Genomic DNA, 112626 nt, shown 5'->3' on the forward strand with positions numbered 1-112626 from the left:
AGGCCATGATGTACGCCGTGCCCATGTACCTGGCCAATGGTGACATGACCGGGGATATCCAGTCCCTGCTGCGCTGGGCCAGCCTGCTTCTTACCCTGCCCGTGGTGCTTTATTCCTCCGCGCCCTTTTTTAAGGGCGCCTGGCGGGACCTGCGCCTCCTGCGCATGGGCATGGATGTGCCCGTGGCCCTGGGGGTGGCGGTGGCTTTCGGCGCCAGCGCCTGGGCCACGGTGAGCCAGAGCGGGGAAGTCTATTTCGATTCCGTGGCCATGTTTGTCTTTTTCCTCCTGGGAGGCCGTTACCTGGAAATGACCGCCCGCCAGAAAGCGGTGGGGGTGACGGAGGCCCTGGCCAAGCTGTTACCCGCCTTCGCCGAGCGCCTAGCGGGATTCCCCGGGGATCGCCAGGTGAGCCAGTGCGTGGTGGGAGAACTCCAGCCCGGGGATTACGTCCAGGTACGGCCGGGAGAACCTATTCCTGCTGACGGGGTGGTGGTGGAAGGGCGCTCTTCCGCCAACGAATCCCTGCTCACCGGGGAAAGCCTGCCCGTTTCCAAGAACGTGGGGGACGGGGTGACCGGTGGTTCGGTCAATGGGGAAAGTCCCCTGGTGGTGAAGGTGGAGCAGGTGGGGGAAGGCACCCGCTTGTCCGCCATCGTGCGGCTCATGGAGCGGGCCGCCATGGAAAAGCCCCGGATCGTGGAAGTGGCGGACCGGATCGCCTCCTATTTTGTTCTGGTACTCCTGGTCATTGCGGTGGCCACCGCCATTGGCTGGTATTTTGTGGATCCCCAGAAAGCCTTGTGGATCACGGTTTCCGTGCTGGTGGTGACCTGCCCCTGCGCCTTGTCCCTGGCCACCCCCATTACCCTGACCGTGGCCAGTGGCGCCCTGGCCCGTAACGGGGTGCTGGTGACCCGGGGCCATGCCATCGAAACCCTGGCCCGGGCTACCCATTTCGTTTTTGACAAAACCGGCACCCTCACCACTGGCCGTATGGCGGTCCAGGAGGTGCTGGTGCTCGGGGAACGGAACCGGGAGGCCTGCCTGGCCTTGGCTGCGGCCCTGGAACGGGCCACGGAACACCCGGTGGGCCTGGCGATCCGTCAGGCGGCCCGGGCCGCCGGGGCAGCGGAAATCGATGCGGGGGAAACCGCCAATGTGGCTGGGGAGGGTATCCGGGCCCGGGTGGATGGGGTGGAATACCGGATCGGCCGCCCCGAATTTGTCGCCGCCCTGACGCCCGCTCCCCTCACCGAAGCGGCCCGGGAATGGGCGGGGCGGGAGCAGACCGTGGTGGCCCTGGGTTCCCAGGACGGCTGGCTGGCCCTGCTGGCCATCGGCGACGACCTGCGCCCTGAAGCCCGCTCCCTGGTGCACACCTTGCTGGCTGCCGGACGCCAGGTGGTACTGCTCTCCGGAGACGCCCCCGCCGTGGTACAGCGGGTGGCCCGGGAATTGGGCATTAAGGAAGTCCATGGCGGTGTTTCGCCCCAGGGGAAACATGATTACGTGGCGGCGCTGCAAGCAACCGGTGGGGTGGTAGCCATGGTGGGCGACGGCATTAACGATGCCCCCGTCCTGGCCCAAGCCCAGGTTTCCATTGCCATGGGGGGTGGCTCCCAGCTGGCCCGCACCCAGGCGGATCTGGTGCTGCTCTCGGAAAACCTGGATCACCTGGCAGGCGGTTTGGCCCTGGCGGCCAAGAGTCTGGCCATCATCCGGGAAAACCTGGCCTGGTCCGTGATCTACAATGTGGTGGCCATTCCCCTGGCTATCGCCGGTTATGTGACCCCCTGGCTGGCAGGCATTGGCATGTCCGCCAGTTCCCTGCTGGTGGTACTGAATTCCCTGCGCCTGCAAAAAGGCCAATCCCAATCTTAGGTCCCCGTCATGGATATTCTCTATTTGCTGGTCCCCGTTTCCCTGCTGTTGGTGGTGGCCATTGCGGTGGTGTTCTGGTGGTCGGTGAAAAGCGGCCAGTTTGATGACCTGGAAGGCCCGGCCTACCGGCTGATGATGGAGGACGATGACCGGCCCGCGGAAGACAACAGCCCGGTCAAAAAGGAATCGGGTGCTCCCGTAGCTCATAAAACAAAATAATGAGGGTTTGATCTGGGTCAAAAGCCCGGGTTCGGCCTTTCGCAATAATCTCATCCGTTGAATTCATTGCGGTGCCTCGTTTTGAGGGGCCGTGTTGAGCCGATTGTTTCTCTGTTGGGGTTGGGGTGCGTCTCGTTACGCACCCTTTTTTTTGCCTTGTCCCCGGAGCCTGAATCCGGGGTGTCCCGCCAGGCTCCCATGCCCCCCGTATCAGACCCGACAAAAAAATCCGACCTCTCCGTTTCCGAATCGGCTTCGGAAAAAGCCTTCTCCTAACCCCCTGAAACAGTGTGGCAAAATGCCTCTTGCGGAGAATGTCAATTGGCCTTTTGGCTAGGATTGACGGGCTTTTTGGGGCAGGGTTGATCTATGTCAAAAAGGGGGGGGCTCGGCTACAATAGCATCCTCGCGATGCTGCCTAGTGGGTTTGTAGTACTTGGGAGGCAGCATATAAGAGATTTTCTTTTCCTAGTCGAGAGGTGGGTCCATGTCGGAAACGCAATCCACATACAACTACAAAGTAGTACGGCAATTTTCAATAATGGCCGTTGTTTGGGGCATTGTTGGCATGCTGGTTGGTGTCATCATTGCTTCTCAATTGGTTTGGCCGGAGCTTAATTTCGCGCCTTTCCTCACTTATGGACGTCTGCGTCCGCTGCACACCAACGCGGTGATTTTTGCGTTCGGTGGCTGCGCGCTGATGGGGACTTCCTATTACGTCGTACAACGTACCTGCCACACCCGGCTGTTTGCGGGTGGCCTGGCCGCCTTCACCTTCTGGGGTTGGCAGCTGGTAATTCTGCTGGCGGCTCTTTCCTTGCCCATGGGTTTCACCACGGCCAAGGAATACGCCGAACTGGAATGGCCGATTGATATCCTGATCACCCTGGTGTGGGTTTCCTACGCCGTGGTCTTCTTCGGTACCATCGCCATCCGTAAGGTCAGCCACATTTATGTGGCCAACTGGTTCTACGGTGCCTTCATCATCGCTGTGGCTCTGCTGCACGTGGTGAACAGTGCTGAAATCCCCGTCACCCTGACCAAGTCCTACTCCGCCTACGCGGGTGTGCAGGATGCTATGGTGCAGTGGTGGTACGGCCACAACGCGGTGGGCTTCTTCCTGACCGCCGGCTTCCTGGGCATGATGTACTACTTCGTGCCGAAGCAAGCAGGCCGTCCGGTGTATTCCTACCGTCTGTCCGTGGTGCACTTCTGGGCGTTGATCTTCACCTACATGTGGGCGGGTCCTCACCATCTGCACTACACCGCTCTGCCTGACTGGACCCAGTCCGTGGGTATGGTTTTCTCCCTGATCCTGTTGGCTCCCTCCTGGGGCGGCATGATCAACGGCATCATGACCCTGTCCGGCGCCTGGAACAAACTGCGGGATGACCCCATCCTGAAGTTCCTCATCACCTCCCTGTCCTTCTACGGTATGTCCACCTTCGAAGGCCCCATGATGTCCGTGAAGTCCGTGAATGCCCTGTCCCACTACACTGACTGGACGGTCGGCCACGTTCACTCCGGCGCTCTGGGTTGGGTGGCCATGGTGTCCATTGGCTCCATCTACTACATGATCCCCCGGCTGTTTGGCCAAAAGGAAATGTATAGCACCAAGCTGGTGACGGCCCACTTCTGGATCGCCACCATCGGTGTGGTGTTGTATATCGCTTCCATGTGGATTGCCGGTGTGATGCAAGGTCTGATGTGGCGCGCCGTGAATCCGGACGGGACCCTGACCTACAGCTTCGTTGAAGCGGTGAAGGCCTCCTACCCGTTCTGGACCATCCGTCTGGTGGGCGGCATCATGTTCCTGAGCGGTATGGTTCTGATGTTCTTCAACGTGCTGAAGACCATTGCCGGCAACAAGGCTGTGGATGCCCCGGTTCTGGCTCCTGCTGCGCATCACGCCTAATTAGGGGGGATTAAATAATGAAACTGACACAAGACTTTGTTGAACGTCATGTCGGCTGGTTGATCGTCCTGACGCTGTTGGCCGTGAGTGTGGGCGGTGCTTTGGAAATCATTCCGCAGTTCTTCCAAAAATCCACCACCCAACCGGTCGAAGGTCTGAAGCCCTATGACGCGGTGCGTTTGGCCGGTCGTGACGTGTTCATCCGGGAAGGCTGCTACAACTGCCACTCCCAGATGGTTCGTCCCTTCCGGGCTGAAACCGAACGCTATGGCCACTACTCCGTGGCTGGTGAGTCCGTCTATGACCACCCCTTCCAATGGGGTTCCAAGCGGACCGGGCCGGATCTGGCTCGGGTGGGCCAACGCTATTCTGATGAATGGCACACCGCTCACTTGAACAATCCTCGTGACGTGGTTCCTGAGTCCAACATGCCCGCTTACGCTTTCCTGGCCAATAACAAGGCTAAGGATTCTGTAGGTGCCGATATCGAAGCCAAGATGCGTGCTCTGCGCATGGTGGGTGTTCCTTACACCGATGAGGACATCGCCGGTGCCAAGGCTGCCATTGGCGACAAGACTGAACAGGAAGTTCTGATTGCCTACCTGCAAGGTTTGGGTACGGCGCTGAAGAACACCAAGTAAAGTCATGGATATCAACGATCTGCGTTCCGCCTTCACGGTGGTTTCCTTCGTGCTCTTCTTGGGCATCGTGTGGTGGGCTTTCGGTAAGCACAGCCGTCGCAATTTCGATGAGGCGGCCAAGCTGCCGTTCGCAGATGACGAAACGGACGAGGCGACTCTTCGCCTCGACCGCGAGGATCAAAGGAAAAAATCATGAGCGATTTCGTCAACGAGTTTTGGAACTTGTACGTAATTGTCATCGTATTGGTGTCCGTGATCGGTTGCGGGGTCTTCCTGAAGACTCAAAGCGTCCGGCCTGAAGGCACTGTTACGACGACTGGTCACGAATGGGATGAAACCCTGGCTGAATACAACCATCCTCTGCCGGCCTGGTGGAGCTGGTTGTTCTACATCACCGTGGTTTTCGCCCTGGTTTATCTGACCCTGTTCCCTGGGTTGGGTAGCTTCAAGGGGGTGCTGGGTTGGACCTCTATTGGTCAGTACAAAGCGGAAGTGAAAAAGGCCGATGAAACCTACGGCCCCATTTTCGACAAGTACATGAAGATGGATCTGCGTGCCGTGGCTGCCGACAAGGAAGCCAATGAAATGGGCAAGCGCCTCTTCCTGACCTACTGCTCCCAATGTCACGGTTCCGATGCGCGGGGCGCCAAGGGCTTCCCCAACCTGACCGACCACGATTGGCAATGGGGTGGTGATCCGGAAACCATCGAAAAGACTATCCTGGATGGCCGTACCGCCATGATGCCTAGCCACGCTCCTCTGGGCGCGGATACCATCAAGAATCTGGCTAACTACGTCCGTTCCCTGTCTGGTCTGCCTCACGATGACGCTTTGGCCGCCAAGGGTAAGGAAACCTTCATGACCGCCGGTTGCACCGGCTGCCACGGTCCCGATGCTCATGGTACCCATGCGGTGGGCGCTCCCAACCTGACCGACAAGGTCTGGCTGTACGGTAGCTCCGAAAACACCATCATCGAAACCATCACCAAGGGCCGTAACAACCGCATGCCCGCCTGGCGTGAATTCCTTGGCGAACCCAAGGTTCACCTGCTGGCTGCCTATGTGCTGAGCCTGAGCGGCGGCGAACCGTCCCCCCAACCGGCTGCGGCTCCTGCTGCCCCGGCTGCTGCGGACGCCCAACCGGCTGCTGATCAACAACCGGCTGCTGACGCGGCTGCCAAGTAATTGGCTGAAAAGCGGGGTGGCGCAAGCCGCTCCGCTTTTTCTCCAAGTCTTTATTTCCGAATTAAAGCAATTAAAGTCCTTAATTCCGAAATGCGGATTTATCTGTAGTTCAAAATCGAGAGGTCATTTTCATGGCGTTTTCCCTGCATAATACCGATGGACGTCCCTGGTATCGGGAACCTTGGCCGTGGATATTGATGACCGGTCCGGCCATCGTCGTGGTGGCAGGCTTTACCACCGCTTTCCTGGCAGTGAAAAGCAACGATGGACTGGTGGAAGACGATTATTACAAACAGGGTTTGGAAATCAATCAAACCCTGGATCGGGACCACATGGCCGCCAATATGGGGCTACGCGGAGAGTTTTCCTTGAGCAGCGATAAAGGTTCTCTGGTAGGGACCCTGACCTCTAGCCAGGGCAAGCCGCTGCCGGAAGTTTTGTCTCTGCACTTGAATCATCCGACTCGGGCTGGCTTGGATCAGGATTTGACGCTGGTGCGTGTTGGGGATGGTAAATACAGCGGTAAACTGGAAAACCCTATCTCAGGGCGTTGGTATGTGACCATTGAAGATGGACAGAAACAGTGGCGGCTGACGACCGAGTGGAATATGGAGAAACAAGCATCCGTTAATTTGGATGCAAAAAAATAATAACTTCTTTTTCTAATCGTTGAACGGGAGGTAACACCATGGTTGCTTTGAAAATTTTGTTCGGTAGCGACATTGGCTTGTTGAGCGTTTTCACCATCGGCTTCATCCTGATCATGGCTATTTTCTACGTTGCCTATTTCATGAAAAAGATGAATAGCAAGGAAGAAAATAAGTAAAAGAGTTTCCGCTTTCAAAAAAATAAGCCCGGATATTCCGGGCTTATTTTTTGTGTTCTAAATTACGGACTCTTAACGATAGACCAGGACGGGAATCTTGGAATGGGTCAGCACCTTATTGGTTTCGCTACCCAGGAGCAAGCCACTGATGCCACGCCGACCGTGGGATGCCATGAAAATCAGGTCGCAGCCCGCCTGGGTGGCGGCGTCAATGATGGCTTCGTAGGGCACGTCGCTGGTGACGGCGACTTTTTTCACCGTTACCCCCGCGTCACTGCCCAGCTTTTGAATTTGGGCCAGGAATTCGTCGGCCTGCTTGTCGGCCAGTTCGGCAAACTTTTCCGGGGTGGTGGGGTCGATCAGGGCCCCTTCTCCGTAGTAAGTCACAGGATATTCGGGCTTGGCGTAAAAGGCGGTGATGATGGCGTCGTTCTCTTTGGCGAACATCACGGCATGCTTGGCAGTTTCCAGGGAAATGGGGGAGCCGTCCGTGGGGACGAGGATGTGCTTGAACATGTAACCTCCTTGGTCAGTCTGTAGGACCTACTTTAGGCTGCCGATGCTACGTCAGTTTTGACGGATGTCAAACCGCGTCCCGCGCCAGCCTTCACAATGGACCCAAAAGAGGAGAGTGGTATGACGGAAAAAAACAAAGTGGATCAGACCAAAATCACCTTCTGGGGTGCGGCCGGGGAAGTGACCGGTTCCTGCTATCTGGTGGAGACGCCCCAGGTGAGGTTTCTGGTGGATTGCGGCATGTTCCAGGGGGGCGGCGATGCCTACCGGAAAAATCAGCAGGCCCTGGCCTTCGACGTGCGCACCCTGGATTTTGTCTTGGTCACCCACGCCCACATCGACCACTCCGGGCTCCTGCCCCGCCTGGCCATGCTGGGCTACCGGGGCCCGATTTACACCACGGCGGCTACGGCGGATTTGCTCCAGGTGTTGCTACTGGACTGTGCCCATATCCAGGAGAAGGAAAGCGAGTGGCAGTTGAAGCGCCAGCACCGCCGGGGCCGGGGAATTCGGGGGGTGCAACCGCCCCTCTATTCGGTCATCCAGGCCCAGGCCTGTTTGCAGCAGGTGCGGGCGGTGGGCTATGGAGAAAATGTCCATCCCCACGCCGCTGTGCGGGCGGTATTCCGGGACGCGGGCCACATTCTGGGCTCGGCTATTATTGAACTGTGGCTGCAAACCGGGCGGGGGACTAAGAAGCTGGTGTTTTCCGGAGACCTGGGTCAGCCGGGGCGCCCCGTGCTGCGGGACCCGGAATTTATTCAAGAGGCGGATGTGCTGCTGGTGGAATCCACCTACGGCAATCGTCTGCACCGTTCCCTGACGGAAACGGATACGGAAATTGTTCAGGCCTTCCACCGTACCTTTGGGGAAAAGCGGGGCAATATCATCATTCCCGCTTTCGCCGTGGGGCGTACCCAGGAAATCCTCTATGTACTGGCCCGCTTGGTAAAGGAGGAGCGCCTGCCTGCCCTCCAGGTTTATGTGGATTCCCCCATGGCCTATGCTGCGACCCAGATCACCATGCGCCACCAGAATCTTTTGGATGACGAAACCGAGGCCCTGATTGCCTGGCATGAAGCTAACCCCCACCAGATGCGGGTAACGTTCACCAAAGATGTGGCTGAATCCATCGCCCTCAACGACATCCGGGAAGGGGCGGTGATTATTTCCGCCAGTGGCATGTGTGATGCCGGGCGGATTAAGCACCATCTCCAATACAATCTGCCCCGGCCTGAATCGTCCATCCTGATTACCGGCTTCCAGGCTGCCGGCACTCTGGGCCGGCGTTTAGTGGATGGGGCCCGGATGGTGAAGATTTTTGGCGAACCGGTGCCGGTGAAGGCGGACATTTACACCATTGGCGGTTTGTCTGCCCACGGGGATCAGGCGGCCATTCTGGACTGGCTGGGCCATTTCCGTCGCCCGCCGGAGCATACGTTTGTGGTTCATGGGGAAGCAGAAGCCGCCACCGCCCTCCGGGAAACCATTGAGCAGCGTCTGGGCTGGACCGGGGTGAGCCAGCCAAAACCCCATGAGGAAGTGGTGCTCTGATTCGGGAACACGGGGGAAGATTGGCGGTCTACGGTCAGGTAAGTGGCCGTTCCGGTCCTTTCTTTCCTCCTCCTGCCGTTTTGGACCCCGGCCCAAAACGGGTTTGTTATCAACGATTGTTTTGATCTATTTCAAACCAAATCAAGAGGATTGTGTTATCTTGGCCGGCTTTATTTTTAGGTTTCCCTCATGAGTAACACCCCCCTTCCTCCGCTCAAGCTCAAAGGCAAGACCTTGCTGCCCATTGTCCAGGGCGGCATGGGGGTGGGGATTTCCGCCCACCATCTGGCGGGTACGGTCGCCTCCTTTAACGGAGTGGGGACCATCGCCAGCGTGGATTTGCGTCGTCTCCATCCTGACTTGATGGCGGAAACCGGTCGTTCCCGGGATAAGGAGGCCATCGATCGGGCCAACCTGGTTGCCCTGGAACGGGAAATTCGTGGGGCCCAAGCCATCGCCCAGGATCGGGGCGTGGTGGCCGTGAATGTGATGCGGGCCGTATCCCAATATAAGGACCATGTCCGGGTGGCCTGCGAAAGCGGCATCGGCGCCGTGGTCATGGGGGCCGGTCTGCCCCTGGATCTGCCTGAACTGGCGGAAGATTTCCCTAGTGTGGCCCTGATTCCTATCCTTTCCGATGTGCGGGGGGTGGTGCTGCTCCTGAAGAAGTGGATGCGCAAGAACCGGCTGCCCGACGCCATCGTCATTGAGCACCCCAAATATGCGGGGGGCCACCTGGGGGCGGCCAAGAAGGAAGATTTGGACGATCCCCGCTTCGACTTTTCCGTGGTCATTCCCGGGGTGCTGGACGCCTTTGAAGAACTGGGTATCGCCTCCGAACGCATTCCCCTGATTCCCGCCGGTGGCATCAACAGCCACGAGCGTATTCGGGAGTTGCTGAATCTGGGGGCTTCCGCCGTCCAGATGGGTACCGCCTTTGCCGTCACCGAAGAAGGGGACGCGGACATGGAATTCAAGAAGGTTCTGGCCGGCGCCAAGCCCCAGGACGTGGTGGAATTCATGAGCTGTGCTGGCCTTCCCGCTCGGGCGGTGAAAACCCCCTGGCTGGAAAAATACCTGTCCCGGGAAAGCAAGCTCATGGCGGCCGCCGCCGGCCGGGAACACAAGTGTACCCTGGCCTGGGACTGTCTTATCCAGTGCGGTCTGCGGGACAGCAATCCTAAACACGGCCAGTTCTGTATCGACAACCAGCTGGCTGCTGCCGTGGGCGGAGATGTGAGCAAAGGCCTGTTTTTCCGGGGCGCCGCCACCCTGCCGTTCGGCGCCGCCATCCGGCCGGTCAAGGAATTGATCGAATATCTGACCACGGGCATCAAGCCGCCCCTGCTGGCAGGCGTCTGACCCCTGCCGGAGAGACTGGAAAAGCCGCAGCCTGAAAAGCCTGCGGCTTTTTTTCCACCCGGGATTTTTGATAGGGGTTAAGGAAAGCCCGGGGGCGATCCGGACAATGGGGGCCGTCCATCCCCCCGGGAGTGTTTTGCCATGAAGCTGCCAGCCTTGTTTAGCGCCCCCCATCGCATCTTTTTCTGGGAAGCTATTGTCCTGGCCCTGCTGCTCATGGGGGCCTGGGCCTGGGATATGGCTGCCCGTTATGGCGGCTGGGGAACGCCCCCGGTCTGGACCCTGCCACCCCTGTGGTGGCATGGCTTGTCCATGGTCTACGGCATGCTGCCCTGTTTCATGTTCGGTTTTCTCATGACCGCCCTGCCCAAGTGGGTGGGGGGCCCGGCCCTGACTCTTCCCCGCTACCTACCTGCGGCCTTGGCCGTGGGCGGAGGATGGCTGTTGCTCCTGATGGCTCCGGCGGCCCTCCTGGTGGGCGGCGCCCTGGTTATGGCGGGTTGGGCCTGGGGGCTTTACCAACTGGCCCGTAGCGCCTGGATCGGCCCCAAGGGGCGGCATGACGGCTACGTTTATGGGGTGCTTCTGCCCCTGGCCTGGGGCTGGCTGAGCGGTGCCCTGGCCCTGGGCGCCCTGGCCGAAAAGGCGGGGAATGGGGTGGATATTGCCCTCCAGGCCGGATTGTGGGGCTTTGCCCTCCCTATTTTCTTCGTCGTGGCCCATCGCATGGTGCCCTTTTTTACCCAATCTGCCTTGGCCCATTACCGGGCTGAACGGCCTCGCCTGCACCTATTCCTGGGGCTGGGTGCCCTGATGCTCCATGGGCTGCTGCAAATACTCGGCGCCTGGTATTGGACCTGGTTGCCTGACGGGGTGGGGGCGGTGGCGGTGGGGCTGCTGGCCTGGCGCTGGCAGCCCTGGCGGGTGCGAAAAATCCCCATGCTGGCCATGCTTCACCTGGCTGTGGTGTGGCTGGCTCTGGGCCTTGCGCTCAGCTGTCTCCAATCCCTCCTGCAACTGGCCGGGGTGGCCTGGGCGGGGTGGGGGCCTCTCCATGTGCTGACCCTGGGGTTTATGTGCTCCCTCCTGCTGGGCATGGGGACCCGGGTTAGCCTGGGCCACTCCGGCCGCTCCTTTTCCTGGGATCGCCGGATTTGGCCCCTGTTCCTGATTTTTCAGTTTGTTCCCCTGCTACGTCTGGCGGGGGATTTCCTGGCGTCGGGAGCCTGGTGGCATCCCTTTGTCCTGGCCAGTGTGCTCTGGCTGATGGTCTTTGCCGTCTGGGGCATTCCCTATCTGGGCATTTATTGCCGCCCCCGCCCGGACGGCCAGCCGGGGTAATTCCGCCATGACCCCTTTGAAACTTTTCCACATCGCCTGCGTCAGCCTTTCCGGGGCGGGATTCCTTTTCCGGGCCCTGTGTCTGGCCCCTGATTCTCCCTGGCGTCGCCATTGGACGGTGCGCTGGTTGCCCCATGGGGTGGACAGCGGTCTGCTCCTCAGCGGTCTGGGGCTGGCCTGGAGCACGGGCCAGTACCCGGGGGCCCAGCCCTGGCTAACGGCCAAGCTGGTGGGCCTAGTGCTCTACATTTTCAGCGGCCGCTTGGCCCTGCGTGGTGCCAGCCCTCGGAGGCGGCGTCTTGGGGTTGTCCTGGCGGTCTTGTGTTTTGCCTACATTGTTTCGGTGGCCCTGACCAAACAGGCCGCCGGTTTTTGGGGAGTATTGTGATGTTGTCCTTTTCCCTCCCCGGGACGGAAAGCCCGTCCTGGGACGATCCCCTGGAAATGCTCCAGGCCTGCCACGAGCGTATTGAGGCCCAGCTTGCCCTGCTGGAGCGCCTCCGGACCCATCTGGCGGAACACGGAGTGGATCAAGCCGCCCAAGAGGCGATTGCCGGGATTCAGCGTTATTTCACCCTGGCGGCCCCTCTTCACCACCAAGACGAGGAGGAAGACCTGTTCCCCGCCATGGCGGACCGGGTGTCCCAGGAGGGGCGGGGGGAATTGGGGGCCCTGGTGGGCCAGTTGCTGGTGGATCACTACTGGATGGACCGGGAGCGGCAATGGCTACTGGGTGCCCTGGCCAAAACCCGGGATGAGGGCCGGGACCAGCTGGATTGGCCCCGGGTAGCAGCCTTTGCCGCCCGGTATCGGGCCCATATTCTCAAGGAAAATACCCAGCTTTTGCCCTGGGCCCGGCGATTGTTGCCGGAGGATATGTTGCGGCGCCTGGGTATTCCCATGGGCGCTCGCCGGGGCGCGGGGAGCCAGGGGCCTGAGGGGGGCTAAAAGGGAGGGGAAGCCCGGTGGCCCGGGCCTTCGGGCTTAGCTGGCCTGATGGGTCATGAGCCGTTTCAGGCCCGGGGTATTGAGAATGCGGATGTGCTTTTGCTGGACGCTGATCAGGCCTTCTTCCTGGAAGCGGGAAAAGGCCCGGCTTACGGTTTCCAACTTGAGGCCCAGATAGCTGCCGATTTCCTCGCGGGTCATACGCAGGTAGAACTCGGCGGGGGAATAGCCCCGGGCAGTAAAACGCTGGGAAAGGTTGAGCAGGAAGGCGGCCAGCCGCTCTTCCGCCCGCATGGTGCCCAACAGCATCATGACCCCGTGATCCCGGACAATTTCCCGGCTCATGACTTTGTGGAAATGGTGCTGGAGGGAAACCACTTCCCGGGACAAACCTTCCAGGCGAGGGTAGGGGATAATGCAGACTTCGCTGTCTTCCAGGGCCACCGCGTTACAGGAGTGGGCTTCCGTGCTGATGCCGTCCAGCCCCAGCAGTTCCCCGGCCATTTGAAAGCCGGTGACCTGATCCCGGCCGTCTTCTAGGATGACGTCGGTTTTGAAAAAGCCGCTGCGAATGGCATAAATCGCATCAAAAACCTCGCCGGCCCGATAAAGGTGGTCGCCGCGCTTGATTTTACGACGTGCACTCACTAGCTCGTCTAGCTTGGCCATCTCCGCCTCATTCAGCCCCAGGGGCAGGCAGAGCTCTTGCAGGTTACAGTTGGAGCAGGCTGTCTTGATGATGGACAACGTGATTTCTTTGGCGTTGCTGTTCAACGGCATGTCGTTCCTCGCTGGGGCGGCATAGAGGGCTTTGGGCACGGAATCGGGAACCTCATAGGGGACCTATTGAGCGTTTGATCCAGGTCAACGTGAAATAATTCACCCACCACCATAATTAGCCGTACTTAAAGCGCTTTCCTGCAATGACTTTCGCTACCGACAACCTCGTCTTCGACCCCCAGATCATCCGCCGATTCGACATCAGCGGTCCTCGCTATACGTCTTATCCGACGGCGGATCGCTTCGTCGAAGCCTTTGATGCGGAAGCCCTCAAGCTGTGGCTGGGGAAACGCAATATCGGCGGAATCAGCCGACCGATCTCATTATACTTCCACATCCCTTTCTGCAACACCATCTGCTATTACTGCGCCTGTAACAAGATCATTACCAAGGATCACGGGCGTAGCGCCAAGTACATCAAGTACCTGGGCAAGGAGATGGCCCTCCAGGATCAGTACCTGGATGGGGACCGGGAAGTGACCCAGTTGCACTGGGGCGGTGGTACCCCCACCTTCCTGTCCCACGACGAAATGCGCCAGCTTATGGCCATGACCCGGCAGCATTTCAAGCTGGCGGACAACGCGGAAATTTCCATTGAAGTGGATCCCCGCAAGGTGGACCGGGAAACCGTGGCCCTGCTGGGGGAGCTGGGTTTCAATCGCATGAGCCTGGGGGTGCAGGATTTCGACGAGCGGGTCCAGGTGGCGGTGAACCGGGTCCAGTCCGAAGAAGAAACCTTCAATGTGATGGACGCGGCCCGGAAAAACGGCTTCCAGTCCATCAGCATTGACCTGATCTACGGCCTGCCCCAGCAGACCCTGATGGGCTTTAACCGGACCCTGGAGCGGGTGTTGGCCATGGACCCGGATCGGCTGTCCATCTACAACTATGCCCACCTGCCCAACCATTTCAAGCCCCAGCGGCGCATCCACGAGGACCAGCTGCCCCACCCGGACACCAAGCTGCAAATCCTCTCCCTGGCGATTCGCAAGCTTACCGAAGCGGGCTATGTGTTCATTGGCATGGACCACTTTGCCAAGCCCAATGACGAGCTGGCCATTGCCCAGCGCCAGGGGCGGCTACACCGGAATTTCCAGGGCTATTCCACCCACGCGGATTGCGACATGCTGTCCTTCGGCATTTCCTCCATCGCCAAGGTGGGGCCCACTTATAGCCAGAATGTGCGCACCCTGGACGAGTATTACGACAGCCTGGATAACGGCATTCTGCCCGTGCTGCGGGGCATTGAGCTGACCGCCGATGATCTGCTGCGGCGCTCCATCATCCAGGCCTTGATGTGCCACTTCGAAATTTCCATCGAATCCATTGAAATCGCCCATCTCATCGACTTCAAACACTATTTCGCCGAGGAGCTGTCTGACCTGGCGGAGATGGAGCGGGCCGGTCTGGTGAAGGTGGACGATAAATGGATTACGGTACTGCCCCCGGGACGTCTCCTGGTGCGGGCCATTTCCATGGTGTTTGATAAATATCTGCGCGCCGACCGGCAGCGCACCCGTTATTCCAAGGTGATCTGAGTAAGGCCGTCCTCAGGGGGGAGCCGGGCACAGCCGCAAGTGTCCGGATAAAAGCCGAAGCTGGCACGCACGAACGGGAATCCCGTTCGTGCGCATCCAGCGCCGGATATCGTGGGAAATAAGCTGTCTTGCTGCCCGGCGCCCTGGTGCCGGGCTTTTTCTTGGGGCCGAACGGCGCCCCCGGGCCTACCATGCCATTTCCCCGCCTGGCCCGAGCCGCTACAATTCCCACCCTTCTTCCCCTTTCCCCCGCCCATGCCTGATCCTGCCCTGTCTTCCTTGCCCGGTGCCCTGACCGTCTTTATTGTGGGCCTGTTGGGGGGGGTGCATTGCGTCGGCATGTGTGGCGGCATTGTGGGGGCTTTGTCCCTGGGCACTGCCCCCGGGGTGCGCCGCTGGCCTCTGCATCTGGCCTACAACGGGGGGCGACTGACCAGCTATGGATTGGCCGGTGCCCTGGCCGGTGCTCTGGGGGGCGCGGGTCTGGCCTTGAGCGGCCAGATGCCCGTGCGTATCGCCCTCTACTGCCTAGCCAATCTGATGCTGGTGGCCTTTGGCCTTTATCTCCTGGGGGCCACCCGGGTTCTGGCGGTGACGGAAGGGGCAGGGCAGCTACTGTGGCGGCGGCTCCAGCCCCTCAGCCGACGTTTTTTGCCCGCCCGCCGGGTCTCCCAGGCATTTCCCCTGGGCCTGGTGTGGGGCTGGTTGCCCTGTGGTCTGGTTTATAGTGTGCTGGCCACCGCCCTGGTGAGCGGCAGCCCCTGGAAAGGGACCGGCTTAATGCTGGCTTTCGGCTTGGGCACCCTGCCCAATCTGCTGCTCGCCGGCCTGCTGGCCGCCCGTTTGCAAGGCTTTGTCCGGCGTCCCCTGGTGCGCCGGGGCGCTGGCTTGCTGGTGCTGGGCTTTGGTGTCTGGGGGCTGGTGGGGGCGGTGCGTCTGGCCCTGGCCCTTTGATTCTTGTGCAGCCTTTGCGGCGGGAGAAAGCGATGCCGACGTTTTTATTGGGGGTGGATGGCTCCGAGTGCGCTCTGCGGGCGGTGGACCGGTTGGTGGAACAGGCGGCCTGGCTTAAGGAAACGCCGGTTATCCATTTGCTCCACGTCCATGCCCCGGTGCCCGTGGGGCTGGTGCAGGCCTACGTGGGCCATGAGGCCCTCCAGCACTATTACCGGGAAGAGGCGGAAGCCGTTCTGGGCGCCGCGGAAGACCGGCTGAAGGCGGCCCATCTGGCCTTCGAACGCCACCTCCGGGTGGGCCAGGCGGCGGAAGTGATCGTGGAAGAAGCTGCCGCCCTGGGTTGCCACCAGATTGTGCTGGGTTTTCAGGGCCGGGGCGCCCTGGCCGCCGCCGTGCTCGGTTCCGTCGCTAGCCGGGTATTGCAACGGGCCGTTTGTCCCGTGTTGCTGGTCAAATAACCCTACCGGCCGTCGGGTTGAGGGGCCCCCAATTTGGGCCATAATGGGGGCGTCAGCCCTCTCCGTCTTACCCGCTTATGGCTCTTTCTCCTCCTTCCCCTTCCTCCCGTCGTCTGGACCTGCCCATTGGGGGCATGACCTGTGCCGCCTGCTCGGCACGTCTGGAAAAGGTGCTGAACCGGCTGCCCGGGGTGGAAGCCAGCGTTAACCTGGCGGCGGAAACCGCCACGGTGCGGTTGGCGGAGGAGGGGGCCACCACGCCGGTCCAGGTGGTGGCGGCGGTGGACCGGGCGGGCTTTTCCGTGTCCCCGGGCACCCTGGAACTGGCGATTACGGGCATGACCTGTGCTGCCTGCTCGGCGCGCCTGGAAAAGGTGCTGAACCGGTTGCCCGGGGTGGAAGCCAGCGTCAATCTGGCCGCCGAACGGGCCCGGGTGCGCTATGTCCCCGGCCTGTGTGACGGGGAGGCCCTGGTGGCGGCGGTGGAGCGAGCCGGTTTTGGCGCCACCCTGGCCACGGACCGTTCCCGGGAGGAGGAAAAGGCCCGCAAGGCGGCCCGCTACGCCCGGGACCGGGGCCGTTTCTTCATCGCCGCCCTGCTCACCCTACCTCTGCTGGCCCAGATGGGCACCATGCTTTCCCCCGCCGCCATGGCCTCCATGGCCCACGGTGGAGAATGGCTGCCCCGCTGGTTGCAACTGGCTTTGGCCACCCCGGTTCAGTTCTGGATCGGCTGGCGTTTCTACGACGGCGCCTACAAATCCCTGCGGGGCGGGGGCGCCAACATGGATGTGCTGGTGGCTTTGGGGACCTCCATGGCCTACGGCTTTTCCCTGGTGGTGACCCTGGCCGGCCTGGAGCACCGGCACGTCTATTTTGAAGCCAGCGCCGCGGTGATTACCCTGGTGTTGCTGGGCAAACTCCTGGAATCCCGGGCCAAGGCCCGCACTACGGCGGCCCTGGAAGCCCTGGTGGGACTCCAGCCCCGGACCGCCCGGGTGCAACGGCCCGGCCCGGAAGGGGCCACCTGGGAGGAGGTGCCGGTAGATACCCTGGTGCCCGGGGATATTTACCTGGTCCGGGCCGGGGAAGGGGTGCCGGTGGATGGGGAGGTGGTGGAAGGAAGCTCCAGCGTCAATGAAGCCATGCTGACTGGAGAATCCATGCCCGTGGCCAAGGGGGTGGGGGACCGGGTTTTCGCTGCGGCGCTCAACGGCCCCGGGTTGCTGCGCTGCCGGGCCACCGGGGTCGGGGAACACACCCTGCTGGCGGGCATCATCCGCCAGGTGGGAGAAGCCCAGGGCTCCAAGGCCCCGGTGCAGCGTCTGGCGGATCGGATTGCGGGGATTTTTGTCCCCGCCGTATGTGCCGTGGCCGCCCTCACCTTCGTCCTCTGGTGGTGGCTGGGGGGGGACTTCACCACCGCCCTGGTGAATGGGGTGGCGGTGCTGGTCATCGCCTGTCCCTGCGCCCTGGGTCTGGCGACTCCTACGGCCATCATGGTGGGCACGGGCCGGGGCGCCAATGCGGGCATTCTGGTGAAAAATGCGGAAGCCCTGGAGCGGGCGGAGAAAATTGCCGTGCTGGCGGTGGATAAAACCGGCACCCTGACCCAGGGCCAGCCGGCGGTCACGGACTGTCTGCCCCTGGCCGGGGCGGGCGCTCCCTCCGCGGAAGAATTGGTCGCCTGGGCCGGTGCTTTGGAACAGGGCTCGGATCATCCCCTGGCCCGGGCGGTGTTGGCCGAATTGGACAACCGGGGCCTGGAACTCCCCGAGGTACAAGGCTTTCAGAACTTCCCGGGCCACGGGGTCCAAGGCACGGTGTCTGGCCGGTCCCTGGCCCTGGGAAGCCCGTCCTGGCTGAAGGAGCGGGGGGTGGAAGGGAACATGACCGTCCTGTCTCAGCTCCAGGCCCAGGGTAAGACAGTGGTGGGGCTGGCCCAGGGGGGCGATGCCGCAGGCGCCGGGGAGACGGGCATAGCTCTGGCCCCCTGGCGCCTCCTGGGCTGGATCGCCATTGCCGACCCCCTGCGTTCTTCTTCCGCCGCCGCCGTGGCTCGGCTGCGGGCTTTGGGGGTGGAGGTGGTGATGCTCACCGGGGACAACCCGGCCACCGCCGCCGCCATTGCCGAGGCGGCGGGCATCAGCCGCTTCCAGGCCCAGGTGCTGCCCGGGGACAAGGCGGCGGCGGTCCAGGCCCTGAAACAGGGCGGTCGTCTGGTGGCCATGGCGGGGGACGGCATCAACGACGCTCCGGCCCTGGCCGCCGCCGATGTGAGCTTTGCCATGGGGGCCGGTTCGGATGCGGCCCTGGAGGCGGCGGACCTGACCCTCATGAAAAATGACCTGGGGGGAGTGGCGGACGCCATCTCCCTTTCCCGGGCTACCCTGGGAAAAATCCGCCAGAACCTGTTTTTCGCTTTTATCTACAACGTGCTGGGCATTCCCCTGGCGGCCCTGGGTTGGCTTAACCCGGTGGTGGCCGGGGCGGCCATGGCCATGAGTTCGGTCTCCGTGGTGAGCAATTCCCTGCTGCTGCGCCGCTGGCGGCCCGATCCCCTTTCTACGAACAGGAGTGCATGATGGAAACCACAACCCTTAAAGTGGGCGGCATGAGCTGCCAGAAATGCGTCGCCTCCCTCACCAGCGTGCTGTCCAAGCTGCCCGGGGTGGCCCAGGCGGAGGTAGTGCTGGAGCCGGGCCAGGCCACGGTGACCTACGACCCGGCCCAGGTGGGAACGGAACAATTGCGTCAGGCGGTGGAAGACGCAGGCTTCGATGCCCTGTAGGGGCGAGGGAATTGGCTCCCTAGACCAAGTAAGTAGCTAAACAAAAGCCCGGCATAGTCCGGGCTTTTGTTTGGGGGGGACCGGGGAAACCCGGCCCATGGGGTCGGCTAAAAGCCCAGGGCCCGGGCGCCCTGATAAAAGAGGAAGGACACCCCCCAGGCCAGGGCCAGGGGCCAGACCACGGCCAGGGTGGCAAAGCCCAGACTGCGGCTTTCCGCCTTGAGGGTGGCGATGGTGGAGAGGCAGGGGGTGTAGATCAGGGTAAAGAGCATGAAGCTGTAGGCCTGAACCCAGTCCATGTGGCCCGCCAGCTGGTGGGCCAGGCCGGAGCCTTCGGCGCCGAAAATCACCGCCAGGGAGCCGATCACCACTTCCTTGGCGACAAAGCCGAAAATCAGGGCCACGGCCAGCTGGGCGCTGATGCCGATGGGACTCAGGATGGGTTCCATGGCATGGCCGATCATGCCTGCATAGCTGGCGTCGCTAGCCGGCACCACGCCCACCGGAAAGTGGGTCAGGGCCCACACCAGCACCACCCCGGCGATGATGATTTTGCTGGCCCGTTTGAGGAAGTGCTGTACCTCCAGCCAGCCCCGTACTAGTACCTGGCGCAGGGTGGGTAGCCGGTAAGGGGGCAGTTCCAGAACGAAGGGTTCGGTGGAAGGGAAGCGGCGCTTGAAGAGGAGTGCGGTAATGATGGCGGTGGCGAAGCTGAACAGGTAGAGGCTGAAAAGCACTCCCCCGGCGTGGCTGGGCGAGAACAGGGCGGCGATGATGAAGAGGAAGACCTGGAGCCGGGCGGAGCACAGGGACAGGGGAATGATCAGCATGGACAGGAGGCGCAGGGGCCGGGAGCGCATTACCCGGGTGCCCATGGCCGCCGGCACATTGCAGCCGAAGCCCATGAGGAGCATGACGAAACTGCGCCCATCCAGGCCCAGCTTGGCCATCAGGGCATCGGTGAGATAGGCGGCCCGGGACAGGTAGCCCGTGTCCTCCACCACGGCCATGAAGAGGAAAAAGAGCACGATGATGGGCACGAAGGCGGCCACGGTGGACAGGCCGCTATAAACGCCGTCCAGCAGGAAGCCCCGGGCCAGTTCAGGCAAGGGCGCCAGGAGGGGCTCCAGGGCCAGATGCTGAACTTGGTCGAAGAGCCAGGCCATGCCGTCCTGCAAAGGCTGGCCGAGGAAAAACACCGCCTGGAAGAGGAGGAACATGGCCAGGAAAAAGAGGGGCAGGCCCAGCCAGGGGTGGAGAACGACCCGGTCCAGCTTATCCGTCAGATTGTCCGAGAGCCGGGCGGGCACCTGCACCGTGTCCGCCACGATGCGGGCCATGTCCGCCTCAATGGCGTGGTCCGTGTGCAGGGCTTGCCGCACCTTTTCCGGCGGCACGGCCGGACGCTCCGCCCCCAGGGCCTTGGCCATGGTCGCCAGGACATCCTTTTGCGCATCGCCGTATTTGGCGCTGAATAGGACCACGGGCATGCCCAGAGCCTGGGCCATGGCGGCGGTGTTGATGTGGATGCCGAACTGGCGGGCTTCATCCGCCATATTCAGGAGCAGGATGGCCGGTAGGCCCAGGGCCTGGAGCTGGAGTACCAGGGACAGCTGACGCTCCACCTGGACCGCATTGACCAGGAGTACGGCCAGATCCACCGGATTGTCTTCGAGGAAATGGCGCACCACCTTCTCGTCGTCGGAAAAGCCGTGGAGGTCATAGATGCCCGGCAGATCCACCACCTCCGCCATGGCGCCTCCCACCAGGATTTTGGCGGAGAGCAAATCCACCGTGACGCCGGGCCAGTTGCCCACCCGGGCGGAAGCGCCGGTGAGCCGGTTGAAATAGGTGGACTTGCCCGTATTGGGCATCCCCAGCAGAACAATGCGTTTCATGGGCTAAACCTGAGCCACGTCGATGCGCTGGGCGTCCAGGCGGCGAATGATGACGTCGGTGGTGCCCAGGCGAACGTGGAGGGGGCCGGAGAGAAAGCCCCGGCGCATGACCTGGATGGGCTTGCCGATGCGAAAGCCCAGGGCGGCCAGGCGGGGATAGAGATCCGTGCCGGCGTGAATGGCGGCGATGACGCCTTCCTGCCCGGGCTGGAGTTGGGAGAGCTGGATGGGTTTAAAAGCTTTCATCGGCGCGCTAAAAGTGGATTCCCGCCTGACTGGCCGGGAAGGGGCGCGGCTGGGTGTTCCCTGTCCCACAACCAATCGAATGCTGAGAATAATTCTTATCTCTGCCGATAATACCCGAATCCCCCGGGCCTGGGGAGGGATTTTTACCCCGGGGCCCGGGAAAGGGCCCCGGGCTTTCAGAAGCTGACGAAGTGATCCAGCTTGCCGCTGTAGAAAAAGACCATGATCCAGACCGTGGCCATGAGGGCCGGGCCCAGGGCGTAGCAGAGGAATGCCAGGAGACGGCGCCACCAGGATGGGGTGGCGTCCCACACTAGGCGCAGCCCGAGCCAGAGGGCGAAGGTCGCTCCCAAGCTGAGGAGGGCCACCCGGGCGTCGGAAACCCAGCCCAGGAGAAAGCCTTCCCCCCGCAGCAGGGTCACGGTGAGCATGGACAGGCCGAGAAAGACGCTAATACCTCCCAGGGGCACCAGGCCCATAGAAAGGCGCTGCCAGGTCAGGCGGGGGCTGGCGGTCAGGCGGGACGCCAGGGCGTTGGCCAGGAGCAGCAGGCTGCCCAGGATCAGGCCGCCCCCCAGGATGAAGGTGAGAATGGCCAGGCCGTCCAGCCAGGTGAATACATCCCCTGCGTCCGGGTAGTGGGTGAGCAGCCACCAGGGGGCGTTGTCCTGGAGCAGGGTCCAGGAATCGTGGGCGATCAGCCAGTTGGCGCCAGCGGTTTTCAGGGCCACGAACCAGGGGCTGGCGGTCCATTGGAAGGCTGCCGTGGCCACTCCCAGCACCCCATAGAGCAGGGTCAGGGCCGGGCCGCTGCTGATGTCCTGGGGGCGGCTGGCGAGAATTTCTGCGTCCGGGCGGCGCAAAGCCAGTTGCACCGCGTCCCGGTGCCCGGCGCAGCGCCCGCAGCTGTGGCAGTCGGAGGTGCTGGTCATGCGCCGGATATCCACCAGGGGCGCGCAATTCACCGGGGCTTCCGGTCCGTGCCGGTCCCAGGCCGCCCGATCCACCTGGAAGTGGAGGGGCGCCACCTTGGCCAGCAGGGCGAACACGCCGGAGGCCGGGCACAAATGTCGGCACCACACCCGTTTGCCCTTGCCGTAAAGGAGGCCGACGATCACCGCTGCCACGCTGGAGCCCCCCAGCACCAGCAGGGCTGCCTGGGCGTATTCATAAACGCTCACCAGCTGACCGTAGACCGTGGTGCAGACAAAGGCCAGAAAGGGCCAGCCCCCCCATTTCAACCAGCGGGGCACGGGTTTGCCCCGGCCGTGGCGGCTGGCCCATTCGCTTAAGGTGCCTTCCGGACAGAAGACGCCGCACCAGAGGCGACCGAAGAGGAGCATGGAGACCATAACAAACGGCCACCAGATGCCCCAGAACAGGAACTGGGCGAAAAGCACCAGGTTATTGACCAGATGGGCGCCCTGGGGCGGTAGGGGGAGAAAGGCGGGGACGGTGACCAGTCCCAGGTAAAAGACCACCACGGCCCATTGAATGGCGCGAATGGTGGCCCCGTGCCGCCGCATCCCTTCCCCCAGGCGCTGCAACCAGGTGCGGCGGGGGGAAAGGAAGCGGATCGGTTGGGTCATGGCTGGCATGATTCGGCTCGCGAGACAGAGGATTTGGAGGAAAAGGGGCGATACAGGCGTAGCAGGACAAAGGCCCAGTAGAGACCGTAGGCCAGCAGCACCATGCCGCTGGGCTGGGCCCGGTAACCGGCAAAGCTGGCCAGGAAAGCGCCCAGGCCCTGGCTGTCATCCAGCAAGGCGGAGCTGTCCCAGAGGGCGTCTCCCAGGGTGGGCAGGCGGTCGATGCCGATCAGCTTGTCCACCCCGGTGCCCAGGAGGGCGCCGGCGGTCACCAGCAGCACCACTTCGCTGATGCGGAAAAAGGTCCGATAGGAGAGAAAACGGGCGCCCCGGGCCACGGCCCAGGCGGTGAGGGCGGCCAGGACAAAGCCCAGCAGGGCCATGGCGTAGATGCGGCCCAGGGCCGCGCCCTGGGCTTCGGCGGCGATGCCGTAGAGGAAGACCACCGTTTCCATGCCTTCCCGGGCAATGGCCAGGGCCGCCACCACCGCCACGCCGAGCCGGTTGCCTGCTTCCACGGCCCGGGCTGCTCCGGCTTCCAGTTCCCGTTTCAGGGAGGCGCCGTGACGGCGCATCCAGAACACCATCTGGGTCATCAGGGCGCAGGCCAGGAACACCATGCCAGCCTGGAACCAGTCCTGGGCTTCTCCAGCCAGCCAGGTTTCCGCCCCGTAGGCTAGGGAGGCCAGCCCCAAGGCCAGTACTACCCCGGCGGCGGCACCGCCCCAGAGCACCCGGGTCAGGGACCGGGCGTCCGGCTGGCGGACAATCCAGGCCAGCAGGACGCCGATGACCAGCATGGCTTCCAGGCTTTCCCGCCAGACGACGATGAGGGCATTCAACATGGACGGGTCCTTATTTGGCGATGATCAGGCATTCCGCCGTGGTGGGATGGAAGTCCCCGAAAATCCGGTAGGTACCCGGTTTCAGGGGCTGAACAACGCGAAAGGAGCTGGTGCCTGGCCCCAGCACCTTTTCCATGCGGGGATTGGCGCTTTCAAACTCCTCCGGCCCGGCCCCGTCGTTGCGCATCAAAAGCTTGAAACGCTTACCGGCGGGGACTTCTAGACGATTGGGGGTGAAATGCCCGTCCTTCGCCACGATCTGGTAGCTGGGCAGTTCTTCCGCCGGGGCATGGGGAGAGAACAGGGCGGCCCCCATGACCAGGGCGGCAATGAGCAGAGATCGGCACATGGCGGCCTCCTTAGAAGGTGATCTGTGCCCGCAGGCCCAGGATCTTGGTGGCCTTGGCGTCCGGATCACCGCCCGGCCGGGCCAGATACTGGAAGTCCGGGGACACTTCAAACTGCTTGTTGATGCGGTAGCGGTAATAGGTTTCCAGCACCTGTTCCGCCCCCATGGCGGTAAAGCCATAGTCGGAAATCCCGGCGGAATCCCGGTTGAAATCGCTGCTGGTGTGCAGCCAGGCGTAGGCTAGACCGATGGAGTCTCCGCCCCGATCCCAGTAGGAGCCGTTGATTTCCGTCCCCAGGGTGAGAGCCCGGTTAAAGCGCACGTGGCCGGTGAGCTGGTGGCCGTAACGGCCAAACAGGGTGAGCCCGTCCCCCACCCGCTGATCCGCGGAAATACCGATCCCGGAATGGGATTCCACCTGGGAGTCGTAGGCGGTGGCTTGGCCGTTGTGCCAGTAATAGACCCGGTAATTGCCCGTCAGCCCGTCAAAGAACTTGCGCTGGGTTTCTGCCTGGAGAATGACCATGGGGGAACTGAAGAAGCGGGTGTAATTGGCCCCCTGGCCTGCACCGAAGACCCCGCCGGAGAGGCGCCAGGTTTCGGGCTTTTCCGTCTCGTTCAGATAGGACATGCGGAAGCCCGGGGCAAAACCGTTGGCATCCACCCCGATGTCGCCTCCCGCATCCAGCAAGGGGTTGTGCACAAAGACCGTGTTCAGGAATTGCTTGGTTTCGTCATTGGCCGCCGCGTTCTGGTCAAAGAACACGAAGGGGTCCATCTTGCCGAAATTCACTTCCAGCTTTTCCCTGGAACGGGGTTTATAGCCGCCGAAGGGCAGGGGAATGGTGGCCTGGTACCAGGCCTGGCCCAGCACCGCCACCGAATTGTCCGGATCGGTCCCTAGCACCCGGAAGGCACTGGCGTTGGGCTTGGAATAAGAGGGCATGGCATTCAACCCGCTGCCCTGGCCCACCCGAATCTGGGCAAAGATGCGGCTTTCCACGTCGCCGATATTGTCCAGGGGCAGGGAGACGAAAATGTCGCCCCGGTAGTTCAACTGACTGTTGTTCACCGTAGAGCTGGCGGGCATGCCGGAAGGCTTCTGGGCCACGGTGGTGAAGCTGACCCCGGCGGTGATGCCATCCAGGGCTTCCACGGTCCGGGCCATTTTCAGCATGTCCAGGGATTGGTATTCCACCGCCTTCAGCCGGGCGGTGAGTTCCGGTTCGTTTTCGCTAACCTCTTCGCTTTCCAAACCCTGGGCCACCCGGGTGTTCTGAGCCTCCAGGGCCTCCACTCGTTTTTCCAGTCCTTCTTCCTGATGGCCTTGCACCTTATCCATGACGGCAGCGGCCAGAGGGGATTGGGGCTGACGTTTTCTGCTGGTGGTGCCCTGTTGTGCCACCTGCTTTTCCAATTGGGCGTTACGCTGTTCCAGCTTCTCCAGGCGCTGATTCATTTGTTTGAGCAGCTGAATCAATTCCTTCTGGGAAGGATCGGTCGGCAGGTCCTCCGCCAGCGCCGGTCCGGAACCGGCCAGGAGGGCAGCAACCAGCAGAGCCAGGGGGCGGCGACGGGCGGAGGGCTGCATGCTTAGTACCCGCCCTTCTTGCCGATGCCGACGAAGGTAAATTCGTTATCCACTTCGAAGGGCTTGAACCAGGGGCGAACGCCAGTGAGCCGGTCCGTATGGCGTCCGAAATGGGAATGGGCATTGGCGGAAGGCGGATAAATCATGTACTTCACCTTGTACTTGCCCGGCCCGAAGAGCTTGATGTTGTCCCCGTAATGGGGACCGTCATTGGCCACCATGGGCATAAATTCGCCGCTGACCTTTTGGTCGGAGCCAACTTTGCTCACTTCGTACTTCACCACCAGATAGGGAATCCAGTGCCCTTCCTCAAAGCCGTTGGGATTGCTGGACAGGGCCCGAATATCGGCTTCGATGTGAATGTCCGAATCCTGGACCTTGCGCATCATGCCTTCCGGTTCCATGGTCACCGCTTGCAGATAAACGGCAGAGATTTCCATGCCGTAACGTTGCTGGGGGGTACCAATGGGGTATTCCACGGCCTGGGCGGAAAGGGAGAAGGCGGCGGCGGTAAGACTGCCAGCCAGGGTGAGGGCACGGGCGAACTTGAGATTCATATTGGCTCCTGAGCTAGATTCCAAAAAAAGGACGGACTCAGGAAAGTGGCGAAACGGCTACTTTGGTGAGCCCTTGATCGTTGTGTTTTTAATAATCTAAACGATAACGATTCTCACGTCAAATTTCGTTTCCAATTTTTTGGGGCGTTGGATTTTGGTAGGAATGCAGGGACCAAATGAAAAAAACCCCCGTATCTCCTGGAGATAGGGGGCCAGATGGGGGGACAGGGCTTAGGTTTCCGCCCAGAGTCGCAGAAGGTTGTGGTAGTGGGCGGTAAGGGCCAGGACCTCTTGGCTATCACCGATCTGGAGACGCAGCTTTTGGATGGTGTTATCCAATTCGTAGAGTTGGGTGCGCTGCCAGTCGCTGCGCACCATACTTTGGGCCCACAGAAAGCTGCAGAGGCGGGCGCCCCGGGTGACGGGCTCTACCCGATGCAGGCTGGTAGAGGGATAGACGATGGCGTCCCCGGCGGGCAGCTTGGCTTCATGAACCCCGTAGGTATCTTCCACCACCAGCTCTCCGCCGTCGTATTCGTCCGGATCGCTGAAAAACAGGGTAGTGGAGACGTCAGTCCGCAGGCCCAGGCTGCCACCGTGGGCGTAACGGATGGCGTTATCCACGTGGTTGCCGTAATGACCGCCGCCTTCGTAGCGGTTGATGAAGGGGGGCAGGATGCGGTGGGGCAGGGCGGCGGAAAAGAATTGGGGATGGTGGGTAAGGGCCTGAACAATGATGCTGCGCAATTGGGCCAATACCGGGGAGTGCTCCGGAATCTGGCGATTATCCTTGCTGCCGGCAGCTTGGACTCCGGCGGTGGCAAGGCCATTTTCCCATTCCGCTTGCTGAAGTAGGGTCCGGCAATGGGCGAGCTGTTCCTGGCTGAGAACTTCGGGAATATGCAACATCATGATGAAGCTCCTGGTATGGCTGGGGAGAGGTGGCCCGAAGTCTGGCTTCGGGCCCAAAAGGCGGGGAGGCGGTTAGAACTTCAGCTTGGCCGTAAGAGTGATTTGCCGGGCCGGAGCGACGCTGACCATGTGGGTGGTATAGGCCTGGTTGTAGTACACCTTGTCCGTCAGATTCTGAATGTTGAGTTGCAGGCTCAGATTCTTGTCCAGATCGTAATTAGCCATGGCGTCGTAACGGGTGTAGGAGGGAATCCACTTGGTGTTGGCCGCATCCCCATAGACCTTGGAGACGTAATAGGCGCCGCCCCCCACCGTAAGCTTGGGCAACAGCTTGTAGGTGGTCCAGAGGCTGAAACTGTCTTTGGGGGTCATGGGGAATTGATTACCCTTGTTGGCGGCGTTGTTCGTATAGCTCCAACTGCCGCTGCGCAGGGTCCAGTAGGAGGGGCCCGGGTCCTCCAGCTCGCTATTCATATGGGTGTAGCCGCCAAACACCTGCCAGGATTTGGTCAGGGCGCCAGCAAAGCCCAGTTCCAGACCGTTAATCTTCTGTTTGCCCGCCGTGGTCATGGTGTTGGCATCCACATTCACCTTGGCATTGGTTTTTTCCATGGAGAACAGGGCTCCGCTCAAGGAGAGCTGGTTGTTGAGCAGATTCCATTTGGTGCCCAGTTCCAGGCTGCGGGTTTTTTCCGGTTCCAGATCCTTGTTGGTGACGGAGATGTTGTCCGATCCATCCCCGTTGGAAATGCCGGAGGGATTGGCGGCGGTGGCGTAATTCAGGTAGATGCTGCCGTTTTCCCTGGGTTTGAAAATTACACCGGCCTGGTAGCTCCAGAAGCTGGAATCGCTGTTCAGGTTGGCGGTGGTGGGGGTGGCCCCATTGGTGCTGTAACCCCGCTGGGAGGTGCTGAAATCGTCGTGGCGCAGGCCCAGGTTGACTAGCCAGTAACGGTTCAGGGTTAGGGTGTCAAAGGCGTAAAGACCCCGGGTGTTGTTGGTCGTCTTGGCCCCCTGGGGATTGCGGGTAATGGTCCCGGACCAGCTGTCGTTGGGGTTGGGATTGGCAATGCTGGCCATAGAGTTGGGGCCCGTCGCCACATAACCCCGGCTGTCCGTTTCCGTATTGGAGAGTTCTAGGCCGAAGGCCAGAGTGTGCTTGATGCTGCCCGTCTGGATTTCCCCCAGCAATTCGGTGGCATTGATGATGCCCGTGCTGATGGAATTACGGCTTTTTACCGTGCGGGGCAGGGTGCTGTTTCCAGGAACGAACTGGGAATCCCCCGGATTACTGGCTACATAGTTGTTCTGGGACCGGGTGTAGCGGGTGGCGTTGCGCAGCATGAAACCGTTTGCCAGATCGTGCTCGATTTTGAAAGAGGCGCTATCCACGCTGGTTTTGCGGAAATCCCGGGATTTCAGTCCGTAGAAATTGCTGCTATCTACGCCCAGAGGGCCCCCATTACCGTTCTTGGCGTAATTGGGATTGAGGGTGGGGGCGGCCGTGGGGGGGGTGGTGGCGGTGGAACCCCCTTGGCCAGCCCCATAGGCGTTGTATTTGCTCACCGGGTTGTTGTAGGGAATGCCATAGTCCGGCATGTCGTTGGTTTCGTAGTGGTACACGCCCGCTACGGCCCGGGTATCCGTGCCCAGCCCCAGGGCCAGGGAGGCATTGACCCCCTGGTGGTCAATGTCCACGTCATCCCGACCGGGGACGTCCCCCTGTTGCTTCATCAGAGAGATCCGCAGGGCGGCGTGGTCCGAGAGTTGCCGGTTGAAATCAGCGGTGGCCCGGGCGTAGCGGTCCGTACCTACCCCAAGAGTAGCCTCGTTGGCGTTGCCCAGATGGGCGGTCTTGGTAGTCAGATTGATGCTGCCCCCCACGGCCCCGCCGCCGCTGAAGGCCGAATCCGCCCCCTTCACTACATCGATCTGCTCCACGGCAAACATGTCCCGGCTTTGGGAACTGGGGTCCCGCAAGCCGTCGATGAAGAAATTGGCCTGGGAGTCAAAGCCTCGGATATAGGGCTTGTCTCCCACCGGATTGCCCCCTTCCCCCATGCCGAAGGTGATGCCGGGGGTGGTACGCAGGGCCTCCTGGAGGCTGGTGGCATTGGTTTCCTGGATCACTTCCCGGGTAATGACGGTGACGGTTTTCGGGGTGTCCACCAGGGGCGCCGTATATTTGCTGGAAGCGGCGCTATCCGCCTTGTAGCCGGAGGCGGCGGCCATATCGGTCACATTGACCGTGGAGAGCACCTGTTCTTCCTGGGCCGTGACCATCCCGGGAGTGGCCAGAGCCAAGCCCAGGGCGGCGGGGGCCAGGGCTGTAAGGGGGGAGAGGGAAGGGGCGTTGCCGGCCTTTTTCAGGCCGGGAAAAGCTTGAGGGGGATGCTTGCGATTCTGGACAAAAGCCATCGGGTTTCTCCGGGGAGGAATAGGGAAGTCGAGGTGGCTGGCTTCCTGTCCGACGGCAAAGGTGGTCCAGGTGGCTTGCTTTATGGTCTTTTCGACAAAGGTGATGCTTTGTAAAAAGTTGTTGCAATGATAATGGTTATCATTAATCAAGTCAAACCGGAAACTGCTGCTAAGGCCCTGGGGGGGCGGGGTCGGGGAAGAGACTATCCGGGGTGATGTCCGCCAGGGTGGCGCAGCCATTCAGGGCCATGACCACTTCCAGTTCTTCCCGGAGCAACTTGAGGCAGTGAGCTACCCCCAGGGCGCCCGCCGTAGCTAGGCCGTAAATATAGGGACGGCCGATGAGTACAGCCCGGGCCCCCAGGGCCAGGGCCTTGAACACATCGCTGCCGCGCCGGATACCGCCGTCTAGCAGCAAGGGCAAGCGCCCTTCCAGGGCTGTTGCGATCCGGGGCAGGGCCTGGATGCTGGGAGGGACCGTATCCTGGGTGCGCCCCCCGTGGTTGGAGACGATGATGCCATCTACCCCCAGGGCTTCCCCTTGCAGGGCATCTCCGGGATGGAGAACGCCCTTGAGAAGCAGGGGCAGGGCAGTCTGGCTGCGCAGCCAGGCGATGTCTGCCCAGGTGGGGGCATAGGCCATCAGACCCTGGAAAACCATGCGTTCCCCCGGCCCCAGGGGGGCGGGTTGGAAAGGTGCCATGGAGCGCAGATTGGCTGCTTCCAGGCCGGGGGACAGGTGGAAACCGGCCCGCTGCTCCCGGTTGCGCAGACCGAAAATGGGGGCATCCACCGTCACCACCAGGGCCTGATAGCCCGCCGCTTCAGCCCGTCGCACCAGGGACAGGGTGAAATCCCGATCCGGCTGAAAATACAGCTGAAACCACAGTGGCCCCTCTGCGGCTTGGGCCACCGCCTCAAGAGGCTGGCTGGCCAGGGTGCTGACCACCAGGGGCGCGCCCAGAGCAGCGGCCCCCTGGGCCGAAGCCAGTTCTCCTGCCGGGTGGTAAAGGCCCTGATGGGCTACCGGCGCCAGGAGCAGGGGATGGTCCAGGGTCTGGCCGAACAGTTCCTGCTGGGTATGGCCACGGGCCAGATCTCGCAACAGGCGGGGCCAGAGCTGGAGACGGGCGAAAGCCTCCCGGTTGCGGGCCATGGTCAGCTCATCCGCCGCGCCGCTGTGGAGATAGGCCCAGGCGTTATCGTCCAGCCGCTCCCGGGCGTAGGGCTCGTAGTCGGTCAGACAGACCAGATCAGGGGGAAGGTGCTCCAGGCGGGGTTTTAGGGGCGACATGGGATTCCTTGGCAGCAACGGTCAATGGTAAAAGAAGCGAGGGCCGGTCTCCACCTAGGGATGACCTGAGCAAGTTGGGTTCTCCGATAGGGCAATCATGTCGCCCATTGATTTTTCCATGGGGTAATTCTTGCGGTGGTACTTGTAAAGCGCCTCTTTAAGGGGCGGCGGGGCTGTCCCCTTCCGGTACATAAACCATGGAGCCATCCCGCATCCGGTAGGCCGTTCCTGCTTTGGCCCCCTGGCCAGCGCCGATGCCGCCCCGGGCCTGGTATTTTTCCACGGTCTTGCCCTTCTTGGTGACGATCTCCATATCCGGCTTGCCCGGATTGGCGATGACTGTCACGTCCTGATGGGAAAAGGGGTTGAGCAAGGGGTTCTGGGCGATGGTGACGAGCAGGGCGGCAATGATCACCAGGAAAATGTCGATGAGATTGACCACGGAGAGAATGGGATCTTCCACCTCCCCTTCGGCCAGCAGGGCCAGTTTGCTCATGGGGCCTCCCGTCGGGCGCCGAGGGCGAGGATTTCCACCATTTCCTCCGCCAGCCAGCGGCGCCGCACATTGGCGATCCAGAAGGTGATGCTGGCAGCCAGGAGGGCCAGGATAACGGCGGAAAAGGCGATCATGAGATTTTCCGACACCGCCGCCAGATTGCCGTCCGCCAGGGATTTCAGGGCCGGGCCCATGGGAATCATGGTGGCTACCAGGCCCAGCATGGGGGTTACCCGGCTGGCGATACGGGCTGGTTCCAGGCTGCGGTGGGCGAACAATTCCAGGGCCTCTTCACTGACCTCCGGCTGGTGGCGGAAGTGTTCCAGCAGGGGGCGACCCCGCCCCTGGCGGCGCAGCCAGGCTTGATGGAGGAAATAGCCCAGGAGCCAGAAAGCGTAGAGAAACAACAGGGCCACCAGGGTCAGGACGGGTAGGAGAAAAACCTGCCCCAGCAGGTACATGCCGGTTTCCAGAGTGTGTTGCATGGGATGCCTCGAAAAAAGAAAGGGTCAAAGACGGGTGGCGTAGTACTCCACCACCAGTTGGAGATCCACCGGGAAGGGGGCGCAGTCCTGGCCCGGAGAGTGGCGCAGGGTGGCCTGGTTGGAGGCCGGGTCCAGGGAGAGCCATTCCGGCAGGGCCAGGGCCGGGTCCAGCAGGGAGCCCTGGACCACGGGGAGAATGCGGGCCTTGTCCGTGGGGCCGAACTGGTCCCCCTGCTTGAGGCGCATGGAGGGAATGGTGGCCTTGCGCCCGTTCAGGCGAATCTTGCCGTGGCAGACCAGCTGGCGGGCGGCGGGAATGGTGGGGGCGAAGCCGGCCCGGAAAACCAGGTTATCCAGGCGCCGTTCCAGCAATTCCAAAATCAGCTGGCCCGTGCTGCCCTGGTGGCGCCGGGCTTCCTTTACCACCCGGCGCAACTGGCGTTCCGTGAGGCCGTAATTGAAGCGAATCTTCTGTTTCTCCCGAAGTTGGCGGCCAAAACCGGATAGCCGTTCCGGATGGCGCCGGGCGCCGTGTTGGCCGGGGGGATAGTCCTGTTCCCCCAGGTCGTGGCGGCCCAGACCGGGGAGGGCCGTACCCAGGGCGCGCATGATTTTTTTGCGGGGACCGAGATAGCGGGACATGAGCAAAACTCCTTGAAAATAGGGTTAGTGAAAACGTTGGGCGGGGAGGGAGGAGACCAGGGCCCGGCCATCCAGAGCCAGCCAATCCTGGCGTACCGTCTCCAGGGCCTGGTGCAAATAGGGGTTGAGGCCCTCCGTCCCGGCCAGGCCTTCCAGATGCTCCAGCAGGGCGCGGATTTTGTTGGGGGAGGCGCCCCCCAGGGCGGTGGAGGAGAGCAGGTGGAGGACGGCGGCCAGCCGCAGGGGCGGACACATTTCCGGAATGTCGGTCATGGGCGATCTCCTTGGTGGGGAAGGGCGGGGGAAAGGGGGCGGAAGTCCCGGGCGGCGCGCCGATAGCCGCTCCCCAGGGCCAGCAGGAGCAGGATCAGAGCTCCGGCCAGGGGGGCGGGGGAGGGGGCGGCCAGCGGCTGCACCCGTTCCAGGCGCATGCCCCGCACCGGGGGCGGGGTGACCGGCGTCCGGGGGGTGGGGCGAGCCCCGGCGGCTGGGGGCGTCGGCCGGGCATGGGTTTTGTCTGCGGCTTTGGTGCTGGTGGTGCTGTTGGGGGCTTGGAGGCCGAAGCCTGCGAACTGGGCCAAGGCCCGGTTATCCGTGGCCATTTTTTCCCGACCGGCCAGGGCCCGGTATTCGGCCTTGAGCTGGGCCAGGGTGGCCGGATCGGCTTGCCAGTAGCCCTGGCGGGCCGCTTCCAGCATCCGCTCCAGCATTTGCCCCAGGGCTTGGGGATTTTCCCGCTGGAACCAGTCTTTCAAGCCCAGCCGGTATTTGTCCTTCACATAAACGTCGGCAAATTCCTGCCACTGGTCGTCCCGGACAATTTCCCGGGCCACGGCAGTCCAGCCCCAGAAATTGTTCAGGCTATCCACCATTTGCAAGCTGCCCGCATAGCCTTCCGCCATCAGGCCCTGGATATAGCCCGGATGGAATTGGCGGGTGGCCAGTTCCTTGGCGAGGAACTGGGCGGCCCCTTCCGCCTTGCCCGAGTTGCCGTCCCGCAGGTTGGCGATGTAGAGCTCCGGCGCTTTGCCGTCCAGGTGGCGGATGGCCAGGGAAAGCCCGCCCAGGTACTGATAGGGATCGTCCGTGGTGAGCATGCCGTAGAGGTTGGAACTGCGGGATAGAACGGCGGCTTCCGTGCCGTGCAATTGTTCGGCGTACAGGTTGATGCCCGCTGCCGTGGCCGGATTGGGGCGACCCCATTGGGCCGGGTCGGCGCCAAAGGCGTACTGCATCCGGGAAAGGTAGAGTTCGGCCAGTTTTCGGTCTCCTTCCGCCTTGCCTTTCCAGCTGTCGGAGGCCAGGGTGGCGTCGTTGAGGCCCGTACCGTAGAGCCCTTCGGCGGAGGAGAAAATCCGGGTCTCTGCGGCGCTTTTGGCCGCGGCCGGGTCCAGTCCCCGGGCTTCCAGGCGCCGGGCCACGGCCCGGCTGTTGGCGGCCACCGGGTTATCCTTTTCCTCCGCTTGCGCCGCTAGACGGACTGCTTCTGCCAGCCAACGCATGACGTTGGGGAAATGGTCCCGGTACAGGCCCGTGGCGGAGAGCACCACGTCAATGCGGGGACGGCCCAGCTGGGAGCGGGGTAGCAGGCGCACCCCGGTGACCCGACCCCCGTTATCCCAGACCGGCTCCACCCCCAGGGCCCAGAAGGCTTCCGCTTCCAGGATGCCCATGTGGCGCATGGTTTCCACGGACCAGAGGGAGAAGGCCAGTTTGCGGGGAGCGGCGCCGGTCTTTTCCCGGTGGGCGGCCACCAGCTTATCCAGGGCCTCCTTGCCTGCTGCCCAGGCCTGGGGTGTGGGCACCCGGGAAGGATCGAAGCCATAGAGATTTTTCCCCGCAGGGTAGGCGTCCGGATTACGGATCGGGTCACCCCCGTAGGCCGTGGTCAGGTAGCGGCCATCCAGAACCGTGAGCAGGCCTTCCAGCTCCGGGGCGCCGTCCAGCCGGTCGTACCAGTCCCGGGCCTGGATCAGGTAGGTCCGGAGCTCGGGGGAGAGCCGGTCATCATGGTCCCGGTCCGCCAGATAGGTGGCCAGCAGGCGATAGGGCGCGGTTTCGGGCAGCCGATCGTAATTGCCCACCAGGGCTTCATCCTGGGCGTCCCCGGGGGAGGCGGCGGCCCAGAAGGGCCTGCCCAGCATCATCAAGACCGTGGCGATACGCCGGGTCGGGTCCGGGGAACGGCCCAGGGTGTGGAGCCCCAGGGGCTGGGCGGTTTGGGCCAGTTCGTGGAGATGGTTGTGGAGCAGGTCCACGAACTCAGAAAAGCGGGCCTGAATCTGTTCCCGGGACCAGCCCAGATCCTTGTCGATATGGAGATCCAGGGCCCCCTGGTAGAGATCGGCGCGGAGTTTGTCCTTCACCGCCCCATCCTCCTGGGCGAGCCAGGCGTGGAGCAGGTCGTGGAGCCGGTTGGTGGCGTCGTGGAGCCCGGCGGGCACAAAGGGGGGCGGCTGGTGGCTGATGATGACGGCCCGGCCCCGGCGCTTGGCCTGGACCGCTTCCCCCACGTCGTCCGCAATGTAGGGGTAGGCCACGGGCAGGTCCCCTACGGCCAGCATGGGGTAATCGTCCACCGCCAGGCCCCGCTCCTTGCCCGGCAGCCATTCCTGGCTACCGTGGGTGCCGAAATGGACCAGGGCGTGGGCCCCAAATCCGTTTTCCGTCTGGCGCGCCCAAAGATAGGTGGCCAGGTAAAAGTGGGAGGGGGCGGCTTTGGTGGAGTGGTAGAGGGCAATTTCCCGGGGTTCCCACTGTTCCCCCCGGGGGGGCTGGGGCAGGAAAACCAGATTGCCCACCTGGAGGCGGGGAATGAGGAAATAGTCCCCGTCCCGCCGATGCAGCACCATGCCGGACTTTTCCGGCGGGCCCCAGCGATTCAGGAGATCCGCCTGGCGGGCCGGCGGCAGCGTGGCGAACCAGCGTTTGTAAGTGGCCAGGGGCAGCAGGGCAGCCAGGTTGTCCCGCAGCAGACCGGGGAGGGTGTCCGGATCGTGGCGATAGAAAGGGGCGAGGAGGCGCTGGAGTTGGGCGGTGAGCAGCTTTTCCCCCTGGGCCGAGGTGCGGTAGCCGTGGTCGGCAAGAACGGCCAGGGTATGGTCCAGGCTGGCGGGCAGGTTGAGGAAAGACGCGGTGAGGTTTTTCTCCCCGGGAGGGTAGTTCCAGAAAAACACTGCCAGACGCTTGTCTTGGTTGGGTAGGCGTTGCAGACGTACCAGATTTAGGGCCTTGGCCACCACGGCGGCAGCCTGGGCGGGCAGGGGCTCAATGCGCCCATCCCCCTGGCGGGTTGTGGCGGCCACCTGGATGTCCGTGACCCCGGCGTATTCGGGTTGGGCCAGGTAGAAGGGCACGTCCATCAGGGAGACCCCGGCCGGATCGGCGGCCCAGGCGGCCCCATCCCCCCGCCGGTAGGTGATGGCCTGGATCACGGGTAGGCCCAGGGCGGTGAATTCCCGTCGCCGCCCCTCCGGATTGAGCATGATCTGGGTGTTGATGACCACGTCGGCCAGGGGCTTGCCCTGGTCAGTGAGCAGGGGCTTTAAGGCGGCATCGTCCATGACCGGGCAATAGACAGCCAGGGGCAGGGCTCCCGCCGCTTCAATGCGCCGGATCAGGTCGTCAATCAGGGCGGTCTGTTCCCCAGCGATGTACTGCTGGTGCAGGAGTATGGCCACGGTGGGTGGGTGCCGGTCCGGATTTACGCCTTTCCAGGCCAGATAGTCCCGGGGGGCGGCAAAGACTAGGCCCGGGGCTTGGGGGTGATATACCCCGGTCTTGGGAAACTGAATGGGGGCGGGCTCTTCCAGGTAGGGGCGGTGGGCGAACCAGGCTGCCAGACTGCGGAAAAAGCCGTTGAAATTGGGGCGGCTGCCGTTGGCGTAATAGGCCACCAGGCGCCGGGCCAGATCGTCGGGCAGTCCTTGCCAGGCCGGTTGGTCTTCGTAGAGCCAGATCAGGGGGGCGTGCAGGCCGGGCAGGGCGCGGACTAGCCGGGAGCGGATGAAATCCAGCTGGTAGCTGTCCACCGCCACCAGGTCATAGCCCTGGAACAGTTCCGGCCCCGTATTGGCCGCCAGTTTTTCCACGTACTGAACCTGGACCGTGAGGCCCAGGGGCCGGGCGATATCCGTCAGGGTCTGGAATTTCCCCGGGGGCACCTGGCTGGTGGCGAGAAAAAGCAGGCGATGTTGCCCCGGGGCGCCGGGTCCGGCCCAGGCTGGCAGGGCGGTCCACAACCCAAGGAGCAGGGCCAGGAGGGCAGCCAATAAGGGGGCAGGCAATCGATCCGTTTTTAGGTTTGAAAATAGGCCTGATAGCGGGGCCAGAAGAGGCACTCCCAGAGGGGCGGCCCATTGCCCTAGGTGGGCGGCGGGTGGTAGGGGGAGGCGCAGGGGGGCGGAAGGGGCGCTGAGCATGGGGGCGGGCCCCCTCCCGGGAGAGGGGGCGGCAGGGTCAAAGGTCGTATTTGAGGGTGACGGAGAAATTGCGGCCCGGCTGGGTGTAGAAGTCCGGCGCCGGGTCAGAGGCGGGCAGGCTGGCGCCTCGGATGTCGCTCCACAGCCAGTATCTGCGGTCAAAGAGATTGGTGACCCCGACCTGGACCCGGGTGTTGGGCTGGACCTGCCACCAGGCATTCACATCCACCACCCCGTAGCCGCCGGGATGGAAGAAGCCCTTGGTCACCTGGCTGTCATCCACCCGGGTGGTGGGCCCCGCCGCCCGCAGGCGCATTTCCCCGCCGTGGGTGCTGTCCGGCGTCCATTGCACGGCGGCGGTGAGGCGCCGGGGATCAATGCTGTTGATGGGGGCGCCGGTTTCCTGGTTTTCCCCGTAGGCATAGGCGTAGGCGGCGTTAAAGGCTAGGTGGCGGGAGGCCTGCCACTGGCCCCGCAGTTCAAAGCCGTGGATGGTGACCCGGGACAGGTTTTGATACAGATAGGTGGATCTGAAGGGGGATGGCAGAGCCCGGGGATCGCCGCTGGCCAGCTTGGCGTAGTCGATGAAGTCCTGGTAGCGGTTGTGGAACAGGGCCACCTGAGCGGAACTGCGGGGCGTGACGTACTTGGCCCCCACTTCCAGGCCCCGGCTGGTTTCTGGCTTCAGATCCGGATTGCCCAGCACTCCGTAGAACTGGCTGGTGTTGTAGAAATACCGATTCACCTGCTCATAGTTGGGCGGGCGAAAGCCCTCCACATACTGGCCGTAGGCGCTCCAGGCGGAAGTCAGTTGCAGGGCGGCGGCCAGCTTGGCGGAGACCCGGCTGCCATCCTTGGAAACGGCGGTTTTGCCGAATAGGGGGCGGTACAGGCTGTCGCTTTCCGGGGTGAGCCGGTACTGGTCATAGCGCACCCCGGGGGTGACACGCAGGCGTTCGCCGAAAAAGCGGAATTCGTCCTGGAGAAAGAGGCCTACCTGGTCCATATGGCCCTTGGGGAAATCGCTTTTGGGGAAATTTTCCCCCAGCAGGTTGTCCTGGCTGACGCCGCTGGCCAGGTCGGTGCGGGTGGTGTATTTCACCTCCTCCGTGCGGGTGCGCTGCCATTCCGCACCCCAGGTCAGGTACTGGCTGGCCAGGGCTTGGGCGGCTTTTTCCATGACCAGACTTAAGCCCTGCTGGCCCTGTTTGAAATGGAAACGCTGATCCACCGCACAATTGCGGGTGCCGGAGGAAGAGGCGGAGCAACTGGTAGTGGTGTTGCTGCGCAGCTGGTAGTTGCCGTTGTCCGAGCGCTGTTCCTGGTAAAAGGCCTTGGCGCTGAGCCGATCAAACCAGTGGGGATCGGCGGGCAGGTAGCTGTAATCCAGGGAAACGCGGTCCCGCTCCAGGGCGTCATCCCCCAGGTTGCGGCTGATTTTGGAAAGGGACGTGCCGCTCAGGTTGGCGATGCGGCGGATGTCCGTGGTGGTTTCCTTGTCCTTGGCCTCCAGGGTGAGTTTCAACTGGTGACTCGGCGCCGGGGTCAGGCTCAACTTGGCCAGGACGTCCGTGCTGTGGAAGCTTTGGGGATTGGGGCTGGTGCGGGTAAAGCCGGACACATCCCGGCTGCCCTGGTTGTCCATTTCGTGGCCGTCGCTATGGCCCACCATGAGGAGGCCTTTGACCTGCTCGTTGCCGGCGGCCAGATAGGCGGAGGCACGGGTGCTGCGGTCTTCCTGGTGATAGCCGATTTTGCCCCCCACGGCCTGGGTCTTGCCGTTCTTGAGCAAATCCTCCGGGTCCAGGGTGAGAAAGCCCACCACCCCGCCGATGGCGTCGGAGCCGTAGAGGCTGGAGGCGGGGCCCCGGACGATTTCCACCTGTTTGAGAAAGTCCGGGTCCGGAATATCCCGGTTGGCCCCGTCATAATTGGTGGAGCCCGGGCTGCGGAAATCGGCGGCTCGGATGCCATCCACCAGCATGAGAATGCGGTTGTCTTCTATGCCCCGAATGTTGATCTGGCCCGCGCCAAAGCGGCGCATGTCCCGGGGCACGGCCACATCCGGCTCGTCGGCCAGGAGGTCGGCGATATCTTTGACTTGGCGCCGGTCCATGGTGGCTCGGTCGATGGTGGTGACCGTTCCCGGAATGAGTTCGGCGGGGGCGCTGGAGCGGGTGGCGGTGACCACCACTTCGGTCAGCTTGGTGTCCCCGGTGGCTTCTTCCCCCTGGGCGGGGCTCAGGCAGAGGCTGGCCAGGGCCAGGGGCAGGGCATGACGGACGTGACGGGTCAGGGGACGGGGCCGTCCCACGGTAGCTTGCGGAAAGCGCATGGAGTTCTCCAAAAAGCGCGTGGCTCGCTACCGATGGCCGGAGAGGCCGGGGGGCTGGCTACTGCGTAGAACGACGACAGGAGGGAAACCGGGAGGTTTCTGAGTCGTCGGTACCCAACGAAGAGGCAACTGGAAAAAAAGGGTGGCTGGCGGGGCCCGAGGGCTGGCTGGCTAGCAAGAGGTGGAACGAGAGATCACTTGGTCAGAATCAGTTTGTTTTCCCGGGTCAGACGCAGGAGATAGCACTGTCCGCCATGTTCGATGCGCACCATGTTGTTGCCGCCGCGAAAAAGCTGACGGCTGCTCAGGGTGGGCAGATGGGGGCCGACGGCGTTGCCGAGGGCGACCACGGTGAGGGTGGGTTTGAGTTCATTGTCCTGAGACATGGGTTTCTCCAGGCGTGGTGACGAATCCGAGTTTGGCGATACCGGCTTCCCGGGCGGCGGACATGATTTCCGCCAGGCGCTGATAGCGGGTTTCCTTATCGGCCGAGAGTTGCAGTTCGGGCTGGGGACGGGCGGCGGCCGCCGTCTTCAGTTTCTGGGCCAGGTCGCCCTCGGCCAGGGGCTGCTTGTCCCAGAACAGCTGGCCCTGGGCGTCCAGAGACAGATTGACCGTCTTGGGTTTTTCATCCAGGGGCGTGCCCTGGGCCTGGGGCAGATCCACCTTGATGGACTGGGCCATGAGGGGGGCGCAGACGATAAAAATGATCAGCAGCACCAGCATTACATCCACCAGGGGCGTGGTGTTCATGTCCGCCATGGGCTGGGAACGGCGCCCGTTCCCCGTATCCAGGGTGCCGAAGGACATTTAGGCCACCTCCGCCAGACGATGCACCGGCGCCTGGGCGGGAGCCTGGGGATGGGCCTGGTGCATGGGGTGGCCGGTGGTCAGATAGGTGTGCAAGTCATGGGCAAAGGCTTCCAGGTCGTCCACGATGACCCGCAGAATGCGGTTGAAGGCGTTGTAGGCCAGTACGGCGGGAATGGCCACGAACAGCCCGGCGGCAGTCATGATCAGGGCTTCCCCCACGGGCCCTGCTACCTTGTCCAGGGAAGCCTGGCCGCTGGCGCCGATTTGCACCAGGGCGTGGTAGATGCCCCAGACGGTGCCAAAGAGACCGATGAAGGGGGCGGTGGAACCGATGGATGCGAGGAAGGACTGGCCGCTTTCCAGCCGGCTGCCGGTCTGGTTCAGCCCCTGGCGCAGGGCCCGGGTCACCAGTTCGCTGATGGACAGGTGGGCGTCCAGGTGGGAGCGGTCGCCGCTGTGGCTTTCGTAGTGGCGTAGGGCCTGGGCACCCCGCTGGGCCAGATCCCCATAGGGTTCCAGTGTGGCCAAGCGGGCGATGCCATCATCCAGGTCCGGGGCATGCCAGAAATGGTCCACCGCCACCGCCCCCCGGCGGCGCAGGCGCCAGACCTGCCAGGCTTTGCCCAGGATCACGGCCCAGCTGCCCATGGAGAGCAGCAGGAGGATCAGGGCGACGGCGTGGGAAACCCCATCCCCCTGGGTCCAAAAATGGTTGAGATCGAAAGCGCTGTGCATTTAGTTCTCCAAACTGAAATTGATGGGAATCTGGACCCAGGCCCCAATGGCCTGTCCCCCTTGTTTCGCCGGAACAAAGCGCCATTTGCGCACCGCTTCCAGGGCAGCGTTGTCCAGGCGAGGGCTGCCGGATGAGCGTTTAATTTCCACTCCGTCCGCCGTGCCGTTAGGAAGCACGTGGGCCCGCAGTAACACCTTGCCCTGCTCCCCCATGCGCTTGGACAAAGGGGGATAGGTGGGGGCGGGGTTTTGCAGATAGCCCGCGTCAAAGCGGGCTTCTGTCACCGGCTCCGCACTATGGGCGGGTTCCTTGGCGCCAGCCGGGGCAACCGCTTCGCTATGGCTGGGCGCGCTGCTGGCCGTGGGGACGGCGGACAGGGGCTGGGGCGCCGGTTTGTCGCTCTTGATTGGTACCTTGGGGGTAGGCCGGGGTGTCTGGTGGCGCACCGGTTGGGGCTGGGATGCCTGACGAGCTGTTGCCGGTCGGTTTTCCGGCGCCGGAGGCGCCAATAGACTGACACTGAAAACCGGTGCCGCCGGGGTCACCGGCGCTGGGCTCCGGTGTTGCAACAGCAGGGCCAGGGCGCCGCCGTGGAACAGCACCGCCAGCCCCGCCCAGGGCCAGGGGCTGGCCAGGAAGGGGCGGGAGTGGAGCCCGGCGGCAGAAACCGGAAGGGAGAGGGTGGAGACCATGGAAGCTTGGTAATAAGAATTGATCTCATTCTCGTGTTTGCGTCGGTCATTGTCAAGTCTTCCGCGCCGGGGGGCTTCTGGAAGGTCGGTGTTTTTGCCCTGAATATTCCCGGGATTTGGGCGGGACTGACGTATAATCAGCCCCTTGTTCAACGAGGAGACAACCCCCATGAATATCGACAATTTGCCCATTGGCAAGGATGTCCCCAACGATTTCAACGTGGTTATTGAAATCCCGGCCCGGGCCCCCGGCATCAAATATGAGCTGGACAAAGATTCCGGCGCGGTGGTGGTGGATCGGTTCATGTCCACCCCCATGCATTACCCCTGTAACTACGGCTTTATCCCCAAAACCCTGTCCGACGACGGGGATCCGGTGGATGTGCTGGTGGTCACTCCCTATCCCCTGATGCCCGGTGTGGTGGTGCGTTGCCGTCCCCTGGGTATTCTGAACATGGAAGACGAAGCAGGGATGGACGCCAAGCTGATCGCCGTGCCGGTCGGCAAGCTGACCCCGATTTACGACAAGGTGCAGACCGTGGATGACCTGCCCGACCTGCTGCCCAAGATGATTCAGCACTTCTTTGAGCACTATAAGGACCTGGAACCCAACAAATGGGTGAAGGTGACCGGCTGGGGCAATCTGGAAGATGCCAAGCAGGAAATTCAGGCGGGGGTATCCCGCTACGTGGCCCAGAGCTAAGCCCCTGGCGCTCCATTCGGGACCGGACCTTCCCTGGCGGGGGGACCGGTCTTTTCATTTGTAACCATTGATTTTGTGACCATGGATTCCAGTCTTACCATCGCCATTGCCCAGATCAACGCCGTGGTGGGAGATTTGCCCGGCAACCGGGGCCTGATTGCTGGGGTGGCCCGGGAGGCCGCCCGGGCCGGGGCCGACCTGGTGCTGACCCCCGAATTGGCTCTGTGCGGCTATCCGCCGGAGGATTTGTTGCTGCGCCCGGATTTTTACCGGGCCTGCGCCCAGGAGCTGGAAGCCCTGGCTCGGGAAGTGCCGGAGATTGGCCTGGTGGTGGGACATCCGGCGGAAATTGATGGCCGCCATTACAACGCCGCCTCCTATCTGGCCGAAGGCCGGGTGGTGGCCACCTATTGCAAGCGTTTTCTGCCCAATAGCGAGGTCTTCGACGAAGAGCGCTATTTCGACGGCGGCCAGTCCCCCTGCGTCTTTTCCGTGAAGGGGGTACGGGTCGGCCTCAACATCTGTGAGGATGTGTGGCGGGTCGGCGCGGTGGAAGGGGCCAAGGAAGCCGGGGCGGAACTGCTCCTGGTGCTCAACGCCTCGCCCTATCACATGAACAAAGGGGAAGACCGGCTGCGGGTGTTGCGGGATCGCCACGCCGCCACCGGCTTGCCCATGATTTACGTCAATCTGGTGGGGGGCCAGGATGAACTGGTCTTTGACGGGGGCTCCTTCGCCATCGGCGCCGGGGGTGAGCTGCGTGTCCGTCTGCCCCAGTTTGCGCCCGCCCTGGCCCTGGTGCGCTATGGAGCCGGGGATGTGCAGCCCGCCGAGGTAGCTCCTGCCCTGTCCTTGGAAGCCCAGGTGTATCAGGCCCTGGTGTTGGGGATTCGGGATTACATTGGTAAAAACGGCTTTCCGGGGGCGGTGATTGGCCTCTCCGGCGGTATCGACTCGGCCCTTACCCTGGTGCTGGCCGTAGAAGCCCTGGGGGCGGAGCGGGTGCGGGCGGTGATGATGCCTTCCCCCTATACGGCGGACATGAGCCTGGACGATTCCCGTCAGCTGATCCGTAACCTGGGGGTCCGTTACGAGGAAATCCCCATCGCCCCAGCCATGACCACCTTCACGGACATGCTGGCGGCGGAACTGGCCACCCCGGTCCGGGGGGCAGATACCACGGAAGAAAATCTCCAGGCCCGGATTCGGGGCCTGATCCTCATGGCCATTTCCAATCGCTCCGGCGCCCTGGTACTCACCACGGGCAACAAGTCGGAAATGGGGGTGGGCTACTGCACCCTGTATGGGGATATGGCGGGGGGCTTTGCGGTCATCAAGGATATCGCCAAGACCTTTGTCTATCGCCTTTCCCGCTGGATCAACCGGGAGCGGGAGATTATTCCTGAGCGCATCATTACCCGGCCCCCTTCCGCCGAACTGCGGCCGGACCAGACCGACCAGGATTCCCTGCCACCCTACGAGGTGCTGGACGCCATCATGGCCGCCTATATGGAAGAGGATCGGTCGCCCCGGGAAATCATCGCCATGGGCTACACGGAAGCGGACGTGCGCCGGGTGGTGCGACTCCTTAAAATCAGCGAATACAAACGTCGTCAGGCACCGGTCGGCATCCGGGTGACCCATCGGGGATTCGGGAAGGACTGGCGTTACCCGATCACCAACCGGTATCCTGACGAGTGGTAAGCATTAACCCATGCATGCATAAGAGGAGAGTCCATGAAAAAGATCGAAGCGGTCATTAAGCCTTTCAAGCTGGATGAAGTGCGGGAAGCCCTGTCCGAAGTGGGGGTCACCGGTCTGACGGTGACGGAAGTGAAGGGCTTTGGCCGGCAAAAGGGCCACACGGAGCTCTATCGGGGCGCCGAATATGTGGTGGATTTTCTGCCCAAGGTGAAGCTGGAAGTGATCGTTTCCGACGGGGTGGTGGATGGGGCCATTGATGCCATCATCAAAGCCGCCCGCACCGGCAAGATCGGCGACGGCAAAATTTTCGTTTTCCCCGTGGAACATGCGGTGCGCATCCGCACCGGGGAAACGGACGAAGCGGCGGTTTAAGCCCTCCCGGGTGGCGTCCCCCAGGGGAAGTGACCTGTCGGCCTCGGCGCGGATCAAGCATCTGCCCCGGGGCCGATTTTATGGGGGGCCGGATTGCTTCCGGAGGGGAGCTTCCCCCGATGATTGGCGGGGGAATACGTTGAGATGAGGCTGGCGATGCCTCGCCTAGGTGTTCTACCCAGGGCTAGAAAAAGGCGGAACCCTGCGTCCTACCCATAAAAGAGGGAAACGCAGGGATACCGGGAAGGGAGCCCTGGAAAGGGGGGGAAATGGACCGGGGAAGCCTTAGCCAGGCTCCGAACATCAGCAGCCAAGCAGTCGGGGCAGGAAAACCCGCCCCGCTGCCGGATGCCAAGGGCTGACCGCCGGACCGGGATCAGCTCGTTTTGCTGGTGCTCTGGAGCAGTACCAGCAGGGCTCCGTCCCCTCCGTCCCGTTCCGGGGCCGGGCAAAAGGCCAGGATTTCTTCCCGCTGGGCCAGCCAGGCCCGGGAAAGGTGTTTCAGCACCCCATCCCCACCGGGGGAGCCCAATCCCTTGCCGTGGATGATGCGCAGGCCTCGGCGGCCCTGGCGCAGGCTGGAGGCGAGAAAGCGGGCCAGCACCTCCCGGGCCTCGTCCCGGTTATAGCCGTGCAGATCCAGTTCCCCTTGAATGCCCCAGCGTCCCTTGCGCAGGTCGGCCAGGGTGCGGCTCCCCAGCCCGGGGCGGAGGAAACTGCCGTCGTCCCGTTCCTGCAAACTGGCCAGCGCATGGTCGGAAAGGCCGGTACGTCGTTCCGGTGCCGCCGGGGCAGCCTCGCCCGGGGCCTGGGTTTCCGCCTTAGGGCGGGGCCGGGGCTTGGGGACCGGACGGGGGCGGGGCACCTCGGCCCGGTTGTTGTTTGCCAGGGGCGTGATGGTGCCTACGGCCTGGAGAAACAGCCAGTGGGGGTCGGTTTCCTGGAGGGACAGGAAGGTGGTGCCCGAATCTTCCGGACCTTCCTGCCTGCTGGTTTCCACCACCCGCCGGGGACGGCGGGGCGCCCGGCCCACTTCTGCTCGATCGCTTTCCGGTAGGGGCGTGGCGTCCGCCATGGCGCGGCGGAACAGGTCCTTTTCCCCCAGGGACTGGCGCAGCCAGGCGGGGGACAGGGCGGCCGCCGAAGGCCCGGCCTTTTCCTTGAGCTTCGGACGCACCACCGGACGGGGCTTGGGCCGGGCCAGCTCCGCCTGGTTGTGGCTCATGGGGCGCAAATCCCCCATGGCCTGCCGGAAGAGGGCCTGTTCATCCTCCGTCCCAGCGGGGGATGCCGCCTGCTCGGAATGGGGCGCGGCGGTGGGCTTCTGGGAGCAGGGTGCCGGGGCTGGGGTGGGAGTCCGGTCCGGTTGGGCCCCGGCGGGGGCCGGGGTCAGTTGCAGTTCGGTGAGGCGCTGAAAGGGATTGGCCTCCCCGGGGCGCCGGTTACGTGACATGTCAGGCTTGTCCCAGGCTGTCCAGATAACGTTCCGCGTCCAGGGCGGCCATGCAGCCGGTGCCGGCGGAGGTGCAGGCCTGACGGTAGATGTGGTCCTGCACGTCCCCGGCGGCGAAAACCCCGGGAATGGAGGTGGCGGTGGCGTTGCCGTTGCGCCCCATGCGGGTGGCGATGTAGCCCCCTTCCATTTCCAGCTGGCCTTCAAAAATATCCGTATTGGGCTTGTGGCCAATGGCGATGAAAACGCCCATTACGGGCACGTCCTGGGTGCTGCCGTCTGCCACATTCTTGACACGCAGACCGGTGACCCCGGAATCGTCCCCCAGCACTTCGTCCAGGGTGGAATTCCAGAGAACGGTGACCTTGCCTTCTTCCGCCTTTTTGAAGAGCTTGTCCTGCATGATCTTTTCCGCCTTGAACTTTTCCCGGCGGTGAATCACGGTGACGTGGCTGGCGATGTTGGCCAGATAGAGGGCCTCTTCCACCGCCGTATTGCCGCCCCCCACCACGGCCACGGCCTGGTTGCGGTAGAAGAAACCGTCGCAGGTGGCGCAGGCGGAAACCCCCTTGCCCTGGAATTTTTCTTCGGAGGGCAGGCCCAGGTACTGGGCGGAGGCGCCGGTGGCGATAATCAGGGCGTCACAGGTGTATTCCCCGGCGTCGCCGATGAGGCGCAGAGGCTTTTCTTGCAGTTTGGCGGTGTGGATGTGGTCGAAGAGGATTTCCGTCTCGAAACGCTCCGCATGCTTCTGGAAGCGGGCCATCAGTTCCGGGCCCTGGACCCCGTCCGGATCGGCGGGCCAGTTGTCCACTTCGGTGGTGGTCATGAGCTGGCCGCCCTGGGCCAGACCGGTGATCAGCAGGGGCTTCAAGTTGGCCCGGGCGGCGTAAACCGCGGCGGTGTAACCGGCGGGGCCGGAGCCGAGAACAATGAGACGGCTGTGACGGGTGGTTTGGGACATGGCAGATGCTTTCTAGAAAGAATAATGAGGTCAATGGATCGGGGTTGGCTATCCATTATATCGAATCAAAATTGCCCCGATTGTTCCCCCGGGGGTGTGAAAAAGTTGGCGCTTACGCAATAATGGGCCTCCGGGATCAATTCTTTCCAAATGGGTAAAGGTTAAACAATGCAGGCAGCAAAGGGCTTGAGCGTGGCGACGTTACAAAATCTCCCCATGTTCAAGCAGGTTCCCTCGGCGTATCTGGAGCAGCTGGTGCGGGTTGCCGCCTACCGGAAGGTGCCCCGGGGAACCCTGGTGGTGCGCTCCGGGGACGCCACCGATTCCCTTTATGTGCTCATCAGCGGCAGCATGAAGGTGCTGAACAGCGACGAGGAAGGCCGGGAAGTGATCCTGGCCATTCTCGGTCCGGGGGAATTTTTCGGGGAAATGGGCCTCATCGACGGCAGCCCCCGCTCCGCCAATGTGCTGGCCATTGAACCCTGCGAACTGCTGATCCTGGCCCGTAACGACTTCAAACGCTGTCTGGCAGACAATTTCGAGGTTTCCCTCTACCTCATGCGCAGCCTGGTGCAGCGCCTGCGGGAGGCGGATCAGAAAATCGAAAGCCTGGCCCTGATGGATGTGTTTGGCCGGGTGGCCAAGCTGCTCCTGGAATTTTCCACGGTCCAGGAAGACGGCCAGCGGGTGGTGGCCCGCAAACTGACCAAGCAGGACATCGCCAAAATGATCGGCGCCTCCCGGGAAATGGTGAGCCGGGTGATGAAAGACCTGGAAGCCAACGGCTATATCCAGACGGAAGGCAGCCGCATCATCCTCCACGCGCCTTGAAGGGCGCCTGCCCGGGCGGCCCGGGCCTCCGGCGGGCACAAATGCTTACAAGACCGGAGCGATTCGGGAACGTTATAATTCTCCAAGCACTTTGCCGCGATCCGAATTTTCTGACCCCCTTTGATGCCCAATTCTCCCCGTTCCGGCCGTGACCGTTCTCCCAGTCCCCTGCCGGAAAAAATCGCCCTGATACTCCAAGAGTCCCGCTGGCTAGGGCTGGTGGCCGTGGCCCTGTTCCTGGCCATGGCCCTGTGGGGGTATGACCGGGGCGATCCGGGCTGGTCCCATTCCGCCCAGACCGGGGCCCTCCATAACCCGGTGGGCCGCTTCGGCGCCTGGCTGGCGGATTTGCTCCTCTACGTTTTCGGCCTCTCCGCCTGGTGGTGGATCGGCCTGCTCCTGGCCCTGGTGTGGTGGGGCTATCGCCGCCTGGACGGCCTGCGCACCGCCGATAACCGGCCCCTCTACATTGCCGGGGGCGGTTTTCTGGTACTGCTCCTGGCCAGTTCGGGCCTGGAAGCCCTGCGTTTCTATACCCTGCGTACCCCTTTGCCCCTTTCTCCCGGCGGTATGCTGGGCTTGGAACTGAGCGGCGCCGCTATCCGCTACCTGGGTTACACGGGGGCCACCCTGTTTTTGCTGGCCCTGGTGCTCCTGGGCTGGAGCCTCTTTTCCGGCATGTCCTGGCTGGGCTTTTTCGAGCGCCTGGGGGGCTGGCTGGAAACCGTCTTCTTCCTCGGGCGCAACCAGGTAGAACGCTGGCAGGATCAGCGTATCGGACGGGAAGTGGCCCGGGAGCGGGAAGCGGTGGTGCAGGTGGAAAAGACCCGGGTGGCGGAACAGGAGCCGGTGCGCATTGAACGGGTGGAGCCGGAAATCCCCGTGTCCCCCAAGGCGGAAAAGCGCATCGAGCGGGAACGCCAAACCCCCTTGTTCCCCGAGGCGGTGGAAGGGGGCCAGTTGCCCCCCCTGTACCTGCTGGACCCGCCTCCGGCCCATCCGGAGGTGCCCGCTGCCGAAACCCTGGAATTCACCTCCCGCCTCATCGAACGCAAGTTGGCGGATTTTGGCGTTCAGGTGAAGGTGCTGGCCGCCTATCCGGGCCCGGTGGTGACCCGTTACGAAATCGAACCGGCCACCGGGGTCAAGGGCTCCCAGATCGTCAATCTCTCCCGGGATCTGGCCCGGGCCCTGGCCATGGTTTCGATCCGGGTGGTGGAAACCGTGCCGGGCAAGTCTTGCATGGCCCTGGAACTGCCCAATCCCAAGCGCCAGACCGTGCGCCTCTCGGAAATTCTCTCCAGCAAGGTCTATCACGATACCGCGTCCCCTCTGACCGTGACCCTGGGCAAGGACATCGGCGGTCTGCCCGTGGTGGCGGATCTGGCCAAAATGCCCCACCTGCTGGTGGCGGGTACCACCGGTTCGGGCAAGTCCGTGGGTATCAACGCCATGATCCTGTCCCTGCTCTACAAGGCGGAGCCCAAGGATGTGCGCCTCATTCTGGTGGACCCCAAGATGCTGGAACTGTCCATCTACGAGGGCATTCCCCACCTGCTGGCCCCCGTGGTGACGGACATGCGCCAGGCGGCCAACGCCCTGTCCTGGTGTGTGGGGGAAATGGATAAGCGCTACAAGCTCATGAGCGCCCTGGGAGTCCGCAATCTGGCGGGCTACAACGCCAAGCTGCGGGAGGCGGAAAAGGCCGGGCAGAAGATTCCCAACCCCTTCTCCATCACTCCGGAATCCCCCGAACCCCTGGCGCCTCTGCCCTTCATCGTGGTCATCATCGACGAACTGGCGGACATGATGATGGTGGTGGGCAAAAAGGTGGAAGAACTCATCGCCCGTCTGGCCCAGAAGGCCCGGGCCTCCGGCATCCATCTGGTGCTGGCCACCCAGCGCCCCAGCGTGGATGTGATTACCGGCCTGATCAAGGCCAACATTCCCACCCGGATCGCCTTCCAGGTCTCCAGCAAAATCGACTCCCGTACCATCCTGGATCAGATGGGGGCGGAAGCCCTCCTGGGCCAGGGGGACATGCTCTATCTGGCTCCGGGCACCGGCTATCCCACCCGGGTCCATGGGGCCTTTGTGGCGGATGACGAAGTGCACAAGGTGGTGGATTACCTGAAAACCACCGGCGCCCCGGAATACGAAGAAAACGTCCTCACCGGCAGCGGTGACGAAGAGGGGGGCGACGGGGAAGGGGGCGAAGATGGGGACGGGGAAAAGGATCCCATGTACGACCAGGCGGTGGAAATCGTCCTGCAAACCCGGCGGGCCTCCATTTCCCTGGTTCAGCGCAATTTGCGCATTGGTTACAACCGGGCTTCCCGCCTCATCGAGGCCATGGAAAAGGCCGGACTGGTCTCCCCCATGGACGGCCGGGGCGGGCGGGAAGTGCTGGCGAGAAAGAGCGAGGAATAATCATGGCAGCAGCAATACCGGCCCCTTCCCTGACAAACCGCCCCTGGCGCCTCCTGGGCCGGGCCCTGGTGTGGAGCGGCCTGCTGGCCTGGGGCTCCGCCCAGGCGGGCAACGTGGACACCCTGAAACACTTTCTGGAAAGCTCCCGCAGCCTGCGGGCCGACTTTTCCCAGACCGTCATGGGCAAGAGCGGCCACCGGCCCCAGGCCTCTTCCGGGGTCATGATGTTCGCCCGGCCCGGCCGCTTTCGCTGGCAGATTGAAAAGCCCTACGCCCAGTTGATGGTGGGGGACGGCAGCAAGGTGTGGATTTACGATCCGGACCTGAAGCAGGTCACGGTGAAGCGCATGGGCAAGGCCCTGGGCGCCACTCCGGCAGCCTTGCTGGCCGGGGATAACGCCCTGGAAAAGAATTTCGTCTTAAGCGACGGGGGCAGCCGGGACGGCCTGGAATGGGTGGATGCCACCCCCAAGAGTGCCGATTCCGGCTTTGAAAAGGTGCGCCTGGGCTTCCAGGGGGACAGTCTGAAAGCCATGGACCTGCTGGACAGCTTCGGCCAGACCACCCATCTGGTCTTCCAGCGGCTGGAGCGGAATCCCTCCCTGCCCGCCTCCCTGTTCCATTTCAGCGTCCCCGCCGGGGCGGATGTGGTGGGGGAATAGCTTCCCCACCCCCGGCCCTGCCGGTAGGGCCGCTCCCTTCCTGATTTTCCTGTGATTGTCCCGTGAGCGACCTTTTTTCTGATAGCGATCCCCAGGGCTTTTCCCCCGCCGGGGAGAAGCCCGCCCCCTTTGCCCCCCTGGCCGAACTGCTGCGCCCCGCTACCCTGGACGAGGTCATCGGCCAGACCCACCTGCTCGGCCCGGGCAAACCCCTGCGCCTGGCTTTTGAGTCCGGCACCCCCCATTCCATGATTTTCTGGGGCCCTCCCGGGGTGGGCAAAACCACCCTGGCCCGGATTACCGCTAGCGCCTTCGACTGCGCCTTTATCGCCCTGTCCGCCGTGTTTGCCGGGGTCAAGGACATCCGGGCCGCCATGGAAAAAGCGGAACTGAACCAGGCCCAGGGGCGGCACACCATCCTGTTCGTGGATGAAATTCACCGCTTCAACAAATCCCAGCAGGACGCCCTGCTGCCCTACGCGGAAAGCGGGCTGGTCACCTTCATCGGCGCTACCACGGAGAACCCCTCCTTCGAGGTCAATTCCGCCCTCCTTTCCCGGGCCCAGGTCTATGTGCTCAAGTCCCTCACCGACGCCGAGCTAAAGCGCCTGCTGCAACGGGCCCAGGAAAAGGCCCTGGGCGGCCTGAGCTTCGACGATCTGGCCGTGGATACCATCATCGGCTACGCGGACGGGGACGCCCGGCGCTTCCTCAACCTCCTGGAGCAGTGCCGCACGGCCGCCGGGGCGGCGGGGGTGGAAAAGATCGACGCCGATTTCATCCAGAACGCCCTGACCTTGAATTCCCGCCGCTTCGACAAGGGCGGGGACAACTTCTACGACCAGATTTCCGCCCTGCACAAATCCGTCCGGGGCTCCCACCCGGACGCCGCCCTCTACTGGCTCACCCGCATGCTGGACGGGGGCGCCGATCCCCGCTATCTGGCCCGGCGCATTGTGCGTATGGCTTGGGAAGACATCGGTCTGGCCGACCCCCGGGCCATGCAGATCGCCAATGACGCGGCTCTGACCTACGAACGCCTGGGCAGCCCGGAAGGGGAGCTGGCCCTGGGCCAGGCGGTCATCTACCTGGCCGTGGCCGCCAAAAGCAACGCCGGCTACATGGCCTACAACCAGGCCCGGGCCTTCGTAAAACAGGACAAAAGCCGGGAAGTCCCGGTCCACCTGCGCAACGCCCCCACCAAGCTCATGAAAGAACTGGGCTACGGCCACGACTACCGCTACGCCCACGACGAACCCAACGCCTATGCGGCGGGGGAAACCTATTTCCCCGAGGGCATCGGAGAACCCGGGTGGTATCAGCCAACTCCGCGGGGATTGGAGATTAAGATTGGGGAAAAGCTGGAGCAGTTGAAGAAGTGGGATGAAGAGGCGGGTAAGAAATGAAGCGCCTTAGGGTGCTTTTTTCTGGGAACTCGTAAAAAATTTTTTAAAATAATAAAAATATTGTGTTGATAATATCTAAAATTCTTTTCGTGTATAAAACTTCTATATAAAGAAGATATGGGCAGTTGGGTAAGTTGAATTATTGATTGGTGGGCGGAATACGTGCCATCCGATATTTTTTGTGAAAATAAAGGTTGGTTTGAAGGGTAAAAAATAGTATTTTATATAAAATAATTTCCCTTATTTGAATTGATTGGATTGATATTTCTAGGGGGCTGGAAAAATAAATGGCAGAGAGAATTTATTTGCTGATAAAAATATTTGACAAAGAAGAGTATGCGGATGCGTTCGTCCAGAAGGGTGAGTTGTATTGCAGAACCCTCGGCGAGTTTAAGCGAAGTGATGAGGAAGATGGGCGAGGTGATAGGTTTGAAGCTGTAACAGATTGGCATCAAGCAGATAAGGTTAAGCTTGCTATCACCTTTAAAGACAAAGATGGTTTTGAAAAAACCTTGCCAATTGAAAAGCTGGCTGGACCGGTTATCAGCCAAAATAAAGGCTACGATAGGCTCAATCTTTACTGTATGTATGCAGTAAAAGCTCCAGAATTTGAAGGATCATATGAGACTGAAGAGGAACGGATAGCTATCGTTGAGAAAATAAATGGAATGCTCAAGGAAAAAATCACCATAAGCGATGTTCTCCTATCTCTGGGTAAATTCGCAGTTGTTGTCTACCAGGTTGAGGACTTCATTAATAGGGTTAAGCAAGCAGCGCAAGAGAAGAGCTTTGTTTGCTGGAATGGGCTGATTGGCTACTACGACCCAGATACCTTTCATGGAAGTTTCATGGAGCTTGAAAGTGTTTTTAGAAAGAGACATACCTATGAACATCAGAGTGAGTATCGATTTGCCTTTAACTCATTCGAGCCAGAAGGAGATAAGTTTTTTCATCTTGGTTCGTTGGAGGATATTGCTATAAAAATTCCAACAAGAGAAATAAATGATAAACTTCAACTGAAACTTGCGGATTGATTCTCTTGTTGCAAGTAAATATATTTACTTGCTTGTTAAATGGGAAGGCGTGTCAAAAGGTGATTTTCTTTGTTTAAATAAAAGCTGGCGTTTTGTCCGCTATTTTGGTCTAAGTGGAATGCCAACATTGGATAATTTTTTCGGCGGGTTTAATCCTAACTTATTTAACTGATTAAAGACATCAGGAGCCATGAAGCTCATGATTGGCTCATCGGTCGTTGGAGTCTTCAATGCTTCGATAGCACCTTGGGCTCTAAAGAAGCAGTATAGGCCCCATCCTTTATCATGGATGGGGCTAAAAAGAAATCCCCCATTCCGTTAATGTAGATCTAAAGCTATTATGACGGATATTATCTGAAGGTGCTTCTGGATAGCGCTACGATCGGTCGCCGAAGCAGCGTCTTTGGCCGGTGATCGGTTGAAGGGAGGCTTTCCCCTTCCTCCCCCAAATCGAACCTCCACCGCCTCGCGTATAATGCGGCCCAGACCTTGGTTGCCAAGGACGGTTTCCGGCCGGGGGCCGGGAGGCTGCTTTCCCTGGTTCCCTTTGCTGAAGAATTGGGCGGAGTGGGGCTTGTTGCCTTGCCCTCCGCCGTGTCATGCCCCGCTGGGATCAGAACCCTAACTAGGATTTTCCATGCTTGATATTCAACTGCTGCGTAACGACCTGGATGCCGTTGCCGCCCGCCTCGCCACCCGGGGCAAGCCCATTGATTTCACCGCCTTCCGGGAGTTGGAAGGGGAACGCAAGACCCTCCAGACCCGGACCCAGGAGCTGCAAAACCAGCGCAACACCCTGTCCAAGCAGATCGGCATGTTGAAGGGTAAGGGGGAGGACGCTTCCCAGGTCATGGCCCAGGTGGCCGAGCTGAAGACCGAGCTGGAACAGGCGGAAACCCGGCTGAATGAGCTGAAGGGCCAGTTGAACGCCATTGTGGCGGCCATTCCCAACCTGCCCCATGAAAGCGTGCCGGTGGGTAAGGATGAGAGCGAAAACGTGGAACTGAAGCGCTGGGGCACCCCGCGCCAGTTCGACTTCCCCGTGAAGGACCATACGGACATCGGGGAAGGGCTGAAGCAGCTGGATTTCGCCACCGCCGCCAAGCTGTCCGGCGCCCGTTTCACCGTGATGAAGGCCCAGGTGGCCCGGCTGCACCGCTCCCTGGCCCAGTTCATGTTGAACGTGCACACCACGGAACACGGCTACACCGAGGTTTACACCCCCTATCTGGTGAATGCGGCCAGCCTCTTCGGCACGGGCCAGCTGCCCAAGTTTGAGGAAGACCTGTTCAAGGTGCCCCGGGTGGATGCGGACCCCCTGTACCTGATCCCCACCGCGGAAGTGCCGGTGACCAACATGGTCCGGGACGAAATTCTGCCCGCCGAGGCCCTGCCCCTGAAGTTTGTCTGCCACACCCCCTGCTTCCGTTCCGAAGCCGGTTCCTACGGTAAGGACACCCGGGGCATGATCCGTCAGCACCAGTTCGACAAGGTGGAACTGGTTCAGGTGGTGCGCCCGGAAGCCTCCTGGGAAGCCCACGAACAGCTTACCCAGGACGCGGAATCCATCCTGGAAAAGCTGGGCCTGCCCTATCGCCGCATTGTGTTGTGCACCGGGGACATGGGCTTTTCCTCCGCCAAGACCTATGACCTGGAAGTGTGGCTGCCCGCCCAGAACACCTACCGGGAAATTTCCTCCTGCTCCAATTTCGAGTCCTTCCAGGGGCGCCGCCTCCAGGCCCGCTTCCGCAACGACAAGAATAAGCCGGAGCTGGTCCATACCCTGAACGGTTCCGGTCTGGCCGTGGGCCGCTGCCTAGTGGCAGTGCTGGAAAACTACCAGCAGGCCGACGGCAGCGTGGTGGTGCCGGAAGTGCTGCGCCCCTACATGGGTGGCCTAGAAGTGATCGAGCCCCTGGCCTGATCCCCTCCCTGGGCCTTAGGGCTCCGCCTTCCCAACCCCGGCCTGGTGCCGGGGTTTTGTTTTTGGGGGCAGGCGAAAGGGGCCCGGGGCCAGGAAGGGAGCCGGTGTTGGCTGGTCGCTACCGGGCACGGGAAGCCTCCGAGCCGCAACGGGGAATGGGGCCGGTGGTGTGACCTGGGCCGGACCGGCGGGCGGGCTCCCTTATGGGGAAAGGCTTGGAGCTAGGGGGAGGAGGGAAGACGTCCTGCCCAGGCTAGGGAAGGGGCAGGCTTCGGGTATTGAAGCGTCGCCAGGGCTGGGGTGTAGCTGTGTGGGAAGCGCCAAGCAGGGGCAGGCAAGCCCCAGGAAAAGGCCCGAGGAAAAGACGCCAAGAAAAAAGCGGCCAATCCCCAGGCGCCGCCATCGCTCCCCTTAGCCCCGCCCACCCCCTCAATGGGCCTTCAGCCCTGGTCCTTCCGTCTTGGCGATCAGGTCCTGGGCCGGGTGGAAGGGCAGTTCCCGGCGACAGAGGATGTCGTAGAACATGCGCACGTTTTCCACCATGATCACCGCTTCCCCGCCCCGGGCCCGGCCCGCCCGCAGCCGGGTGTAATACTGGGGCCGGGAGAGGAGGGGCAGCACCCGCTTCATGTCGAACCAGGAATTGGGGTCGGCCTTGAGTCGGGGAGCGATCTGCTGGGCCCCGTTGAAATGGCCCCGGCCCAGGTTGTAGGCGGCTAGGGCCATCCAGGTCCGGTCCGGTTCCTGCACGGCGGCGGGCAACTGTTCCCGCAGCCAGGCCAGATAGCGGGCCCCGGCCGTAATGCTCTGCTGGCTGTCCAGCCGGTTGGTGACCCCCATCCGGTCCGCCGTGTCCTCCGTGAGCATCATCATGCCCCGCACATTGGTGTAGCTGGTGGCTAAAGGGTCCCAGCCCGATTCCTGGTAGGCCAGGGCGGCCAAAAGGCGCCAGTCCAGGGCGGTGGCGGCCTGGGCGGCCTGGAAGTGCTTGCGGAACTTGGGCAGCACGGCCTGGATGCGGTCAATGAACTGCACCACGTCCTGCTGCTGGAGCCGCTGAATGTGGCCGAAATACCGGTCTTCCAGCCGGTCCAGGGTGCCGTCCTTGGCCACCCGGCCCAGATAGGCTTCCGCCTTGGCGATCAGCTCCGGATCGGTCTGCCGGGGAAATATCCAGGAAATGGGCTGTTCCCGACCCATGTCCAACTGGGAGACCAGCTGGGGGTAATAGTTCTGGGCCACATCCAGCACCGGGGCGTCGGTGAGGGCCAGGCCCACCCGCTTTTCCGCCACCGCCTGGAGCAGATCCAGGTCGCTCCATTCCGGATGTTCCTGAACCACCAAAGGCGGGTTGAGGGCCGGGATGGCGGCGAGAATTTCCGCGTGCCGGGCCCGGGCCACCACATGGACGGTGGCCCCGGCCAGCTGGGACAGATCGGTGATGGGCCGGGCGGATTCATGCTGCACCAGTACGTGGCCGCTCTGGTAGAAGGGCGTGGTGGCCTGAAAATCCTGGTCGTCGGAGCGCTCCCGGGTCAGCCAGGCGGCCCCCAGGTGGCCCCGGCCTTCCGCCAGGGCCTGGCGCACTTCCCGGTAGTTGCCCACCACCAGAAACCGGGCCCGCACCCCCGTTTCCCGGGCGAAGCCCGCCGCCAGATCGTGTTCAAAGCCGCTTTCCCGGCCCTGGTCGTCCTTGGCGTAGGTGAGGGGCCCGGCGCAGGTCACCACCACCAGCTCATCCCCCGCCTGCCAGGGACGCACCTTCCCACTGTCGCAGGACTGGAGCAGACAGGCCAGGGGCAACAGCAGGGTGGGCAACCAGCGGGAAAGGCGGGGGGGCAGGGGCAGAATGATGGTTTTCCGGGGGACAAAGCCTGGGATTCTGCCACGCCCCGGCCTCGCGTCAAAATCCGGGATCGGGTAGAATCAGCCCCCTTGCAGAGCATCCGCTCCCGGCCCGGTTTCTCCAGGCCCCGGCTGCTCTTCCGGTGGGGTACCGAAGTGGCCATAACGGCGCTGACTCGAAATCAGATGGTCAGGGTAACCTGGCACGCGGGTTCGAATCCCGCCCCCACCGCCAAGCCTTTTTCCTTTTCCCCGAGTGGTGTTGCTCAAGCCTGCCCGTCCAGGGCCGGGCGGGGCGGGCGTTGGCCCCTTGAGCCCTGGGGCAAAGGTCATCTCGGGCTTTCCCTTCAGCGTCCCCTGGGGCGCCCCTTGCAGGCTGGGGCCCCGTCCATGACTGACCATGGCTGAAACCTCTGCCACCGGGCTTGGCCGCTGCTCGGCCTGCCGCCACTTTTTCATTACCCATCATCAGTCCCATCCCTACGGCTGCCGGGTTCTGGACTTCAAAAGCCCGGCCCTGCCTTGCCTGGCGGTGCGCCGCTCTTCCGGGCAGGACTGCCTTTATTTTCAGGCGAAGGCGCCGGACTGAAGGGCCGCCCATGCCTGGCTTTTGGGCAGGCTGTCATATGCCTGATTTGGCAGGCAATGGGCTGGCTTATCCACAGGCTTGTCCAGGGATTTTGTGGACGATTCCCCGGGGGGGCTTTTTCTCCTGGGGGAGATAGAGCCGGAGCGATTTACCTGGGCGAGCCTGGGCCAAGGCTTCTGAAATGGCTTCTGGGAAGGCCTGGAATGGCGCTGGAGAGGGGGGCGGAACAGGAGGCCGGAAAAGGCCCCAGTCCGGGCTCCGGAAGGGCCGCTGGAAGTGGCCTCGGAAACCCTCAGCCCTCGTTGGCGATGCCCGCCAATACCTGACCCACCGGGCCCGCCTGGGTGGCGGACTGGCAATGGCGGGTCTGGTCGTCGAAAAAGAAATCCGGCTCGAACTGGGCCAGGAAGGGGCCTTTTTCCAGGCCGCCGAGGAACATGGCCTCATCCACGCTGATATTCCAGCCCATGAGGGTGCGGATGGCCCGCTCGTGGGCCGGGGCGCTGCGGGCCGTCACCAGGGCGGTACGAATGCGGATGGGGCTGTCGGCGGTGCTCTGCTGGAGCTTGTGCAGGGCGTCCAGGAGGGGCTTGAAGGGGCCCGGGGGCAGGGGCTGGAAGGCGTGGTCCCGCTCGTGTTCGGTGAAGGCGGGCAGGCCCTGGGTCTGGTAGATGCGCTCCGCCTCGTCGGAAAACAGCACCGCGTCCCCGTCGAAGGCGATGCGGATTTCCTGGGAATGGCGATTGGTATCCCCCGCGGAAGCGGCAAACACCCGGGCCGCCGGGTAGCCCCCCGCCAGGGCATTGCGCACGTCCGCCTCGTGGGCGGAGAGAAACAGGTGGGCGCCCAGGGGGGCCAGGTAGGGATAGGCGGGGCGGCCCCGGGTGAACACCCCCCGGTTGATGTCCAGCCCGTGGCTTTCCGCCGAGCGGAACACCCGCAGGCCGGAGACCGGGTCGTTGCGAGAGACGATGACCACCTCCACCTGGCGCCGCTCCGGCCGGTTGAGGGCCAGGAGCTTTTTCACCAGGGGAAAGGCGCAGCCGGGCTTGGCCGGGGTGTCCAGCCGCTCCAGTTGCAGCTTCATGTAGGCGGTGTCGTCCAGGGCCTCGAAGACTTGGTTTTCTTCCTCGAAATCGAACAGGGCCCGGGCGGACAGGGCCACCACCAGTTGATGATTGAGGTTTGTGGGCATGGGGTCATTCTAGCAAGGACGGACGGGGGGCGGCGCCCTGACACCGGCAGGAAGAGCCAGGGGCGGGCCTGGCCGGGGAGGGGGGCTCCCCGCCTTGTGGGTAGCCCCTGGCGCCGGGGTAATCGGCCAGATTGGCTGATCACGCCCCTCTCCGCCCTGTTTAAAAATTAGGCGCCCTGTCATAGCCCAGTGAAAATGGGGGCTGGCGGGACTTATCCACAGACTTGTCCAGGATTTCGGTGGAAAGGCGGAGGGGCTTGTCTCGTCGAGGGGACTACCGGGTAGTGGGATGGGGAAAACGGGGCAAATCGGGATAGGGGAGGCAAACCGGGCAATCGGAGCGGGCGCCAGAGTGGGGCTCGCCGGAGTCCGCCGTTAGGAAAGGGCCTCCGGCGAGCCCAATCCCCGTACCGCCCGGTTGGCGGGCGGGGAGAGGGTTAGGCGGTCGGCGTGGTGAGGTCCAGGCGAAGGCGCCGCATGTCGTAAAGCCGGATGCCGTCCTCAAAAATGGGCGCGGGGTAATTTTTTACGAAAAAGTCGTGGTCGATACGCTCCGCTCGGAAGCCGTGGCGCTGGTAAAAAGCCAGCTGGTAGCCGAAGGTGCCTGTGCCTACTTCCAGGGTTTGGGCGCCGATACGGCGGCAGTGGGCGATGATGCCCTCTAACAGAGCGCTGCCGTAGCCGGTCCGTTGATGCTCCGGGGGAACGGCAATGCTCATGAGTTCATAGTGCTGGCGGCTGTGGCCTTGGATGACACCAGCCCCCACCAGGATTCCCCGGTCGGTGGCAATAAAACACTGGGATTGGGGCAGATAGGCCGCCAGCTTGGCTTCCGAGGGATCAGCTAGGAGGAGCAGGGCAACAGGGGCGGCAGCGGGCGGGATTTCTTGGAGCAGCAAGGGCATCCGGGAGACGCCGAGCTAGTGGTGGATGCGGGTAAGGAAACGGTCGCAGCCCGTGGGCTGGGAGAGGAGGACCAGGAGTTCGGCGATGCTCAGACGGCCTTCCTGCTCGCCACGCAGAATACTTTCGATCAGCGCTTCCAGTCGTTCCATGGTTTCGTTGTTCATGGTGCTCTCCCCGGACTGCTTGGTGTTGTAAGCCGTTTACGGTTGCCGGGGAGAGAACTTGAAGTTATTTTTTAAAACAATTTACAACTTACTGTTTTATATCAATTTTATTGGCAATCCTGGCAGGGCTTTTGCGCCGGGGTAGCGGCGGGCCAGAGCCGTACCGCCAGGGCCCCCAGGGCGGCCAGGGTGGTGAGGGCGCTTACCCCGGTCCATCCGGCGGCGGCCAGGAGCCAGCTGCCCAGGGTGGAACCCAGGGCCATGCCGATGAACATGCCCACCATGAGCAGGGCGTTGAGGCGGCTGCGGGCGGCGGGTTCCAGGCTATACACCTGGGTCTGGTGGGCGATCAGGGAGACCTGGACCCCCAGATCGAAGACCAGGGTGACGCCAGCCAGGAGGGCCAACTGGGCCGGGACGCTGCCCAGGGGCAGGAGAAACTGGGCGGCGAAGGCCAGGGCGGTGAGGCTGATGCCTAGGCGGGCCACCCGTTCCGGCCCGGTTTTGTCCGCCAGCCGTCCCGCCAGGGGGGCGGCCAGGGCGCCCACTGCACCGGCCAGACCGAAGGCGCCGGCCACGCCGCTGCCCAAGTGGAAGGGGGCGCCGTGGAGCATCAGGGCCAGGGTGGACCAGAAGGCGCTGAAGCCCACGGATTGGAGCCCCTGGGCCAGGGCGGCGCGGCGCAGGGAGGGGTGGCGGCGCCAGAGCCCGGTCAGGGAGCCCATGAGGGCGCCGTAGGAAAGTCGTGAATCGGGGCGAAAGGGGGGCAGGCCCCGGGCCGCTACCAGGCCGAAAATCACGATCATGACGGCGGCGCAGGCGAAGGTGGCGCGCCAGCCCCAGTGCTGGGCGATGAGGCCGCTCACCACCCGGGACAGGATGATGCCCAGGAGCAGGCCGGTCATCACCGTGCCCACCACCCGGCCGCGCCGGGCGTTGTCCGCCAGGGTGGCGGCGGCGGGCACGATGTCCTGGGCCAGGGTGGCGGTGAGGCCGATGGCCAGGCTGGAAGCCAGCAGGGCCGCCAGTCCCGGCGCCAGGGCGCCGAGCCCCAGGGCCAGGGCCAGGAGGGCGGATTTGGCCAGGATAATGGTGCGCCGGTCGTACCGGTCCCCCAGGGGGGCGAGGAAGAGAATGCCCAGGGCGTAACCCAGCTGGGTCAGGGTGGGCACTAGGCCCATGGCCCGGTCCGGCAGATGGAGGTCGGCCCCCATAATGCCCAGCATGGGCTGGTTGTAATAGAGGGAGGCCACGGACATCCCGGCGCCGCAGGCCATGAGCAGAAGCAGGGCCGGGGAGAGGGTGGGGGCGTTATGCGTATTTTGAATGGTAGCCATGGAAGTTCTCCTGGAAGTTTCCCGGTTGGGGTTGGGAATGGACGCCATTTTCCGCAGATTTCTGGGGGCTGGTAGGGGCAGGGAAAACAGATCTATTATTCGTGCTACGTATAAAAGGCCAGTCCGGTGCCCTTAGGTCAGCCTGGGGAACAGGAACGTGGGGCTGACCTGGGAGGCGGGGCCGCAGGCCCACGCCTCCCAGGAGCCAGGAGCCAGGAGCCAGGAGCCAGGAGCCAGGAGCCAGGAGCCAGGAGCCAGGAGCCAGGAGCCAGGAGCCAGGAGCCAGGAGCCAGGAGCCAGGAGCCAGGAGCCAGGAGCCAGGAGCCAGGAGCCAGGAGCCAGGAGCCAGGAGCCAGGAGCCAGGAGCCAGGAGCCAGGAGCCAGGAGCCAGGAGCCAGGAGCCAGGAGCCAGGAGCCAGGAGCCAGGAGCCAGGAGCCAGGAGCCAGGAGCCAGGAGCCAGGAGCCAGGAGCCAGGAGCCAGGAGCCAGGAGCCAGGAGCCAGGAGCCAGGAGCCAGGAGCCAGGAGCCAGGAGCCAGGAGCCAGGAGCCAGGAGCCAGGAGCCAGGAGCCAGGAGCCAGGAGCCAGGAGCCAGGAGCCAGGAGCCAGGAGCCAGGAGCCAGGAGCCAGGAGCCAGGAGCCAGGAGCCAGGAGCCAGGAGCCAGGAGCCAGGAGCCAGGAGCCAGGAGCCAGGAGCCAGGAGCCAGGAACCAGGAACCAGGAACCAGGAACCAGGAACCAGGAACCAGGAGCCGGACCCGGACCCGGACCCGGACCCGGACCCGGACCCCGTGACCGCCCGGCCCTGGATGGCCGGCGTTTTCCCCATTTCTTTTCCTGATCCCTCCCCCTTCCAGGGAGATATTTTTGGAGTGTCCATGGCTGAACTTCCCCTGCATGCTTCGTTTCCCCCGGGAATGGACCGGCTGGAACTGTTGCAGACCTTTGTGCGCATTGTGGAGGCGGGCAGCCTGTCGGCGGCAGCGGCCCAGCTGGGCATTACCCAGCCCACCATTAGCCGCCGGCTCCAGGCCCTGGAGCGCTCCCTGGGCCTGCTCCTGCTCCAGCGCACCACCCACCTCATGCGTTTGACCCTGGACGGGGAGCGTTGTTACGAGCAGGCCCGCACCCTGCTGGAACGCTGGGCCGTCTTTGAATCCGAGCTGCGGGGGGCCCAGGAGGTGCCGGAAGGAATACTGCGGGTGGTGGTGCCCCACGCCTTTGGTCAGGAACTATTGGTGAAGCCCCTGGCGGCCTACCTGGAGCGCCATCCCCAAGTGGCCGTGGAATGGCTGCTCCACGACGATCAGGCCGTCCAGGACTACATCGCGGCGGGTATCGACTGCGCCATTCAACTGGGGAAAGTGGCGGACTCCAGCCTGGTCTGCCTGCCCCTTTCCCAGGTGCCCCGCATTTTCTTTGCCGCCCCATCCCTGGTGGCGGACGGCCTGCCGGATAGCCCGGAAGCCCTGGGTCGCTTGCCCTGGCTGGCTCTGCGTACCTTCTACCGCAATGAGGTGAGTCTGACCCATCGGAGCACGGGGGAAGTGCGCAAGCTGTCCCTGCGCCCCCGCTTCAGTACGGACAGCCTCTATGCCTTGCGTAGCGCTGCCCTGCGCGGGCTGGGGGTGGGCCTGGGCTCCCTGTGGGCGGTGCAGGACGATTTGCTGGCCGGGCGTCTGGTCCAGCTGGCGCCGGAATGGCAGGCCCCCACTTTGCCGGTCAATCTGATCTACCCCTACGCCTCTTTCTACCCGGCCCGGCTGCGGGCCTTCATTAACATCATGCGGGACGCCATGCCGGCGGTGATGCTGGAGGCGGAAGCAGGAACCCCGCCCAGGCCGGGTTGAGCCTGGGCAGGACGGCCAGGAAGAGGCTTTTGCCCCAAGGGGCCCCAGGGACGGGGCTCGGAGCGGGAAAGGCGGGCCAGAGCGGAGAATGCAGTTCGGAGCGGAGAAACTGGGCCGGAGTCGTCGGTTCGGAGATGCCGACCTGGAGCATCCGACCCGACGCCGGGGCCCGCCCCGGCCCCTCACCAAGCCCCGACTTCCCTCCCCGCCCCTGGTGCCGTCCCTAGGTGTTTTCCAAAGCCACGGCCCGGAAATCCAGGGCTTTGAACTCTTCCCGCAGGTCCATGCCGAACTCGGCCATCATGTCGTCCTCCGCATCGTGATACCAGTGGGTGACGATGCGCTTGCCGTTGCTGGCGTTGTTGTGGAGCAGGGAAAAGAGGGCGCGGATGAGCTTGGTGCTGGAGCTGTTGAAATAGGTGAGGTGGAAGTGCATTTCCACCGGCTGGCCCGGGGGCAGCTGGGTCAGGTAGCTTTCCAGGCTGGCCCGGATGGGGCCGTAGAAGCTGATGGCATTTTCCGGGTAGGACTCCCCCTTGATGCGCAGGCAGTTGTCGGCAAAGCGGAAATCCACCTCCGGGGTTTCGTTGGTGGGGGGGATGTAGAGATGCTGTTCCATGGTCTTCCGGTCCTTTCTCAAATCACGGCGCGGAGATAAAGCTCCGCCACGCCATCGTCCCGTTCGGACGAATATACGATCTGGTATTCGATGGGTTCGCTGGATTCCCTGGCCACGGTGAGAAAGCCCAGGCCGGCGCCCTTGCTGATGTCGTCTTCCGCCTCGTGGGCGTCGTTGCGCAGCTGTTCCCGGTAGGCGGTCTTGATTTCTTCCAGGCTCATGCGGCGCAGGGGGTCTAGCTTGGCCCGCAGCCGGTCCACATGGTCCAGCTGCACCGGGTTGCCGCAGATAACGTAGAACTTGCCGCCGAATTCCCCCACCGCCAGGGCCCCCACCTTGGCCCCGTCTTCCCCGTTTTCGGCGGCGTAATGGATGATGTTCTGGGCCATTTCCACAAAGGCGGAAAAGACCTTACGCCGCGCCGTGTTGGGGGCGCCCACGCTGTCCAGGCGCTGTTTCAGTGCGTCGCTCATGGTGCCCACTACATTCTGAGAAAACTCCCCGCTGTAGTAGAAGAGAATGCCGTTCTGGATGGCCCGCTGGCAGAAGTCGTTAAAAACGTCCAGTTTCATCAGGGATTTTCCTTTTTCCACTTTTTCCATGAAGCCCGTTCCTTTCACACCCGGAAACCCAGGGCACTCACGTCGTCCCGGCGGTTTTCCGCCCCCTGGTAGGCGAGCAGGGCGGCCAGCAGGGCCTGGCGCTGCTCGGGCATGGGCAGTTCCCGCATTTCCGCCAGGGTGGCGCAGAGACGGCGCTTGCCGAAGGCGATGCGGCGTTCGCCCCCCAGCTGATCCACGTAACCGTCGGAGAAGAAATAGACCGCCGTGCCTTCCTCCAGAACGCAGCTCTGGTTTTCCCAGCGCTGGTCCAGGGGGGTGGTGGCGTAGCCCACCCCGGCCCGGTCCCCGTTCACCATGTCCACTTCCGCCTGGCCCGGGGCCAGGAGCAGCATGGCCATGTGGGCTCCGGCAAAGGTGATGCGCCGGGTGGCCCGGTCGTACCAGCAGAAGGCCGCATCCATGCCGTCGTCCGAGCCGGTTTCCGTTTCTTCCCGTTCTTCTTCGGCGCTGTGATCCACCTGGCCCAGGGCCTTTTTCACCCGCCGGTTGAGGGCGGCCAGCACCGCTCCCGGGTTCTGGCAGCTTTCTTCCGTCAGGGTGGTTTGCAGGAAGGAGGTCATGATCAGGGTCATGAAGGCTCCGGGCACCCCGTGGCCGGTGCAGTCGAAGAGGGCGGCAAAAAAGCCTTCTTCTCGGGGCAGGAAGTAGAAGTAGTCCCCGGACACCACGTCCCGGGGTTCCCAGAGCAGAAAGTGGTCCGGCAGCTCCTGACGCAGGGCTTCCCGGGAGGCCCGCCCCAGGGATTTTTGGATAATGCTGGCGTAGCCGATGGATTCCATCACCAGCCGGTTTTTTTCCGCCTGCATGTCCGCGATGGTGCGCACCAGATCCAGGCCGATGCCCATGCCCGCGTAGTGGCCGCCCTGGGTAATGATGAAGCCGTCCGCCAGGGTTTTGGTGCCGTTTTCCAGGGCCCGGAAGGACAGGTCTTGGATGGAGGTGTCCCCTTCCACCACCAGGGGGGATTTGTCCATGAAAGCGATGCAGCTCTTTTTCAGGAACAGTTCCCGGTGAAAGGGACGGGCCATGCTCTGCATGAAAATGTTCCGGTTGATAAGGCCGATGGGCACCCCGTTTTCCACCACGGGCAGGCCGATTAGGGCGGGCCGGGTTTCAAAAATGCGGAAGACGCTTTCATTGGTGTCGTCCGGGGCGGCGGCGGGCACTTCCACCAGCAGGCTTTCCGTCAGGTGGCGGGCGTGGCCCGGGCGGGGCCCCCGGGGGGCGGGGGCGAGGGACAGTTGGGCAGGACTCATGGGACTTCTCCGTGGGTGTAGGGGGGCCCTCCCTAAGGGTGGGCGGCCCGGCAATGGCTGAAAAATGAAAAAGGGGAGGGGGCGGGATTTAGCCCGGCGGCGGGGCGGTCATGGCTCCCCCACTTCGATCCGGTTGCGGCCGCCCCGCTTGGCGGCGTAAAGGGCCTGGTCCAGGCGCTGGAAAGCCGGGGTGTAATCCTCCCCCATCTGGCCCAGGGTGACCCCCAGGCTGATGGTGACGGAGAGCAGGTGGTCGCCGCATTCAAAGGGGCTGTCCCCCACGGCCCGGCGCACCCGTTCCGCCGCGGCCCGGGCCTGGATCAGGGAGGGCTGGCGCAGCACCAGGAGAAATTCCTCGCCGCCAAAGCGGCCCAGCAGATCGTCCGGCGCCAGCTGTTCCTGGACCCGTTCCCCCAGGCCCCGGAGCAGCAGGTCGCCAGCCAGATGGCCGTAGGTGTCGTTCACCGCCTTGAAATGGTCGATATCCAGGAGAATCAGGGCGCAGCTGCCGGCGGCCAGGGCTTCGTCCAGGCGCAGGCGGATGGCCCCCTTGTTGAGCAGGCCGGTGAGGGGATCGTGTTCCGCCTGGTAGGCCAGGGTGCTGGTGGCCTGTTCCAGGCGCCGGTTGAGCCGGTTCATTTCCTTTTCCCGCCGGTCGGAAATCTTGATTAGCTGGCGGGTTTCCCGCAGCAGCTTTTCGTAGCCCTGGAGCAGTAGGGGCAGGGCCCCCAGGCGGGCGGCCTCGTCCCCCTGTTCCAGGGCTGCCCGGCTGGCGGCCACCAGGCTTTCTTCTTCCCCGAAAAGATTGAATTCCCCGCTCATGGCTTGCTCCGGGCCTGGCAATCCAGGTGGCGGAATTCGGCGGCCAGATCCTGTTCAAATTCCAGGCTCATTTCATCTTCCGGATCGTAATGCCAGACCACCTGGACCCCGTTTTCCCGGGCCGCCGCCTGATCCAGCAGGGAAAAGAGGTCGAACAGCACCTTGGTGCTGGAACTGTTGAAGTAGGCCAGATCGATATGGACTTCCAGGGGACGGCCGTCCCGCTGCTGTAAATAGCGCCGGGTGGCGGCCAGCAGGGGACCGAAAAAGGCGGCGGCGTTTTCCGGGTAGGCTTCTCCGGCCAGGGAGAGGCGGTGGGCGTCAAAACGGAAATCCACTTCCGGCGTATCGCGGCCGGCAGGGATATAGAGGTTGTCCATGGATAGGGAGTTCGCTAATGCTGGGGACCTGGGAAGGGAGTATGGGGACCACCTATTACGTTTGTATGAAGGCCATGTGACGCGGCCTGCGGCCATAAAAAAACCCGGGGAAACCCCGGGTTTTTGTGTGTTGCTGTCTTCAGTGCTCACCGCCCCCATGACCACCGGCGGTGAAGGGTGGCTTGGCGAACCAGACCACGGGGAGCAGGCAGAGGAAAAGAATGGCGGAGAGCCAGAAAAATTCGTTGGCGCCCAGCATGGAGGATTGGCTGGCCAGGAGCCGTTCCAGCATGCCCCGGGACTGGTCCGGGGTGAGGCCCAGGCCGTTGAGCTGATCCAGGGTCTGGGTCACCGTGGGGGAGTAGGCGGTGAGATGCTCTTCCAGGCGCACGTGGTGCAGGCTGTCCCGCCGGTCCCAGAGGGTGGTGGAGAGGGAGGTGCCGAAGCTGCCGGCCACGATGCGCATGAAATTGGAGAGCCCGGAGGCGTTGGCCACCTGATCCGTATGCAGTCCGGAGAGGGTGATACCCACCAGGGGAATGAAGAACAGGGCCATGCCCGCCCCGTTGATGATCTGGGGCAGCACGATGGTGGCCACGTCCGCCTGGCTGCTGAAGCAGGCCCGCAGGTAGCTCACCACCCCCAGGATAATAAAGGCCAGGGAGGCGTAGATGCGGGGATCCACCTTGTGCATGGTTTTGCCCACCACCGGGGAGAGGAGCACGGAGAGCAGGCCCACCGGGGCGGTGACCAGCCCAGCCCAGGTGGCCGTATAGCCCATCTGGGTTTGCAGCCAGAGGGGCATGACCACCACGCCGCCGAAAAAGACCCCGTATCCCAGGCTGGTGCCCACGGCGCCCACGGTGAAATTGGCCCCCTTGAAGAGGGACAGATCCACGATGGGATGCTTTTCCGTCAGCTCCCAGATGAGGAAGTAGGCGAAGCCCAGCACGGTCACCACCGCCAGGGTGATGATTTGGGGAGATTCAAACCAGTCCAGCTCCTTGCCCTTGTCCAGGAGGATTTGCAGGGCCCCCACCCAGACCATGAGCAGGGCCAGCCCCACCCCGTCGATGGGCAGCTTGCGGGTGGCGGTTTCCTTGCCTTTTAGCACCCGCCAGGTGACATAGCAGGCAATCAGGCCCACCGGGGCATTGATGTAGAAAATCCAGGGCCAGCTCCAGTTATCCGAAATCCAGCCCCCCAGGATGGGGCCGCAGATGGGCGCCACCACGGTGGTCATGGACCATAGGGCCAGGGCCGTGCCCCGCTTCTGGGGCGGATAGCAGGCCAGGAGCAGGGCCTGGGAGAGGGGAATCATGGGGCCGGCCACGGCGCCCTGGATGATCCGGGCCGCCACCAGCAGGCCCAGGCTGGAAGCCAGACCGCAGAGAATGGAGGCGATGACGAAGCCCAGGGTGGCGTAAAGGAACAGGCGTACCTGGCCGATGCGCTGGGCCAGCCAGCCGGTGAGGGGCACGGCGATGGCGTTGGCCACGCCGAAGGAGGTGATTACCCAGGTGCCCTGGCTGGAGCTGACCCCCAGGTCCCCGGCGATGGAGGGAATGGACACATTGGCAATGGTGGTGTCCAGCACCTGCATGAAGGTGGCCAGGGACAGGGCGACGGTGGCCAGCACCAGGGCCATGCCCTGGAGAGGCGCCAGGGGCTGGGGGGCTTGATGGGCGGTCATGGCAAATGCCGATCAGGCGTGGGGCTGGGCCCCGGGGGCTTTGGTCTTGGCCTTGGCGCCCCCGTTGGCGGCGATGATGGCCTGGATGCGGGCATCCGCCTCCTTCAGCTGGGTCTCATACACCGAGGTGGCGTAGGTGCTTTCGCTCCGGGGCGCCTGGGCCACAGGGGCGCCGGAATCGTCCCGGGTATCCACTTCCGCTTCCATGGACAGGCCCACCCGCAGGGGATGTTGCTGCAATTCCTTGGCGTCCAGGGAGACCCGCACGGGCACCCGCTGCACCACCTTAATCCAGTTGCCCGTGGCGTTTTGGGCCGGGAGCAGGGCGAAGGCGGCGCCGGTGCCGGCCCCCAGACCCACCACCTTGCCGTGGTAGCTGACCTTGCCGCCGTAAATGTCGGCGGAGAGGGTCACGGGCTGGCCGATGCGCATCTTACGTAGCTGCACTTCCTTGAAATTGGCGTCCACCCACAGGTGTTCCAGGGGCACGATGGCCAGCAGGGGCGTGCCCGGGGCTACCCGTTGGCCCACCTGGACGGCCCGCCGGGCCACCTGGCCCGTAACCGGGGCCGGGATGATGGTGCGGTGGTAGGCCAGATAGGCTTCTTCAAAGTGGGCGGCGGCCTTGGCTACCGTGGGATGGGTGGCGATCTTGGTGTTGTCCACCTGGGCCTGATTGGCGGCCAGGGCTTCCTGGGCGGCGGCCAGGGCAGCGGCGGCGCTCTTCACCTGGTCCTTGGCGTGGGCCAGTTCTTCCCCGGAGACGGCGCCGCTGGTGCCCAGCTTATCCCGCCGTCCCAGGTCGGCCTGGGCCTTGTCCAGATCGGCCTGACGCTGGGCCACATTGGCCTCCAGCTGGCTGGTGTTGGCGTAGAGGCCGCGTACGTCCCGCACTGCCTGGGCCAGCTGGGATTCGGCCTGATCCATGGCCACCTTGGTGTCCGCCGGGTCCAGCTTGATGACCGCCTGGCCCGCTTCCACCCGGTCCGTGTCGTCCGCGTTGATGGACACCACGGTGCCCGCCACCTGGGGCGTGAGCTGGATCAGGTTGCCCGCCACATAGGCGTCATCGGTGGATTCGAAATGCCGGGCGTAAAGGCCCCAGTAGGCGCCGTAGGCCACGGCCACCAGGGCGGCGGCGGTGGTCAGGGAGAGGAGCAGGCGGCGACGGCGGGCCTGATCGGGGGCAACGGGAGCGGAGGGTTTTTGATTGGCTTCCATGGGAGTTCTCTGTGGGGCTGGGAATAGGGGAATGGATTTTTAGGATTGGGGCCGGGCTTGGTAGCCACCGCCCAGGGCCCGGATCAGGGCCACGGCGGTGTCTGCCCGGCGGGCCTGGAGTTCGGCCTGGAGGCGGCGCTGGGTGAGCACCTGGCTTTCGGCGGAAAGCACGGTGAGGTAGCTCACCAGCCCCTGGCCGTAGCGCTGCTGGGCGGCGCCGTAAGCCTGTTCGGCGGCGGAGAGGGCCTGGGCCTGGTCTACCAGCTGGCGTTCCACGGATTGCCAGGTGCTGACCTGATCCGCCACATCCCGTACCGCATCCAGAAGGGTCTGGTTGTACTGGGCCACGGCGGCGTCGTATTCCCCGTTTTTCAGGGCCAGGTTGCTACGCAGGCGGCCCCCGTCAAAGATGGGCAGGCTGATGGCCGGGCCAAAGGTGCCCGACTTATTCACCCCGTGGAGCAGATTACCCAGGCCGATGCTCTGGAAGCCGGCAAAGGCGGCCAGATTCACGTTGGGATAGAAGGCGGCCTTGGCCCCGGCGATGTCCTTGGTGGCCGCTTCCACCCGCCAGCGTTGAGCGGTGAGATCGGCGCGACGGCCCAGGAGTTCAGCGGGCAGGTCGGCGGGCAGGGCCAGGGGGGCGGCGGGGGCCAGCTTGGGCCGTTGCAGGCTCAAACCCCGGTCCGGACCGGCGCCGGTGAGGGCGGCCAGCTGGTGGCGCAGCAGGTCGATACTTTCCTTGATGGATTCCACGTCCGTCTTGGCGGCGGGCACGGAGCCTTCGGACTGCTTCAGTTCAATGCTGGAATCCAGCCCGGCGGCGTAGCGCTGGCGGGTCAGTTCCAGGATTTTCTGCCGCTGGGCCAGGGTGCGCTGGGCCACGTCCAGAAGGTGATATTGCCGGTCCAGCTGGATATAGCTGCGGGTCACGGCCACTGCCAGCATCAGCCGGGTGGCGGCGCTTTCCGCCTCCGCTGCCTTGGCCTGGGAAATGGCGGCGGCAATGCCCGCCTTGTTGCGGCCCCAGAAATCCAGCTCATAGGAGAAATCCAGGCCCAGCTGGCCCACGTTGTAGGTGGCGCCGCCGTAGGGCGGGGGAATCAGGTAACCCTCGGGAAAGTGTTCCCGCTGGATATTGGTGCTGGCATTGACCTGTACCCCTTCACTGCTCTCGGCCAGGCCGATATAGGCCTTGGCCTGGGCGAAGCGGGCCTGGGCCAAAGTCAGATTGGGGCTGCCCGCCAGGGCTTCCGCCACCAGCCGGTCTAGCTGGGGGTCCCCCAGGTTGTGCCACCAGGTATCCCGGGGCCAGGCGTCATTGCGGGCCGGGGCCTGGGCCAGGGTGACCCGGGTTTCCAACTGCTGGCTGTTGAGCAGTTGGGCCGTGGGTTTCAGGTCACTGGCGCAACCGGCCAGGAGCAGGGCCAGGGCGGCACCGGAGAGGCAGCCGAGGCGTCGCTTAGGGATTGGGGTCATGGGGGAGTTCTCCGTTGGCAGCCGCTGCCCCGTTGGCCAGCATACGGCGCAGGAAGTCCCGGAACAGGTCCAGTTCTTCGGCGCTGAAGCCTTGTAGATGCAGGCTGAGGACGCGGATGATTTTATTGACCAGGGCCGGGTAGATGTCCCGTCCGGCCGGGGTGAGTTTGAGGTGAATGATGCGCCGATCCGTGGCACTTCGTTCCCGGGCGATGATGCCTTTTTCTTCCAGGCGATCCAGCATCCGGGTCATGGAGCCCGTGTCGTAGTTCATGCAGCGGCACAGGTCCGCTGCCGTCTTGGCCCGGCCGTGGGCCAGGGACATGAGGATGGGCAGCTGGGCACCGGTCATCCCCAGATCGGCCATTTCCGCATCCATGCTCTGCACCAGCCGGTTTTTCACCGAGCTGAGGAGATAGCCGATGCTGTCGTCCAGGGTATAGGTTTCCGGGGTATAGAGGGGTTCGCTGTCGGGCATGGGGGAAAATGTCAGCCGGGTATCTGTCTCGGCATTTACTGTTATGGCAGCAATTATTTGCTGCCTGGGCAGTGATTGTCAAGGAGGAAAATGGGGAAAAGGGCGGGTGCAGACGAGCGGCATTGGAAGGAAAAGCCCTTCCTGCGCCCATCCCCAGCCCATCTCCAACTCTTTTCCGGGGCGAGCCACCGGGCTGGGGCTGCGTTGAGGAAGGACCGTAGGGGGCGGGGCCCTTTCCCCCGAACCGGTTCTTCGGGAGAATAGGGGGCTGGCCCAGCCTTTGGGCGTTTGGAGTTTGTCATGTCCCAGTCCGTCACCGTCAATCCTGAAGATCCTTCCCTGCCCGTGTGGCGCCGGGATGACGGCAGCCCCGTGTCGTGCACGGAAAAGGTGAAGGTGCTCAACGAAAACTTCCGGGAATTGCGCCAGATGGCTCAGGATGCCCTGGAAGACGGCCTGCTCATGGGCTGTAGCGAAGATCAGCTGCGTCAGGCCCTGACGGAAATGGTCCAGGCCCTGGAGAACCCCTACCAGTCCTGACGTCTGGCAGCGCCGCTTCAGGCCGCCAGTAGCCGGGAATTGGCGGGCAGCAGGGCGGCGAGGAATTCCATCTGGTCCGCCAGAATGCGCCGGTTGGCCAGAATCAGTCCCTCGTGAATGGACGGGGCATAGGGCACATAGCGCAAGGTCATGCCCGCCTGCTCCGGCGTGCGGGCGCCCTTCCGGTTGTTACAGCGAAAACAGGCGGTGGTGCAGTTATTCCAGCTGTCCCGCCCGCCCAGGGCCAGGGGCAGGATGTGATCCCGGGTCAGGTCGCCGCTGCTGAAATGTTTGCCACAATAGGCGCAGGTCTGCCGGTCCCGGTGGAACAGGGCGCTGTTGGTCAGGGCAATGGTCTGGAAGCGCCAGGCCAGGGGATTGCGCCCCCGCAGGGCGAGAATGCTGCTGATGGTAATGGCGGAGGGCAGGCCGGTATGCCGGTTGCGACCGCCATGGAAGGTGAAGTGAAAGTCCCCCAGCTGGCGCGCCACCCGTCCGGCGCACTGATGGACCACCGCCTCCTGCCAGGTGAGCCAGGCGTAGGGGTAGCCGGAGACATCCAGGGCCAGGATCAGGCGGTCCATGGTCGGTCTCCTGGAGACACGGCCCTTTGCCGGTTCCCGAATTGGGGATCCATGGGCCCGGGGGCACTCCCCGTTACCGGGCAGGAATGGGTAAAACCAAGCAGCATGGCCAACTCCCTGGAACACCTGATGGCCCACAGGTTAAACCAAAGGGGCTCTCCTTTCCAAGAAAACCCGCCGCCTCAGAGGCTTATGTCCGGATATGGATTGGTTTTCGTAAAATCGTTTGGCATAATTTTGAGCCAAAAGCGGGGCGGAGGTGACCATGGAGGCGGAGACGGGAAGGGGCGATCTGGGCCGGGCTTTGCTGGTTTCTCTGGCGCTCCATGGGGCCCTGTTCAGCGCCGCCTGGCCCCTGTTGCAGCAGGTGGCCGCCAGCCGGAAGCCCCTGGTGGTGGCCCTGGGCCGTGCCGCTACGGAGAAGGGGGCTGCCCCGGTGCCGGAGGGGGCGGAGAAAAAAGCCCGGCCTGCCCCGGCAAAACCGGCACCGGCACCCCAACCTGGGCCTATCCCGGGGGAGGCCCGGGTATCCGTGAGGGGGGCGGGGCCCCAGGGGCAAGGGCTCAAGGCCCCGGCGGCTGCGCCGGATGGTTCGGAAGCCACGGCTCCAATGACGTCGCCTCGCCCCGGGAAGCCTTCCCCGGATGCCAATGCAGTTATAGCAGCGCCCCAGGTCCCTCCTTCCCCTTCCGGTGGGGCTGGCCGGGAACAGGCCCTGGGGCCGGTGGATGGGGCGGGGCTGCGGCGCTATCGCATGAACCTGGCTCTGGCCGCCATGGGACGCTATGGTCGCGATGGTGGCCGCCCCTTGCCTGCCGACCTCAGGGGCACGGTGGTTCTGCGCTTACGCCGGGGCATGGGGCCTTTGACGGTGGCGGTGGCGGAATCCAGTGGCGACCCTGTCCTGGATCAGGTTGCCCGGGAACTGGTGCAGGCCGCCGGGGCGGAGGCGTCCCTGCCCCCCTCCCTGGGGGGCCTGGATTTCACCTTTACCCTGCGGTTGAGTTTTGGCGAGGAGTAGCCCTTGCTACCCCGGCTGCCTTTAAAGAGGCCCCAGGTCCAGGGTATGGACCTGAAAAGTGCCCCGGCGCAGATCGGCGTAATAGCATTCCATGGCGAAACGTACGCTGCGGAAGGCCAGATCGTCCCAGGGAATGTCCGTTTCCTGGAAGAGGGCGGTTTCCAGGCTTTCTTCCCCGGCGCCGTGGGCGGCGGACTGGAGCTGGCCCCGGTAAAAAAGATGGACCTGATTAATGTGGGGGATATTCACCAGGGCTTGCAGTGCCCCGATCTCCACCTGGGCGCAGGCTTCCTCCAGGGTCTCCCGGGCGGCGCCCTGGGCCGTGGTTTCGTCGTTTTCCATAAACCCGGCGGGCAGGGTCCAGAAGCCCACCCGGGGCTCAATCCCCCGGCGGCAGAGCAGCAGCTGGTTTTCCCAGAGGGGCAGACAGCCCACCACCACCTTGGGATTTTCGTAATGGATGGTGCCGCAGTGGTCACAGACATCCCGGGGGTGGGTATCCCCGGGGGGAACGCGCCGGGTAAGGGGGGCGCCGCATTGGGAGCAGAAGTTCATGGCGAAGCGCAGGACAGTGATGGGCGGTAAGGGGGTGGGCCCGGGCTGCGTCCCGGAAGCTTTTTCCCGGCAACGCCCCGGGGGAACGTTGCCGGTTAGTGTAATCCAAGAGGTGCGGGCCTTCCCAGGGGGGCCGGAGGACAGGTAAAAATCCCGGGACGGTGGAGTCGGGGGGGCGGAAGGGCCTGAAAACCGGGAATTTTGTCTTTGCGCCCCCCGGTCCTAAGCCGTTAGAATAGGATCACCAGAAAACGCCTGGAATCCCCGTGGGGAGGGATATCCGGACGCCTTGAGGGGTTTTCATGCTTGTCATTGTCGGTTATGTGATCGTTATTGCCTCCGTGCTGGGGGGCTTTGCTCTGGCGGGCGGGCACCTCCATGCGCTTATTCAGCCCAATGAGGCGATTACCATTGTGGGGGCCTCCCTGGGGGCTTTCGTGGTGTCCAACCCGCCCAAGGTGATCAAAGCCACCCTCAAGGCTGTTCCGGCGGCCCTGAAGGGAAGCAAGGGCAGCAAAGCCCTCTACATGGATCTGTTGGCCATGTTGTATGAAATCCTGGCCAAGGTGCGCAAAGAAGGTTTGATGTCCATTGAAGCGGATGTGGAATCCCCGGACCAGAGCCCGATTTTTGCCAAATATCCCAATATTGTCTCGGACCACCATGTGGTGGAGTTTTTGACCGATTACCTGCGCATGATGGTGGGGGGCAATCTGAATGCCTTCGAAATCGAAAACCTCATGGACAACGAAATCGAAACCCACCACCACGAGGCCCATCAGCCCGCCGCCGCCATCGCCCAGGTGGCGGACGCCATGCCGGCCGTGGGTATCGTGGCCTGTGTGATGGGGGTGGTGCACACCATGGAATCCGTGGGCATTCCTCCGGCGGAATTGGGCAAACTGATTGCCGCCGCCCTGGTGGGGACCTTCCTGGGGATTCTGCTTTCCTACGGTTTCGTCGGCCCCCTGGCCACCCTCATCGGACAAAAGGCGGAGGAAGACGGCAAGATTTACCAGTGTATGAAGGTGGTGCTGCTCGCCTCCATGTCCGGCTACGCTCCCCAGGTGGCCATTGAATTCGGACGCAAGGTGCTGGTTTCCGTGGATCGTCCCAGCTTCTCCGAGCTGGAAGAAGACATCAAGAGCCGCAAAAACAAGTGAGGCCCCAGCCTCCTAACGGATATCTGCCATGAGTGACGACTCCCAACGCCCCATTATCGTCAAGCGCATCAAGAAAGGCGGTGGCGGGCACCACGGTGGCGCCTGGAAAATCGCCTATGCGGACTTTGTAACGGCCATGATGGCCTTCTTTCTCCTGATGTGGCTGCTGGGTTCCACGGCCAAGGGGGATTTCGAAGGCATCTCCCAATATTTCAAGGCGCCCTTGAAGATGTCCCTCACCGGGGGCGGTGAAGGGACGGGGGATTCTTCCTCCGTGATCAAAGGGGGCGGTCAGGATCTGACCCGCCAGGCCGGTCAGGTGAAGCGGGGCGACATTGAGGCCAAGACCAAAACCTATGCGCTGAAGGAGACCAATGCGGAATTTAAGCGCAAGGAACGGGAGATGCTGGGGCAGGTGAAGGGTCGGCTGGAGAAAATGATCGACAGCAATCCCTCCCTGAAGCAGTTTAAGAGCCAGTTGTTGCTGGACATTACCAGCGAGGGCCTGCGCATTCAGGTCGTGGACGAGCAGAATCGGCCCATGTTTGACCTGGCCAGCGACCAGCTCAAGCCCTATACCCGGGAAATTCTGCGTCAGATCGGCAAGGTGCTGAATGAGGTGCCCAACCGGGTCAGCCTGGCCGGTCACACCGATGCGGCCCAGTATGCGGGGGGCCAAAAGGGCTTTTCCAACTGGGAACTGTCGGTGAACCGGGCCAACGCCTCCCGGCGGGAACTGATTGCCGGGGGCATGGACCAGAACAAGGTACTGCGAGTGGTGGGCATGTCTTCCACCGTGCTTTTTGATAAGAACGACCCCCTCAATCCCATCAACCGGCGCATCAGCATTGTGGTGCTGAATAAACAGACGGAAGAGGATTTCCTCAAGGAAGACCGGAACGAAATGGACGTGGGGGCGGACAATGGGGCCGCTGCCGTCCCGGCGGCTGCTAAGCCGTGATGGCGGCGGTCATCAACATGAATAAAAAGGATCGGTGATGGATCTGGGTGCCAAGGTGGGGGGCTTCGGCCTGGCCTGGCTGTTGTTGGTGGCGGCCTGTATGGCGGCGGCGGAACCGGCTCTGCGCGGCCCGGCCTTTTACGTGGGGCTGACGGTCACGGCCCTGGGCTGGTTCGGGCTGGCTCTGTTGTTCACCCGCCGGATCGGGGAATCTTCCGCCCGCCAGAGCGCATCAGCTGCCCCGGAGACCGCCCCGGTGCTGGGCCGGGTGGGCTCGGCACTCCAGGAAAGCTGCCAGACCGGACTCAGCCAGTGCAGTGATGCCCTCCAGGAACTGGCCCGGGCCCGGAAAATCGTGGCGGATGCTATCACCCAGTTGGTGAACAGCTTCCAGGAAATGAATAATCAGGCCCAGCGCCAGCTGGCCCTGGGCCAGGGCATTATGGGGGCGGGGGACGATCCGGCCCGGGAGGGGACGGATTTTGCCGCCCTGACCCACCAGGCGGCCGCCACCCTGGACGAGTTTGTGGACCGGGTATCCGCCAATGCGGCCCTGGCCCAGCAGCTGGTTACCCTGACCGCCCGCCTGTCCGAACAGATGGGCCAGATCACCGGCATGCTGGGGGAAATTGAAGGTATTTCCAAACAGACCAACCTGCTTGCTTTGAATGCGGCCATTGAGGCGGCCCGGGCCGGGGAGGCGGGTCGGGGCTTTGCCGTGGTGGCGGACGAGGTGCGGGATTTGTCCAGCCATACCGCCCATTTCAGCCAGCAGATCCGGGATCAGCTGGGCCAGATGGGCCATTACATTGACGACACCCAGTCCGCCATTCAGCAGATCGCGGCCCTGGACATGGGGGTGGCGGAACGCTCCAAGGCCGGGGTGGCGGAGGCCATGGGGCGCATTGAGGAGGTCCATGGCCGGACTTCCGGCGCTGTGGGGGAATTACGCCAGATCGCCGGCCAGATGCAGGCCTGCTCCGCCCAGGCGGTGCTTTCCCTCCAGTTTCAGGATTTGGTTTCCCAGCTCCTTTCCCACGTGGAAAAGCGCATCGGGGACGGCAGTCAGCTCCTCACCGCCCAGGCCCAGATGGCCAGGGCTCTGGGGGATGGGGCCGGGGCGGAAGCTGGGTTGGCCGCCCTGGACCGTCTGGTGCAGGACGTGCAGCAAAACCGGCGCCAGGCGCCCGTGGGCCAAGACGGCCTGACGAGCGGCGCTGTGGAACTGTTCTAATTTTTCTAGGGAAGACGGATATGTCCAAGACGATTTTAGCCGTGGATGATTCCACCTCCATCCGGCAAATGGTGTCCTTTACCTTGAAAAGTGCGGGCTACGAGGTGGTGGAAGCCGCCGATGGCCAGGATGCCCTGGACAAGGCCAAGAGCCAGGATTTTCAGCTGGTGCTGACGGACCAGAACATGCCCCGCATGGACGGCCTGTCCCTGATCCGCAGCCTGCGCACCCTGCCTGCCTATCGCTCCGTGCCCATTCTCATGCTCACCACGGAAGCCGGGGACACCATGAAATCCCAGGGTCGGGCGGCGGGGGCCACGGGCTGGCTGGTGAAGCCCTTCGATCCCCAGAAGCTGATCGAAGTGGTGCGCAAGGTCATCGGCTGAGGTGCCTTTGCCCGTTCCCCATCCCCGGCGCATGACGGGCCCTGTGGCGGCCCACCTCGGTGTGCCTTCCCGACCCATGGCCCCGTTTGGAGGTGCCCGTGGCCATTGATATGACCCAGTTCTACCAGGTGTTTTTCGACGAATCCGCCGAACACCTGGAGGAAATGGAAAATCTGCTCCTGGGCCTGGATATCGGCCAGCCGGAGGATGAGGATCTCAATGCCATTTTCCGGGCCGCCCATTCCATCAAGGGCTCCAGCGGCACCTTCGGCTTCGAGGACCTGACCCGGGTCACCCACATTCTGGAATCCTTGCTGGACCGGCTGCGCAAACACGAGCTGCCCCTGCGGGCCTCCATGGTGGATGCTTTTCTGGCCGCCGTGGATTTGCTCAAGGCCTTATTGGCCGCCCACCAGGGCGCCGATCCGGTGCCGGAGGCGGAGGTGGCCGCCCTGTGCGGTCGCCTGACCGCTTTGACGGATCAATCCCCCTCCGCCGCCGCGGCTAGGCCTACTGTGGCATCGGCCCCAATCTCCGCCTCCCTAGAGGCTTTCTCGACGGCCCCTGCCGATGGGGCGGCGGAGGAAGGGATGCGCACCTGGCATCTGGAATTTCTCCCCAAGTCGTCTTCCTCCTCCCCTCCTGCCGACCGGGCGGCCCTGGACCAGTTGCTCAACGATCTGGCCCATAACGGGGCGATCCGGGTGGAAGTGCTGCCGGAAGACGGCCAGCTGGGGGTCTGCCGGGTCAATGTGACCGGTCCCCTGGATCGGGAGCCCCTGGTCCGCTCCCTGGCCTTTCTGGCGGAGGAAGGGGCCTGGTCGGTGAAACAGCTGGATGGGGCGGAGGGGACTGCCCCTGCCCCCGCCACCACGGCTCCTGTTGAAGGCGAAAGCACCGGGGGGGACCCGGGCTACGGCTTTTTCAGCCCCCTGCCGGAGCCTGGGGCGGAGGCCGAATCGGTATCCCCGTCCAGCCTGGAAGGGGAGGGCTTCGGCTTCTTTGCTCCCCTGCCGCCCCGGGGGGCAGGGGAATCGGCATCCTCCAGTGCGGAAGAAGGGGACGGCGCCTACGGTTTTTTTGCCCCCCTGCCCGGTGCGGAACCCGCTCCCCAGCCTGCCGCCGCGCAGCCGGTGGCGGAAGAGGGGGATGGCTATGGCTTCTTCGAGCCTTTGCCGGTTCTGGTGGCTGAACCCGCTCCCGTCCCGCCCCCCGAAGCCCTGCCCGTGGCGCGTCAGGAGGAAGGGGCGCTTCCGGCTCCTGTGGCCCCTCTTCACGGGGAAGCCCGGGAGGGGGCGGCCAAGGGACGGGCGCCCTTGGCGGACCACGCTTCCATCCGGGTGGGGGTGGAAAAGGTGGATCAGCTCATCAATCTGGTGGGGGAACTGGTCATCACCCAGTCCATGCTTCTGGCCACCGCCCAGCAGATGCAGGAAAGCGCTCCGGAACGGCTGCTCAACGGCCTGACCCAGCTGGAGCGCAATAGCCGGGATTTGCAGGAAGCGGTGATGTCCATCCGCATGCTGCCCATTTCCTTCGTTTTCACCCGCTTTCCCCGGGTGGTCCGGGATTTGTCCGCCAAGCTGGACAAGCAGGTGGAACTGAAAATGAGCGGGGAAAATACGGAGCTGGACAAGGGCCTCATCGAGCGGGTGGCGGACCCCCTGACCCACCTGATCCGCAACAGTCTGGACCACGGTATCGAAACCCCGGAAAAGCGCCAGGCGGCGGGCAAGTCCCCCGTGGGCACCATTACCCTCCGGGCCGCCCACCAGGGGGGCAATGTGGTGATCGAGGTGGGGGACGACGGGGCTGGCCTGAACCGCCAGAAGATCCTTGCCAAGGCCCGGGAAAAGGGACTGCCGGTGAGCGACCAGATGAGCGACCAGGAAGTCTGGCAGCTCATTTTCGAGCCCGGTTTTTCCACTGCCGACCAGGTGACGGACATTTCCGGCCGGGGCGTGGGCATGGATGTGGTGCGGCGCAATATCCAGTCCATGGGTGGCCGTATCGAAATCCAGAGCATGGTGGGCATCGGCTCCCGCATGATCGTGCGTCTGCCCCTTACCCTGGCTATTCTGGACGGCATGAGCGTGGGGGTGGGGGAAGAGACCTACATCATTCCCCTGTCTTATGTGGTGGAATCCCTCCAGGCCGCCCCGGAAACCATCAAGACCGTTTCCCACCAGGGCCAGGTGATCCAGGTGCGGGGGGAATACCTGCCTGTGCTGGCGCTGCACCAACTGCTGGGGGGAACGCCCCGCTATCGGGAACTGTCCGATGGCATCCTGGTAGTGCTGGCGGCGGATGGCTGCAAGGCGGCCCTGCTGGTGGATGAATTGGGGGGGCAGCACCAGGTGGTGATCAAGAGTTTGGAACAGAATTACCGCAAGGTCCCCGGCCTTTCCGGCGCCACCATCATGGGGGATGGCCGGGTGGCCATGATTCTGGACGTGTCCGCTCTGGTGGGGCGGGTGCGGGGTGTGAACCGGGAATAGGCGATGGAGCAGATTATGGACAAGACAACCCCCCCCGCCGCCACCGAGGCGCCGGACCAGGAGGCCCAGGAATTCCTCACCTTTACCCTGGGCCAGGAGGAATACGCCATTGATATCCTCAAGGTCCAGGAAATTCGGGGCTATGACACGGTGACCCGGATCGCCAATGCTCCGGATTTCATCAAGGGGGTGATCAATCTGCGGGGGCTGATTGTGCCCATCGTGGATTTGCGCATCAAATTCCACCAATCCCAGGTGGAATACACCCCCTTTACCGTGGTCATCATCCTCAATGTGGCCGAACGGGTGGTGGGGGTGGTGGTGGATAGCGTGTCCGACGTGCTGGCCCTGACTCCCGGCCAGATTCGCCCGGCTCCGGATTTTTCTGCGAGTTTCGATACCCAGTACATTCTGGGGCTGGCCACGGTGGAAAATCGGATGTTGATCGTGACGGATATTGAGCGGCTGATGTCCAGCCGGGACATGGAATTGGTTGCCGACGCTGCGGCGCAAGCTTAAAGAGGATGGAATTATGACGAAACGTTTTTTGGCCAATCGCCGCCTGGGCATCAAATTCACCCTGATTAGCCTGCTGGCCATGCTGGCGGTGGTAATCACCGGGGTCTTCCTCTTCCGCCAGATGCAGGAGCAGATCGACTTTAGCGTCAAGGAACAGCAGGGGCTGGTCTATCACCAGGCCCTGCGCCAGTTGCTCCAGGAAACCCAGCGTCACCGGGCCGAGGCCAACACCCTGCTGCTGGGCAACGAGAGCGCCCGTTCCCGTCTGGATCAGGCCCGCACGGCGGAAGATGAGGAATTCCGCAAACTTTCCCAGCTGGATCAGCAATACGGCGCCCTGTTCCACAGTACGGACAAGCTGGCGGAACTGAGCAGCAAATGGCAGAGCCTCAAATCGGACCTGCCCAGCCTGCGCCCTGAGCAGTCCGTGGCCCGGCACAACCAGCTGGTGAACGGCATCATTGAACTGATGGCCCAGGTAGGAGATGCCTCCAACCTGATCCTGGACCCGGATCTGGATAGCTATTACGCCATGGACGTGGTGGTCAATGACCTGCCCGTGCTGGTGGAAACCATCGGCCAGGTGCGGGCCATGGCCAACTCCCTGCTGCTCAGCAAGTCCCGCAACGACGAGCAACGGCGCCAGCTGATCCAGCTCCTGGAACGGGTGCGGGCCCACGGGGAACAGTTGACCCACTCGGTGAGCCGGGTGATGCAGAATTCGCCGTCTACCCGGGAACGGCTGGAAAGCTCCCTGGCCGAGGCGGAAAACGGTATTCAGACCTTTTCCTCCGTGGTGGATAAGGAATTGATCCTTTCCGAAGTACTCACCTACGACCCCAACCAGTTCTTCGAACTCTCCAACCGGAGCCTGGACGCTAATTTCGCTCTCTACGACAGCACCGCCAAGGTGCTGGATGACCTGCTCCAGGCCCGGGTGGATCGGTATACCTCCCAGCGCAATTTGGTACTGGCGGTGGTGGCCCTGCTCTTCATCCTGGCTGGCACCGTGCAGGTCATTGTGCTGCGGGATGTGGTGGCCCGCCTGCGGGAGGCCAATGCCTATCTGGGACGTATCCAGGAAGGTCATCTGGACTTCCAGATTCCCCCCATCGGCAAGGACGAATTCGGCATTCTCCTGGGCTCTCTGGATGCCATGCGGGGGGCGCTACTGGAGCGTATTTCCACGGAACGGCGGGTGGCCAACGAAAATCTCCGGGTGAAGATCGGCCTGGACAACGTGGCCACCAACGTCATGCTGGCGGACCAGGATTTCCGCATCATTTATCTCAACCGCTCCATGCAGCAGATGTTCCAGCGGACGGAAAGCGATATTCAGCAATCCCTGCCCCAGTTCCGGGCGGCCCAGGTGGAAGGGGCCAATATGGACCTGTTCCACAAGAACGGCGCCCATCAGCGCAACCTGCTGGGCCAGTTGCAGGGCTCCCATACCTCCGAAATCAAGCTGGGGCGGCGCACCTTTGTGCTCACGGCCACCCCGGTGCTCACGGAGAGCGGCGAGCGCCTGGGCTACGCGGTGGAATGGATGGACCGGACGGCGGAAGTGGCGGTACAGCAGGAGGTATCTCAGATTGTGGATGCGGCGGCCAAGGGGGATTACGGCCATCGCCTGGAACTGGAAAACAAGCAGGGCTTTTTCCGCCATTTGTCTGAAGGTATCAATGCCTTGCTCCAGACCAGCCAGAATGCCCTCAACGATCTGGCGGAAATGCTTAGCCGCCTGGCCCGGGGCGATCTGACCCGGCGTATTGAGGCGGAATACGCGGGCACCTTCGGGCGCCTCAAGGATGACGCCAATGCCACGGTGGATCAGCTGGCGGAAATCATCGAACGCATTGCGGTGGCGGCGGACACCATCAATACGGCGGCCCAGGAAATCGCCACCGGCAATACGGACCTTTCTTCCCGTACCGAGGAACAGGCTTCCAGCCTGGAAGAAACCGCTTCCAGCATGGAAGAACTGACCGGTATCGTGAAGCAGAACGCGGACAATGCCCGCTCCGCCAATGAACTGGCCAGCAGCGCCCAGGACGTGGCGGAAAAGGGCGGGGCGGTGGTGGGCCAGGTGGTGGCCACCATGGGGGCTATTCACCAGTCTTCCAGCAAAATCTCCGACATTATCGGGGTCATCGATGGTATCGCCTTCCAGACCAACATCCTGGCCCTGAATGCGGCCGTGGAAGCGGCCCGGGCCGGGGAGCAAGGCCGGGGCTTCGCTGTGGTGGCTTCTGAAGTGCGCAGCCTGGCCCAGCGCAGCGCGGCGGCGGCCAAGGAAATTAAAGTGCTGATTTCCGATTCCGTGGAAAAGGTGGCGGTGGGTAGCAAGCTGGTGGATAGCGCCGGCCAGACCATGGGGGAAATCGTGGTAGCCATCAAGCAGGTGGCCCAGATCATGAACGACATTGCTGCCGCCAGCCGGGAACAAAGCAGCGGTATCGAGCAGGTGGGCAAGGCGGTAAGCCAGATGGACGAGGTCACCCAGCAGAACGCGGCCCTGGTGGAAGAAGCCGCCGCCGCTGCGGAAAGCCTGGAAGAACAGGCCAAGAGCCTGATGGAAGCGGTCTCCATCTTCCGTCTGGAAGGCGCCAAGGGGGAAGCCAAGGCGTCCCGGGCGGCCAAGCCGGCCCAGGTGCTCCTGGCGGCGGAAGACAAGGGCCGCCCGGCGCCCAATCATATGGGGGGTCGGGCGGTGAAGGTGCCCGCGTCTTTGGACGATGAATGGGAAGAATTTTGACGCCGGCAACGGTGCTACGGAGACCAGGCCATGATGCATGACGACCACAAGCCGCCCCTGTTCCCCCCCCGCATGGATAGCGGGGTACGGGAATTTCCCTTCACCAGCGCCGACTTTGAACGGGTGCGCAAGCTGATCTACCAGTACGCCGGTATTTCCCTGTCCCCGGTCAAGCAGGATATGGTCTATTCCCGCCTGGCCCGGCGTCTGCGGGCCACCGGCATCCATTCCTTCGCGGATTACCTGACCCGCCTGGAAACCCGGAGCGACGCCCAGGAATGGGAAAAGTTCGTCAATGCCCTGACCACCAACCTCACCTCCTTTTTCCGGGAAGCCCACCATTTCCCCATCCTGGCGGACTACCTGAAAAAGCACCACGGCCAGCGGCCCCTGAAAATCTGGTGCTGTGCCGCCTCCACCGGGGAGGAGCCCTATTCCATCGCCATGACCGCGGCGGAAGCCCTGGGGGGCTTCAATATCCCCGTCTCCATCCTGGCCTCCGACCTGGACACCAATGTGCTGGCCACGGCCCAGAAGGGGGTTTATGCCCAGGATCGGGTGGATAAGCTGCCCCCGGAGCAAGTGAAACACTTTTTCCTCAAGGGGGCTGGCACCCAGGAAGGCTATGTCTGCGTTCGCCCCGAATTGCGCCGCCTGATTTCCTTTCAGCGCATTAATCTGCTGGACCCCACCTGGCCCATGCGGGGGCCCTTTGATGTGATTTTCTGTCGCAATGTGATGATTTATTTCGACAAGCCGACCCAGTACAAAATCCTCTCCCGCTTTGTGCCCCTGCTCCAGCCCGACGGCCTGATGTTTGCTGGCCATTCGGAAAGCTTCCTCCACGCCGCCGATCTTTTCCATTCCATGGGCAAAACGGTCTATGAACTGGCCAAAAAGCCGGGATGAGGAAGGACCTGGGGAATCCTGGGACTTTCAGGAATCCCTGGCGGCCAACCATTATTTCGACCGGGTTTTTGATCGGGAAGCGGCAAAAATCCTGCCCGGGGAGTATTTTGTTGCCAACCAGGACATGCTCCTGGTGACCGTACTCGGCTCCTGCGTGGCCGCCTGTATCCGGGACACCCGGAGCGGTCTGGGGGGCATGAATCATTTCCTCCTGCCGGAGGACACCTCGGACAATCCGGTGGGCACATCGGCCCGTTACGGCACCTATGCCATGGAAATCCTCATTAACCACCTGCTCAAGCTGGGGGCCCGGCGCAATTCCCTGGAAGCCAAGGTGTTTGGCGGTGGTGCCGTGCTTCCTAGCCTCATGGGCAGCCAGGTGGGGTCTCGCAATGCGGAATTTGTACTGAATTATCTACAGACGGAAAAAATACCGGTGGTGGCCAAGGACCTGCTGGATTCCTACCCCCGCAAGGTCTATTTTTTCCCTGCTACCGGACGGGTGCTGGTGAAAAAGCTGCACCGGGTCCATAACCAAACCCTTTTCACCCGGGAACAGGAATACCGTTCCCGTCTTGGCCGGGCCAAAGTGGAAGGGGAAATCGAACTGTTTACCTGATTGCCTATGCCTGTACGTGTTCTTATCGTCGATGACTCCGCGGTCATGCGCAAGGTGCTGACCGAGATCATCAATTCCGTGCCCGATCTCCAGGTGGTGGGGGCCGCTGCCGATGCCCATGCCGCCCGGGAACTGATCAAGACCGTCCTCCCGGACGTGGTGACCCTGGATGTGGCCATGCCGGGCATGGACGGCCTGGATTTCCTCGACCGCCTCATGCGCCTCCGGCCTACTCCGGTGGTGATGGTGTCCGCTTTTACGGAATCCGGTTCGGATGCCACCCTGAAAGCCCTGGAACTGGGGGCGGTGGATTTCATCGGCAAGCCCCGCCTGGAAAGCGGCCAATCCATTGAGGCCTATTCCCAGGAACTGGCGGAAAAGCTCCGGGCAGCCCGGGGCGCCCGTCTGAAGCGGCCCGGTGGCCTGATCGGTGCGTCCGCGTCCCCACTGGCGGCCAAAGCAGCCCCCAGCCCGGTGACGGCGGCCCCGGTCCGCTGGGCCGGCGGTAAAATTCTCTTTGTTGGCGCCTCCACCGGGGGAACGGAAGCCCTCAAGGTGTTTCTTTTGGGCCTGCCGGCGGACTGTCCCCCGGTGCTCATCGTGCAGCACATGCCGGAAACTTTTACCGCCTCCTTCGCTAAGCGCCTGGATGGCCTTTGTGCCCCCCGGGTGATTGAATCCCAGGGGAATGAACGGGTGGAAGGGGGAACGGTCTACATAGCGCCCGGTCACTCCCATCTGCAGATTCGCCGGGGGCCTGCGGGCTTTCTCACCGAGCTGCTGCAAACGCCGCCGGTGAATCGTCACCGGCCCTCCGTGGATGTGCTCTTCCACTCCGCTGCCAGTGTGGTGGGGCGGAACGCCGTTGGGGTGATCCTTACCGGTATGGGTAAGGATGGAGCCCAGGGGATGCTGGCCATGCACCAGGCCGGGGCCAAGACTTACGGTCAGGACGAAGCCAGTTGCGTGGTCTACGGCATGCCCCGGGAAGCGGCCCTGATTGGGGCGGTGGATGAGGTGGTGAGTCTGAACGATATGGCCCGGCGGGTGTTGGCCGGATTGGGCCGCCCCTAGTCCCCAAGCCGTTGCCGGGCTGGTCGCCCCTGTTGTTCCCCCATTCCTCTCAGAAGGCGTGGAATGGGGCTGGCGGGCCGGGCCCGGGATTCCTGAGTTGTGATTTTTAGCATTTCCGACTTGGTGAATTTCAAGGTATTCTTTAGCTTCTGGCGGAAGTGTCGTTAAACGCTAATAAACCCGTGACGACGGCGCCTAGCGTCAGGTTGTTCCGGATCAATCGTTATTCCCGCAAATTCAGGGGTTGCTGCCATGTCCGAGCTGCTGAAAAGCATTGATGCACGTACCAAGCTAGCCGGTACTAATAAATTAGAAATTTTGCTGTTCACCCTGGGCCACGATGCCAACACAGGGCGGCGGGAAACCTTTGGGATCAACGTTTTCAAGGTGCGGGAAGTGATGCGCACTCCCCCCATTACGGCGGCTCCCGATATGCCCGCCGCCGTGGAGGGCATGGTCAGCCTGCGGGGCGCCCTGGTGCCCGTGGTGGATCTGGCCAAATATGCTGGGGTGCAGACCGATACCCCCCGGGACATCATGATTGTCACCGAATACAACGGCCACACCCAGGGCTTCCTGGTGGAGGCGGTGGATACCATCCTGCGCCTGGACTGGAGCATGATGCGGGTGCCGCCGGAAATGCTCCTGGCCCAGATGGGCGGTCTGGTGACCGCGGTCACCGAACTGGATGATGGCCGTCTGGTGATGATGATGGACGTGGAAAAGGTCCTGGCCGAGACGTCCAAATACGACGACGATCTGGTGTTCCGCAGCATTCCCCAGATCAACAAGCCGGGCTGCACCGTCTTCTTTGCCGACGACTCCGTGGTGGCCCGCAAGCAGATCGAACGGACCCTGGACGCCATGGGCGTCAAATACGTGGGGTCCATGAATGGCCGCCAAGCCTGGGATGAGCTGGAAAAAATGGCCTCCTATGCGGCTTCCATTGGCAAGCCCGTGTCTGATTACGTCAATCTAGTGCTGACGGACATCGAAATGCCGGAAATGGATGGTTACATCCTGACCAAGAAAATCAAAAGTGACCCCCGCTTTGCCAATATTCCGGTGATCATGCATTCCTCCCTGTCTGGCATGTCCAACCAGAAACTGGGCCTGTCCGTGGGGGTGGATGAGTATGTGCCGAAGTTCGAGCCTCAGAAATTGTCTGAGACCTTGTCCCGCCGCCTGGGAGCCGTTCCCGCCACGGCTGCAGCCTAACCGGATAGAGGGAGTCCTAAACCATGGATATGTCGGAAAAGAAAAATCTCCTGGATAGCGTGGATGCCCGTACCCGTTTGGCGGGCTCCAACAAAATGGAGATCCTGCTGTTTTCCCTGGGGACCAAGGAAACCTTCGGTATCAATGTCTTCAAGGTGCGGGAAGTGGGACGTACCCCCCACATTACCAAAACCCCCAACATGCCCCGGGGCGTGGAAGGCCTCATTTCCCTGCGGGGTAACGTGATCCCCGTGCTCTCCCTGTCCTCCTTCCTGGAGCTGGATAATCCGCCCAAGGGGTTGGGTAAGAGCATGATGGTGGCCGAGTATTCCAAGCGCACCCTTGGTTTCCTGGTCCATGACGTGGATCGGATCATCCGGGTGGATTGGGAACGGGTGAAGGCGCCGGAAACGGTGCTGGCCTCCAACCAGGGCCTGATTACCGCCGTTATCGAGCTGGAAGAAGGCCATCTGGTCTCCATCCTGGACGTGGAACAGATTCTGGCCAACGCCTTTGGCGAAGCCATCATCGTGGATATTCCCCCGGCCCGGGTGGAAACCGAATCCAGCGTCTTCTTTGTGGATGACTCCCTCGTCGCCCGCAAGAAAATCACGGAAGTGCTGGATAAGCTGGGGGTCAAGCACAAACATGCTACCAACGGGATGGAAGCTTGGACCCGCCTGCAGGCCATCGCTGCTCACACCCAGCAGATGGGGAGTAGCGTCAAGGACGAAATCCGCCTCATCCTGGTGGATGCGGAAATGCCGGAAATGGACGGCTATGTGCTGACCAAGAACATTAAGGCGGATGCCCGTTTCGAGGGCGTTCCCGTGGTCATGCACTCCTCCCTGTCCTCTGAAGCCAATCGGGCCATGGGCAAAGCGGTGGGCGTGGATGCCTATGTGGCGAAATTTGATGCGGAAATTCTGGCCGACACCCTGCGGCCGTTGCTGGAAAAACAATAAAGAAAGTTGGAGTAAAGCATGCCTGATCCGAAAATGAAGTTCCTGGTGGTGGATGATTTTTCCACGATGCGGCGTATTGTCCGCAACCTGCTCAAGGAGCTGGGCTTCACCAATGTGGATGAAGCCGAGGATGGTGCCATTGCCTTGCAAAAACTCCAGGGCGGGGGATTCGACTTTGTGGTGTCGGACTGGAATATGCCCAATATGGACGGTTTGACCCTGTTGCAGACCGTGCGGGCCACTCCGGCGCTGAAGCACCTGCCCGTGCTCATGATTACGGCGGAAGCGAAGAAGGAAAACATTATCGCCGCCGCCCAGGCCGGGGCCAGCGGATACATTGTGAAACCTTTTACCGCTGCCACCCTGAACGAAAAGCTGCAAAAGATTTTCGAAAAAATGGGGGTCTGACATGAACGAGACCACCGAAATCACCGGCACCGGCGACTCCGCCGATCTGGAAGCCCTATTCGACAGCATTGCCGCCACCCGGGATGAAGGGGCGCCTGCCGCCCCCGCCGCTCCCGTGGCTGCGCCTACCCCGGCCCCCGCTCCCGCGGCGGCAAGTTCCGACGAAGTGGGGGATAGCGACGAATTGCAGGCCCTTTTCGATAGCGTGGCCAGTACGGCCGCCCACGAAGAGGAAGCCCCCGCCGCTTCCCCGATTCCGGCTCAGCCGGTGGAGGGAGCTCCTGCCGGAGAAGGCAGTCAGGATCGGGTTTTCAAGCGTATCGGGGTCATGGCTCGGGAGCTTCACGATACTCTCCACGAGCTGGGCTACGACAAGCTGCTGGAAAAGACCGTCCATGCCATTCCGGACGCCAAGGACCGCCTAGCCTATGTGGCCAATCTTACGGAGCAGGCGGCTTGCCGGGTACTGAACGCCACGGATATCGCCAAGCCTTTGCAGGATGAGCTGGAGTCGTCTTCCAAGACCCTGGCCTCCCGTTGGGACGCCCTTTACGAAAACAAGCTGTCCGTGGCCGAATTCAAAGCCCTGGCCGATGAGACCCGGGCTTTCCTGAAAGACCAGGTGCCCCAGAAAGCGGCGGCGACCAACGAACAGCTACTGGAAATCATGATGGCCCAGGACTTCCAGGATTTGACCGGCCAGGTGATCAAGAAAATCGTCGGCCTGGCCCAGAATCTGGAGAACCAACTGGTGCAGGTCCTGGTGGATGTGATTCCCGATGCGCGGCGCAACGATAACGTCAATAGCTTGATCAATGGCCCGGTCATCAGCGGTGAAGGCCGCACGGACGTGGTGGTGAACCAGCAGCAGGTGGATGACCTGCTCGGTAGCCTGGGCTTCTAGGGGGAGAGCGAGATGAGCGATTTTGCCGGAATGGAAGACCTGCTGCAGGATTTCCTGCAAGAGGCCAGCGATCTGTTGTCGGATGTGGACAACAAACTCGTCGATCTGGAAAAGACCCCGGATGACCGCAGCCTGTTGAATGACATTTTCCGTGGTTTTCACACCATCAAGGGGGGGGCGGGCTTTCTGAACGCCTCCGAACTGGTGACCCTGTGCCACCTTACGGAAAACCTCTTTGACCGTCTGCGTAACGGACAGATGCAGCTGAATCCGGAACTGATGGACTTGATCATGGCCGCCACCAAAGGGGTGCGGGACATGTTCGGTGATCTGTCCGGCGGGGTCCAGCCCCATCCGGCTGAGGAGTCCCTGCTTTTCGCCCTGCGCCATGCCCTGGATAACAACGGTGCCACTCCCGGGGCGGCCGCCCCGGCGGCGCCTGCTGCTCCGGCTGCTCCCGCTGCGCCTGCAGCTGCGGCGCCAGCAGCGGCCTCCACTCCGGCCGGTGCGCCGGGGGAACCGGACTGGGATGCGCTCCATGCGGTGGTCACCGGGCAACCGGCTCCGGCGCCTGCCGCCACGGCGGTGGCAGCCCCCGCTGCCCCTGCTCCCGTGGCTGAAGTTCAGCCCCAAGCCCCTGCCTATGGGCGTCGGGAAGGGGATAAGCCCGGAGTGAACCGGGCGCCTGTCGGTCGGCGGGTGGAAGAGCGGGCGGCGGCCCGGGAAACCACCATCCGGGTGGATACCTCCCGTCTGGATCAGGTGCTCAACCTGTCCGGGGAAATCGGTCTGACCAAAAACCGCCTCACCAGCCTGCGGGCGGATATTCTGGCGGGTAAGACCGATGCGGAAACCCTCCATGCCCTGGATCAGGCGGTGAGCCAGCTGGATCTGCTGGTCTCCGATTTGCAGAATTCCGTGATGAAGACCCGGATGCAGCCCATTGGCCGGCTCTTCCAAAAATATCCCCGCATCGCCCGGGACTTGGCCCGCCAACTGGGCAAGGACGTGGAGCTGGTGCTGGCCGGTGAAGAAACGGAAGTGGATAAGACCATGATCGAGGATCTGGCCGATCCCCTCATCCACTTGATTCGTAACGCGGTGGATCACGGGGTGGAACCCCCGGGAGAACGGGCTTCCTCCGGCAAGCCGGCCAAGTCCGTGGTGCGCCTGGAAGCCCGTCAGGAAGGGGATCACATCGTCCTGATCGTGGCCGACGACGGCCGGGGCATGAGCGCCGAGCGCATTCGGGCCAAGGCTGTGGAAAAGGGGCTGATCTCCGAGGAAGAGGCCAACACCCTGGACGAGCGGCAAAGCCTGAACCTGATTTTCCTCCCCGGCTTTTCCACCAAGACCCAGATTTCCGACGTTTCCGGTCGGGGCGTGGGCATGGATGTGGTGAAGACCAATATCCAGAAGCTCAACGGGGCAGTGGAAATCCGTTCCGAACCGGGCAAGGGCTCCGTCTTCCTCATTTCTCTGCCCCTGACCCTGGCCATTCTGCCGGTGCTCCTGGTGCTGCTGGAAGATCAGCCCTTTGCTCTGCCCCTGTCCATGGTTCGGGAAATTCTGCCCATCGAAAAGGACAAGGTTCAGGAAGTGGGGGGCAAGGAAACCCTGGTGGTGCGGGGCGAAATTCTCCCCGTCATTTCCCTCTCCCGCCTGCTGGGCTGGTCCCAAGAGCGCTATCCGGAATACGGGGTGCTCATGCAGACGGCTGAACGCAGCTTCATCCTCTCGGTGGATAGCTTCGCCGGGCGGGACGACGCGGTGATTAAGTCCCTGGACGACTTCCGTCCCCGGGGCGTGGCCGGCGTCACCACCCTGTCCAACGGCCAGATTGTGCTGATTTTGGACATGAAGGAACTGCTGGCGGACCTGGGGCAACATCTGGATTCCGGGGCGGGAGGCATGCGGGCGCTGGAATTCGTCTAACCCCGCTGGGCTCCGACACTGAAACCGGGAGGCATTGCCTCCCGGTTTTGTTTTTGGAGGGGCGGGAGGCGTTGTGGGACAAAAACCTTACAAGCTCAGATTGTTCACAAAAAAACACGCTTACCTATTTAATTTTTATTGTTTTTTTCTATAATACGGCCTAACTCAACCAAAGTCCGGATATGGCGGAAGAAAGCGATCTCGAGCGGACAGAGGCCCCCACAGGCCGACGTCTCGAACAAGCCCGTGAAAAAGGGCAGGTTCCCCATTCCCGGGAGCTGGGGTCGTTTCTTGTCCTGATTGTGGCCGCCGGAATTTTTTGGTTCATGGGGAGCTGGTTCCTGCAACAGCTTATCCAATTGTTTCATCAGGCTTTTACCTGGGATCCGGTCCTTTTGAAGGAACCCCGGCGGGGCCTGACCTGGTTCATGGAATTGTCCGCCAATGGCATGCTGATCTTTGCGCCGTTGGTGCTGGCCCTGATGGTGGCTGCCCTGGCTTCCCCTTTTCTCCTCAATGCCTGGAATTTCGCCCCCAAGGCGTTTTCCCCCGATTTCACCCGCCTCAATCCCTTTGCTGGCCTGGGACGGATTTTTTCCGTCAATGGCCTCATGGAAATGGGCAAGGCCGTACTCAAGGCGGCGGTGATCGGTGGGGTAGCCCTGTGGGTGATCTGGCGGGATCAGGATCAGCTCTTCGGCCTCCTCAATCTGCCCCTGGAAGAGGGGCTGAGCTCGGCAGGGCAAATGATGTCCTGGAGCTTCCTCGTCATCGTTGCCGGCATGTTCCTCATTGTGGCGGCGGATGTGCCCTTCCAGCTCTGGCAGTACTACGACAAGCTGAAGATGACCAAGGAAGAGGTAAAGCAGGAACACAAGGAAATGGAAGGTAGCCCGGAGGTCAAGGGCCGCATCCGTCGCCTGCAACGGGAAGCCGCCCGGCGCCGCATGATGGCCGCCGTGCCCACCGCCGATGTGGTGGTGACCAACCCGACTCACTTTGCTGTGGCCCTGTCCTATAAAACCGGTATGCAGGCGCCCAAGGTGGTAGCCAAAGGGGTGGATGCGGTGGCCATGAATATTCGTAAGGTTGCCGCCGAACACAACGTTCCCCTGCTGGAAGCGCCGCCCCTGGCCCGTGCCCTGTACCGTCATGCGGAGCTGGAAGATGAAATCCCTGCCGCCCTCTATACGGCGGTGGCGGAAGTGCTGGCCTACGTTTATCAGCTGAACCGCTATCAGGAAGCCGGGGGCTCCATGCCCGTGGCTCCCCGAGACATTGCTGTGCCACCCGAACTGGTGCCGGAGGCCCTGAATGGCTAGTCCCGCCGCCATGAGCCTGCAAGGCATGTTCGGACGCCTGAACCCGCGCCAGCTGGCCGGGCCGATCCTCATCCTGATGATTCTGGCCATGATGGTGCTGCCATTACCGGCCTTTGTCCTGGATGTGCTGTTCACCTTCAATATCGCCCTATCCGTGATCGTCCTGCTGGTAGCGATTTACACGGTGAAGCCCCTGGAATTTTCCATTTTCCCCACCATTTTGCTGGTGACTACCCTGCTGCGCCTGTCCCTGAATGTGGCTTCCAGCCGGGTGGTGCTGCTGGAAGGCCATACGGGGCCGGATGCGGCGGGGAAGGTGATCGAGTCTTTCGGCCACTTCCTGGTGGGGGGCAATACGGCCGTCGGTATCGTGGTCTTCACCATCCTGGTGGTGATTAACTTTGTGGTGATTACCAAGGGTGCGGGCCGGGTGGCGGAAGTGTCGGCCCGGTTTACCCTGGACGCCATGCCCGGCAAACAGATGGCCATCGACGCGGACCTGAATGCGGGACTCATCGGGGAAGACGACGCCCGGCGCCGCCGGGGCGAAGTGGCGGCGGAAGCGGATTTCTACGGTTCCATGGACGGTGCTTCCAAGTTCGTCCGGGGCGATGCGGTGGCCGGAGTGGTCATCATGTTTATCAACATCATCGGCGGTCTCATCGTCGGGGTGTTGCAGCACAACATGGACGTGGGGGCCGCCGCCAAGAACTACACCCTGCTGACCATCGGTGACGGCCTGGTAGCCCAGATTCCCTCCCTGATTATTTCCATCGCCGCCGGTATGGTAGTGACCCGGGTAGGGGACGGCCAGGACATCAGCCAGCAGTTCATCGCCCAGATGTTTGCCAATCCCCGGGTGCTGGGCATTACGGCCGGGATTCTGGGGCTCCTGGGGATGATCCCGGGCATGCCCAATTTCGTTTTCCTGCTGCTTGCCTCCGCTCTGGGGAGCTATGCCTACGTGCTGTTCAAGCGCCAGATGGCGGTCAAGGAAGCGCCGGTACCGGTGCAGGCCGCTCCCGCTCCGGAAAATCTGGATGCCACCTGGGCCGATGTGTCTCCCCTGGATGTGCTGGGCCTGGAAGTGGGCTACCGGCTTATCCCGATGGTGGATAAGAGCCAGGACGGAGAGTTGCTACGCCGTATCCGGGGTATCCGGAAAAAATTTGCCCAGGAAGTGGGCTTCCTGGTGCCTCCCGTGCATATCCGGGACAACCTGGAACTGCGCCCCAATGCTTACCGGATTCTCCTCAAAGGGGTGGAAATCGGCCAGGGCGAAGCCTATCCGGGCCAATTCCTGGCTATCAACCCGGGGCGGGTGGCCGGCACGGTGCCGGGCAATGCCACCAAGGATCCGGCCTTCGGCCTGCCCGCCATCTGGATCGAAATGGGCTTCCGGGAACAGGCCCAGAGTTTCGGCTACACGGTGGTGGATACCTCCACCGTGGTGGCAACCCACTTGAATCACCTGATCCAATCCCATGCCTCCGAGCTTCTGGGGCGTCAGGAAACCCAGCAGCTGCTGGACCATCTGGCCAAGGAAATGCCCAAGCTCACGGAGGATCTGGTGCCCAAGACCATTGCCCTGGGCGTGCTGCAGAAGGTGCTGCAAAACCTGCTGGACGAAGGGGTGCATATCCGGGATATGCGCACCATTATCGAAACTCTGGCCGAGCATGGCTCCCACAACCAGGACCCGGAATTCCTCACCGGTCAGGTGCGGGTGGCCCTGGGCCGGGCCATCGTCCAGCAGCTTTATCCCAGCGGCAACGAAATGGCGGTGATGTCCCTGGATCCTCAACTGGAGCGCATTCTGGTACAAGCCATGTCCGGCGGTGGCGAAGGCGCCATGGAGCCCGGTCTGGCAGAAACCCTGGTGCGGGAGACCGCCGGTGCGGCCCAGCGTCAGGAAGAGCAGGGCTTGCCCCCTGTTTTGCTGGTGCCCAGCGCCATCCGAACCCTGTTGTCCCGCTTCCTGCGGCGCAACATCCCCCAACTCAAGGTCCTGGCCCACGGCGAGGTACCGGAAGCAAAAATGATCAAAGTCACCTCGATCATCGGAGGTAGAGCATGAATGTGAAAAAGTTTATTGCCGCCAGCGCCCGGGATGCGCTCCGCAAGGTGAAGGAGACTTTGGGGCCCGACGCCATCATTCTTTCCAACCGGGGCGTGCCCGGAGGGGTGGAAATCATGGCGGTGGCCTCCCGGGATATGGCCATGATCGTGCCCACCCCGGCCCGCCATGAGGTGGCGGTGGAAGATTACAAAGTCAGTCTGGCCGGAGTGGGCCGGGGAACGGCCTCAGCCGCCCCCACCATGGCACCCCGCCGGACCATGAATTCCTCCCCCCGGGAAAATCCGATGCCCCAGGCGGCGCCTACCCCGGCGCCGGCAGTGACCCGGGCCGTGCCCCGCCCCGAGCCCATTCCCCAGGTGCGGCGCCCGGTGCGGGAAGAAGATGACATTCCCCCTTCCGTGATGATGGATGAAATCCGGGCCCTGCGGAAAATTGTGGAACAGCATCTGGCTGGTTTCGCCTGGGGCGAAGCGGCCCGACTGGAGCCGGTGAAGACGGAAATGCTGCGCCACATGCTGGACGCGGGCTTTTCTCCCCAGTTTTCCCGGGAAATGCTTTTGGATTTGCCCCATGAACTGGACATGCCCCAGGCCCTGGCCTGGGTCAAAGGGGCGGCGGACCGATGCCTGCGGACCATTACCAGCGACAGCGATGTGATTGACCAGGGCGGTGTTTTCGCCCTGGTGGGGCCCACCGGGGTAGGTAAGACCACCACCACGGCCAAGCTAGCCGCCCGTTGCGTGGTGCGCCATGGGGCCAGCAAGCTGGCCCTGGTAACCACGGACGGTTATCGGATCGGTGCCCATGAGCAGCTGCGGATTTACGGGCGCATCCTGGGGGTATCCGTGCATCTGGTGAAGGATGCGGCGGATTTGCACAACACCCTGGAGGAGCTGTCCCACAAGCACATGGTGCTTATCGACACCATGGGCATGAGCCAGAAGGATCGGCTGGTCAGCGAACAGATTTCCATGCTGGTGGGCAGCGGCGGCCATGTGCGCCGTCTCCTGTGCCTCTCCGCCACTAGCCGGGGGGATACCCTGGATGACGTGATCAACGCCTACCAGGGGGACGATCTGGCCGGTTGCATCCTCACCAAGGTGGATGAGGCGGCCAGCTTGGCCACGCCCCTGGACGCGGTGATGCGCCACCAGCTCTGCCTCCATTACGTTTCCAACGGCCAACGGGTGCCAGAAGATTTGCATCTGCCCAACCGGGCCTATCTGCTGCATCGGGCTTTCAAGGATCTGCCGGAAACTTCCCCCCATCGTCTGTCCGGGCTGGAACCCGGGCTGATGATGGCCAATGCGGGGGTCGCCAACGGGACCTACGGAGGCCGCCGTGGCTGATTTCCATGGGGATCAGGCCGCCGGTTTGAGGCGGCTCTTCGGTCGGGAAAAGCTCCAGGTGGTGACTTTCGCCGCCGGCTGCAACGGGGTGGGGCGTACCCTGGCGGTGGCCAATGTGGCCCTTTCCCTGGCCAAGCTGGGAAAAGAGGTGCTGGTGCTGGACGAAAACACCGGCCACGACAATGTGGCCGCCTGGTTTGGCGCTCCGGCCTCCCACGACCTGCTCCAAGTGGTCAATCAGGAGCGCCGTCTGGCGGATGTGCTGGTAGAGGTGGCCCCCGGAGTTCACGTGTTGCCTGCGGCCCAGGCAGTGAAAAAGCTGGGCAAGCTAACCCTGCGCCAGCAGCAGGCCCTGCTGGATGGCCTGGGGGAATTGGAACGGCCCGCCGACGTCATTCTGGTGGATGCGGCCATCGATCATCCCCTGGGCTTTTCCCCCCTGAGCCTGGCGGCCCAGGAAACGGTGGTCATGCTTTCCGGCGTGGGCTCGGCTATTACGGAAGCCTATGCCCTGATCAAGAAAATGAGCTTGGGGTTTGCCCGGCGCAATTTCCGCATTCTGGTAAGCAAAGTCAAAGGGGCCCAGGACGCCCAGTCCATTTTTGACAATATGGCCCAGGTGGCCGGGCAACGGCTCCATGCCCGTCTGGACTATGCGGGCTATATTCCCTTGGATGAGGCCATTAAACGGGCCGATGCCCTGGGCCAGCCCGTAGGCACGGCTTTCCCGGAAGCCTCTTCGGCCCGGGCCTTTCGCCTTCTGGCGGGAGAAATGTCCCAATGGCCGGCAGGGGATCAGGAGGGCGCCGGCCTCGAACAATTCGTGCAACAGCTGCTACACTTGAGCCAACGTATTTCACCGAGTGTGATGCATCTGGGATAGCGCCAACCATACATAATGTACAACGCAGCTGGGCAGCTTAATAAAGAACAGCTGGTGCAACGTTTCGCCCCCCTCGTCAAACGGATTGCCTATCACCTCATGGCCCGTTTGCCCGCCAGCGTGGAGGTGGAAGACCTGATTCAAAATGGCACCATGGGTTTGTTGGACGCCGTCACCCGCTTTGAAACCGGGCACGGCGCCCAGTTCGAGACCTATGCGGCCCAACGGATCCGGGGCGCCATGCTGGACGGCTTACGGGAAAACGATTGGTTGCCCCGGGGGCTGCGGCGGGACATGCGCCGGGTGGAGCAGGCCATCAGCCGTCTGGAGCAGGTTAATGGCCGGGCCCCTACGGAGCCGGAACTGGCCGAATGCCTGGGTATGTCCATCGCCGAATATCAAAAGGTACTGGGGGAGGCCCGGGGGCACCAGCTGGTCTATTTTGAAGATTTTGGGGAAGAGGGGGGCGAGGATTTCCTCGAACGCCATTTCTCCGATAGTGAAGCCGATCCCTCCCGCATTCTGGAAGATAAGAGCCTGCGGGAGCAGCTGGTAGGCGCTATCGAAACCCTGCCGGAGCGGGAAAAACTGATGATGGCCCTGTACTATGAGCAGGACTTGAACCTCAAAGAAATCGGCGCGGTCATGGGGGTTACCGAATCCCGGGTATGCCAGCTCCACAGCCAGGCTATTGCCAGATTACGTGCTAAAGTCCTGGGCATTAAAACTGACAAGAAGCTGAAATAACATGGATTTCATCAGTGTCATCGGCTTGTTGCTGGGTGTTTCCGCCATTATTGGGGGCCAGGTCCTGGAAGGCGGGCATCTGGGCTCTCTGCTCCAGCCCACGGCTTTCCTCATCGTCTGCGGCGGTACCTGGGGCGCGGTTTTGGTCCAGAGCCCCCTGCCCGTGTTCGTGCGGGGCGTGAAGTCCGTCCTCTGGGTGTTTCGCCCTCCCATTATTGATTCCAAATGGCTCATCGACCGGGTGACGGAGTGGAGCCATGTGTCCCGCCGGGAAGGCCTGCTGGCCCTGGAAAGCTACATTGCCCAATTGAAGGACCCTTTCATGAAAAAGGGACTCCAGTTGCTGGTGGACGGGGCGGAGCCGGAACGTCTGCGGGAAGTGCTGGAAGTGGAAATCGGCACCTATGAGGACGAACTCAAGACGGCCGCTAAGGTGTGGGAATCGGCGGGCGGTTATTCTCCCACCATCGGCATTATCGGCGCCGTGCTGGGGCTGATCCACGTCATGGAAAACCTCTCCGACCCCTCCAAGCTGGGGGCCGGGATTGCAGTGGCTTTCGTGGCCACTATTTACGGGGTAGGCTTGGCCAATCTGGTCTATTTGCCCATGGCAGGCAAAATCAAATCCCATGTGGGGCGCCTGGTGGCCTATCGGGAAATGCTGGTGGATGGGCTGGTGGGGATCGCCAACGGAGACAATCCCCGGATTATCGAAAGCCGTCTGGCCGGTTACGTGGCCTGACCCGGGAGTAAGCCATGGGACGGCGGAAAAAAGCAGCGGAAGAACACGAAAACCTGGAGCGCTGGATGGTCTCCTACGCGGACTTCGTGACCCTCCTGTTCGCTTTTTTTGTGGTGATGTACGCCATTTCCTCGGTCAATGAGGGCAAGTACCGGGTGCTCTCCGATTCCTTAGTGAGTGCCTTCCGTAACGTCAATGTGGTGTCCGGCGGCCAGATTATGGTGGTGCCGGCCAAATCCCCCGGGGATACCCTGAAGCAGGTGGTGGCCCAGGACGATCCCAAAACCGCCGCCGTTAAGCAGCAGCAGCGGCAAAAAATGCGCAATGTGGCCAAGGACATTTTTGCCGTCCTGGCGCCCCTGGTTCAGCAGGGTAAGGTGCGGGTGCTGGAAACCTCCCGGGGGGTGACCATCGAAATCAACGACAGCGTGCTTTTCGCTCCTGGCCAGGCCATGCTGGAACCCCAATCCATCAAGGCCATGCGGGCCGTGGGGGAAGTGCTGGCCCCTACGGATTTCCCCATTACCATTGAAGGCCATACGGACAACATCCCCATCCGTACCCCCTATTTCCCTTCCAACTGGGAATTGTCCGCCGTGCGGGCCACCACCGTGCTGCGTCTGTTTGTGGATAGCGGGGTGACTCCCGAACGCCTGACCGCCATTGGCTACGGGGAAACCCATCCGGTGGAAGCCAATGACACGCCGGAGGGCCGGGCGAGAAATCGGCGAGTGAGTATTCTGATTGATTCCATGCAGGCGGAGCGCCCGGTGCAGTTAGAGCACGACAACGGGACTCCGGCGGGGGCTGAGGGCAAGGCTAAGCCCGCCCCTTGAGGGGTGAGACTAGGGAAGGGGAAGGGTGGGGGACTTCTGACCCCCGGGAGCGGGGGCAGAAAAGGGAGCACCCCCTAAGAGCAGCAGTCGGCAGCAGTCAAACGGAATCGATAATGCGCCGGGCGGCGAGCTGATCCGGTTGACCATCCGGACCGTAGAGTTTGCTGTGACCGGTGGCAGACAACAGAATGTCCAGAGCCTGATTGTTATGCTGCATCCACATGCCCAGGAGTTTGCCGTTGAGGCTGTTGGTTTCCTTGGCCTGGGCGGTGAGGGATTTGAGCTCCTCCCACGCTGCCCCGCAGGCGGGGGAGGCCTGGGTCCGGAGGGCGGCTTCTACGCCCACCTTATCTTCAGCGAAACCGTGGCTGGTAAGCCACTGATTGCGCCCGTTGGCGGCCCCGTTCAAGGCCGTCACCAATTCCAACTTGCGGGGGGTGAGCTGGTCCAAAACCTCCGCCGTGCCGGACTGGATAGCCTCTTGCTCCTGCTGGGCCAGGGCCAGGAAGTCGGCCATCAGCCGGACTTCTTCCTGGAGTTTGTCCTGTAATTCAGCGAGGGAAGCGGTCATCACGGGGCCAGTGGGGTTCAGGCGGTTTTACGTCCGGAGAGCAACTCCTGGGCGGATCCCAGCAGACGGTCGGCAATGGCCCCAGCATTGATGGAGAAACGGCCTTCCACGATGGCCTGCTTAATGGCATTCACCTTGGCGGTGTCAATTTCTCCGCTGCCGCTGCTGCCTTCCGTTTCATCCATGGCCTGGAGTTGGGAAGACAGGGGGCTGATCTGCACCTCGCTGCCTTCGCTGGCGGAGGCAGCGTCGCTGCGGGCGCTGGAAACAGCTTTGCCTCGACTATTCCCGGATAAGTTGGCCGCGGTGAGGCTCGGGCTAAGAGCGTCGATTTTCACGGTATTACCTCTTACACAATGGGTCTCACCTGGGTTTACGGAAATAAAACAGAATTCTTTAAGTATTTTAACGTCTTCCCCGGACGCCGGGGAAATCGAGAGCAGGATTTACCTTTGGCAGGGGCTTAAAAAGCCACCTCCACCACGCCGCCGCTACGGGCGATACCGCTGATCGACTGGCCGTTCTGCAGGCGCACCTGGACTACCTGCCCTTCCGCCCCGTTATTCAGGGCCCGGCCTTCGCTGGTGACGGAAAAGCCCGGACCGGTGGAAATAACCCGGACGGTCTGGCCCTGCTGTACTACCAGGGGGGCGGTGAGCATGTCCATACGCAGGGGAAATCCGGCGCCGATGCCCGAGCGTACCGTTTTGCCGATGGCTTGTTCGGGGGCGGTGACCACCCCGTTGGGCAGATTGGCCAAATCCCCCCGTTGCAGGGAAATGTCTCCGGGGCCGATGGGCTGGCCCGGGTAGAGGGGGTGAGTGCTGACCACATAGCCGGTTTCCACGCTCACATTGACCGGAACATAAATGGTCCAGCCCCCCGGAGTCTGGCAGCGTACCCCCACGGTAATGCGCCCCCAGAGCCGCCCGCCGGCAGGCAGAAAGGCTTCCATGGACGGACAGGGGGCCAGCTGGGTGCCCGGCACCAGGGGGGAGATAGCGAAGCTGGCTTTGCCGGGCAGCCCCCGGGTCTGGGCATGGAGAAAGTGTTCGACGGTGTGGTTGATGTCCTGTTGCAGGGTGGCCGCGTTAGCGTTGCCGGCCCAGGGGGCGGTCATCAGGAGCAGGGCGGCAAACAGGCGCAGAAGGGCGTTCATGGGAGCATTCTTGCACGCCCGACCGGTTCAGGGAATAGGCCCCTGGGGATCGGCGGCAAAGGGCGGCAAACATTGCCGAGGGGGAATGGGGTTCCGGGCTAAAAACCTGGGATGGACGGGGGAATGGGCTTGGGATCAGCGGTGGCATGGAACGTGCATCTAGAAGGCTGAATTGATTTGCAGCCGTCTGGCACTGTATCGGGGACCTTCCATCATGATGAGCAAGTTGGATCAGGAAATTAATTTCCAGCATCAAGCGTTGAATCTGCGGGCCTACCGCCAGCAGATTCTGGCGACCAATATCGCCAACGCGGATACGCCCAACTACAAGGCCCGGGACATTGATTTCTCCAGCGCCCTGGGGGCGGCCCTGGCGGGACGGGAGCCTTCCTCCCTGGCCCTCAAGACCACTTCCAGCCGCCATCTCAACGGCGCCCAGTCCGGCGGCCCGGCGGAACTGCTCTATCGCCAGTCCTACCAGCCTTCAGCGGACGGCAATACGGTGGATATGGACGTGGAACGCTCCAGTTTCGCGGAAAACTCCGTGCAGTACGAAGCCCTGGTCCAGTTCATCGGCGACAAGTTTAAGACCATGCGCCTGGCCATTCAGGGCCAGTAAGGGGAGCAGCTAAATGAGCATGTTCAGCGTCTTTAACGTGGCCGGCAGCGCCCTGACCGCCCAGTCCGCCCGTCTCAATGCCATTGCCAGCAATCTGGCCAATGCGGACAGTATCGCCGGGCCCGACGGCAAGCCTTACCGGGCCAAGCAGGTGGTGTTTCAGGCCACGCCGGTGGCCAGCGACGGCGCCGAAGGGGTGCGGGTGAAGCAGGTGGTGGAAAGCGCTGCCCCCATGCGCATGATTTATGACCCCCATAACCCGGCGGCGGACGACAAGGGCTATGTGTCCATGCCCAATGTGGATGTGGTGGAGGAAATGGTGAACATGATTTCCGCCTCCCGTTCCTACCAGACCAACGCGGACGTGATGGCCACGGCCAAGACCCTGATGACCAAGACCCTGACCATGGGTCAGTAAGGCTTAGGAGAACACCATGAGCACTTCTTCAACCCCGGATGTGACCAGCTCGGATTGGAATAATCTGGCTGCGGCACAGAAAACCAGTTCTACCACTTCCAGTTCCGCGGATACCAATAGCGCGGCCGGGATTCAGAGCTATTTCCTGACTTTGCTGACCACCCAGTTGAAAAATCAGGATCCCCTGAACCCCATGGACAGCTCCCAGATGACCAGCCAGCTGGCCCAGATCAGCACGGTGAGCGGCATTGAAAAGCTCAACAGCACCCTGCAAACCGTGCTGTCCGCCTACAACAACAGCCAGTCCATGCAGGCGGCGGCCCTGATCGGCAAAAATGTCCTGGTCTCCGGTTCCTCCATGAATCTGGTCACCACCACCGATTCCACCACCAACACCTCCACCTCCCAGTCTGTCGGCGGCTATAACCTGGAAGGGGATGCGGACAAGGTGGTCATCACCATCAAGGACGCCAACGGCAATACGGTGAATTCCGTGGATGTGGGCTCGGTAAAGGCGGGCAGCCACCTGTTTGCCTGGGACGGCACGGCTAGCGACGGCACCAAGGCTGCAGATGGCACCTACACCATTTCCGTGGCCGCCACCCAAGGGTCCAGTACGGTGACCGCCAAGGCTCTGTCGGTCAATCAGGTCTCCGCCGTGGTCAAGGGGGCCAGTGGCATGCAGCTGGAACTGGGGGATGGCACCCTGGTCAGCTACGACGACGTCTATCAAATTATCTAAGCATTCAAAGGGTAAACCACCATGGCTTTCCAACAAGGTCTCAGCGGACTGAACGCCTCTTCCAAGGCGCTGGACGTCATCAGCAATAATGTGGCCAACTCCAGTACGGTGGGCTACAAGACGTCGGACGCCCACTTTGCCGATATGTATGCTTCTGCGCTATCCGGGGCGGGGGCTTCCCAGATCGGGATCGGGACTTCCATTTCCGCCATCATGCAGCAGTACACCCAGGGCAATATCAGCACCACCAACAACCCCCTGGACATTGCCATCAACGGGAACGGTTTTTACCGGCTGAGCACTAACGGCTCCATTACCTATACCCGGAACGGCCAGTTCCACGAAGATAAGAACGGTTACATCATCAATGACCAGGGCGCTCGCCTGACCGGTTACAAGGCGGATGCCACCGGCCTGATCGTGCCTTCCACCCCCACGGATTTGCAGGTCAATACCTCCGACATCGCTCCGGTGGAAACCGGTACCAGCGTGGGGGGCGACTATACGGGCCTGAAGGCGGTGCTGAATCTGGATTCCCGGAAAACTTCCCCCACCGGCTACGTTAATGCGGGGAATGCCTGGACGGCGGGACCTGCCACTGGGACATGGAACCCCCTGGCCAACACCTACAACTACTCTACCTCCCTGGATATTTACGATTCCCTGGGGAATTCCCACAACCTGACCATGTATTTCGTGAAAAACACCACATCCGGTCAGTGGGAAGTCCATGCCAATGTGGATGGCACCACGGATAAGCACGTTACCTTTACCAATTCTGCCGGTACGGCGGTCAATCCGCCGGTGCTTCAGTTCGATACCAACGGGGCTCTGAGTTCCACTACCTCCACGTTCAATATCAAGGTGGATTTGAATGGGGTGGAGACCGACCTGGGGGCCACCAACGGGGCAAACAGCCCCATCGGCGGCGCTACCGGCTTCAAGATGGACTTTTCCGGTACCACCCAATACGGTAGCGCTTTCAGCAACACGACCCTGAAGCAGGATGGTTATACCTCCGGACGTCTGACCGGCCTGTCAGTCAGTACTGACGGCATTCTGCAAGGTCGTTACAGCAACGGTCAGACCAAGAACATGGGCCAGATTGTGCTGGCCAATTTCCCCAACAACAATGGTCTGACCTCCCTGGGGGGCAATCAGTGGGCGGAAACTTCTACCTCTGGCCAGCCTACCCTGGGGACGCCCAATACGGGCAGCCTGGGGACCCTCCAGTCCAATGCGGTGGAAGAGTCCAACGTGGATTTGACGGCGGAGCTGGTGGATATGATTACCCAGCAACGGAATTACCAGGCCAATTCCCAATCCATCAAAACCCAGGACCAGATCATGAACACCCTGGTCAATCTCCGCTAAGTTCTGACTACAGCTACGGACGGATAGGGAACCATGGATCGCCTGATCTACACCGCCATGACCGGCGCCAAGCACACCTTCCTGCAACAGGCAGGGGTGGCGCAGAACCTGGCCAACGCTTCCACCAACGGTTATCGCTCGGAGGAACACCGGTTCCGGGCCGTGCCCCTGCAAGGGGACGGTCTGCCCACCCGGGCCTTTGTGGTGGATGCCTCGGTGAAAAACGTGTTCGATCAAGGGCCCATGATGTTCACCGGCAATTCCCTGGATTCGGCCATTCAGGGCAAGGGCTGGTTCGCCGTGCTGGACGCCAACGGCCAGGAGGCCTATACCCGGGCCGGCAGCTTCGTGGTCAATGCCAACGGCCAGTTGCAGACCAAGACTGGCCTCACGGTCATGGGGGACGGAGGTCCCCTGGCCATCCCCCAGGATTCCAATATTGAAATCGGGGCGGACGGCACCATTTCCGTGGTGCAGAACTACGGTATTCCCAACACTTCCAACATCATTGGCCGCCTGAAACTGGTTAATCCGCCGGAAGATCAGCTGGTGCGGGGGGATGACGGTCTGTTCCGCCAGGCGTCCGGCCAGCCCGCCCCCTTTGACGCCAATATTCAGGTGGCGCCCCAGACGGTGGAAGGCAGCAACGTCAATGTGGTGGACACCATGGTCAGCCTCATTTCCCTCAGCCGCCAGTTTGAAATGCAGATGGAAATGCTGAAGAAGGCCGACACCAACGCCCAGGCCGCCGATCAGGTTCTGACGGTCGCCTAACCGAGCAACATAGCCAGAGACTAGGAAACCCCCATGATTCGTTCCCTGTGGATAGCCCGTACCGGCCTGGACGCCCAGCAGACCCAGATGGATGTGATTGCCAATAACTTGGCCAACACCAGCACCAATGGTTTCAAGCGCTCCCGGGCGGTGTTTGAGGATCTGATTTACCAGACCCTGCGCCAGCCGGGGGCCCAGTCTTCCCAGCAGACCCAGATCCCGTCTGGTTTGCAGATCGGGACCGGGGTAAAGCCCGTGTCCACGGAACGTATCCAGACCCAGGGCAATTTGCAGGAAACCAGCAACCCCCTGGACGTGGCCATTAACGGAGCCGGTTTCTTCCAGGTACTGATGCCGGACGGCTCCACCGCCTATACCCGGGACGGCTCCTTCCACAAGGACAACCAGGGCCAGATCGTCACCGCCAACGGCTATCCCCTGCAACCGGCCATCACCATTCCCCTCACCGCTAAGACCCTGACCATCGGCACGGACGGCACGGTGAGCATTACCACCGCCGGTACCACCGCTTCCACCCAGATCGGTACCATCCAGACCGCCAGCTTCATCAACCCCGCTGGTCTGGAAAGCGTTGGCGACAATCTGTACCTGGAAACTGCGTCCAGCGGTACGCCCAACCCCAATACCCCGGGGACCAACGGCCTGGGCTCTTTGCAGCAGAATTACGTGGAAACTTCCAACGTCAATGTGGCGGAGGAAATGGTCAGCATGATCCAGACCCAGCGGGCCTATGAACTTAACACCAAGGTGATTTCCGCCTCTGACTCCATGCTTTCCCGTCTTACCCAGCTCTAGTTTTCTGAAGGCAATATCATGATCCGGTCCCTTTGCGAACGCGCCCTTGCCCTGCTGGTCCTGGCTCTGGGACTGGCCGGTTGTGCTTCCACCCCGCCCACTGCCGTGCATCAGCCCATGACCGTGCGGCCCCAGGTGCAATTGAGCAATCCGGGCAATGGGGCCATTTATCAGGCCAATTTCAACCGGCCCCTGTTTGAAGACCGGAAGGCTCGCTATCCCGGGGATACCCTGACCATCAATATCGTGGAAAACACCCAGGCCAAGACCAATTCGGACAGCACGGCCTCCCGTTCCGCGTCCATGAATTCTTCCATTACCGCCCTGGCCGGCCTGCCCCTGAAGGGATTGCAGGGCCTGACTTCCACCGGCAGCGGCTCCAGCAGCTTTGAAGGCAAGGGAGGGGTGACCGGCAGCAATGTGTTTACCGGGGTGATCACCTGCACCGTGATCGAAGTCCTGGGCAACGGCAATCTCCTGGTGTCCGGGGAAAAGCAGATTGCCATCGGCCAGGGCAAGGAATACATCCGTTTCTCCGGGGTGGTGAATCCCACCACCGTGACTACTGCCAACACGGTAAACTCTTCCCAGGTAGCCGACGCCCGCATCGAATACCAGTCGTCTGGATACATCAACGACTCCCAGGTGATGGGCTGGCTGCAACGGTTTTTCCTATCTTTTCTGCCGATTTGAGCCGGTCTTGGGGCTCCCGGGAGGAGTGGCAACATGTTTGATCAAGGACAAAAACTTTCCCGGAGCCTGGGGCGCTGGTGTGCCCTGGGCTGCCTGAGCCTGGTGCTGCTGGGGGCCTGGACGGCCCCGGCCCGGGCAGAACGCATCAAGGACCTGGCCAGCGTCCAGGGGGTGCGTAATAACCAATTGATTGGCTACGGCTTGGTAGTGGGCCTGGACGGCAGTGGTGACCAGACTACCCAGACGCCTTTTACCACCCAGTCCATCGCCAACATGCTGGCCCAGCTGGGCATCAACATGCCCGCTGGTACTTCCCTCCAGTTGAAGAACGTGGCTGCCGTCATGGTTACCTCCGCCCTGCCGCCCTTTGCCCGGCCCGGCCAGCAGATTGACGTCACCGTCTCCTCCATGGGGAACGCCAAAAGCCTGCGGGGCGGCACCCTGCTCATGACCCCCTTGAAAGGGGCGGATGGCAACGTGTATGCCATGGCCCAGGGCAATGTGGTGATCGGCGGGGCGGGGGCCTCCTCCGGGGGCTCCAGCGCCCAGGTGAATCAGCTTTCCTCCGGCCGTATTGCCGGGGGGGCCACGGTGGAACGGGATGTGCCCACCCCGGTGGGGGACGCTAATTACGTCATGTATGAACTGAATACGGCGGATTTCGGCACCGCTCAGCGCCTGGCTGATGCCATTAATCGGGGTATGGGGCCGGTGGCCCGGGCCCTGGATGGCCGTTCCATCCAGGTCCAGGCGCCCCAGGACCCCAGCGCCCGGGTGGCCTTCCTGGGCCGTCTGGAAAACCTGGATGTGCAGCCCATGAAGCTGCCCGCCAAGGTGGTGATCAATTCCCGTACCGGCTCCGTAGTCATGAACCAGTCCGTGATGGTGGACGCCTGCGCCGTGGCCCACGGCAATCTCAATGTGACCATCGGCAACCAGTCCAACGTCAGCCAGCCCAATGCCCTGTCCGGCGGTTCCACCGTGGTTACCAACCAGGCGGATATTAAGCTGAAGCAGGAAAACGGTGCCCTGCGCACCCTCAAGGCCAGCGCCAACCTGGCGGACGTGGTGAAGGCCCTGAATGCCCTGGGGGCCAATCCCCAGGACCTTATGTCCATACTCCAGGCCATGAAGGCTGCCGGTGCCCTGCGGGCCGATCTGGAAGTCATCTAAGGTCGCCCGGGCTGGTCAGGGCGGCGAGGGCAACGTAAACTGGCGGTGCCATGAAAGCTGACGATCTCGCTTCCAACCGACTGGCCATCGATACCAATTCCCTCGGGGATTTGCGTTCCCAGGCCAACAAGGACCCCAAAGCGGCCCTGCATCGGGTCGCCCAGCAATTCGAGGCCCTGTTCCTGCAAATGGTGCTGAAGAGCATGCGGGACGCGACGCCCCAGGACGGGCTCATGGACAGCGAACAGACCCGTCTTTACACCTCCATGCTGGATCAGCAGCTGGCCCAGAAATTTTCCACCTCCGGCCAGTTGGGTTTCGCCAAACTCATTGAAAAGCAGCTGGGGGCCAATATGCCCACCAACCCGGCCGCCAACCCCAACGGTCCTAATGGGATCAATGGGCTGGGCGCCATGGCTCCGGCCCTGGGGAACGGCCTGGTGGCGTCGCCCGAGGAAATACTCAGCTCCCCCGCTGCGGTGCGGGCCATTTTGCGCGGCCAGGTGCCGGGCCTGGAGGCGGCAAAAGATGCCGCCCCGGCAAGCGAGGTGGAGGGGGATGAGGAGTGGGCCATGGAAGCGGCCCCCGTGGCCGTGGGCGGTTTTCGCGGTCGGGGAGCGGGTTCTGCCCGGGATTTCGTCAATCGGCTGTGGCCCGATGCGGTGGCCGTCTCCCGGGCCACCAATATTCCCGCCCAGTTTATGGTGGGCCACGCGGCCCTGGAAACCGGCTGGGGTCGGTCAGAAATTCGCAAGGCAGATGGGAGCCCCAGCTACAACCTGTTCGGTATCAAGGCCGGTAAAAGCTGGGCTGGGGCTTCCGTGGAAGCCACCACCACCGAATATGTGAACGGCTCCCCCCAGACCGTGCGGGCCCGCTTCCGGGCCTACAATTCCTACGCGGAAGCCTTCCAGGATTACGCCAATCTGCTGCAAAAGCCCCGTTTCGCCGGGGTCCTCAATCAACGTAGTGGCACGGACTTTGCTCGATCCTTGCAGCAGGCCGGTTATGCCACTGATCCTCTCTACGCGGACAAACTGTCCCGCATCATCAACGGCGCAACTCTGCGACAAGCGCTGCTCGGCTGACCGGCTCTCAACAATCTTAGCTTTGTGCCGTTAAAGAATTACGGCGCAGATTGGGGTATGCCATGTCCGTAGGAATGCTCAATATCGGGATGTCCGGGATCAATGCCGCCCAAGTGGCCTTGAGTACCACCTCCCACAACATTGCCAATGCCAGCACGTCCGGTTACAACCGGCAGCGCATCGGGCAGACCTCGTCGGACCCCATTGCCACCGGCTCCGGCTTCGTTGGCCAGGGCACCACGGTGACTACGGTTACCCGGATATACAGCAGCTATATCGCCAATCAGGTCAATCAATTCCAGACAACGGCTAGCCAGTATTCCGCCTATTACGGGCAAATCTCCCAGATCAACAATACCCTGGCGGACAGCACCGCCGGGCTGTCTCCCGCCCTGAGCAGCCTGTTTACCGCCATGCAACAGGTGGCCAGCGATGCTTCTCTGGTGTCGGCCCGCCAGTCCATGGCTTCCGGAGCCCAGACCCTGGCATCCCGGTTCCAGAGCTTGCAATCCCAGTTGCAGGGTCTCTACGACGGGGTAAATACCCAGTTGCAGAACACGGTGAGCTCCATCAATGCCTACGCTTCCCAGATCGCCCAGCTGAATCAGCAGATCATCGTTGCCCAAGCTTCTTCCAACCAGCCGGCCAATGATTTGCTGGATAAACGGGATGAGTTGGTCAGTGAGCTGAACAAGCTGGTGGGGACCACCACGGTAGTGGATTCCAACGGGGCTATGAACGTGTTTATCGGTACCGGCCAGCAGTTGGTGGTGGGTTCTTCCTCCCAAACCTTGGATGCCCGACCCTCCGCCGCTGATCCCCAGCGTTATACGGTAGGGATACTGTCCAATAAAAGTTACCTGGAATTGCCCGAGGATTTGCTCACCGGCGGCTCCCTGGCTGGGTTGATGAGTTTCCGTGCGGAAAGCCTGGACAGCGCGGCCAATACCTTGGGCCAGATTGCCACTTCCGTGGCTCTGACCTTCAATGCCCAGCAGTCCCTCGGGCAGGATATGCTGGGCAATACGGCCACCAGCAGCAGCTTCGCCAAGAATATTTTCAATTACGCCCAACCCCAAGCCTGGGCTAACGGGGGCAATACGGGGAGCGGCACTCTGTCGGCCACCTTTACCAATCCGACCCTGGAATTGAACAACGGCTCTTTCCAGATGGACTACGCAGGGGGCAGTTATACGGTGACCCGCAAGTCCGACGGCAGCCAATGGACTGGTGCCAGTCTGAACAACGTCATGCAGAGCGTCTATACGGCCACCGGCACCTCCCTGGACATGACCACGGGCAATTACGCCACCAAGCTCACGGGGAGTGACTACACCGTGTCCTATGACGGCACCAATTACGCTGTGACCCGGGCCTCGGACGGCAAGCGCTGGACGGACACCAGCCTTACCAATCTTTCCTCTACCATTTCCAAGAGCGAAGGGTTTAGCTTCTCCCTGAGCGCCGGGACCATTAACGCGGGGGACTCCTTCCTGGTCCAGCCCACCCGCTATGCAGCGGCCAATATTTCCGTGAATTCGGCCATTGCTGCCGATCCCCGGCTGATTGCCGCCGCCGCCCCCATTGCCACGGCGGCGACTACGACCAATACGGGGTCCGGCACCATTTCCGCCGGCAGCGTGTCGGCGGGTTATACCGCACCCAGTTCCACCCTGACCATGAGCTATAACGGGGGCAATCTCAGCTTTGATGCGGGCAATCTGCCCGCCACGGTGACGGTGACCACGGCGTCCGGTACCCAGACCATTACCCTGAATACCACCACGGACACCATCCCCTACACCAACCCCAGCACCAGCTACACGGTGAATGGGATGACCTTCTCCCTGGGCGGCTCGCCGGCCAACGGGGACAGCTTTACCATCGGCCAGAACACCAAAGGCACCTCCGATTCCCGCAATATTACCCTGCTCAACAAGTTGCAAACCCAGGGCACTACCCAAAGCGGGGATGCGTCCTTTGCTGATACCTATGCCCAGTTGGTGAGCCAGATCGGTAACCAGACCCGGACCGCCAACACCATTCAGAAAACCCAGCAGAGTTTGACGGACCAGGCCTCCGCCACCCTCCAGTCCCAATCCGGGGTGAATCTGGATGAGGAAGCCACCAATCTGATCAAGTACCAACAGGCCTATCAGGCCTCCGCCAAAGTGATTCAGATTGCCAGCCAGCTCTTCAACACGGTCTTGCAGATCAGTAGTTGAGGCCCCGGTTGACAGTCCGTCCAAGGAGATAAGGCGATGCGCATCAGTACTAGCATGATCTACGATGCCGGCGTGTCCGGCATCCAGAATACCCAGGCCAGCGAACTGGATACCTATAACCAGATCGCCACAGGGCGCCGGGTCCTGACCCCCTCCGATGATCCGGTGGCAGCGGCCCAGGCCCTGGTGGTGCAGCAATCCCAGTCGGTGACAGCCAATTACGCCACTAACCAGGGCAACGCTCAGGATCGACTGACCCTGGAGGAAACCCAGCTCCAGTCCGCCGGGGATACCATCCAGGCGGTGCTGGATAAGCTAGTCCAGGCCGGCAATACCTCCCTGAGCGACGTGAACCGGGCATCCATTGCCCAGGAATTGCAGACCCGGCTGGATGAAATGGTGTCCATCGCCAACAGCCAGGACGGTTCCGGCCACTATATTTTTTCCGGCTATCAGTCCAACACCCGGCCCTTTTCCGTGAATAACGTCACCGGGCCCTACAGCAACACCAATCCTTATGTGAGCTATAACGGGGATCAGGGCACCATTACCCTCCAGGTGGATGCGTCCCGGCAGATGGCCGTGTCGGACAACGGGGCCAGCGTGTTCATGCGCATCCAGGACGGCAATGGCAATGTGATTAGCCAGAGCGTTTTCGATACCCTGAAAAACGCCATCGACACCCTGAATACCCCCGTGGCCAATAACGCGGCAGCGGCCGCTGCCCTGCCCACCAAGGTGAGCGATGCCATCAACCAGCTCCACGATGCCTTGAATACGGTGGTGCAGGTGCGAACCTCCGTGGGGGCCCGGCGTTCCGAGCTGGATTCCCTTTCCACCGCCACTTCGGCTGTCAATCTCCAGTACAAGACCACCCTGTCTAATCTCCAGGATATGGATTACGCCGACGCTATTTCTTCCCTGAGCAAGCAGCAGGTTCAGCTCCAGGCGGCCCAGAAGGCCTTTGTCACCGTGTCCAGCCTGAGCCTCTTCAAGCTCATTTAGGGGGTGACGGTGCGACCATTGAGATGGGCCTGGGGAGTGGGGCTGTTGGTTCTGGTAGGGGGCTGTAGCAGCCTGAATAACAAGACCTATCCCAGTTCCGGACCCCTTGTTCCCACGGCCTCCATCCAGCTCACTTCCAAGGTTTCCTACGCCCTGGACAATCTGGTGATGACGGCGGCGGGGGCTTGGCTGGCCTATGAGGTGTTCGAGCCCCTGGCCCCTAACTGGGAGCTGGATGAGGCCAAGGTGGGCGACGGCCTCTACGTCATCAATCTGCGCATGAAGCGCTTCCACAACGGTGGAGACGGCGAGGCCATGTGGCTGCTGCGGCAGCGGGCAGAAGTGCTACAGCGGGGGGGCGGCTATGCCTCCTACCGCATTGTGGCCTACGAAGAAGGCATCCAGTCCTCTACCCCCATTCCCCAGCGTTTTTCCCAGGGGCTTGTCCAGCTGGTCAAGGCCGGGGAGACCGTGACGCCGGGGACGGGCCGCTGAAGCGCTTCCCTTAGGGGCTGCCCCTGATCGAGGGGGGCGGGAAAACGGCGAGCATCTGCTGGATGCCCTCCATGAACATCCGGCTCAAGGGGGTG

Annotated in this window: 110 protein-coding genes and 1 tRNA gene (2 of these 111 running past the window's edge); 66 read left to right on the plus strand and 45 right to left on the minus strand. The window is 62.4% G+C overall.

The window, feature by feature from the left end; all coding sequences use genetic code 11:
- The 8 genes from Azoinq_RS10625 to Azoinq_RS10660 form a co-directional block, all read left to right on the plus strand.
- Positions 1-1883 carry the 3' portion of a heavy metal translocating P-type ATPase gene (locus Azoinq_RS10625; RefSeq protein WP_216129267.1) on the plus strand. 568 nt of this gene lie to the left of the window's left edge, so the window shows 1883 of its 2451 coding nt (coding positions 569-2451); its start codon lies off the left edge, out of view; the stop codon is at positions 1881-1883.
- 9 nt (positions 1884-1892) lie between these two features.
- Positions 1893-2102 carry a cbb3-type cytochrome oxidase assembly protein CcoS gene (gene ccoS / locus Azoinq_RS10630; protein ID WP_216129265.1) on the plus strand — a complete coding sequence of 70 codons (210 nt, stop codon included), beginning with the start codon at positions 1893-1895 and terminating at the stop codon, positions 2100-2102.
- Positions 2103-2589: 487 nt separating this feature from the next.
- Positions 2590-4017, plus strand: coding sequence for a cytochrome-c oxidase, cbb3-type subunit I (gene ccoN / locus Azoinq_RS10635; protein ID WP_216129263.1), 1428 nt, complete (start codon positions 2590-2592; stop codon positions 4015-4017).
- A gap of 17 nt (positions 4018-4034) precedes the next feature.
- Positions 4035-4658, plus strand: a complete 624-nt coding sequence (gene ccoO, locus Azoinq_RS10640; protein WP_216129261.1) for a cytochrome-c oxidase, cbb3-type subunit II — start codon at positions 4035-4037, stop codon at positions 4656-4658.
- A gap of 4 nt (positions 4659-4662) precedes the next feature.
- Positions 4663-4854: a cbb3-type cytochrome oxidase subunit 3 gene (locus tag Azoinq_RS10645; protein ID WP_216129259.1), complete on the plus strand. Its 192-nt coding sequence runs from the start codon at positions 4663-4665 to the stop codon at positions 4852-4854.
- A complete protein-coding gene (ccoP, locus tag Azoinq_RS10650; protein ID WP_216129257.1) occupies positions 4851-5843 on the plus strand; it encodes a cytochrome-c oxidase, cbb3-type subunit III in 993 nt (330 codons plus the stop codon). Before Azoinq_RS10645 ends, ccoP begins: the two co-directional genes overlap by 4 nt.
- A 131-nt stretch (positions 5844-5974) precedes the next feature.
- Entirely contained in the window at positions 5975-6493 is a 519-nt protein-coding gene (locus Azoinq_RS10655; RefSeq protein ID WP_216129255.1) for a FixH family protein, read from the plus strand.
- A gap of 38 nt (positions 6494-6531) precedes the next feature.
- Positions 6532-6669, plus strand: a complete 138-nt coding sequence (locus Azoinq_RS10660) for a DUF3149 domain-containing protein (protein WP_216129253.1) — start codon at positions 6532-6534, stop codon at positions 6667-6669.
- Between the two features lie 72 nt (positions 6670-6741).
- Here the strand turns inward: Azoinq_RS10660 and Azoinq_RS10665 are convergent, their stop codons facing one another.
- Complete coding sequence (locus tag Azoinq_RS10665; protein ID WP_216129251.1) at positions 6742-7185, minus strand: universal stress protein; 444 nt, start codon at positions 7183-7185, stop codon at positions 6742-6744.
- A gap of 120 nt (positions 7186-7305) precedes the next feature.
- On the opposite strand from Azoinq_RS10665, the gene Azoinq_RS10670 reads away from it, so the two are divergent.
- The 5 genes from Azoinq_RS10670 (at position 7306) to Azoinq_RS10690 (ending at position 12390) form a co-directional block, all read left to right on the plus strand.
- Positions 7306-8739 carry an MBL fold metallo-hydrolase RNA specificity domain-containing protein gene (locus tag Azoinq_RS10670; RefSeq protein ID WP_216129249.1) on the plus strand — a complete coding sequence of 478 codons (1434 nt, stop codon included), beginning with the start codon at positions 7306-7308 and terminating at the stop codon, positions 8737-8739.
- A gap of 189 nt (positions 8740-8928) precedes the next feature.
- Positions 8929-10101, plus strand: a complete 1173-nt coding sequence (locus Azoinq_RS10675; RefSeq protein ID WP_216129247.1) for an NAD(P)H-dependent flavin oxidoreductase — start codon at positions 8929-8931, stop codon at positions 10099-10101.
- Positions 10102-10242: 141 nt separating this feature from the next.
- On the plus strand, positions 10243-11442 hold the full coding sequence (locus Azoinq_RS10680; RefSeq protein WP_216129246.1) for an NnrS family protein: 1200 nt from the start codon (positions 10243-10245) through the stop codon (positions 11440-11442).
- Positions 11443-11449: 7 nt separating this feature from the next.
- A complete protein-coding gene (locus Azoinq_RS10685) occupies positions 11450-11830 on the plus strand; it encodes a SirB2 family protein (protein ID WP_216129245.1) in 381 nt (126 codons plus the stop codon).
- A complete protein-coding gene (locus Azoinq_RS10690; RefSeq protein ID WP_216129244.1) occupies positions 11830-12390 on the plus strand; it encodes a hemerythrin domain-containing protein in 561 nt (186 codons plus the stop codon). The genes Azoinq_RS10685 and Azoinq_RS10690 overlap by 1 nt, the downstream gene beginning before the upstream one ends.
- A gap of 36 nt (positions 12391-12426) precedes the next feature.
- Here Azoinq_RS10690 and fnr read toward each other — a convergent pair whose 3' ends face one another.
- Positions 12427-13170, minus strand: a complete 744-nt coding sequence (gene fnr / locus Azoinq_RS10695) for a fumarate/nitrate reduction transcriptional regulator Fnr (RefSeq protein WP_216129243.1) — start codon at positions 13168-13170, stop codon at positions 12427-12429.
- A gap of 143 nt (positions 13171-13313) precedes the next feature.
- Here fnr and hemN point away from each other — a divergent pair, with 143 nt between their 5' ends.
- From hemN to Azoinq_RS10720, 5 genes are all read left to right on the plus strand, one after another.
- Positions 13314-14708, plus strand: a complete 1395-nt coding sequence (hemN, locus tag Azoinq_RS10700; RefSeq protein ID WP_216129242.1) for an oxygen-independent coproporphyrinogen III oxidase — start codon at positions 13314-13316, stop codon at positions 14706-14708.
- A 255-nt stretch (positions 14709-14963) separates the two neighbouring features.
- Positions 14964-15662: a sulfite exporter TauE/SafE family protein gene (locus tag Azoinq_RS10705; RefSeq protein ID WP_216129241.1), complete on the plus strand. Its 699-nt coding sequence runs from the start codon at positions 14964-14966 to the stop codon at positions 15660-15662.
- Positions 15663-15694: 32 nt separating this feature from the next.
- Positions 15695-16123 (plus strand): universal stress protein, encoded by a 429-nt coding sequence (locus Azoinq_RS10710; protein ID WP_216129239.1) that lies wholly within the window; start codon positions 15695-15697, stop codon positions 16121-16123.
- Between the two features lie 77 nt (positions 16124-16200).
- The gene (locus Azoinq_RS10715) at positions 16201-18708 is read left to right on the plus strand and encodes a heavy metal translocating P-type ATPase (protein ID WP_232368464.1); all 2508 of its coding nucleotides are present in this window, start codon (positions 16201-16203) and stop codon (positions 18706-18708) included.
- Positions 18705-18914, plus strand: coding sequence for a heavy-metal-associated domain-containing protein (locus Azoinq_RS10720; RefSeq protein ID WP_408627065.1), 210 nt, complete (start codon positions 18705-18707; stop codon positions 18912-18914). Before Azoinq_RS10715 ends, Azoinq_RS10720 begins: the two co-directional genes overlap by 4 nt.
- Positions 18915-19021: 107 nt before the next feature.
- On the opposite strand, the gene feoB is transcribed toward Azoinq_RS10720, so the two are convergent.
- The 20 genes from feoB to Azoinq_RS10820 form a co-directional block, all read right to left on the minus strand.
- On the minus strand, positions 19022-20812 hold the full coding sequence (feoB, locus tag Azoinq_RS10725) for a ferrous iron transport protein B (protein WP_216129237.1): 1791 nt from the start codon (positions 20810-20812) through the stop codon (positions 19022-19024).
- A 3-nt stretch (positions 20813-20815) separates the two neighbouring features.
- The gene (locus Azoinq_RS10730) at positions 20816-21058 is read right to left on the minus strand and encodes a FeoA family protein (protein WP_216129235.1); all 243 of its coding nucleotides are present in this window, start codon (positions 21056-21058) and stop codon (positions 20816-20818) included.
- 176 nt (positions 21059-21234) lie between these two features.
- The gene (locus tag Azoinq_RS15130) at positions 21235-22647 is read right to left on the minus strand and encodes a 4Fe-4S binding protein (protein WP_216129233.1); all 1413 of its coding nucleotides are present in this window, start codon (positions 22645-22647) and stop codon (positions 21235-21237) included.
- Positions 22644-23492, minus strand: coding sequence for an FTR1 family iron permease (locus Azoinq_RS10740; protein WP_216129231.1), 849 nt, complete (start codon positions 23490-23492; stop codon positions 22644-22646). Before Azoinq_RS10740 ends, Azoinq_RS15130 begins: the two co-directional genes overlap by 4 nt.
- A gap of 10 nt (positions 23493-23502) precedes the next feature.
- Positions 23503-23841, minus strand: a complete 339-nt coding sequence (locus tag Azoinq_RS10745) for a cupredoxin domain-containing protein (protein WP_216129229.1) — start codon at positions 23839-23841, stop codon at positions 23503-23505.
- A 10-nt stretch (positions 23842-23851) separates the two neighbouring features.
- Positions 23852-25432: a carbohydrate porin gene (locus tag Azoinq_RS10750; protein ID WP_216129227.1), complete on the minus strand. Its 1581-nt coding sequence runs from the start codon at positions 25430-25432 to the stop codon at positions 23852-23854.
- 2 nt (positions 25433-25434) lie between these two features.
- Positions 25435-25989 carry an iron transporter gene (locus tag Azoinq_RS10755; RefSeq protein WP_216129226.1) on the minus strand — a complete coding sequence of 185 codons (555 nt, stop codon included), beginning with the start codon at positions 25987-25989 and terminating at the stop codon, positions 25435-25437.
- Between the two features lie 231 nt (positions 25990-26220).
- Positions 26221-26901 carry a Fe2+-dependent dioxygenase gene (locus tag Azoinq_RS10760; RefSeq protein ID WP_216129224.1) on the minus strand — a complete coding sequence of 227 codons (681 nt, stop codon included), beginning with the start codon at positions 26899-26901 and terminating at the stop codon, positions 26221-26223.
- Between the two features lie 72 nt (positions 26902-26973).
- Positions 26974-29319, minus strand: a complete 2346-nt coding sequence (locus Azoinq_RS10765; RefSeq protein ID WP_216129222.1) for a TonB-dependent receptor — start codon at positions 29317-29319, stop codon at positions 26974-26976.
- Between the two features lie 169 nt (positions 29320-29488).
- On the minus strand, positions 29489-30613 hold the full coding sequence (locus Azoinq_RS10770) for an alpha-hydroxy acid oxidase (protein ID WP_216129220.1): 1125 nt from the start codon (positions 30611-30613) through the stop codon (positions 29489-29491).
- A 157-nt stretch (positions 30614-30770) separates the two neighbouring features.
- Entirely contained in the window at positions 30771-31109 is a 339-nt protein-coding gene (locus tag Azoinq_RS10775) for a DUF2149 domain-containing protein (protein WP_216129218.1), read from the minus strand.
- The gene (locus Azoinq_RS10780; RefSeq protein WP_216129216.1) at positions 31106-31594 is read right to left on the minus strand and encodes a MotA/TolQ/ExbB proton channel family protein; all 489 of its coding nucleotides are present in this window, start codon (positions 31592-31594) and stop codon (positions 31106-31108) included. Before Azoinq_RS10780 ends, Azoinq_RS10775 begins: the two co-directional genes overlap by 4 nt.
- A gap of 24 nt (positions 31595-31618) precedes the next feature.
- Positions 31619-32236: a 30S ribosomal protein S4 gene (gene rpsD, locus Azoinq_RS10785; RefSeq protein WP_216129214.1), complete on the minus strand. Its 618-nt coding sequence runs from the start codon at positions 32234-32236 to the stop codon at positions 31619-31621.
- Positions 32237-32260: 24 nt separating this feature from the next.
- Entirely contained in the window at positions 32261-32509 is a 249-nt protein-coding gene (locus Azoinq_RS10790; RefSeq protein ID WP_216129212.1) for a hypothetical protein, read from the minus strand.
- Positions 32506-36522 (minus strand): cobaltochelatase subunit CobN, encoded by a 4017-nt coding sequence (gene cobN, locus Azoinq_RS10795; RefSeq protein WP_232368465.1) that lies wholly within the window; start codon positions 36520-36522, stop codon positions 32506-32508. The genes Azoinq_RS10790 and cobN overlap by 4 nt, the downstream gene beginning before the upstream one ends.
- A 172-nt stretch (positions 36523-36694) precedes the next feature.
- Entirely contained in the window at positions 36695-38992 is a 2298-nt protein-coding gene (locus tag Azoinq_RS10800) for a TonB-dependent hemoglobin/transferrin/lactoferrin family receptor (RefSeq protein ID WP_216129208.1), read from the minus strand.
- Positions 38993-39186: 194 nt separating this feature from the next.
- Positions 39187-39378 (minus strand): hemin uptake protein HemP, encoded by a 192-nt coding sequence (gene hemP / locus Azoinq_RS10805; RefSeq protein ID WP_216129206.1) that lies wholly within the window; start codon positions 39376-39378, stop codon positions 39187-39189.
- Positions 39362-39802 (minus strand): ExbD/TolR family protein, encoded by a 441-nt coding sequence (locus Azoinq_RS10810; protein WP_216129204.1) that lies wholly within the window; start codon positions 39800-39802, stop codon positions 39362-39364. The genes hemP and Azoinq_RS10810 overlap by 17 nt, the downstream gene beginning before the upstream one ends.
- Positions 39803-40540 carry a MotA/TolQ/ExbB proton channel family protein gene (locus Azoinq_RS10815; protein WP_216129202.1) on the minus strand — a complete coding sequence of 246 codons (738 nt, stop codon included), beginning with the start codon at positions 40538-40540 and terminating at the stop codon, positions 39803-39805.
- On the minus strand, positions 40541-41233 hold the full coding sequence (locus Azoinq_RS10820) for an energy transducer TonB (protein WP_216129200.1): 693 nt from the start codon (positions 41231-41233) through the stop codon (positions 40541-40543).
- A gap of 169 nt (positions 41234-41402) precedes the next feature.
- Here Azoinq_RS10820 and ppa point away from each other — a divergent pair, with 169 nt between their 5' ends.
- From ppa to Azoinq_RS10835, 3 genes are all read left to right on the plus strand, one after another.
- Positions 41403-41936 (plus strand): inorganic diphosphatase, encoded by a 534-nt coding sequence (gene ppa / locus Azoinq_RS10825; protein WP_216129198.1) that lies wholly within the window; start codon positions 41403-41405, stop codon positions 41934-41936.
- A gap of 81 nt (positions 41937-42017) precedes the next feature.
- A complete protein-coding gene (locus tag Azoinq_RS10830) occupies positions 42018-43640 on the plus strand; it encodes an NAD+ synthase (protein ID WP_216129196.1) in 1623 nt (540 codons plus the stop codon).
- A gap of 33 nt (positions 43641-43673) precedes the next feature.
- Positions 43674-44012 carry a P-II family nitrogen regulator gene (locus tag Azoinq_RS10835; RefSeq protein WP_216129194.1) on the plus strand — a complete coding sequence of 113 codons (339 nt, stop codon included), beginning with the start codon at positions 43674-43676 and terminating at the stop codon, positions 44010-44012.
- 376 nt (positions 44013-44388) lie between these two features.
- On the opposite strand, the gene Azoinq_RS14925 is transcribed toward Azoinq_RS10835, so the two are convergent.
- Positions 44389-45465 carry a Smr/MutS family protein gene (locus tag Azoinq_RS14925; RefSeq protein ID WP_232368466.1) on the minus strand — a complete coding sequence of 359 codons (1077 nt, stop codon included), beginning with the start codon at positions 45463-45465 and terminating at the stop codon, positions 44389-44391.
- 1 nt (position 45466) lies between these two features.
- Positions 45467-46429 carry a thioredoxin-disulfide reductase gene (trxB, locus tag Azoinq_RS10845; protein ID WP_216129192.1) on the minus strand — a complete coding sequence of 321 codons (963 nt, stop codon included), beginning with the start codon at positions 46427-46429 and terminating at the stop codon, positions 45467-45469.
- Positions 46430-46621: 192 nt separating this feature from the next.
- Here trxB and Azoinq_RS10850 point away from each other — a divergent pair, with 192 nt between their 5' ends.
- The 6 genes from Azoinq_RS10850 to serS all read left to right on the plus strand — a co-directional run bounded on the left by Azoinq_RS10850 (position 46622) and on the right by serS (position 54716).
- The gene (locus Azoinq_RS10850; protein WP_332460826.1) at positions 46622-47260 is read left to right on the plus strand and encodes a Crp/Fnr family transcriptional regulator; all 639 of its coding nucleotides are present in this window, start codon (positions 46622-46624) and stop codon (positions 47258-47260) included.
- A gap of 123 nt (positions 47261-47383) precedes the next feature.
- Positions 47384-49690, plus strand: coding sequence for a DNA translocase FtsK (locus Azoinq_RS10855; RefSeq protein ID WP_216129188.1), 2307 nt, complete (start codon positions 47384-47386; stop codon positions 49688-49690).
- Positions 49691-49692: 2 nt separating this feature from the next.
- On the plus strand, positions 49693-50352 hold the full coding sequence (gene lolA, locus Azoinq_RS10860) for an outer membrane lipoprotein chaperone LolA (RefSeq protein WP_216129186.1): 660 nt from the start codon (positions 49693-49695) through the stop codon (positions 50350-50352).
- A 62-nt stretch (positions 50353-50414) separates the two neighbouring features.
- Entirely contained in the window at positions 50415-51758 is a 1344-nt protein-coding gene (locus tag Azoinq_RS10865; RefSeq protein WP_216129184.1) for a replication-associated recombination protein A, read from the plus strand.
- Positions 51759-52045: 287 nt separating this feature from the next.
- The gene (locus tag Azoinq_RS10870; protein WP_216129182.1) at positions 52046-52792 is read left to right on the plus strand and encodes a hypothetical protein; all 747 of its coding nucleotides are present in this window, start codon (positions 52046-52048) and stop codon (positions 52790-52792) included.
- Between the two features lie 637 nt (positions 52793-53429).
- Positions 53430-54716: a serine--tRNA ligase gene (serS, locus tag Azoinq_RS10875; RefSeq protein ID WP_216129180.1), complete on the plus strand. Its 1287-nt coding sequence runs from the start codon at positions 53430-53432 to the stop codon at positions 54714-54716.
- A 429-nt stretch (positions 54717-55145) separates the two neighbouring features.
- On the opposite strand, the gene mltF is transcribed toward serS, so the two are convergent.
- The gene (mltF, locus tag Azoinq_RS10880) at positions 55146-56534 is read right to left on the minus strand and encodes a membrane-bound lytic murein transglycosylase MltF (RefSeq protein WP_216129178.1); all 1389 of its coding nucleotides are present in this window, start codon (positions 56532-56534) and stop codon (positions 55146-55148) included.
- A gap of 169 nt (positions 56535-56703) precedes the next feature.
- On the opposite strand from mltF, the gene Azoinq_RS10885 reads away from it, so the two are divergent.
- Together Azoinq_RS10885 and Azoinq_RS10890 are read left to right on the plus strand one after the other, a co-directional pair.
- Positions 56704-56796 (plus strand) — tRNA-Ser (locus Azoinq_RS10885).
- A gap of 165 nt (positions 56797-56961) precedes the next feature.
- Positions 56962-57150, plus strand: coding sequence for a hypothetical protein (locus tag Azoinq_RS10890; protein ID WP_216129176.1), 189 nt, complete (start codon positions 56962-56964; stop codon positions 57148-57150).
- 292 nt (positions 57151-57442) lie between these two features.
- Here the strand turns inward: Azoinq_RS10890 and Azoinq_RS10895 are convergent, their stop codons facing one another.
- The 5 genes from Azoinq_RS10895 to Azoinq_RS10915 form a co-directional block, all read right to left on the minus strand.
- Positions 57443-58345, minus strand: a complete 903-nt coding sequence (locus Azoinq_RS10895; protein ID WP_216129174.1) for a 5'-nucleotidase — start codon at positions 58343-58345, stop codon at positions 57443-57445.
- Positions 58346-58782: 437 nt separating this feature from the next.
- Positions 58783-59250 carry a GNAT family N-acetyltransferase gene (locus tag Azoinq_RS10900; RefSeq protein WP_216129172.1) on the minus strand — a complete coding sequence of 156 codons (468 nt, stop codon included), beginning with the start codon at positions 59248-59250 and terminating at the stop codon, positions 58783-58785.
- 15 nt (positions 59251-59265) lie between these two features.
- The gene (locus tag Azoinq_RS10905) at positions 59266-59415 is read right to left on the minus strand and encodes a hypothetical protein (RefSeq protein WP_216129170.1); all 150 of its coding nucleotides are present in this window, start codon (positions 59413-59415) and stop codon (positions 59266-59268) included.
- A gap of 107 nt (positions 59416-59522) precedes the next feature.
- Positions 59523-60752, minus strand: a complete 1230-nt coding sequence (locus tag Azoinq_RS10910; RefSeq protein WP_216129168.1) for an MFS transporter — start codon at positions 60750-60752, stop codon at positions 59523-59525.
- A 132-nt stretch (positions 60753-60884) separates the two neighbouring features.
- Complete coding sequence (locus Azoinq_RS10915; RefSeq protein ID WP_216178415.1) at positions 60885-61580, minus strand: ribosomal eL19 family protein; 696 nt, start codon at positions 61578-61580, stop codon at positions 60885-60887.
- A 49-nt stretch (positions 61581-61629) separates the two neighbouring features.
- Here Azoinq_RS10915 and Azoinq_RS10920 point away from each other — a divergent pair, with 49 nt between their 5' ends.
- Entirely contained in the window at positions 61630-62601 is a 972-nt protein-coding gene (locus Azoinq_RS10920; protein WP_216129164.1) for a LysR family transcriptional regulator, read from the plus strand.
- Positions 62602-62824: 223 nt separating this feature from the next.
- Here Azoinq_RS10920 and Azoinq_RS10925 read toward each other — a convergent pair whose 3' ends face one another.
- The 9 genes from Azoinq_RS10925 to Azoinq_RS10965 form a co-directional block, all read right to left on the minus strand.
- Positions 62825-63220, minus strand: a complete 396-nt coding sequence (locus tag Azoinq_RS10925) for a DUF1987 domain-containing protein (RefSeq protein WP_216129162.1) — start codon at positions 63218-63220, stop codon at positions 62825-62827.
- A gap of 17 nt (positions 63221-63237) precedes the next feature.
- The gene (locus tag Azoinq_RS10930; protein ID WP_216129160.1) at positions 63238-63792 is read right to left on the minus strand and encodes a SiaB family protein kinase; all 555 of its coding nucleotides are present in this window, start codon (positions 63790-63792) and stop codon (positions 63238-63240) included.
- A 44-nt stretch (positions 63793-63836) separates the two neighbouring features.
- Entirely contained in the window at positions 63837-65099 is a 1263-nt protein-coding gene (locus Azoinq_RS10935) for a SpoIIE family protein phosphatase (protein WP_216129158.1), read from the minus strand.
- A 108-nt stretch (positions 65100-65207) separates the two neighbouring features.
- Positions 65208-65921, minus strand: coding sequence for a GGDEF domain-containing protein (locus Azoinq_RS10940; RefSeq protein WP_216129156.1), 714 nt, complete (start codon positions 65919-65921; stop codon positions 65208-65210).
- Positions 65918-66301 (minus strand): DUF1987 domain-containing protein, encoded by a 384-nt coding sequence (locus Azoinq_RS10945; RefSeq protein ID WP_216129154.1) that lies wholly within the window; start codon positions 66299-66301, stop codon positions 65918-65920. The genes Azoinq_RS10940 and Azoinq_RS10945 overlap by 4 nt, the downstream gene beginning before the upstream one ends.
- Positions 66302-66440: 139 nt before the next feature.
- Positions 66441-67994, minus strand: coding sequence for a DHA2 family efflux MFS transporter permease subunit (locus Azoinq_RS10950; protein WP_216129152.1), 1554 nt, complete (start codon positions 67992-67994; stop codon positions 66441-66443).
- Between the two features lie 12 nt (positions 67995-68006).
- Entirely contained in the window at positions 68007-69215 is a 1209-nt protein-coding gene (locus Azoinq_RS10955) for an HlyD family secretion protein (protein WP_216129150.1), read from the minus strand.
- A 39-nt stretch (positions 69216-69254) separates the two neighbouring features.
- Entirely contained in the window at positions 69255-70694 is a 1440-nt protein-coding gene (locus Azoinq_RS10960; protein ID WP_216129148.1) for an efflux transporter outer membrane subunit, read from the minus strand.
- Positions 70678-71172 (minus strand): MarR family winged helix-turn-helix transcriptional regulator, encoded by a 495-nt coding sequence (locus tag Azoinq_RS10965; RefSeq protein WP_232368467.1) that lies wholly within the window; start codon positions 71170-71172, stop codon positions 70678-70680. The genes Azoinq_RS10960 and Azoinq_RS10965 overlap by 17 nt, the downstream gene beginning before the upstream one ends.
- Before the next feature lie 300 nt (positions 71173-71472).
- On the opposite strand from Azoinq_RS10965, the gene Azoinq_RS10970 reads away from it, so the two are divergent.
- Positions 71473-71712: a hypothetical protein gene (locus Azoinq_RS10970; protein WP_232368468.1), complete on the plus strand. Its 240-nt coding sequence runs from the start codon at positions 71473-71475 to the stop codon at positions 71710-71712.
- A 17-nt stretch (positions 71713-71729) separates the two neighbouring features.
- Here Azoinq_RS10970 and Azoinq_RS10975 read toward each other — a convergent pair whose 3' ends face one another.
- Positions 71730-72296, minus strand: a complete 567-nt coding sequence (locus Azoinq_RS10975) for an HNH endonuclease (RefSeq protein WP_216129146.1) — start codon at positions 72294-72296, stop codon at positions 71730-71732.
- A gap of 265 nt (positions 72297-72561) precedes the next feature.
- Here Azoinq_RS10975 and Azoinq_RS10980 point away from each other — a divergent pair, with 265 nt between their 5' ends.
- Complete coding sequence (locus tag Azoinq_RS10980; RefSeq protein WP_216129144.1) at positions 72562-73317, plus strand: energy transducer TonB; 756 nt, start codon at positions 72562-72564, stop codon at positions 73315-73317.
- Positions 73318-73338: 21 nt separating this feature from the next.
- Here Azoinq_RS10980 and Azoinq_RS10985 read toward each other — a convergent pair whose 3' ends face one another.
- Complete coding sequence (locus Azoinq_RS10985; protein WP_216129142.1) at positions 73339-73872, minus strand: NUDIX hydrolase; 534 nt, start codon at positions 73870-73872, stop codon at positions 73339-73341.
- 302 nt (positions 73873-74174) lie between these two features.
- On the opposite strand from Azoinq_RS10985, the gene motA reads away from it, so the two are divergent.
- The 22 genes from motA to motD all read left to right on the plus strand — a co-directional run bounded on the left by motA (position 74175) and on the right by motD (position 99379).
- A complete protein-coding gene (motA, locus tag Azoinq_RS10990; RefSeq protein WP_216129140.1) occupies positions 74175-75035 on the plus strand; it encodes a flagellar motor stator protein MotA in 861 nt (286 codons plus the stop codon).
- A 28-nt stretch (positions 75036-75063) separates the two neighbouring features.
- A complete protein-coding gene (motB, locus tag Azoinq_RS10995) occupies positions 75064-75996 on the plus strand; it encodes a flagellar motor protein MotB (RefSeq protein WP_216129138.1) in 933 nt (310 codons plus the stop codon).
- A 37-nt stretch (positions 75997-76033) separates the two neighbouring features.
- The gene (locus Azoinq_RS15135) at positions 76034-77230 is read left to right on the plus strand and encodes a methyl-accepting chemotaxis protein (protein WP_216129136.1); all 1197 of its coding nucleotides are present in this window, start codon (positions 76034-76036) and stop codon (positions 77228-77230) included.
- A 20-nt stretch (positions 77231-77250) separates the two neighbouring features.
- Positions 77251-77616 (plus strand): response regulator, encoded by a 366-nt coding sequence (locus Azoinq_RS11005; RefSeq protein ID WP_216129134.1) that lies wholly within the window; start codon positions 77251-77253, stop codon positions 77614-77616.
- A gap of 98 nt (positions 77617-77714) precedes the next feature.
- Positions 77715-80114 carry a chemotaxis protein CheW gene (locus tag Azoinq_RS11010; protein ID WP_216129133.1) on the plus strand — a complete coding sequence of 800 codons (2400 nt, stop codon included), beginning with the start codon at positions 77715-77717 and terminating at the stop codon, positions 80112-80114.
- A gap of 15 nt (positions 80115-80129) precedes the next feature.
- The gene (locus tag Azoinq_RS11015; RefSeq protein WP_216129131.1) at positions 80130-80633 is read left to right on the plus strand and encodes a chemotaxis protein CheW; all 504 of its coding nucleotides are present in this window, start codon (positions 80130-80132) and stop codon (positions 80631-80633) included.
- Between the two features lie 13 nt (positions 80634-80646).
- Positions 80647-83388, plus strand: a complete 2742-nt coding sequence (locus Azoinq_RS15140) for a methyl-accepting chemotaxis protein (protein ID WP_269751298.1) — start codon at positions 80647-80649, stop codon at positions 83386-83388.
- Positions 83389-83421: 33 nt separating this feature from the next.
- The gene (locus Azoinq_RS11025) at positions 83422-84297 is read left to right on the plus strand and encodes a CheR family methyltransferase (protein WP_216132013.1); all 876 of its coding nucleotides are present in this window, start codon (positions 83422-83424) and stop codon (positions 84295-84297) included.
- Positions 84272-84916 carry a chemoreceptor glutamine deamidase CheD gene (gene cheD, locus Azoinq_RS11030; protein ID WP_216129129.1) on the plus strand — a complete coding sequence of 215 codons (645 nt, stop codon included), beginning with the start codon at positions 84272-84274 and terminating at the stop codon, positions 84914-84916. The genes Azoinq_RS11025 and cheD overlap by 26 nt, the downstream gene beginning before the upstream one ends.
- 6 nt (positions 84917-84922) lie before the next feature.
- Positions 84923-85990 (plus strand): protein-glutamate methylesterase/protein-glutamine glutaminase, encoded by a 1068-nt coding sequence (locus Azoinq_RS11035; protein WP_216129127.1) that lies wholly within the window; start codon positions 84923-84925, stop codon positions 85988-85990.
- Positions 85991-86242: 252 nt separating this feature from the next.
- Positions 86243-87208 carry a chemotaxis protein gene (locus Azoinq_RS11040; RefSeq protein WP_216129125.1) on the plus strand — a complete coding sequence of 322 codons (966 nt, stop codon included), beginning with the start codon at positions 86243-86245 and terminating at the stop codon, positions 87206-87208.
- Positions 87209-87231: 23 nt separating this feature from the next.
- Entirely contained in the window at positions 87232-88173 is a 942-nt protein-coding gene (locus tag Azoinq_RS11045) for a chemotaxis protein (RefSeq protein WP_216129123.1), read from the plus strand.
- Between the two features lie 18 nt (positions 88174-88191).
- Positions 88192-88581: a chemotaxis response regulator CheY gene (gene cheY, locus Azoinq_RS11050; RefSeq protein ID WP_216129121.1), complete on the plus strand. Its 390-nt coding sequence runs from the start codon at positions 88192-88194 to the stop codon at positions 88579-88581.
- Position 88582: 1 nt separating this feature from the next.
- Positions 88583-89485, plus strand: coding sequence for a protein phosphatase CheZ (gene cheZ / locus Azoinq_RS11055; RefSeq protein WP_216129119.1), 903 nt, complete (start codon positions 88583-88585; stop codon positions 89483-89485).
- A 12-nt stretch (positions 89486-89497) separates the two neighbouring features.
- Complete coding sequence (locus tag Azoinq_RS11060; protein WP_216129117.1) at positions 89498-91420, plus strand: chemotaxis protein CheA; 1923 nt, start codon at positions 89498-89500, stop codon at positions 91418-91420.
- 182 nt (positions 91421-91602) lie between these two features.
- Positions 91603-92742 carry a flagellar biosynthesis protein FlhB gene (gene flhB / locus Azoinq_RS11065; protein ID WP_216129115.1) on the plus strand — a complete coding sequence of 380 codons (1140 nt, stop codon included), beginning with the start codon at positions 91603-91605 and terminating at the stop codon, positions 92740-92742.
- On the plus strand, positions 92735-94819 hold the full coding sequence (flhA, locus tag Azoinq_RS11070; RefSeq protein WP_216129113.1) for a flagellar biosynthesis protein FlhA: 2085 nt from the start codon (positions 92735-92737) through the stop codon (positions 94817-94819). The genes flhB and flhA overlap by 8 nt, the downstream gene beginning before the upstream one ends.
- Positions 94816-96171: a flagellar biosynthesis protein FlhF gene (gene flhF / locus Azoinq_RS11075; protein ID WP_216129111.1), complete on the plus strand. Its 1356-nt coding sequence runs from the start codon at positions 94816-94818 to the stop codon at positions 96169-96171. The genes flhA and flhF overlap by 4 nt, the downstream gene beginning before the upstream one ends.
- Complete coding sequence (locus tag Azoinq_RS11080; protein ID WP_216129109.1) at positions 96164-97054, plus strand: MinD/ParA family ATP-binding protein; 891 nt, start codon at positions 96164-96166, stop codon at positions 97052-97054. Before flhF ends, Azoinq_RS11080 begins: the two co-directional genes overlap by 8 nt.
- A 15-nt stretch (positions 97055-97069) precedes the next feature.
- Positions 97070-97801 (plus strand): RNA polymerase sigma factor FliA, encoded by a 732-nt coding sequence (locus Azoinq_RS11085; RefSeq protein WP_216129108.1) that lies wholly within the window; start codon positions 97070-97072, stop codon positions 97799-97801.
- A 1-nt stretch (position 97802) separates the two neighbouring features.
- Positions 97803-98543: a flagellar motor protein gene (locus Azoinq_RS11090; RefSeq protein WP_216129106.1), complete on the plus strand. Its 741-nt coding sequence runs from the start codon at positions 97803-97805 to the stop codon at positions 98541-98543.
- A gap of 14 nt (positions 98544-98557) precedes the next feature.
- Complete coding sequence (gene motD, locus Azoinq_RS11095) at positions 98558-99379, plus strand: flagellar motor protein MotD (RefSeq protein WP_216129104.1); 822 nt, start codon at positions 98558-98560, stop codon at positions 99377-99379.
- 97 nt (positions 99380-99476) lie between these two features.
- Here the strand turns inward: motD and Azoinq_RS11100 are convergent, their stop codons facing one another.
- The 3 genes from Azoinq_RS11100 to flgA form a co-directional block, all read right to left on the minus strand.
- Complete coding sequence (locus Azoinq_RS11100) at positions 99477-99950, minus strand: flagella synthesis protein FlgN (protein ID WP_216129102.1); 474 nt, start codon at positions 99948-99950, stop codon at positions 99477-99479.
- 17 nt (positions 99951-99967) lie between these two features.
- Positions 99968-100288 carry a flagellar biosynthesis anti-sigma factor FlgM gene (gene flgM / locus Azoinq_RS11105; protein WP_216129100.1) on the minus strand — a complete coding sequence of 107 codons (321 nt, stop codon included), beginning with the start codon at positions 100286-100288 and terminating at the stop codon, positions 99968-99970.
- Between the two features lie 125 nt (positions 100289-100413).
- On the minus strand, positions 100414-101109 hold the full coding sequence (gene flgA, locus Azoinq_RS11110; protein ID WP_216129098.1) for a flagellar basal body P-ring formation chaperone FlgA: 696 nt from the start codon (positions 101107-101109) through the stop codon (positions 100414-100416).
- Between the two features lie 214 nt (positions 101110-101323).
- On the opposite strand from flgA, the gene flgB reads away from it, so the two are divergent.
- The 12 genes from flgB to Azoinq_RS11170 all read left to right on the plus strand — a co-directional run bounded on the left by flgB (position 101324) and on the right by Azoinq_RS11170 (position 112531).
- Complete coding sequence (gene flgB, locus Azoinq_RS11115; protein WP_216129096.1) at positions 101324-101728, plus strand: flagellar basal body rod protein FlgB; 405 nt, start codon at positions 101324-101326, stop codon at positions 101726-101728.
- Positions 101729-101741: 13 nt separating this feature from the next.
- Positions 101742-102146, plus strand: a complete 405-nt coding sequence (flgC, locus tag Azoinq_RS11120; RefSeq protein WP_216129094.1) for a flagellar basal body rod protein FlgC — start codon at positions 101742-101744, stop codon at positions 102144-102146.
- 16 nt (positions 102147-102162) lie between these two features.
- On the plus strand, positions 102163-102888 hold the full coding sequence (locus tag Azoinq_RS11125) for a flagellar hook assembly protein FlgD (RefSeq protein WP_216129092.1): 726 nt from the start codon (positions 102163-102165) through the stop codon (positions 102886-102888).
- Between the two features lie 21 nt (positions 102889-102909).
- Entirely contained in the window at positions 102910-104262 is a 1353-nt protein-coding gene (flgE, locus tag Azoinq_RS11130; RefSeq protein ID WP_216129090.1) for a flagellar hook protein FlgE, read from the plus strand.
- Between the two features lie 33 nt (positions 104263-104295).
- Positions 104296-105036, plus strand: coding sequence for a flagellar basal body rod protein FlgF (locus tag Azoinq_RS11135; RefSeq protein ID WP_216129088.1), 741 nt, complete (start codon positions 104296-104298; stop codon positions 105034-105036).
- Positions 105037-105069: 33 nt separating this feature from the next.
- Positions 105070-105852 carry a flagellar basal-body rod protein FlgG gene (gene flgG / locus Azoinq_RS11140; protein ID WP_216129086.1) on the plus strand — a complete coding sequence of 261 codons (783 nt, stop codon included), beginning with the start codon at positions 105070-105072 and terminating at the stop codon, positions 105850-105852.
- A gap of 18 nt (positions 105853-105870) precedes the next feature.
- Positions 105871-106545: a flagellar basal body L-ring protein FlgH gene (locus tag Azoinq_RS11145; RefSeq protein ID WP_216129084.1), complete on the plus strand. Its 675-nt coding sequence runs from the start codon at positions 105871-105873 to the stop codon at positions 106543-106545.
- 33 nt (positions 106546-106578) lie between these two features.
- A complete protein-coding gene (locus Azoinq_RS11150) occupies positions 106579-107718 on the plus strand; it encodes a flagellar basal body P-ring protein FlgI (protein ID WP_216129082.1) in 1140 nt (379 codons plus the stop codon).
- A 50-nt stretch (positions 107719-107768) separates the two neighbouring features.
- A complete protein-coding gene (gene flgJ, locus Azoinq_RS11155) occupies positions 107769-108806 on the plus strand; it encodes a flagellar assembly peptidoglycan hydrolase FlgJ (protein ID WP_216129080.1) in 1038 nt (345 codons plus the stop codon).
- Between the two features lie 62 nt (positions 108807-108868).
- Complete coding sequence (gene flgK, locus Azoinq_RS11160; protein ID WP_216129078.1) at positions 108869-111031, plus strand: flagellar hook-associated protein FlgK; 2163 nt, start codon at positions 108869-108871, stop codon at positions 111029-111031.
- 36 nt (positions 111032-111067) lie between these two features.
- Entirely contained in the window at positions 111068-112036 is a 969-nt protein-coding gene (gene flgL / locus Azoinq_RS11165) for a flagellar hook-associated protein FlgL (protein ID WP_216129076.1), read from the plus strand.
- A 36-nt stretch (positions 112037-112072) separates the two neighbouring features.
- On the plus strand, positions 112073-112531 hold the full coding sequence (locus tag Azoinq_RS11170) for a hypothetical protein (protein WP_216129074.1): 459 nt from the start codon (positions 112073-112075) through the stop codon (positions 112529-112531).
- Between the two features lie 10 nt (positions 112532-112541).
- Here the strand turns inward: Azoinq_RS11170 and fliR are convergent, their stop codons facing one another.
- On the minus strand, positions 112542-112626 hold the final stretch of the coding sequence (fliR, locus tag Azoinq_RS11175) for a flagellar biosynthetic protein FliR (protein WP_216129072.1). 713 nt of this gene lie beyond the right edge of the window; the window shows 85 of its 798 coding nt (coding positions 714-798); its start codon lies off the right edge, out of view; it ends in the stop codon at positions 112542-112544.

Origin of the sequence: Azospira inquinata (assembly GCF_018905915.1) — a bacterium.
Classification (GTDB): domain Bacteria; phylum Pseudomonadota; class Gammaproteobacteria; order Burkholderiales; family Rhodocyclaceae; genus Azospira; species Azospira inquinata.

Coding starts and splice junctions, on each gene's coding strand:
- ccoS (WP_216129265.1), top strand. CDS start 1,893: ATGGATATTCTCTATTTGCTGGTCCCCGTTTCCCTGCTGTTGGTGGTG.
- ccoN (WP_216129263.1), top strand. CDS start 2,590: ATGTCGGAAACGCAATCCACATACAACTACAAAGTAGTACGGCAATTT.
- ccoO (WP_216129261.1), top strand. CDS start 4,035: ATGAAACTGACACAAGACTTTGTTGAACGTCATGTCGGCTGGTTGATC.
- Azoinq_RS10645 (WP_216129259.1), top strand. CDS start 4,663: ATGGATATCAACGATCTGCGTTCCGCCTTCACGGTGGTTTCCTTCGTG.
- ccoP (WP_216129257.1), top strand. CDS start 4,851: ATGAGCGATTTCGTCAACGAGTTTTGGAACTTGTACGTAATTGTCATC.
- Azoinq_RS10655 (WP_216129255.1), top strand. CDS start 5,975: ATGGCGTTTTCCCTGCATAATACCGATGGACGTCCCTGGTATCGGGAA.
- Azoinq_RS10660 (WP_216129253.1), top strand. CDS start 6,532: ATGGTTGCTTTGAAAATTTTGTTCGGTAGCGACATTGGCTTGTTGAGC.
- Azoinq_RS10665 (WP_216129251.1), bottom strand. CDS start 7,185: ATGTTCAAGCACATCCTCGTCCCCACGGACGGCTCCCCCATTTCCCTG.
- Azoinq_RS10670 (WP_216129249.1), top strand. CDS start 7,306: ATGACGGAAAAAAACAAAGTGGATCAGACCAAAATCACCTTCTGGGGT.
- Azoinq_RS10675 (WP_216129247.1), top strand. CDS start 8,929: ATGAGTAACACCCCCCTTCCTCCGCTCAAGCTCAAAGGCAAGACCTTG.
- Azoinq_RS10680 (WP_216129246.1), top strand. CDS start 10,243: ATGAAGCTGCCAGCCTTGTTTAGCGCCCCCCATCGCATCTTTTTCTGG.
- Azoinq_RS10685 (WP_216129245.1), top strand. CDS start 11,450: ATGACCCCTTTGAAACTTTTCCACATCGCCTGCGTCAGCCTTTCCGGG.
- Azoinq_RS10690 (WP_216129244.1), top strand. CDS start 11,830: ATGTTGTCCTTTTCCCTCCCCGGGACGGAAAGCCCGTCCTGGGACGAT.
- fnr (WP_216129243.1), bottom strand. CDS start 13,170: ATGCCGTTGAACAGCAACGCCAAAGAAATCACGTTGTCCATCATCAAG.
- hemN (WP_216129242.1), top strand. CDS start 13,314: ATGACTTTCGCTACCGACAACCTCGTCTTCGACCCCCAGATCATCCGC.
- Azoinq_RS10705 (WP_216129241.1), top strand. CDS start 14,964: ATGCCTGATCCTGCCCTGTCTTCCTTGCCCGGTGCCCTGACCGTCTTT.
- Azoinq_RS10710 (WP_216129239.1), top strand. CDS start 15,695: ATGCCGACGTTTTTATTGGGGGTGGATGGCTCCGAGTGCGCTCTGCGG.
- Azoinq_RS10715 (WP_232368464.1), top strand. CDS start 16,201: ATGGCTCTTTCTCCTCCTTCCCCTTCCTCCCGTCGTCTGGACCTGCCC.
- Azoinq_RS10720 (WP_408627065.1), top strand. CDS start 18,705: ATGATGGAAACCACAACCCTTAAAGTGGGCGGCATGAGCTGCCAGAAA.
- feoB (WP_216129237.1), bottom strand. CDS start 20,812: ATGAAACGCATTGTTCTGCTGGGGATGCCCAATACGGGCAAGTCCACC.
- Azoinq_RS10730 (WP_216129235.1), bottom strand. CDS start 21,058: ATGAAAGCTTTTAAACCCATCCAGCTCTCCCAACTCCAGCCCGGGCAG.
- Azoinq_RS15130 (WP_216129233.1), bottom strand. CDS start 22,647: ATGACCCAACCGATCCGCTTCCTTTCCCCCCGCCGCACCTGGTTGCAG.
- Azoinq_RS10740 (WP_216129231.1), bottom strand. CDS start 23,492: ATGTTGAATGCCCTCATCGTCGTCTGGCGGGAAAGCCTGGAAGCCATG.
- Azoinq_RS10745 (WP_216129229.1), bottom strand. CDS start 23,841: ATGTGCCGATCTCTGCTCATTGCCGCCCTGGTCATGGGGGCCGCCCTG.
- Azoinq_RS10750 (WP_216129227.1), bottom strand. CDS start 25,432: ATGCAGCCCTCCGCCCGTCGCCGCCCCCTGGCTCTGCTGGTTGCTGCC.
- Azoinq_RS10755 (WP_216129226.1), bottom strand. CDS start 25,989: ATGAATCTCAAGTTCGCCCGTGCCCTCACCCTGGCTGGCAGTCTTACC.
- Azoinq_RS10760 (WP_216129224.1), bottom strand. CDS start 26,901: ATGATGTTGCATATTCCCGAAGTTCTCAGCCAGGAACAGCTCGCCCAT.
- Azoinq_RS10765 (WP_216129222.1), bottom strand. CDS start 29,319: ATGGCTTTTGTCCAGAATCGCAAGCATCCCCCTCAAGCTTTTCCCGGC.
- Azoinq_RS10770 (WP_216129220.1), bottom strand. CDS start 30,613: ATGTCGCCCCTAAAACCCCGCCTGGAGCACCTTCCCCCTGATCTGGTC.
- Azoinq_RS10775 (WP_216129218.1), bottom strand. CDS start 31,109: ATGAGCAAACTGGCCCTGCTGGCCGAAGGGGAGGTGGAAGATCCCATT.
- Azoinq_RS10780 (WP_216129216.1), bottom strand. CDS start 31,594: ATGCAACACACTCTGGAAACCGGCATGTACCTGCTGGGGCAGGTTTTT.
- rpsD (WP_216129214.1), bottom strand. CDS start 32,236: ATGTCCCGCTATCTCGGTCCCCGCAAAAAAATCATGCGCGCCCTGGGT.
- Azoinq_RS10790 (WP_216129212.1), bottom strand. CDS start 32,509: ATGACCGACATTCCGGAAATGTGTCCGCCCCTGCGGCTGGCCGCCGTC.
- Azoinq_RS10800 (WP_216129208.1), bottom strand. CDS start 38,992: ATGCGCTTTCCGCAAGCTACCGTGGGACGGCCCCGTCCCCTGACCCGT.
- hemP (WP_216129206.1), bottom strand. CDS start 39,378: ATGTCTCAGGACAATGAACTCAAACCCACCCTCACCGTGGTCGCCCTC.
- Azoinq_RS10810 (WP_216129204.1), bottom strand. CDS start 39,802: ATGTCCTTCGGCACCCTGGATACGGGGAACGGGCGCCGTTCCCAGCCC.
- Azoinq_RS10815 (WP_216129202.1), bottom strand. CDS start 40,540: ATGCACAGCGCTTTCGATCTCAACCATTTTTGGACCCAGGGGGATGGG.
- Azoinq_RS10820 (WP_216129200.1), bottom strand. CDS start 41,233: ATGGTCTCCACCCTCTCCCTTCCGGTTTCTGCCGCCGGGCTCCACTCC.
- ppa (WP_216129198.1), top strand. CDS start 41,403: ATGAATATCGACAATTTGCCCATTGGCAAGGATGTCCCCAACGATTTC.
- Azoinq_RS10830 (WP_216129196.1), top strand. CDS start 42,018: ATGGATTCCAGTCTTACCATCGCCATTGCCCAGATCAACGCCGTGGTG.
- Azoinq_RS10835 (WP_216129194.1), top strand. CDS start 43,674: ATGAAAAAGATCGAAGCGGTCATTAAGCCTTTCAAGCTGGATGAAGTG.
- Azoinq_RS14925 (WP_232368466.1), bottom strand. CDS start 45,465: ATGTCACGTAACCGGCGCCCCGGGGAGGCCAATCCCTTTCAGCGCCTC.
- trxB (WP_216129192.1), bottom strand. CDS start 46,429: ATGTCCCAAACCACCCGTCACAGCCGTCTCATTGTTCTCGGCTCCGGC.
- Azoinq_RS10855 (WP_216129188.1), top strand. CDS start 47,384: ATGCCCAATTCTCCCCGTTCCGGCCGTGACCGTTCTCCCAGTCCCCTG.
- lolA (WP_216129186.1), top strand. CDS start 49,693: ATGGCAGCAGCAATACCGGCCCCTTCCCTGACAAACCGCCCCTGGCGC.
- Azoinq_RS10870 (WP_216129182.1), top strand. CDS start 52,046: ATGGCAGAGAGAATTTATTTGCTGATAAAAATATTTGACAAAGAAGAG.
- serS (WP_216129180.1), top strand. CDS start 53,430: ATGCTTGATATTCAACTGCTGCGTAACGACCTGGATGCCGTTGCCGCC.
- Azoinq_RS10890 (WP_216129176.1), top strand. CDS start 56,962: ATGGCTGAAACCTCTGCCACCGGGCTTGGCCGCTGCTCGGCCTGCCGC.
- Azoinq_RS10895 (WP_216129174.1), bottom strand. CDS start 58,345: ATGCCCACAAACCTCAATCATCAACTGGTGGTGGCCCTGTCCGCCCGG.
- Azoinq_RS10900 (WP_216129172.1), bottom strand. CDS start 59,250: ATGCCCTTGCTGCTCCAAGAAATCCCGCCCGCTGCCGCCCCTGTTGCC.
- Azoinq_RS10905 (WP_216129170.1), bottom strand. CDS start 59,415: ATGAACAACGAAACCATGGAACGACTGGAAGCGCTGATCGAAAGTATT.
- Azoinq_RS10910 (WP_216129168.1), bottom strand. CDS start 60,752: ATGGCTACCATTCAAAATACGCATAACGCCCCCACCCTCTCCCCGGCC.
- Azoinq_RS10915 (WP_216178415.1), bottom strand. CDS start 61,580: ATGGGGAAAACGCCGGCCATCCAGGGCCGGGCGGTCACGGGGTCCGGG.
- Azoinq_RS10920 (WP_216129164.1), top strand. CDS start 61,630: ATGGCTGAACTTCCCCTGCATGCTTCGTTTCCCCCGGGAATGGACCGG.
- Azoinq_RS10925 (WP_216129162.1), bottom strand. CDS start 63,220: ATGGAACAGCATCTCTACATCCCCCCCACCAACGAAACCCCGGAGGTG.
- Azoinq_RS10930 (WP_216129160.1), bottom strand. CDS start 63,792: ATGAAACTGGACGTTTTTAACGACTTCTGCCAGCGGGCCATCCAGAAC.
- Azoinq_RS10935 (WP_216129158.1), bottom strand. CDS start 65,099: ATGAGTCCTGCCCAACTGTCCCTCGCCCCCGCCCCCCGGGGGCCCCGC.
- Azoinq_RS10940 (WP_216129156.1), bottom strand. CDS start 65,921: ATGAGCGGGGAATTCAATCTTTTCGGGGAAGAAGAAAGCCTGGTGGCC.
- Azoinq_RS10945 (WP_216129154.1), bottom strand. CDS start 66,301: ATGGACAACCTCTATATCCCTGCCGGCCGCGATACGCCGGAAGTGGAT.
- Azoinq_RS10950 (WP_216129152.1), bottom strand. CDS start 67,994: ATGACCGCCCATCAAGCCCCCCAGCCCCTGGCGCCTCTCCAGGGCATG.
- Azoinq_RS10955 (WP_216129150.1), bottom strand. CDS start 69,215: ATGGAAGCCAATCAAAAACCCTCCGCTCCCGTTGCCCCCGATCAGGCC.
- Azoinq_RS10960 (WP_216129148.1), bottom strand. CDS start 70,694: ATGACCCCAATCCCTAAGCGACGCCTCGGCTGCCTCTCCGGTGCCGCC.
- Azoinq_RS10965 (WP_232368467.1), bottom strand. CDS start 71,172: ATGCCCGACAGCGAACCCCTCTATACCCCGGAAACCTATACCCTGGAC.
- Azoinq_RS10970 (WP_232368468.1), top strand. CDS start 71,473: ATGTCCCAGTCCGTCACCGTCAATCCTGAAGATCCTTCCCTGCCCGTG.
- Azoinq_RS10975 (WP_216129146.1), bottom strand. CDS start 72,296: ATGGACCGCCTGATCCTGGCCCTGGATGTCTCCGGCTACCCCTACGCC.
- Azoinq_RS10980 (WP_216129144.1), top strand. CDS start 72,562: ATGGAGGCGGAGACGGGAAGGGGCGATCTGGGCCGGGCTTTGCTGGTT.
- Azoinq_RS10985 (WP_216129142.1), bottom strand. CDS start 73,872: ATGAACTTCTGCTCCCAATGCGGCGCCCCCCTTACCCGGCGCGTTCCC.
- motA (WP_216129140.1), top strand. CDS start 74,175: ATGCTTGTCATTGTCGGTTATGTGATCGTTATTGCCTCCGTGCTGGGG.
- motB (WP_216129138.1), top strand. CDS start 75,064: ATGAGTGACGACTCCCAACGCCCCATTATCGTCAAGCGCATCAAGAAA.
- Azoinq_RS15135 (WP_216129136.1), top strand. CDS start 76,034: ATGGATCTGGGTGCCAAGGTGGGGGGCTTCGGCCTGGCCTGGCTGTTG.
- Azoinq_RS11005 (WP_216129134.1), top strand. CDS start 77,251: ATGTCCAAGACGATTTTAGCCGTGGATGATTCCACCTCCATCCGGCAA.
- Azoinq_RS11015 (WP_216129131.1), top strand. CDS start 80,130: ATGGACAAGACAACCCCCCCCGCCGCCACCGAGGCGCCGGACCAGGAG.
- Azoinq_RS15140 (WP_269751298.1), top strand. CDS start 80,647: ATGACGAAACGTTTTTTGGCCAATCGCCGCCTGGGCATCAAATTCACC.
- Azoinq_RS11025 (WP_216132013.1), top strand. CDS start 83,422: ATGCATGACGACCACAAGCCGCCCCTGTTCCCCCCCCGCATGGATAGC.
- cheD (WP_216129129.1), top strand. CDS start 84,272: ATGAACTGGCCAAAAAGCCGGGATGAGGAAGGACCTGGGGAATCCTGG.
- Azoinq_RS11035 (WP_216129127.1), top strand. CDS start 84,923: ATGCCTGTACGTGTTCTTATCGTCGATGACTCCGCGGTCATGCGCAAG.
- Azoinq_RS11040 (WP_216129125.1), top strand. CDS start 86,243: ATGTCCGAGCTGCTGAAAAGCATTGATGCACGTACCAAGCTAGCCGGT.
- Azoinq_RS11045 (WP_216129123.1), top strand. CDS start 87,232: ATGGATATGTCGGAAAAGAAAAATCTCCTGGATAGCGTGGATGCCCGT.
- cheY (WP_216129121.1), top strand. CDS start 88,192: ATGCCTGATCCGAAAATGAAGTTCCTGGTGGTGGATGATTTTTCCACG.
- cheZ (WP_216129119.1), top strand. CDS start 88,583: ATGAACGAGACCACCGAAATCACCGGCACCGGCGACTCCGCCGATCTG.
- Azoinq_RS11060 (WP_216129117.1), top strand. CDS start 89,498: ATGAGCGATTTTGCCGGAATGGAAGACCTGCTGCAGGATTTCCTGCAA.
- flhB (WP_216129115.1), top strand. CDS start 91,603: ATGGCGGAAGAAAGCGATCTCGAGCGGACAGAGGCCCCCACAGGCCGA.
- flhA (WP_216129113.1), top strand. CDS start 92,735: ATGGCTAGTCCCGCCGCCATGAGCCTGCAAGGCATGTTCGGACGCCTG.
- flhF (WP_216129111.1), top strand. CDS start 94,816: ATGAATGTGAAAAAGTTTATTGCCGCCAGCGCCCGGGATGCGCTCCGC.
- Azoinq_RS11085 (WP_216129108.1), top strand. CDS start 97,070: ATGTACAACGCAGCTGGGCAGCTTAATAAAGAACAGCTGGTGCAACGT.
- Azoinq_RS11090 (WP_216129106.1), top strand. CDS start 97,803: ATGGATTTCATCAGTGTCATCGGCTTGTTGCTGGGTGTTTCCGCCATT.
- motD (WP_216129104.1), top strand. CDS start 98,558: ATGGGACGGCGGAAAAAAGCAGCGGAAGAACACGAAAACCTGGAGCGC.
- Azoinq_RS11100 (WP_216129102.1), bottom strand. CDS start 99,950: ATGACCGCTTCCCTCGCTGAATTACAGGACAAACTCCAGGAAGAAGTC.
- flgA (WP_216129098.1), bottom strand. CDS start 101,109: ATGAACGCCCTTCTGCGCCTGTTTGCCGCCCTGCTCCTGATGACCGCC.
- flgB (WP_216129096.1), top strand. CDS start 101,324: ATGATGAGCAAGTTGGATCAGGAAATTAATTTCCAGCATCAAGCGTTG.
- flgC (WP_216129094.1), top strand. CDS start 101,742: ATGAGCATGTTCAGCGTCTTTAACGTGGCCGGCAGCGCCCTGACCGCC.
- Azoinq_RS11125 (WP_216129092.1), top strand. CDS start 102,163: ATGAGCACTTCTTCAACCCCGGATGTGACCAGCTCGGATTGGAATAAT.
- flgE (WP_216129090.1), top strand. CDS start 102,910: ATGGCTTTCCAACAAGGTCTCAGCGGACTGAACGCCTCTTCCAAGGCG.
- Azoinq_RS11135 (WP_216129088.1), top strand. CDS start 104,296: ATGGATCGCCTGATCTACACCGCCATGACCGGCGCCAAGCACACCTTC.
- flgG (WP_216129086.1), top strand. CDS start 105,070: ATGATTCGTTCCCTGTGGATAGCCCGTACCGGCCTGGACGCCCAGCAG.
- Azoinq_RS11145 (WP_216129084.1), top strand. CDS start 105,871: ATGATCCGGTCCCTTTGCGAACGCGCCCTTGCCCTGCTGGTCCTGGCT.
- Azoinq_RS11150 (WP_216129082.1), top strand. CDS start 106,579: ATGTTTGATCAAGGACAAAAACTTTCCCGGAGCCTGGGGCGCTGGTGT.
- flgJ (WP_216129080.1), top strand. CDS start 107,769: ATGAAAGCTGACGATCTCGCTTCCAACCGACTGGCCATCGATACCAAT.
- flgK (WP_216129078.1), top strand. CDS start 108,869: ATGTCCGTAGGAATGCTCAATATCGGGATGTCCGGGATCAATGCCGCC.
- flgL (WP_216129076.1), top strand. CDS start 111,068: ATGCGCATCAGTACTAGCATGATCTACGATGCCGGCGTGTCCGGCATC.